Below are 110,248 nucleotides of genomic sequence, written 5' to 3'. Positions count from 1 at the left end.
CGAAGTCCTCCGGGTGGATCTCGTACTCGCGCACCTTGCCGTCGCGCAGTTCGCCCACCAGCGTGCCGGCACCCAGCGAGATCTCGTCCATGTTGTCGCGGCCCCAGACCACCATGGCGCGCTCGGTGCCCAGCTCGCGCAGCACGCGGGCCTGGATGCCCACCAGATCGGGATGGAACACGCCCATCAGCACCGACGGCGCGCTGGCCGGATTGGTCAGCGGGCCGAGGATGTTGAAGATGGTGCGCACGCCCATCTCGCGGCGTACCGGCGCAACGACCTTCATCGAAGGATGGTGGATCGGCGCGAACATGAAACCGATGCCGGTCTGCTCGATGGCGGCGGCCACCTGATCCGGCTGCAGTTCGATCACCGCGCCCAGCGCTTCCAGCGCGTCGGCACTGCCGGACTTGGAAGACACGCTGCGGTTGCCATGCTTGGCCACGCGCGCGCCGGCGGCGGCCGCGACGAACATCGAGCAGGTGGAGATGTTGAAGGTGTGCGAGCCATCGCCACCGGTACCGACGATATCAACCAGGTTGGAGGTATCGGCCACCGGCACTGGCCGGGCGAATTCACGCATCACGGCGGCCGCCGCAGCGATTTCGTCCACGGTCTCCTTCTTCACGCGCAGCCCGGTCAGGATCGCCGCGGTCATCATCGGCGAGACGTCGCCGCGCATGATCTGCCGCATCAGGTCGACCATTTCGTCGAAAAAGATTTCGCGGTGTTCGATGGTGCGATGCAGGGCTTCCTGGGGGGAGAAGCTCATGGGAATGCTCCTTGGATCAGGCCGCCGGACGCTGCAGGAAATTGCGCAGCAGGGCGTGGCCGTGTTCGGTGAGGATGGATTCGGGATGGAACTGCACGCCTTCCACCGGGAACTGGCGGTGGCGCAGGCCCATGATTTCTTCGATCGAGCCGTCGTCGTTCTCGGTCCAGGCGGTCACTTCCAGCACATCGGGCAGGCTGTTCTTGTCCACCACCAGCGAGTGGTAGCGGGTGGCCTGGTAGCGGTCTGGCAGGCCGGCGAACACGCCCTTGCCTTCATGGCGGATCGGCGAGGTCTTGCCGTGCATGATGTTGCCGGCACGGATGACCGTGCCGCCGTAGACCTGGCCGATGCCCTGGTGGCCCAGGCAGACGCCGAGGATCGGCGTGGTCGGGCCCAGGCGCTGGATCAGCTCCAGCGACACGCCTGCTTCGTTGGGCGTGCACGGGCCGGGCGAGATGACGATGCGCTCGGGCTTCTGCGCGGCGATCTCGTCCACGCTCATCGCATCGTTGCGCACCACCTTCACCTCGGCGCCCAGCGTCTGCAGGTACTGCACGAGGTTGTAGGTGAAGCTGTCGTAGTTGTCGATCATCCACAACATGGTCAGGTTCCGTCGCTTATGAGGAAAATGGCGTACACGTTTTCGGTGTAGGTGATGGGGCCGGCTTCAATGGATTCGGGCTCAGCGGGCGCGGGCGCGGGCGCGGAGGCGGGCGCGTAGCTGCCGGTCACCGAGATCCTGTCGAGGTCCCCGCCGTCCTCGCCCTGCTGCGGCCATTGCCCGGCCCGGATGCCGTAGGCGAAGTCCGGCGCCACATCGGAGATGCTGTACAGGCCACGCACTCTTGTTCCATAGGCCTTGGCCAGGCCCAGCGCGGACTCGCGGGTCTGGGCCGCTGCCTCGCCCTTGAGTTCGCGGCGCAGCGCCACTTCGCCCGAATAGGTCGGCGCCAGGCTGCTCACCTGTACGTTCTCGTTGGCCTTCAACGCCCCCAGCACATCCTGCATCGCCTTCACGCTGGCGAAGCTGGCACGCAGCTGGCGCGATACGCGGGTACCGATGAAGACCTGCCGGCTCTGCTCATAGCGCGTGGCCGGGCCGATCCGCAGGTTGTCCGCACGCACGCTGCCCTCCACCGCCTTGTGCTGCTTGAACAGTGCCAGCACGCGGGCAACGTTGTCCTGCACGCGGCGGCGCGCGGCGTCGGCGTCCATGTCGGTCTCTTCGATGTTCAACTGCAGGCCGAACCGGTCCGGCATCACCGTGCGGCTGCCCTGCCCCTTCACCAGCAGGTGCGGCTGCGAGGGAATCGTGTTGGCCTGCGCCCACGCAGACGGGGCCATCGTGGCCAGCAGTGACGACCACAGCAATGCGCTCAGCAGCTTCATGCGGTACTCCTTGTCTTGAATGGGAACAGCGGAAGGTGCCGCGGCGCAGGCCACGGCACGGGGAGGATCACAGGCCCTTGGCGGCCTGGGCGACGGCGCGGAACAGCGCGCGGCCCTTGTTCATCGTCTCGTCCCATTCCTTGTCCGGGTCCGAGTCGTAGACGATGCCGGCACCGGCCTGCACGTACAGGCGGCCATCCTTGATCACCGCGGTGCGGATCGCGATCGCGGTATCGGCATCGCCATGCCAGCCGATGTAGCCGATGCTGCCGGCGTAGACATTGCGCTTGATCGGTTCCAGCTCGCGGATCACTTCCAGCGCGCGGATCTTCGGCGCGCCGCTGACCGTGCCGGCCGGGAAGGTGGCACGCAGCACGTCGGCATAGCTCAGGCCCGGCTGCAGCTGCCCGGTCACTTCGCTGACGATGTGCATCACGTGGCTGTAGCGTTCGATCACGAACTGCTCGCCCACCTCCACGGTACCTGCCTTCGAGACGCGGCCGGCATCGTTGCGGCCGAGGTCGATCAGCATCAGATGCTCGGCGCGTTCCTTCGGATCTGCCAGCAGCTCGGCTTCCAGCGCCAGGTCCAGCTCGGGCGTGGCGCCACGCGGGCGGGTGCCGGCGATCGGGCGCACGGTGACTTCGCCATCCTGAAGGCGTACCAGGATTTCCGGCGATGAACCGACCACCTGCAGGTCGCCGACATCCAGGAAGTACATGTACGGCGACGGGTTCAGTGCACGCAGCGCGCGGTACACATCCACCGGGCGCGCCTTGAACGGCACGCTCAGGCGCTGGCTGAGCACCACCTGGAAGATGTCACCGGCGCGGATGTATTCCTTGCTGCGCTGGACCGCATCGACGAACCCTTCGCGGGTGAAACCGGAGACGAAGTCGGACTCGTCCAGCACGTCGCTGTTGAGCGGCGCCGGATAGCCGGCGCCCGGTGCACGCAGCTTGGCAGTCAGTGCATCCAGGCGCGCCTGGGCCTGCTCGAAGGCGCCCTCGACGCGCGGGTCGGCGTGCACGATCAGGTACAGCCGGCCCTTGAGATTGTCGAACACCGCCAGCTCGTTGGAGTCCAGCAGCAGGATGTCCGGCGTGCCCAGCTCATCGCGGCCGGCCGGCGGGGCCAGGCGCGGCTCGATGTAGCCGATGCACTCGAAACCGAACCAGCCGACCAGGCCACCGGTGAAGCCCGGCAGGCCTTCCAGCTTCGGCACCGAGTGGGCGCTGCGCAGCGCCTCGACCTCGGCGAACGGGTCGGCCACTTCGCGGGTGTCCACCACCTGGCCGTCTTCGCGCACGGTCAGCGTGTGGCCATGGAAGGCGTACACGCGACGCGCCGGCAGGCCGATGATCGAGTAACGACCAAAGCGCTCGCCGCCTTCGACGGATTCAAACAGGTAGGTATTGGGGCCGTCGGCGAGCTTCAGATAGACCGAAAGCGGCGTGTCCAGGTCGGACAGCACTTCACGGACGACGGGAATATGGGTGTGGCCTTCAGCGGCCTGCTGCTGAAACTGAGCGTGCGAGTTCAAGACGACTTTCCTTCCGGGACACAGCGTTATGGGGGCGGACGACGGCAACGGGCCACCATCGCCACCAACGGCGTGCGGAAGAAAGGGTATGCGGGGTCGTCAGGCTGGACACCCCCTGACTGTATCGCAGCCGGGGCGGGAGGGGAACCCTGGGAAACTGAACCACGGGACGGGCGGGGCCGGCCACGGGAACCAACGACGCGGACCGGTAGAGTCGACTGTTGGTCGACTTGCGCGCGTAGCGCGGGGTTTTACGCCGTCGGAACGAAAAGCAGTCGACCAACAGTCGACTTTACCCCCTACCCGGCCAGCAACGGGCATCCGGTCGGCAGGTGCATCCGCACCCTGCCCGGCACGCACGCGATGCGGAACTGGCGGGCCTGCACCGGTTCGCCGTCCAGGTTGAGGGTCAGCGCCTTCGGTGCGTCGATCTGCAGCCACGGCAGCCGCGCGCGCGTGGCCAGCTGTTCGAGCGCCGCCTGGGTGCCCGACTTCAGCATCTGGCCGAGCGTGGCGGTGACCTCACCTTCCAGTTCCGGAAGCACGGTGACATCCAGCAGCCCATCGTCGATCACGGCCTGCGGGCACAACTGCTGGCCACCGCCGGCCTGCCGGCCATTGCCGATGCCCAGGGCGATGAAGTCGCCTTCCCACGCGAAATCCGGGCCGGACAGCCGCGCGGTGATCGGCTCGATGCGGCCCAGCTTGGCGATGCCGGTGATCACATAGGCCAGCCCGCCCAGCATCTTCTTCAGGCCGGCATCGGTCTCCACCGTCACCTGCGTGCCGAAGCCACCGCTGGCGAGGTTGGCGCACCACCAGGGCGTGCCATCGGCATCCACGCGCAGCAGATCGACGGCACGCGGCGTGGTTTGTCCGATCAACGCAAACGCGCCCTCAGGCTCGGTCGGAATACCCGCAGCCGTGGCGAAATCGTTGGCGGTCCCCATCGGGATCAGCGCCAGCGAGGGCAGCGCATCCGCCGCTTCCTCACGATGCGCCAGGGTTTCGGCCACCGCGCTGAGCGTGCCATCGCCACCGGCGGCAACGATCACGTCCACGCCATGATCGATGGCCTCGGCCACGTAGCGTTCGGCGTCACCGTCCTCCCAGGTCACCCGCACGTCCAGCTGCACGCCCTGCCCGCGCCAATGGCCGACAGCCTCGCGCAGTTCCTCGTTGCCTGCGGATTTGCCATTGAGGATCAGGCGCCAGCGCGGGGTGGTCATGCGGTACTTCCAGGAGGGGGTGGCACAGGCTAGCAATGCGCTGTTTGCCCGCGGTGAATGTCACGCAGGTGTCATTCAGTTGCTGGAGAATGGAAGGCCATAGCAGGGACGATGGATGGAGGCAGGATCAGCCTCCCACGCATGCAGCGAGGCCACGCCAGTGATTGGCGTGGCTTTTTTTTTGCCCAGCAGTAGATCCACGCCAAGCGTGGATGCACGTCATCTCACCCGTTGGCGAAATCGTGCAGCGCCTGGCCCTGCAACCGGTACACGGTCCACTCGTCCTGCGGTTTGGCACCGGCAGCGGTGTAGAACTCGATGGCCGGGGTGTTCCAGTCCAGCACCGACCATTCGAAACGGCCGCAGCCCTCGGCCACGGCCTGGCGCGCGATGTACTTCAGCAGTGCCTTGCCGGCGCCCGCACCGCGCTTTTCCTGGCTGACGTAGAGGTCTTCCAGGTAGATGCCCTTGCGGCCCAGCCAGGTGGAATAGTTGTAGAAATACACCGCATAGCCGATGGCCTCGCCGTCGGCTTCGCAGATCAGTGCGCGTGCCGTGGCATCGGGACCAAACAGGCTCTCGGCGATGCCGATCTCATCGGTCTGCACCGAATGCTCGGCCTTCTCGTAGATGGCCAGCTCGCGGATGAAATGCAGGATCAATCCCGCATCGGCGACGGTGGCCGGGCGGATGTTCAACAGTGCCATGGGCGGAAAAGGGGACGGAGGGGATCAGGCGAGCTTAATCGCCTCCGTCCCCTTTTTGTCAGCGTGCCGCAGCGACGTTGGCGCGCATCTGCGCGATCACATCCTGGTAGCTGGTCCTGGCGTTGAAGATGGCCGAACCGGCGACGAAGGTGTCGGCGCCGGCAGCAGCGATCTCGCCGATGTTGTCGGCCTTCACGCCGCCATCGATCTCCAGGCGGATGTCCTTGCCGCTGGCATCGATCATCTTGCGCACCACGCGCAGCTTGTCCAGCGCCGAGGGGATGAAGGCCTGGCCGCCGAAGCCCGGGTTGACCGACATCAGCAGCACCAGGTCCAGGTCATCCAGCACCCAGTCGAGGATGTCCACCGGAGTGGCCGGATTGAGCACGATGCCCGGCTTGCAGCCCAGCGAGCGGATCAGCTGGATGGTGCGGTGCACGTGGCGGCTCGCCTCCGGGTGGAAGCTGATGTAGGTGGCACCGGCCTCGGCGAAGTCCGGGATGATGCGATCCACCGGCTCGACCATCAGGTGCACGTCGATCGGCGCGGTGACGCCGTGCTTGCGCAGCGCCTGGCAGACCATCGGGCCGATGGTCAGGTTCGGCACGTAGTGGTTGTCCATCACGTCGAAGTGGACCCAGTCCGCGCCAGCGGCGAGGACGTTGTCGACTTCCTCGCCGAGGCGGGCGAAGTTGGCGGACAGGATGGAGGGGGCGATGAGGCAGTTGGACATGGCCGGGGCCTTCGGAACGGGGAAAAGGTTCTCCCGCCCGCAGGCGGGACTCTGGAATCAGCGCTTGCGCAGGGTCTTGATGCGGTCGTAGGCGGCATTGATCCGCCGCGACTTCTGCTCGGCCTGCTGCTGCAGCTCGGGGGCGGCACCGCCCAGCTTGTCGGGGTGGTACTGCGAGATCAGCTTGCGGTAGGCGCGCTCGACCTCGGCATCGGTGGCCTCGGAGGTCAGCCCCAGCTCCCGGTACGGGTTCTCCTTGTTCAGGCGGAACCAGTCCGAATCGAAGGCGTGGCCGATCAACAGGCCGACCACCGCGCCGAACAGCGGATTGGGCCGGAACAGCAGGGCGCCGGCGATGAATCCGAGCAGTTTTCCGTACCAGCGCATGGCGCTCCGGGGTCGACCGACGAAATGGACGCTCATTTTACGTCACAGCGGGCCCGGACCGCTTTACACTAGGCCGCCCGCTGGTCAGCGGGCCCGCCGGGTCCGTTGGGCAGCAGCCGTATCGACAACGCCCCAGGAGTGCCCGTGCCAACCACGCTGTTGCAATCCGATCTCCCCGGCCTGCCCTTGCGCCATCGCGGCAAGGTGCGTGATGTGTTCGATATCCCGCGCGAGCGGCTGCCAGCCGGAACCCCGCCGGGCGAGTACCTGCTGATGGTCGCCACCGATCGCCTGTCGGCGTTCGACGTGGTGCTGCCTGACCCGATTCCGGGCAAGGGCGAGATGCTCTGCCAGGTCTCCAACTTCTGGTTCGCCAAGACCGCGCACCTGATGCCCAACCACCTGACCGGCATCGACGTGGCCAGCGTGCTGCCCGAAGGCGTGGACCCAGCCCTGTACGCCAAGCGTGCGGTGGTCACCCGCAAGCTGAAGCCGGTGCCGGTGGAAGCGATCGCCCGCGGCTACCTGATCGGCAGCGGCTGGAAGGACTACCAGCGCACCGGCAAGGTCAGCGGCATCGACCTGCCCGACGGCCTGCGCCAGGCCGAGCAGCTGCCGGAGCCGATCTTCACCCCCTCGACCAAGGCCGCCGTCGGCGACCATGACGAGAACATCGATTTCGATGCGATGGTGAAGCAGGTCGGTGCGGAACTGGCCGAGCGCGTGCGCGACGCCACCCTGCGCATCTACAAGTTCGCGGCCGATTACGCCCGCGAGCGCGGCATCATCCTGGCCGATACCAAGTTCGAGTTCGGTACCGACGCCGATGGCCGCCTGTACATCATGGACGAGATGCTGACGCCGGATTCCTCCCGTTACTGGCCGGCCGACGAATACGAAGTGGGCACCAGCCCGCCGAGCTACGACAAGCAGTTCGTGCGCGATTACCTGGAGACGCTGGACTGGGGCAAGACCGCCCCGGGCCCGAGCATCCCGGCCGAGATCATCGAGCGCACCCGCGCCAAGTACGCCGAGGCGCTGCAGCGCCTGGCCGGGATCAGCGTCGACTGATCCCCCCGCGTCCCCCCGGCCGGAAAGGCGGGGGGCGCTCTGATCGCGGTAGTGCCGGCCGCTGGCCGGCAACCTCGCGAACTCGGCTATGCTCTGGAGTGCCGGCCAGCGGCCGGCACTACCGTTGCCCGAGGAAGCGACGCAGCATGCAGACATCCACCCAGCTTGCGCGGCCGATCGACCGCTATTTCGCCAGCTACTCCGACGACCACCGCAATGTGATCAACCAGCGCATCCACGTGGTGGCGGTCCCGGCGATCCTGTGGTCGGTGGTGGCCCTGCTGTGGTGCCTGCCGCCGCTGATCACCTGGTTCCAGTACGGCATCTGGTCGGCGTTGGCGATGTTCAGCGCGTGGTGCTTCTACAACAAGTTGTCGCGCCCGCTGGGCATCGGCATGCTCATCCAGTTCTTCGTGTTCGGCTGCCTGTGCCGGCTGCTGGAGGCCGAGATCGGCCTGCAGGCCCTGCGCTGGCTGGCGGTGGGCGTGTTCGTGGCGGCCTGGATCGCGCAGTTCATCGGCCACAAATTCGAGGGCCGCAAGCCCAGCTTCCTGACCGACCTGACCTACCTGCTGATCGGCCCGGCCTGGGTGATGGCCAAGTTCTACCGCAAGCTGGACTGGCGCTACTGACCTGGCGGCGGCCGACAGCGGCCGTCGTTTCCTGAACGGGCGGATTCCGTCACCCGTAGTCCACGGGAGCCCTGCCAGCCTGCGCCGGTGATCCGCTCCCCATTGCCCGCCCGTCGACGGCAGCCCCTGTGCGACAGGGCCTGCGGTCTCCCTGCGTGGGCGTAGGGTGTCCCCCGAGGGCAGCCAGGGAAGGGATGCAGGAATGTGATGTTGCATCGCAGAAAAAATGAATCAGCGAACGTTACATGCAATTGATCGCTGTTCGATGGGTTTCGGCGACATTTCGCAGCCTGTTATCCTCCCTGACCTGCTCGTGAATCATGGATTCCCTGCATGCTCCCCAGCCTGCCCCTGCTGCTGGCCCTGCCGTTCCTGATGGCAGCGGCTGTTGCGGCCTTCCCCCGTAGTTCGCGCTCGACTGCTGCCTGGCTGGCGGCGCTGGCGCCGTTGGGCGGGCTGGCCATCCTCGGCTGGCTGACCCCGTCGGTGCTCGATGGCCAGGTGGTCCGCACCCTGGTGCCCTGGCTGCCGCAGATCGGGCTGGACTTCACCCTGCGACTGGACGGGCTGGCCTGGATGTTCGCCGGGCTGGTGCTCGGCATCGGCGCGCTGGTGGTGCTGTATGCGCGCTACTACCTGAGCCAGCAGGACAACGCGCACCGCTTCTACTGCTACCTGCTGCTGTTCATGGGCGCCATGCTGGGCATGGTGCTGTCGGGCAACCTGCTGTTGCTGATGATCTTCTGGGAAATGACCAGCATCAGTTCGTTCCTGCTGATCGGCTTCTGGTCGCACCGCCAGGACGCCCGCGAAGGCGCACGCATGGCGCTGGTGATCACCGGTGGCGGTGGCCTGGCCCTGCTCGGTGGCGTGCTGCTGATCGGCCGCATCGTCGGCAGCTTCGACCTGGACGTGGTGCTGGCCGCTGGCGAGCAGATCCGCGCCAGCGCGCTGTACCCCTACGCCCTGTTCCTGGTACTGGCCGGCATCTTCACCAAGAGCGCGCAGTTCCCGTTCCACTTCTGGCTGCCGCACGCGATGGCGGCGCCGACCCCGGTCTCGGCCTACCTGCACTCGGCCACCATGGTGAAGGCCGGCGTGTTCCTGCTGGCGCGCCTGCATCCGGCACTGGCCGGCAGCGACCTGTTCTTCTACACGGTCAGCGGCATCGGCGCACTGACCCTGCTGATCGGCGCCTGGAATGCGATCTTCCAGCATGACCTGAAGGGCCTGCTGGCGTACTCGACCATTTCCCACCTGGGCCTGATCACCCTGCTGTTCGGCCTGTCCACGCCGATGGCGGTGGTGGCCGGCGTGTTCCACATCCTCAACCACGCCACCTTCAAGGCCTCGCTGTTCATGGCCGCCGGCATCATCGACCACGAGACCGGTACCCGAGACATGCGCAAGCTGGGAGGCCTGCGCAGGCTGATGCCGTTCACCAGCGCGCTGGCGATCATCGCCTCGCTGGCGATGGCTGGCATCCCCCTGCTCAATGGCTTCCTGTCCAAGGAAATGCTGTTCGCCGAAGCGATCACGGCCGGCGGCCCGGGAATCATGCGCACGGCGGTGTCGATCGCAGCGTTGCTGGCGGGCGTATTCGGGGTGGCGTACAGCCTGCGCTTCGTGCACGACACCTTCTTCGGCCCCGGCCCGCACGACCTGGACCGCGTGCCCCACGAACCGCCGCGCTGGATGAAGGTGCCGGTGGAACTGCTGGTGGTGATCTGCGTGGCGGTGGGCGTGGCACCGGCACTGACCGTAGCGCCGGTGCTGCACGCCGCTGCGGCCTCGATCCTCGGCGACGCCATGCCCGAGTACAGCCTGGCGGTATGGCACGGCTTCAACCTGCCGCTGGCGATGAGCGCGATCGGCGTGATCGGCGGCGTGGCGCTGTACTTCGGCCTGCGCAAGCTGATCAACCTGCACGCCGTGACCAACGTCAGCACTGGCCGCAATGTGTTCCATGCGCAGCTGGACGCGATCTCCGCACTGGCCATGCGCCTGACCAACGGCATCGCCAACGGCAGCCTTCAGCGCATGCTGCTGGGCCTGGTGCTGGTGGCGATCGTGGCCGCCGCCGCGCCGTTCGTGGCCAACCCCGCCTCGCCGAACTGGACCAGGCCACAGCCGATCCCGCTGCTGGGCTGGGCGCTGTGGCTGGTGATGATGGCCTGCGCGGTGGCTACCCTGCGTATCTACAAGCAGCGCCTGCTGGCGGTGCTGCTGGTCGGCGGCGTCGGCCTGATGGTGGCGCTGACCTTCGTGTTCCTGTCCGCGCCGGACCTGGCCCTGACCCAGCTGCTGGTGGAGATGGTGACCCTGGTGCTGATGCTGCTGGGCATGAACTACCTGCCTGCGCAGTCCGGGCCGGAGCGGCCGCGCTGGCGCAAGCGCCGTGACGCGGTGATCGCGATCATCGCCGGTGCCGGACTTGGCGCCTTGGCCTATTCCGCGATGACCCTGCCGCCGAACACCATGGCCGGCGAGCTGCTCGCCCGTGCCCTGCCCGAGGCCTATGGCCAGAACGTGGTCAACGTGATCCTGGTCGACTTCCGCGGCTTCGATACCTTCGGCGAGATCACCGTGTTCGGCATCGCCGCGCTGGTGGTGCATGCCCTGCTGCGGCGCACGCGGATGGCGCCGGAGCAGATCATGCCCGGCCCGCCGATCAAGCTGCCGGTGCCGGCCGACCTGGCCCAGATCATGTTCCCGCTGACCCTGACCGTGTCGATCTTCCTGTTCCTGCGCGGCCACAACGCGCCGGGTGGCGGCTTCATCGCCGGCCTGGTGCTGGCGGTGCCGCTGCTGATCCAGTACGTGATCCAGGGCACCGCGTCGGTGGAGTCGCGCTTCGGCTTCGACTACATCCGCTGCATCGGCATGGGCCTGCTGATCGCCCTGCTCAGCGGCAGCGCGTCGATGCTGTTCGGCGTGCCGTTCCTGACCAGCGGCCACCTCGACCTGCACCTGCCGCTGATCGGCGACGTGCCGCTGGCCAGTGCGATTGGTTTTGACATCGGCGTCTATCTGGTGGTGTTCGGCGGTGCCATGCTGATGCTGTCGATGATGGGCACGATCAAGCCATCGCGTACCCGTACCGCCCGCAAGGGTGAGATCGACCTGCAACGCCGCTCGGCACGCACCGGGGAGATGCATTGATGGAACTGGCCCTGGCTACCGCGATCGGCGTGCTGACCGCCATCGGCATCTACCTGCTGCTGCGTGCGCGCAGCTTCGATGTGATCCTCGGCATGACCTTCCTGTCCTATGCGACCAACCTGCTGATCTTCGCCGGTGGCCGCGTGGTGCTGGGCAAGGCGCCGGTACTGCAGGAAGGCGTGGACAGCCACCTGGGCAACTACACCGACCCGCTGCCGCAGGCGCTGGTGTTGACCGCGATCGTGATCGCCTTCGCGATGACCGCGGTGAGCATCGTGCTGGCCATGCGCAGCCGCAGCGACAACCACAGCGACCATGTGGACGCCCACGAGCCGGATGACGACCTGCAGGATGAGCGCGTGCCGCCACGCCAGGGCGAGGACCGCGCATGAACCATCTGGTGATCCTGCCGATCCTGATTCCGCTGCTGGGTGCGGCACTGTCGCTGTTCGTCGAACACCGCCGCTATGGCCCCAGGGTGCAGCGCGCGGTGGCCTGGACCGCGCTGTCGGCGCTGGCGCTGGCGGTGGGCCTGCTGTTTGCCACCACCGCTAGTGGTGAGATCAGCGTCTACCTGCTGGGCGACTGGCCGTCGCGGCTGGGCATCGCGCTGGTGGCCGACCGGCTGTCGGCGTGGATGCTGCTGACCACCCTGCTGCTGGCCATTCCCTGCCTGCTGCACGCCTGCTCGGGCTGGGACCGCCGCGCACCGCACTTCCATGCGCTGTTCCAGTTCCAGCTGGTTGGCCTCAACGGTGCGTTCCTGACCGGCGACATCTTCAACCTGTTCGTGTTCTTCGAGGTGATGCTGATCGCCTCCTACGGCCTGCTGCTCAGTGGTGGCCGTGGCCTGCGCATGCGCATCGGCCTGCACTACGTGGTGTTCAACGTCACCGCCTCGACCCTGTTCCTGATCGCGCTGGGCCTGCTGTACGCCACGCTGGGTTCGCTGAACATGGCCGAGCTGTCGCAGCGCATCGCCGAGGTACCGCCGGCGCAGCTGACCCTGGTGAAGGCGACGATGGGCCTGTTGCTGCTGGTGTTCTGCGCCAAGGCCGCCCTGATGCCGCTGTACCTGTGGCTGCCGGAAGCTTATTCGCGCGCACCGGCGGCGGTGGCTGCGCTGTTCGCGATCATGACCAAGGTCGGCCTGTACTCGGTGCTGCGCATCCAGATGCTGTGGTTCGGCGACGATGCCGGCGCGATGGCCGGCTACGGCCGTGACTGGCTGCTGTGGGCCGGTGTGGCGACGCTGGTGCTGGGCGGCCTGGGCGCCCTCGCCGCGACCCGCCTGCGCGTGCTGATCTCCTACCTGGTGATCGTGTCGGCAGCCACGCTGTTCATCGCCTTCTCGGTGGGCACGCCGCAGGTGCTGTCGGCCGGCCTGTACTACCTGCCGCACAGCAGCTTCGTCGCCGCCGCGCTGTTCCTGATCGCCGACCTGATCCGCCGTCGTCGCGGCGGTGCCAGCGACCGCAAGGAAGTGGTCGCGCCGATGCCGGGCAAGGAGACACCCGCCGTGCTGTTCCTGATCGGCGCGGTGTCGGTGGCCGGCCTGCCACCGCTGTCCGGTTTCCTGGCCAAGGCCGCACTGCTGGCCGGCATGCCGGCGCAGTACACCGCTCCGGTCTGGACCGCGGTGCTGGTCAGCAGCCTGCTGGTGATCATGGGCCTGACCCGCGGCGGCATCCGCCTGTTCTGGCGCGTGCCGCCTGTCGATCCGGAGGCACCGAAGCCGCGCAAGGCTCCTCTGCGCCGGGTGGAGCTCTACGCCGCCTGCCTGTTGCTGGCCTACGGCATCGGGATGACGCTGGCCGCTGCACCGTTGATGCGCTACACCGACGCCACCGCCGCACAGCTGCTGCAACCCAGCGAGTACGTGCAGCAGCTGCGCGCGACCGCACCGGAGATCCGCCAGCCATGACCGCCCAGCGCTCCCTGTTCCGTCGCCTGATTCCCTCGCCGATGCTCAGCATCATGGTGGTGGCATTCTGGCTGCTGATGTCCGACAGCTTCACCCTCGGCCAGATCGTGCTGGGGCTGGTGCTGGGCGTGGTGGTGCCGCTGTTCGCCGCACGCCTGGACCGCGAGTTCGCGCGCATCGGCACGTTGCGGCCGCTGCCCAAGCTGGTATGCGTGACCCTGTGGGACATCCTGATGTCCAACATCCGCGTGGCCCTGCAGGTGCTGGGCCCGGAGAAGAAGATTCACCCCGGTTTCATCTGGCTGCCGCTGGACATCGCCAACATCCACGGCATCGCGGCGCTGACCAGCATGATCACGCTGACCCCGGGCACGGTCTCGGCCGCGCTCAGCGACGACCGCAAGTTCCTGCTGGTGCACGTGCTGCACCTGGAGGACCCACAGGACCTGATCGATACGATCAAGCGCCGCTACGAGGCGCCGTTGATGGAGATCTTCCCATGACTGGATTCCAGATCATCCAGACCACGCTGGTGGTGTGCATGCACGTGGTCGGCCTGGCCATGCTGCTGGCCACCTGGCGCCTGCTGCGCGGACCGACCGTGCCCGACCGCATCCTCGCACTGGACACGTTGTCGGTGACCGCCATTGCCGAGCTGATGCTGTTCGGCATGTACCTCAACTCCGCGATCTACTTCGAAGCCGCACTGGTCATCGCCATGCTCGGCTTCGGCAGCACCGTGGTGCTGAGCAAGTTCGTGCTGCGCCGGGACATCGTCGAATGATCACCGCGATCCAGATCGGCCTGTCGATCCTGCTGCTGTTCGGCTGCTTCTTCATCCTGGTCGGCGCACTGGGGCTGGTGAAGCTGTCCACGTTCTTCAAGCGCCTGCACGCGCCGACCAAGGCCAGCACGCTGGGCGTGGGCTGCGTGCTGGTGTGCTCGGTCTGCTACCACATCTTCCTGGGCCAGGACCCGCAGCCGCGCGAGCTGCTGATCACCGTATTCCTGTTCATCACCGCGCCGATCAGCGCCCACATGATGGCCAAGGCGGCGCTGTCGCTGCTGATGGAAACCCGTCCCAGCCTGCCGGGCAACGAGCCGGCTGCCGAGGAACAGCTTCCGCCGCCGGAACCGGCGCGGGAAGAGGAAGCCACACAGAACCGGTAGTGCCGGCCGCTGGCCGGCAGTGGCAAGGGTTCCGTCAGAGGCAGTGAGGTTGCCGGCCAGCGGCCGGAACTACCTCATGCCGCGCCGACCAGCAGCAGCTCCAGCACGAACCAGCCGGCGAACGCGACCAGCAGGATTCCGCCCTCACTGCGGCTGATCTTCAGATCGCCACGCAGCATCGGGTACAGCACCAGGGCGAACGCCAGCAGTGCCGGCAGTTCCAGGCGCACGAACGAGGCCGGCAACGCCAACGGCTGCAACACCGCCATCGCCCCGATCACCAGCAGCAGGTTGACCACGCTGGAGCCCAGCACGTGGCCAAGCACCATGTCGCCGTGGCCGCGACGCGCGGCAGCAATTGCGGTTGCCACCTCCGGCAGTGCGGTGCCGATCGCCACCGGCAGCAGGCCGACCAGCAGCGGTGTCCAGCCCAGCGCGGCACCGAAGTCAGCGGCGGCGCCCACGACCAGGCGCGCGCCCCAGTACAGCGTCAGCGCTGCGATCAGCACCCGCAGCACGTTCAACGGCAGGCTGGTGCGGCTCAGGGCGGACTCGGCGATGGCCGCCTGCACCTCGGCACGCTCAACGCGGCCGCGGCGCAGCAGCAGCACCTGCATGACGATGAAGCCTGCCACCAGCACGCCGCCTTCCCAGCGCGCCAGGCGACCATCCAGCCCGAACAGGACCAGCAGCACGCCGGCCACCAGCAGCGACCACCACAGCACCGTCTGCAGGCGCGCGCGCAGCAACAGGGGCGCGGCGATGGCTGCCACCGCCAGGGTGAAGCCCAGGTTGACGATGCTGCTGCCCACGGCATTGCCCAGTGCCAGCTCCGGTTGGCCGACCGCCAGCGCGCGCGCATTGACCGCCAGTTCCGGCAACGAGGTGGTCACCCCGAGCAGCAGCAGCCCGGCAGTGAACGGGCTGGCCCCGAAGCGCTGGGCCAGGCCGGACACGGCCTTGACGATGGAATCCCCGCCCAGCGCCAGCAACAGCAGGCCGAGCAGGAACCAGGCAATGGCAATGGCGATCATCGAGCACTCCCCAGCAGTGGTGGCGCGATTCTACGCTTGGCCCGAGCGCATGGCTGGGCGGTGGATCAAGGATCAGCCACAGCCTTCGGCGTAATCGACCTGCGGGGTCTGGCCGACGCGCCAGGCGCTGACCCGACCATCGGCGCCGAGCGCGAAGTCGATGACCGCCCCGCCTTCCTGCGCTGGCCGCACGCGCAGGTGCTGCGCTTTCTCGTCGTACTTGTCAGGACCGACGTCCGCGCGCTCTGGGTACAGCACCTGCAGCTCGCCCAGGGTCATGCCGACCTTGCCGCCGCCCGGAGCGACGATCGCCGCACTGCGCACGTCATAGCGCACCAGCTTGCGTGCCTCGATCATCAGGCGAGGGTCTTCGGCACCCTGCGGACGCAGGAAGTAGCAGCCGTCGTTGCTGTCGTCGGCCGGCAGGGGCTTGCCATTGGCGTCGGTGCCCAGTCCTTGCAGCGGCGTGCCGAAGCCGCTGCGGACCTCGGCGATGCCGGCGCCCAGCGTTGCACCGCCGAAGCCGTCCAGGCGCGCTGGACTGTCCTTGCGGAGGTCGTTGGCCGGGCGGGCGGCCAGGTCGGGATCCGCCGACTGCGCGGGCCCGGTCGCCGAGGCGGTTTCGGCCGGGGTGTCGCTGCCACTGCCGGCCGCCCCCTGCTTGTCGGGGCCAGCACTGCAGGCGGTGAGCGAAAGGAGCAACAGACCAGCAAGCGGAAGGTGCTTCATCGGTGCGGTTCCCTGGCACGAAGATGGCTGCACGCTAGCCCATCCCGTGTGCAGGCGCTGCATTGTCATCGCGGTTTCATCGCCTTCGTTCAGGCTCGGCGTGCACCGACTTGGCTGTCCCTTCCATGCAACCGCGCAAGACCGAACTCGCCCGAACCGCGCTGCAGGCCCATCGCGCGCCGCTGGACATGCGCCAGCGGCGGCTGCTGATCCTGTGCGACGGCCAGCGCAGCATCGCCGATCTGACCGGCCTGCTCGGCCAGGACGCGCCCGCCATGGTCATCCAGCTGGTGCAGGCCGGCTACCTGAGCACCGATACCGGCGCCACAGCCGCACCGCCACCACCCGCAGACGCGGCAGCACCGGCGCCCGCCACGCCGGCTGCGGCACCGGCTGCACCCGCAACCGGCAGCGAGCGCCGCCGCTCGCTGGTGGCCGCGCGCATCTATGTACTGGGCATCCTGGAAATGCAGCGCCACCCGCAGGCGGCGGCGCTGTTCCGCGACCTGCAGCAGGCGCGCGCCGAAAGTGAAGTACTGCAGGTGCTGCACTCGGCGATGCAGATGCTGCCCGGGCTGACCTCGGAGGGTTATTGCCAGCGTGTGCGGCAACGCCTGCTGGAAGCGCTGCCGCTGGAGCATTGCGACGCGTTCACCGAGGCCGCCTGAAGAAGAAGGGGACGGAGGGGATTAAGTCGTTTCAGGCACACGTGTGCTGATTGCGGCTTAATCCCCTCCGTCCCCTTTTTCGGGTCAGCGGTAGTTGTTGCGCAGGCCGTTCCAGCACTGCTGGTAATCGCCCTGGCGATGGCCGGCGGCCAGCGCCTGCGCGGTCGGACGGATCACCGCGCGGGTCTCGAACATGAAGGCCATCGTGTCCTTGATCACATCGGCCTTGGACAGATCGGCATTGGAGGCCTTGTCGAAGGTCGGCGCATCCGGGCCGTGACCGCTCATGCAGTTGTGCAGCGATGCGCCACCCGGCACGAAGCCTTCGGCCTTGGCGTCGTAGGCGCCATGCACCAGGCCCATGAACTCGCTGGCGATGTTGCGGTGGAACCACGGCGGGCGGAATGTGTTCTGCGCCACCAGCCAGCGCGGCGGGAAGATCGCGAAGTCCATGTTGCTGGTGCCGGGTGTGTCGCTGGGCGAATGCAGCACCAGGAAGATCGATGGGTCCGGATGGTCGTAGCTGATCGAACCGATGGTGTTGAAGCGACGCAGGTCGTAGCGGTACGGCGCGTAATTGCCGTGCCAGGCCACCACGTCCAGCGGCGAATGGTCGATCGGCGCGCGCCACAGGCGGCCCTCGAACTTGGCGATCAGTTCGAAATCGCCATCGACATCCTCGAACGCCGCGTGCGGGGTCTCGAAGTCACGCGGGTTGGCCAGGCCGTTGGAACCGATCGGGCCAAGGTCGGGCAGTTTCAGCAGCGCGCCGTAGTTCTCGCAGATGTAACCGCGGCTAGGGCCATCGGGAAGTTCGACACGGAAGCGCACGCCGCGCGGGATCACCGCGATCTGCTGCGGCTCGATCTCGATCACGCCCAGCTCGGTCAGCAGGCGCAGTGCGCCCAGCTGAGGCACGATCAGCAGTTCACCGTCGGCGTCGTAGAAGTAGCGGCCGACCATGTCGCGGTTGGCAGCATAAAGGTGGATGCCCACGCCGGCATGCGCGTCGGGCGAGCCGTTGCCACCCATCGTGTACAGGCCTTCGACAAAGTCGGTCGGCAGCTCCGGCAACGGCAGCGGGCTCCAGCGCAGCTGGTTCGGTGAAGCCGGCTGTGCGCCGAAATCACACTGCAGCTGCGACTGCGCGAACGGAGTGAACTCGCCATGGGTCACCGCCGGGCGGATCCGGTACAGCCAGCTGCGGCGATTGCTGCCGCGCGGCGCGGTGAACGCGGTGCCGGTCAACTGTTCGGCGTACAGGCCGTGGGCCACCTTCTGCGGTGAGTTCTGCCCGACCGGCAGCGCGCCGGCGACGGCCTCGGTGGCGAATTCGTTGCCGAAGCCGGACTGGTAGCCGCGGGCGGTGATGGCGGGGGACATGGGAACTCCAGAGATTGCCGGCCAGCGGCCGGCACTACCATTCGGACAGGCAATGCCGGCGGGACGCCGACATTGCCTGCGGACCTTACAGCACGCCGCGGCGGATCTGGTCGCGCTCGATGCTTTCAAACAGCGCGGTGAAGTTGCCTTCGCCGAAGCCTTCGTTGCCCTTGCGCTGGATGATCTCGAAGAAGATCGGGCCAATGCAGTTCTGGGTGAAGATCTGCAGCAGCTTGCGCTGGTGGGTTTCCGGATCGGCGTCGATCAGGATCTTGTTCCTGGCCAGGCGCGCCACGTCTTCACCGTGGTTCGGCACGCGCTGGTCGATCACGTCGAAATAGGTTTCCGGCGTGTCGAGGAAATCCACGCCCTGCGCGCGCATCGCTTCGACGGTCTCGTAGATGTTCTCGGTGAAGCAGGCGATGTGCTGGATGCCCTCGCCCTTGTACGCGTCCAGGTACTCGTTGATCTGGCTCTTCGGGTCGGACGATTCGTTCAGCGGGATGCGCACGATGCCGTCCGGTGCGGTCATCGCCTTGGACACCAGGCCGGTCTTCAGGCCCTTGATGTCGAAGTAGCGGATCTCGCGGAAGTTGAACAGGCGCTCGTAGTAGTCCGACCACTGCTGCATGTTGCCGAAGTACAGGTTGTGGGTCAGGTGGTCGATGAAGGTCAGGCCGAAGCCGAACGGGTGCAGGTCGGCCCCTGCGATCGGCTCGTAGTCGCCGTCGTAGATGCTGCCGGCGCTGCCATAGCGGTCGACCAGGTACAGCATGCAGTCGCCGATGCCCTTGATGACCGGCGCGCTGACCGCCTTGCTGTCCGGCTTGAAGGCGATGGCTTCGGCGCCGTTGCCCAGCGCGGTCTGGTAGACCTCCTGGCCCGGCTTCTTGAAGCGGATGGCAAAGCCACAGGCGCAGGGGCCATGCTTTTCGGCGAAGTCGGCGGCGAACGAATCGGGGTCTTCGTTGACCAGGAAGTTGACGTCGCCCTGGCGATAGACGGTAATCGGACGCTGCTTGTGCTTGAGCACCGCGCTGAAGCCCATCTTCCGGAAGTACTCGTGCAGCTCCTGGCCACGGCCGGCCGGGGCGGCGAATTCGACGAACTCGAAGCCGTCGATGCCCATCGGGTTCTCGAAGGTGGTGACCTGCATGCCGGGGTTGGGATGCGAGGCGGTCGGGACTGCGGTATTCATGGCGTGGCTCCGAATCGGTACCGCATCGGTACAAACCAGGTGCGGGCAGGTAGGGACCCGGCGAGAATGCAGGGTCTGGACCCACCCCTTATAGTTACACTTGAAACCACCAGCAAGGTGCACCGCAACATGAGCCCCGCCGATCCCGTTTCGACCCGCCTGCGTGCCTCGCACGTCCTGCTCGACCTGGAACAGTTCCTGCCGTACCGGCTGAGCGTGCTGTCCAACCGGGTCAGCGGCAACATCGCCAAGCTGTACGGCGATCGTTACGGTCTGGCGATCCCCGAGTGGCGGGTCATCACCATCCTGGCGCTGTACCCGGGCTCCTCGGCCAGCGAGGTCTCCGACCGCACGGCGATGGACAAGGTGGCGGTCAGCCGCGCCGTGGCCCGCCTGCTGGAGCGCGGCTTCATCAAGCGCGAGACCCACGGCGACGATCGCCGCCGCTCGGTGCTGGCGCTGTCGGCCGCCGGTTTCGAGGTGTACGAGACCATCGCGCCGATGGTGATCGAGATCACCCGCAAGCTGATGTCGGTGCTGAGCGAAGAGGAAGAGCAGGTGCTGGAAAAGCTGATCCTTCGCCTGGCCGGCGAAGGCCTGGAGCGGATGGGCGAAGGCGTCTGAAAGAAAAGGGGACGGAGGGGATTAAGTCGCATCAGGCACACCTGTGCTGATTGCGGCTTAATCCCCTCCGTCCCCTTTTTTCAGCTGAGGTGCTTGCGGCGTGCGTGGATCCACGGCACGGCCAGTGCTGCGATGGCGCCGCCGGCGAAGCCCAGCGAGGCGGCCACCGTCGCTGCTTCGACCGCCCCCGGCAGCGCCAGCGCCGCCGCCACCAGCAGCAGCGACGGCAGGCCGACGAAGGTGCCCAGGAAGAAGTGCCAGCGCGGTGACCAAGTGTTGAGCTGGAGCAGGCTGACCGGCTGCCAGGCGTCAGAGGCGGCGTCCTCGGCGATCTTCGCCACGGCCTTGGCCAGGTCCACTTCCGGCAGCGCGCGCCCCAGGCGGGCGGTCGCCAGCAGCTCGGCCACCGCTTCCACCGGCGGGAAGCTGGACGGCCACGCAACCGGCGCCGGCACGCCGTAGGCGGTCAGCAGCGGCACGCTCAACCACGGCGCCACCAGCGGGCGCATGCGGCGGCGCCCGTGCACGCACCAGATCTGCGGCTGGCCGTGCGCAGTGACGCTGTACAGCGCCAGTTCGTTGGCCGGAGGATAGCCGAGCATGGTCACCCGCGCGGCCAGGCTGTCCTGGCCCATCGCGCGCAGGAAGCCGGGGCGGCTGCGACCTTCCTGCATCCACGCCAGGCCCAGTGCGCCCACCAGATACGCCTCGGCGACATCCTTGCTGCCGGCCGTGGCGCGCTCGTCACTGGCCAGATACCACGCCAGTGATTTCGGTTCGGCCACATCGTCCAGGCCCCAGCGGCTGTCGTCACCCAACACATGGCGCACCGGCAGTCGCGCGGGGGCGGTCTCGCCACGCTCGCCGGTCTGCAGGAAGGGCAGCACGCCCTGGATGAAGGTGGACAGCTCGATCGCGCGCGCGCCGTGGCCCTGCCATTCGGGCGGCAGCAGCCCGGCCAGCTGGCCTTCGGCGGCCAGCGCATCAAGCCGGGACTTCTGCTCGACCAGCTTCTGCACCGCCCCCTTCAGCACCACGTTGTCGGGCAGCGCGATCTGCGGCAGGCGATGGCGTGGCGGCGCCAGGTCGACGCTGTCCTCTCCGGTACCGGCGTCATCCAGCAGCGCTTCCTGCGGCGGCAGGGTCACGCCCTCGCCTGCCCCACCCTCGGCCAGGTCGCTGGCGGGTTCGGGCAATCGTTCGGCGTGGTCGCTGTGCATGGGCGTTCCGGAAGGTTGCATCGACGGGATGTCGACTGAGGTCCTTGCCGGTAACGGCGTGCTCACGGTGAAGTTGAGACGCCGATTCAGAGAGTGTGACGGTGCGCGCAGTAGATCCGCGCCAGGCGTGGATGCGCCTCAGTGCCGACCAACGGTAGGCGCCCACTGCTTGAGGAAGGCACTCACACGCGCAGGCTGGAACGCCTCGCCCCTGCGCAGCTCGCCGGTGGCCTGCGATACCAGCAGGCCGCCATCTGCATCGAGCACCAGCAGGTACGGGTAGTCGCGCGCCATCACCGGGTACTGGGCGAAGAAGGCGGTGTTGGGCTGCTCGTCGCTGGCGTTGACCTTCACCCACACGTAGTGGGCATCGCGGAAGCGACGCAGGTCGCCGTTGCCTTCCACCACGTCGTCCAGCGCCCGGCAGCGCTCACAGGCGGCGTTGCCGACCTCCAGCAGGATCCGCTTCTTGCCACGCTGGGCTTCCACCTTGGCGGTGGCCAGGTCGTCGGCGGGGTTGCGGGCCGGGTCGAACTGCGCGCCGAGCCCGGCGATGGCGGCGATGTCCGCCGCCACCGGGGTGTTGCCCGAGGCCACCGGTTCGCTGGGGTCAGCAACCGGTGGCTCGGTGGGTCGGGTATCCAGGGGCTGCGTGGGCTCGGCGGCGGCAGGCGGTTGCGGTTGCGAACAGGCGCCGATCAGCGCCGCACAGACCACCACCATTGCACCACCGAGCTTGCTGCGCATGCCTTCTACCCTCTCATCATTACTTGACGCCGTGCATCAGCTTGTTGATCAGCGGGGCAATCAGGAACAGCACCACGCCGGAGCCGATCAGGGCCCAGAACCCGAAGGTATACCCCTTCAGGGCCGACTCGACCGTCATGCCGCCTTCACCACTGACCACGCCGGCGAAGATGCCCGACAGGTTGTTGCCGATGCCGGTGGACAGGAACCAGCCACCCATGCCGAAGCCGACCAGGCGCACCGGGGCCAGCTTGGTCACCATCGACAGGCCGATCGGCGACAGGCACAGCTCACCCACCGACTGGATGACGTAGACCATGAACAGGGTCCAGAACGGGATCTTGCCGTCCACGACCATCTGCGACAGGGCGAACATCAGCAGCGCGAAGGCGGCGCCGTTGAACAGCAGGCCCAGGCCGAACTTGCGCGGGATGGACGGATTGGCGCGGCCCATGGCCACCCAGATCCAGGCAATGACCGGGGCCAGGGTGATGATCGCCACCGAGTTGACCGACTGGAACCACGCGGTCGGGAAGGTCCAGTCACCGAACTGGCGGTTGACGATGTTCTCGGCCAGGAAGGTGAACGAGCTGCCGGCCTGTTCGAAGAACATCCAGAACATCACGTTGAAGGCGAAGATGATCAGCATGGCGATCACGCGGTCGCGCTGCACCTTGCCTTCGCGGACGCCCTCGACCAGCAGCAGGATGGCCAGCGCGGTGAACATCGCACCCAGGATCCAGGCCAGCGCGGTGGCGCCGGTAGCCAGCAGGAAGTACGCCACCGGGATGGCGACCACGGCACCGGCCAGCACCATGATGATGCGGCCGAAGCCTTCAGCGCCGGCCGGCGGTGCACCGATGCCCTTCAGGCCGGCGCGACCGATGTAGAACCACACCAGCGAGATCAGCATGCCCACGCCCGAGGCGATGAACACGACCTTGTAGGACGGCATCGCGTCGGTACCGAACACCTTGCGGGCCAGGTACTCGGTCAGCACCGGGGCGATCATCGCGCCGATGTTGATGCCCATGTAGAAGATGGTGAAGCCGGAGTCGCGGCGCTCGTCCTTCAGGCCGTACAGCTTGCCGACCATGGTCGAGATGTTGGGCTTGAACAGGCCGTTGCCTACGATGATCGTGGCCAGGCCAAGCTTGAAGATGTGCTCCTGCGGCAGCGAGATCATGAACAGGCCGGCGGCCATGATGATCGCGCCGGTCAGGATCGAGCGCTGGTAGCCCAGTACCCGGTCGGCCACGTAGCCACCGAAGATCGCCGCGGCGTATACCAGGGCCAGGTAGGCGCCATAGATGCGGCTGGCGTCGCCTTCACCGGCAGCGCTGCCGTTGTAGAACTGGGCGACGATGTACAGCACCAACGCCCAGCGGATGCCGTAGAACGCAAAGCGCTCCCAGAACTCGGTCATGAACAGCATCCACAACGGGCGCGGGTGGCCCAGCGTGGTCTTGAAGTCCGGCAGCGCCGGCTCTGGGGTGTTCGCAGTGGCGTTTACGCTCATGCGGATTTCCTGGTTCGGTGGATGACGAGCACGTCCGCTGTGCAGTTGGAGCAACGCGCGAGGATCACCGACTTCTGCCGTTCACGTCAAATACACGCCGTTTGAGGCAGGTGCCAGCCTGCTCGCTGAACTTGCATCTGAAACGATCCAGCCAATGGCCGGGGTCCAAGCTGAATGGGGGTCAGCCCAGTTCTGCCGGGGGTGCCGCCTGCAGGCTGGTGCGCACCTGGAACAGTTCGGGGAAGAAGGTCAGCTCCAGCGCCTTGGCCAGGAAGCCCACGCCGGACGAGCCGCCGGTGCCGCGCTTGAAGCCGATCACGCGCATCACCGTGCGCATGTGTCGGAATCGCCACAGCTGGAAGGCGGTCTCCAGGTCCACCAGGTCCTCGCACAGCGCGTACTCGCGCCAGTAGCGGTCGGTGTCCTGGTAGATGCGCTCGAAGACCGGCTGCAGCGCGTCGTCAGCCACGTGCGGCTGGGTCCAGTCGTGGGATTCGTACACCGCCGGCACGGCATGGCCGAAGCGGGCCAGGTACTTCAGGAATTCCTCGTACAGGCTCGGCGCCTCCAGCACGATGCGCAGCTGCGCCTGCCCGGCCGGGTCGTGCTCGAACACCTGCAGCATCTGCGCGTTCTTGTTGCCCAGCAGGAACTCGATGTAGCGGTACTGCAGCGACTGGAAGCCCGAAGACGGGCCCAGCACGTCGCGGAAACCCATGTATTCGGACGGGGTCAGCGTTTCCAGCACCGACCACTGCTCGGTGAGCTGGCGCAGCACCTGCTTGCTGCGCGCCAGCACCTTGCGGCACTGCCAGACTTCATCGCGCTGCAGGAAGCCGATCGCCGCACGCAGTTCGTGGCCGAGCAGCTTCAGCCACAGCTCCGAGGTCTGGTGCTGGATGATGAAGAGCATCTCATCGTGGTGCGGCGGGTTGGACAGCGGCTGCTGCGCGCTGAGCAGCTGGTCCAGCCGCAGGTAGCCGCCGTAGGTCAGGCGTCCCTGCAGGTCGGTGTGGATGCCGGCTTCGAGATCGCGTTGGTTGTTGTCGACAGACATGGGCGGGACCAGATCGGGGGCGGCAAGGGTAGCGCGTTGCCGCCGCGCTGGCAGCCGCCGGGTCCATACCGGGGCGTGCGGTGCCCCGTGGAGCATTGGCCGATGCGGGGCCTGCGCGTGGAACCGATCGGTTCGTTGCGCCAGCGGTCAGCCAGAGGCGTATTCTGATGCTTTGCAGCAACGACTGAATACGTTGTTGTTATTGGCCCCCCACCCGCCGGCAGGGGTAAAACAGGGCGTTGCCGTGTTGCGGCGCAGGAAGGCTATTCCGTACGCGTTCCTTAACATGGCGATTCATATCATTTGTAACTTCTCTGTCGAAGGTGCAGTACGCAATGACGGTTGCCGCTGAATTCAAGATCGAATACCTGCAGTACCTGGATACGGACGGCAAACTCGTCCGCGATGACCTGCCCGCGTCGCTGCGCGACCCCCAGGTCCTGGTACCGCTGTTCAAGCAGATGCTGTTCGTACGTACGTTCGACAGCAAATCCATCGCACTGCAGCGCACCGGCAAGCTGGGCACCTATGCCGCCTGCCTGGGCCACGAAGCCGCGCACGTGGGTATCGGCGCGGCGATGCAGAAGGACGACGTGTTCGCGCCTTCGTACCGCGAGTATGGCGCGATGTTCATGCGTGGCGTGCGCCCGCACGACGTGCTGATGTACTGGGGCGGCGACGAACGCGGCAACGATTACGGCGGCAACGCGGCCAAGGACTTCCCGTTCTGCGTGCCGATCTCCACCCAGTGCCTGCATGCCGCAGGCGCCGCGCTGAAGTTCAAGCTCAACAAGGAACCGCAGATCGCCGTGGCGGTGTGCGGCGACGGCGGCAGCTCCAAGACCGACTTCTACGCGGCACTGAATTCGGCCGGCGCCTACAAGCTCCCGCTGATCCTGTGCATCGTCAACAACGGCTGGGCCATCTCGGTCCCGCGTTCGGCCCAGACCGGTGCCGAAACGCTGGCGCAGAAGGGCCTGGCTGGCGGCCTGCACTGCCTGCAGGTGGACGGCAACGACCTGATCGCCGTGCTGGCTGCCATGGAGCAGGCGCGCGAACGTGCGCTGGCCGGCGACGGTGGCACCGTGCTGGAACTGATGACTTACCGCCTGTCCGACCACACCACCGCCGATGACGCGCGCCGCTACCGCGACGACGCCGAAGTGAAGGATGCCTGGCAGCGCGAGCCGATGCTGCGCCTGCGCAAGTACCTGATCAACGCCGGTGCGTGGAGCGAGGATGAGGAAAGCGCCTGGGTCGCCGAGTGCGGCAAGCGCGTGGACGAGGAAGTGAACCTGTACCTCAACACGCCGGTGCAGCCGGTCGAGGCGATGTTCGACTTCCTGTATGCCGATCCGCCGCCGGACCTGCTGGCCCAGCGTGCCCAGGCGATCGCCCTGGAGAAGCGCCATGGATGAGATCAAGAACGGCGCGCCCGGCGCGCACACCAACGCCGCCGACAGCGCTGCGGTCGCGCGCGGAGAAGAGAGCATGACCACCACCCCGATCACCCTCATCGAAGCCATCACCCAGGCGCTGGCCTGGGAGCTGGAACACGACCCGTCGGTGCTGGTGCTGGGCGAGGACGTGGGCGTCAACGGCGGCGTGTTCCGCGCCACCGCCGGGCTGCAGCAGCGCTTCGGCTCGGACCGCATCCTCGATACCCCGCTGGACGAAACCACCATCGCCGGCCTGACCATCGGCCTGGCCGCACAGGGCATGAAGCCGGTGGCCGAAGCCCAGTTCGACGGCTTCATGTACCCGATGGTCGACCATATCGTCTGCCACGCGGCACGCCTGCGTTACCGCACGCGTGGCCGCCTGCACTGCCCGATGGTGCTGCGCGTGCCGTGGGGCGGTGGCATCCGCGCGCCGGAACACCACAGCGAAGCCAACGAGGCGATCTTCACCAACGTGCCGGGCCTGCGCGTGGTGCTGCCGTCGTCGCCGCAGCGTGCCTATGGCCTGCTGCTGGCCGCGATCCGTGAGCCGGATCCGGTGATCTACATGGAGCCCAAGCGCATCTACCGCCAGTACAAGGAAGTGGTCGTCAACGACGGCGAAGCCTTGCCGCTGGACGTCTGCTTCGTGCTGCGCGACGGCACCGACGTGACCCTGGTGACCTGGGGCGCGCAGGTGAAGGAAGCGCTGGAAGCGGCGGACAAGCTGGCCGGCGAAGGCATCAGTGCCGAAGTCATCGACGTGGCCACGCTGCGTCCGCTGGACTTCGCCACCATCGCCGAATCGGTGGCCAAGACCGGCCGCTGCGTGATCGTGCAGGAGGCCCCGAAGACCGCGGGCTTCGGCGCCGAGATCGCCGCGCGCCTGGCCGAGGAATCGATCTACGACCTGCTGGCACCGGTCGAGCGCGTCACTGGCTACGACACCCACATTCCGCTGTTCCGCCTGGAAATGAAGTACCTGCCGAGCGTTGAGCGGATCGTGGCTGCGGCCAAGCGCGCGGTGGCGGCCGGCTGACATGCGGGCCCGCCTTCTGGGGGCTTACCGCAGCCAGTATCCCAACCCGCTCCGGTTCCGCACCGGCCAGATCGTCGAAGTAGGTGTCCGTGACGAGGAATGGCCGGCGTTTGCCTGGGTACGCACCAACGATGGGCGCGCTGGATGGGCGCCCATCGCCTGGTTGCAGCTGCTGGACGAGGGTCGCGCCGAAGCGCTGTGCGACTACGACGCCCGCGAGCTGGATGTGGAAAGCGGCGAGATGGTGAAGCTTCATCACGAACACGGCGGGTGGTGGTGGTCCGAGCGCGCCAATGGCGCGACGGGCTGGCTGCCGGCCCGCGAACTGGAACTGCTGGAAGAGAACTGCAAATGAGCCAGACCAAGAACTTCAACCTGCCCGACCTGGGCGAAGGCCTGCCGGACGCGACCATCGTCGAGTGGTTCGTCAAGGAAGGCGATGTGATCAAGCTGGACGAGCCGCTGGTGTCGATGGAGACCGCCAAGGCCGTGGTGGAAGTGCCCTCGCCGTTCTCCGGCAAGGTGCTGAAGCTGTCCGGCGGCGCCGGCGACATCATCCCGACCGGCTCGGTGCTGGCCAGCTTCGAACTGGACCCGAACCTGCCGCAGCGAGCCGATGGCCAGGACACCGGCCACAGCCATGGCCACGCTGCACCGGCGGCCGCACCGACCCCGCCGCCGCTGCCGGCTGCGGCCGCTCCGGTTGCCGCCGAGGAGGCCAAGCCCGCCGCGGCCGAGCGCGATGACGCCGGTACCGTGGTCGGCGCGATGCAGAGCTCCAATGCCGTGCATGCCGAACAGGCGCTGGCCGTCGGTGGCGTCAAGGCCGTGCCGGCCGTGCGTGCGATGGCGCGCAAGCTGGGCGTGGACCTGAGCCGCGTGGCCGCTACCGGCACCGATGGCGCGGTCACCATGGCCGACGTCAAGCAGGCTGCCGCCAACGGCAGCGCCAAGCTCGGCGCTGCTCCGGCACCGGTTGCCGCTGCTGCCTATGCCGCGCCGGCCCCGGCGCAGGTGTCTGCCCCGGTGCAGAGCGAAGCCCGCACCCCGCTGTCCGCCGCCGGCAAGCCGATGCGTACCCAGCCGCCGGGCGTGGTCGCCAAGGGCCAGCCGGAACCGCTGAAGGGCGTGCGCCGCAACATGGCACGCGTGATGGCCGATGCGCACAGCAAGGTCGTGCCGACCACGCTGAACGACGACGCCGACATCCACGCCTGGCTGCCGGGCAACGACGTCACCGCGCGCCTGGTGCGTTCGATCGTGGTCGCCGCGCAGAAGGTGCCGGCGATGAACGCCTGGTTCGACGGTGAAGCGCTGACCCGTACCCTGCACGCGCAGGTGGACATCGGCATCGCCGTGGACACCGACGACGGCCTGTTCGTGCCGGCCCTGCGCAACGCCGACATGCTCGACGCACGCGGCATCCGCGAAGGCGTCAACCGCCTGCGCGAGCAGGTGGAATCGCGTTCGATCGCGGCGTCGGAACTGAGTGGCTACACCATCTCGCTGTCCAACTTCGGCATGTTCGCCGGCCGCTACGCGACCCCGGTCGTGGTGCCGCCGTGCGTGGCCATCGTCGGTGCCGGCCGTGCCCGCCACCAGATGACCCCGGTGATGGGCGGCGTGGAAGCGCACAAGGTGATCCCGCTGTCGGTCACCTTCGACCACCGCGCAGCCACGGGTGGTGAAGCTGCCCGCTTCCTGCGCGCGATGATGGACGACCTGGCACTGGCCAGCTGATCGGCCACCTGACCGGTGGGTGCCAACCGTTGGTTGGCACATGACTTGGAGAGAACGCCGGGCATTGCCCGGCGTTTTTTTTCCGGCATCCACGCATGGCGTGGATCTACACAATGCGGGCGATCAATCGCGCGCGACCATGCCTTCGGCGCGGCTGTACACACGCAGCCGGTGGCCATCAGGGTCGGCACCGACGAAGGTGTGGCCGAACTCCAGCGTCACCGGCGACTGCAGGATCTGCACGCCGAGCCCACGCCACGCATCGTGCATCTGCTGCACGGCCTCGGGGTTTGCGACCACCATCGCCAGTTCGGCGGCGCCTGCCTGCGCAGACACCGGCGGTTGCACGTCATCGCGTTGCCACAGGCCGAGTGCGGCGCCATCGCCGAGCAGGAACAGGGCGAAGCCAGGCGACTGCTCGACCGGCGGTTTGCCGAGGATGCCGCTGTAGAAGGTGGCGCTGGTGGCGACGTCGCGCACGTACTGCAGCAGGGTGCTGGGCGTGAACATGGGGAAGCTCCGTTGTTGGGAGCGATCATGGTGGTACGGCCCTGCTGACAGATTCTGTCAGTAGCGGCGAGCGTGCTCTACTGCCGTCGCTCCTGCCCTGGTAGAGGTCGAGCTTGCTCGACTGCCGTTGCCACTGCCCTGGTAGAGGTCGAGCTTGCTCGACTGCTGTTCGCGAAGATCAAAGGCGGTCGAGCAAGCTCGCCCCCTACCAGGAGCAAAGTGCGAAGGCCGCCCTCCCCCAGAGGCAGGAAGCAGAACGCAGCAGCAGTCGAGCAGGCCCGACGCTACGAACGATCCAGCCAGTCCGGCGCGATGCCCTGCGCCTTCTGCCAGCGCCGCAGCAGCGTGGCGCGTGGTACGAGGTAGTGCTCCTCCAGCACGCGCACCTGGCGGATGCGATCCAGGCGGAAATGGCGAAAATCCTCGCGGCGCTCACACCACGCCGCAAGCATCGGCACCTCATCGAAGTAGCCCAGCGCGAACGGCCAGACGATGCGCTCGCTGCGCTGGCCGTGCGCGTCCTCGTAGCCGAACTTCAGGCGCTGCTGTGAACCGACAGCCTCTCGCACGGCCTGCAGACGAGCTGGGGGAACCTTGGCCGCCGCACGCGAAGGGCCCACCCGCAGGCCACTGTCACGCAGGGCCTCGCGCCGCGCTGCGGGCAACACATGGGCGATACGCGCCAGGGCATCGCGTGCGGCTTCGGCCAACGCGGGTTCGGTACGGGCCGCAACCCAGCGCAGGCCCAGCACCAGTGCGTCGATCTCGGCCGGTGGCAGGGTCATCGGCGGCAGGGTATCGCTCGGCGTCAGCTGGTAGCCGACGCCGGCCTCGCCGCGCAGGTCGGCGCCCTGCTCGCGCAGGGTTTCGATATCGCGGTACAGCGTGCGCAGGCTGACTCCCAGCGCGTCGGCCAGCACCTGGCCGGCCACCGGCCGCCGATGGCGGCGCAGCAGCTGTTGGAGCTGGGTCAGGCGCAGCGCACGCGACATCAGCCGGCCAGTGCGCTCGATGCCACCACGTGCTCACCCGGTTGCGGGGCCAGCGCGGCCTCGACCAGCGCCTTGGCGATCTCGCTGGCCGGGTTGATCCGCCACGCCCGTGGCAGTACCGGCCCCAGCACGCCCAGCACCTTCAGCGCGAGACGCTCACCGCGCCGCACCTCGTTGCGCTCGCCACCGATCAACCCTGGGCGGACCAGGGTCAACGAGGTGAAGCCCAGCGCGCGCAGATCGCGCTCCAATTCACCCTTCACCCGGCTGTAGAAGATCGACGACCGCGGATCGGCACCGGCTGCGGAATTCAGCACATAGGTCTGCGCACCCTTCGCCTGCGCCAGACGGGCGAACGCCAGCGGGTAATCATGGTCGATGCGATGGAAGGCCTCGCGGCTGCCAGCCTGGGCAATGGTGCTGCCGAGCGCGCAGATGACCGCGTCCACGCCCGCCCACCCGGCGGCGGCGGGCAGCGCATCGAAGGCCAGTACCGGGTTCTCCAGCTTCCCGTGGGCTGCGCCCAACGGGCGACGGGTCGGGGCGATCACGGCGCTGCAGCGCGGGTCGTCCAGCAGCCGGGGCAGGGTCAGCCCACCGACCAGGCCGGTCGCCCCCAGCAACATCACGCGCATCACCACCTCCACTGCGGCATCCTGTCGCCCATCCTAGCCGTTCAAGCCGTCGGCGGCCGCGCCGATATGCTGGAACCAGTCCCTGCCAGCCCCCAGGATTCGCTCCATGACGGACCAGCCCGACCACCGCCCTGCCCCCGGTACCGCCCTTGGGCCGCCGGCACGCGTGCGCGCGGTGGTGGACGATGGGCTGGGCGACCGCGTGGTGCTGCAGGGCGGCGGTGGCGTGGCGCTGCAGCAGCTGTTCGCAGGCGCCGACGCGCCGGAACCGCTGCTGGCCGCGTTCGCCAACGGCATGGCCACCCTGCCCGGCGAGCTGGGCGACATGGGCGACCGCCTGCAGTCGGCGCAGGCCAGCGCCGATTGGCCGCGCTACGGGCGCGCGATGCGGCAGTTGATCGACAAGTACATCCGCACCATCGAACAGCATTCGCCGGATGGGCAACCCGAAAGCCTGCGCCTGTCCGAGCAGCTGCGGCTGCTGCTGGGCGGCGCGGTGGTGGCGCTGCTGCAGCACGACCCGGACCTGCGCGAACAGGCGCAGGCACTGGCCATGCACCTGCGCCAGTGGCAGCCAGGCACGGCGCTGGAACCGATCGAGCAGGGCGTGCGCGAACTTGGCCACCAGGTCGGCGTGCGTGCCGAGAGCTGGCAGGAGCAGCAGGCGCTGCTGCTGGAGCTGTTCGCGCTGCTGCTGGAGAACGTGAGCGAGCTGCTGGATGACCGCAGCTGGCTGCAGGGCCAGATCGCCGCGGTGCGCCAGCTGCTGGACGGGCCGTTGGAAGCTGAGGCGGTCGAGCGCACCCGCGCCGAACTGCGCGAAGTGATCTACAAGCAGGGCCTGCTGCGCCAGGGCATCGACGATTCGAAGGCGGCGATGCGCGGGCTGATGGGCGAGTTCATCGAGCGCATGGATGGCATGGCCACCAGCACCGGCGAATACCACGATCGCATCGGCAGCTATGCGCTGCAGCTGCGCGAGGCGCGCAGCATCGCCGACCTCAACCAGCTTCTGCAGGACGTGATGCGCGACACCGGCAAGGTGCAGCAGCAGGCCGCGCAGGCGCGCGATCACCTGGCCAACGCACGGCAGGAAGTGGAGCGTGCCGAGCAGCGCATCGCCGAGCTGGAGCAGGAACTGCGCGCGGCCGGTGACCTGGCACGCATCGATCCACTGACCCAGGCGCTGAACCGCCGTGGCCTGGACGAACTGCTGCAACGCGAGCTGGCCCGTGCCGCACGCAACAACTCGCCGCTGGGCGTGGCGGTGATCGATCTGGATGATTTCCACCAGACCAACGATGCACATGGTCATGCCGGTGGCGACGCACTGCTGCAGCACCTGGTGGCCGTCTGCAAGCTGCTGCTGCGCGCCACCGATGGCATCGCGCGGCTGGGCGGCGACGAGTTCGTACTGGTGCTGCCGGAAACCCAGGGCGCCGACAGCATGGCCACGGTGCAGCGCCTTCAGCGTTCACTGGCGCATCGCGTGCTGACCGTGCAGGACCGGCGCGTACCGGTGCATTTCAGTGCCGGGCTGGCGCAATGGCAACCCGGCGACGACACCGAAACCCTGCTGCGGCGCGCGGACGACGCGCTGTATGCCGCCAAGCGACAGGGCAAGAACCGCGTGCAGGCAGGCTGACCGTCCGGCCCGCAGCAAACTACGTTGGTAGGTGCCAACCTTGGTTGGCACACGCAGAAACAAAGCGCCGACCAAGGTCGGCCTCTACCCGGCGACCCGCCGGCGATGATCCCGACCACCCTGAACCGCTTTGGTGGGTGCCAACCTTGGTTGGCACACGCAGGAAACAAAGCGCCGACCAAGGTCGACCTCTACCGGGGAACCCGCCGGCGACGATGCCGACCACCTTGAACCGCTTTGGTAGGTGCCAACCTTGGTTGGCACGCGTGGGAAACAAAGCGCCGACCAAGGTCGGCCTCTACCGGGGAACCTGCCGGTGACTACTTGCCGCGCAGCTTCTGGAACCCGGTCACCGCCGCCAGCACGATGGCGCCGGCGATGATGCCCACCACCATGTTGCCCGCCGCGCTGACCAGCCAGCCCCACTGGCCCTCGCCGCCCAGCGCCTGCACCGCGTGGTGCAGCGCCGGCACGTTGTGCACCAGGATGCCGCCGCCGACCAGGAACATGGCAATGGTGCCGGCCACCGAAAGGAACTTCATCAGCCACGGTGCCGACGCGACCAGGCCGCGACCGAAGGCGGCAACAGCCCCACCCTTGCGCGACAGGTACAGGCCCACGTCATCCAGCTTGACGATGCCCGCCACCAGCCCATAGACGAAGACCGTCATCGCCAGTGCAACCACGGCCAGCGTGACCAGCTGGTTGGTGAACGATGCGGTGGCGACCACGCCCAGGGTCAGTACGATGATCTCGGCCGAAAGGATGAAGTCGGTGCGGATCGCACCCTTCACCTTGTCCTTCTCCCACGCGACCATGTCCACCTGCGCGTCGGCCAGCGCCTTGCGGCGTTCGGTCTGGCGCTCGGCATCGTCGTCGGCCGAATGCAGGAAGCGGTGCGCCAGCTTCTCCACGCCCTCGAAGCACAGGAAGGCACCACCGATCATCATCAGCGGCACGATCAGGGGCACGTTCCAGCCGCGGCTGTGCAGCCAGGCTTCCAGCGCACTGATCGCCAGGGCCGCCGGCACCAGGATCACCTTGTTGACCAGCGAGCCCTTGGCCACCGCCCACACCACCGGCAGTTCGCGGTTGGCGTTGACCCCGGTGACCTGCTGCGCGTTCAGCGCCAGATCGTCACCGAGCACGCCGGCGGTCTTCTTCGCGGCGACCTTGGTCAGCACCGAGACATCGTCGAGCAGGGTGGCGATATCGTCGAGCAGGGCGAACAGGCTGGCACCGGCCATGGGGCGTCCAAGAAAGGGAATAGGCGGATTCTGACCGATCCGGTGTGGACTGCGGAAGACACCGGGTTCACCGCATGCCCACCGCCCCCCGGCGACACTGCGGAATCCGGACATTGCCGGCCCGCAGCCGGCGCTACCTGTCTTCGTCGCATGGGAGTCCCGCTTGAGCAATCCGTCCGCCGCCAATGGCAATCCCCCGCTGGTCAAAGGCATGAGCCGGCGCAGCCAGATCCTGCGCCTGCTGATGCGCTACCGCCATTCGGGCGTGTTCTCGGGCATGAACCTGGATGCGGCAAGCAACCAGGCCGACGTGCCCGCCGACGGCAATCCGGAACAGTTCGTCAGCGACCTGGAAGCGTTGGGGCCGACCTTCGTCAAGCTGGGCCAGATGCTGTCCACGCGGCCGGACATGGTGCCGGTGGAGTTCGCCACGGCGCTGGAGCGCATGCAGGAGAAGGTGGCGCCGATCCCGGTCGAGCGCATCCACGCGATCATCGAGCAGGAACTGGGCGTAGGGGTGAACAAGCTGTTTGCCTCGTTCGATCCCGAGCCGTTGGGCTGTGCTTCGATCGCGCAGGTACATCGCGCGGTGCTGCACGATGGCCGCCAGGTGGCGGTGAAAGTGCAGAAGCCCGAAGTGGCCGCACAGCTGCGCTCGGACCTGGAGGCACTGCGCAGCTTCGCGCTGGCCGCCGATCACCTGACCCAGGTCGGACGCCGCGTGCGCCTGCGCGACTGGCTCAACGAGTTCGCCAAGACCCTGATGCAGGAGCTGGATTACCACGCCGAGGCCGAGAACCTGGCGCGCTTCGGACGGCACCTGCGGCCGTTCCGCCGGTTGTGGGTGCCGCAGCCGATCTGGGACTACAGCAGCCAGCGCGTGCTGACGATGGAGCTTGCCACCGGCGTGCGCGTGGATGCGATCTCCGGCGTACGCCGCACCGAGCAGGACATGGACCCATTGGCGGCGGCGCTGATCCGCGGCTACCTGGACCAGATCTTCGTGCATGGCGAGATCCATGCAGACCCGCACCCGGGCAACCTGCGGGTGATGCCCGACGGCCGGCTGGCGATCTTCGACCTGGGCATGGTCGCGCACATGCCGCCGCGCCTGCGCGAGCGTCTGCTGAAGATCCTGTTCGCGGCGGTCGACGGCCGTGGCGAGGAAGTGGCCGATGACCTGATCAGTATCAGCACGCGGCTGGAGGCCTTCGATGAAGAGCGCTACCTGCGCGAAACCGGTCAGCTGATCGCGCGCTATGCGGCCAGTGGCAGCTTCTCCGAAGGCCGCGTGGTGCTGGACATGGTGCGCATCGCCACCGCCTGCGGCCTGCGCACGCCGCCGGAACTGAGCCTGCTCGGCAAGGCCCTGCTCAACCTGGAAACCGTGTGCCGGCTGCTGGCGCCAGAGCTGGACACGCGCCGCATCGTCGAGCGCCAGCTGCAGCACGTGATGCGTGCGCGCCTGAAGAAGTCGCTGTCTGCAGCCAACATCGCCAGCGAGGCGATGGAGCTGCAGCAGCTGCTGCGTGATGGGCCGCGCAAGCTGTCGGACATCATGGCGCTGCTGGCCGAGAACCGCCTGCAGATGAAGGTCACCGGCCTGGAAGAATCGCGGCTGATGGAGAACCTGCAGAAGATCGCCAACCGCGTGGCGGCCGGCATCATCAGCGCCGCATTGATCATGGCCGCCGCGATGATGATGAGGATCGACACCGGCTGGCACCTGTTCGGTTACCCGCTCATCGCCCTGATCCTGTTGTTCATCGGCGTGGTGCTCGGCCTGGGCATCGTAACCAGTGCATTGCTGTTCGACCGTCGTGCGCGGGCACGCGAAGAACGCGGGCATCGCTAGCGCATCGACGAAAACGCCCGTATTCATGCAGTTTTTAATGCAATCCAGCTACCCCTTTCACGCTCGTTTTACCTTCTGAGCGCGATTACGCGCGCGTCATTTCAACAAACATTTCAGTCAGGTTCGTGCATGCACTATCGGGTCATCGGCCTGTCACATGCATGTGCTTGCGGCAGCGCCGGTCGGATGGACACGCGTCGGTACGACGTCCATCACCACCACCCCGTCACTGCCGAAGCTGCCTATGCTCTGGATACTGCTGCTGTCGTTGTTGCTGTTGTGCTGGTTGTTCCTCGCGTCCGACAAGTGGGTGTGGTGGAAGGCCGGCGCGTTCTCGCTGCTGCTGCTGATGCTCAGCGCGTGGTGGCTGATCGACAAGCTGTCCGGTGATGGGCTCAATGCCGCCACCCTGTACCACCTCGGCGCCGACATGGAAGGTGCCGGTGTCTCCGACTTCAAGGGCTACATCGCCGGCTTCATCGTGTTGGCGCTGGTCTCGCTGCTGCCACTGTTCGCCACACGGGTGAAGCGCTGGCGCCGGCCCGGCCACGGTGGCGCGTTGTTCGCCGGTTTCGCGGCCGTGTGGGTGGCCACGATCATGATCAGCCCGCTGGCCCGTGACGGCCAGCGCCTGTACCAGCAGCTGCGCCCGGTCGACTTCGCCCGCATCGCCCCTGAGTACCAGGTGCCGACGCAGCCGCTGCAGCGCCCGCGCAACATCGTCTGGATCTACGGCGAAAGCCTGGAACGCACCTATCTGGACGAGGCCGTGTTTCCCGGCCTGATGCCCAACCTCAACCGCCTGGCGTCCGAGTCGCTGGACGTGCGTGGGCTGGCCTCGGCCGAAGGCAGCGGCTGGACCATCGCCGGCCTGGTGTCGTCGATGTGCGGCGTGCCGCTGACCACCTCGCAGGGCGATGAAAACAGCATGGACCGCATGGGCAGCTTCCTGCCCAAGGCGGTCTGCCTGGGCGACTACCTGAAGCAGCAGGGCTACACCAACCACTATCTGGGGGGTGCCAACGGCCAGTTCGCCGGCAAGGGCCAGTTCCTGGCCAGCCACGGTTTCGATGAAGTGCATGACCTCGCTTGGTTCAAGCAGCAGAAGAAGATCGGCCGCATCCACTACTCGGCCTGGGGCGTGCACGACGACGTGCTGCTGGACACCGCTTACCAGCGCTTCGAACAGCTCTCGCGCGCCGGTTCACCGTTCATGCTGACCACGTTGACCATGGACACCCACCACCCGGCGGGCCACCTGCCGGTATCGTGCAAGGGCGAGCGCTACCAGAGCCAGTACGGCAACATCAACATGCTCAACGCGCTCAAGTGCAGCGACCGGCTGATCTCGCAGCTGGTGCAGCGCATCCAGGCCAGCCCGTACGGCAAGGACACGCTGATCGTGATCGCCTCCGACCACCTGGCGATGCCCAACGATCTGACCCACATCCTGACCCGGCAGAAGCGCGAGAACCTGCTGCTGTTCCTGGGCGATGGCATTACCCCGCAGCAGCTCAGCGCCGACGCCGGCACCACCCTGGATTCGGGTGCCACCCTGCTCAGCCTGCTGGACCCGAACCTGAAGACGATGGGCTTTGGCCGCTCGTTGATCGACAGCCAACGCGCACCCAGCGCCAGCGTGGCGGCCCGGCGCGATGGTGGCCGCGACTACCCGCAGTACCTGGCCTTCGCCCGCTCACTGTGGCTGGGCGAACCGACCCGCGAACTGAAGATCGATGGCGATGACCAGGTAGTAGTCGGCCTGCAGCACGTGCAGCCGCCGGTGCTGCTGGAGTACGACAAGGACTGGGGGCTGAAGTCGGTCTACCTGGAGAACACCTCGCGCCAGTTCGATGACGCGGATCCGGACAACACGCTGGCCTATGTTGATCGCTGCACCGCATTCGAGGACGGCTCGGCCGACGGCGACTGGTGTGCGCTGCTCGTCAACCGCGACAACGGCATCAAGCTGTACCGCGACAATGACCTGCGCGGCGGCATCGCGGTCGATGCACCGCTGGACGCATTCCAGGGCCCGCGCCCGAGCGTGCGCCAGGCGCACATGATCACCCAGAAGGGCCGCCGCACCCGTGCCGGCCAGTACATGCTGCAGCTGGTGGCGAGCACGCGCCCGGATCGCGGTTTCTGGATCGAGGCGGTGTCCTCGCAGCGCAAGGTGGTGCTGGCCCAGCAGTGGGTGCAGCCCGATGCCGACGGCAAGATCAACGTGTCGTTCGGGCTGGACCACGAAGTGGATGATCTGGAGATCCGCGCGTGGTTGAACCATGCCGAGAAGCTGGCGGTGGATACGTTCGCACTGGTGCCCTCGCGCAGCCGACCACGGGGATAGGGTTCTTTGCAGGGCTGCGCCCTGCACCCGTGGTAGTGCCGGCCGCTGGCCGGCAACCTCAGAAGCAACGGCAACAGCGTGCAATCCGTGGTTTGGCGGGGCAGTGTCGACCTTGGTCGACACACTCTGTCAGATATCGAAAATCAAGATGGGGTCAGATCCGTTTTCCTCCGGAAAACGGATCTGACCCCAAGAGCATTTCCGACAGATCGCGGGAAACTGTCGAAGGCGGGGTGGGTCCGATCGCGGGAGTGTCCGCGGCATGGATGCCGCGGCCAAGCCCCCATGGGTGATGGCGCTTTGCTTGCGAAGCACTGCTTCGCAAGCGCCCGAACGCACAGCCGCCAGCGGCTGGGCCGGCCTGGGGGTTTACGGCGTCTCCCGCAACCGGACCCACCCCGCCATCCCGCAGGAAATCAGCTGTCGCTGTTGCTGTTGAAGTTGCCGGCCAGCGGCCGGCACTACTGGGGGTGCAGGGCGCAGCCCTGCAAAACAACCCCTACTCCTGCGGGTCGCGGATGATGTGGATGTCGGTCGGGGTCGACAGCGGAATGTTCCGCTCGGCCAGGATCTGCAGCAGGCTGAAGTACAGATCGCTGCGGGTTGCATACACCTGTCGCGGGCTGGCCACGTACGCGAAACTGTTGATGGTGATCTGGCCACCGGCAATGCTGTCGATGTAGACCGTCGGCGCCGGCTGCTTCAGCACGTTGGTGTGCGCGGTGTACGCATCCAGCAGCGCCTGCCGCAGGTTGCCGACATCAGTGCTGGGCGGCACCGCGAACTGGATCTGGATGCGGCCCTGGTTGTTGCCCATCGTCATGTTGCGCACGGTCTTGGTGACCAGCTCGGAGTTGGGCACGATCAGCGTCGACTTGTCGCCCACCTGGATCTCGGTCGATCGCAGGCTGATGCGGCGGATGTCGCCCTCCTGGTCACCCAGCTTCACCCAGTCGCCGATCTTCACCGGGCGCTCGGCAAGCAGGATCAGGCCGGAGACGAAGTTCTGGGTGATCACCTGCAGGCCGAAGCCAATACCCACCGACAGTGCGCTGACCAGCAGGGCCAGCTTGCTCAGCTGCAGCCCCATCGCCGACAGCGCCCAGATCACCGCGATGATGATGCCCACGTATCGGGCAACGGTACTCACTGAATTGCGCGCGCCCAGGTCCAGCTCGGTCTTGGGCAGGTAGGTGTCGGTCAGCCAGCGCTGCACCAGCTGGGTGATCGCCAGGCCGGCCAGCAGCGCCAGTACCGCCAACACGATCCCCGCCGGTGCGAGCTTGGTGCCACCGATATCGAATCCGGTCGTGAACAGTGAAGTAAAGCGCTCCACCACCGCGCCGATGTTGCCGAACGGTGCCACCAGCGCCAGCAGCGCGATCAGTACGACGATGGTACGCAGCGCTGCCGACAGCAGCACGCCCGCCTGTTCCAGCCGCGATACGCTCAGGCCGGTGCTGAGCAGGATGGTCTGGCCGACCTTGCTGTCGGCGTTGAGCATCCACGTGCTCAGGTCATCGACGAACTTGAACAGCAACGTCGCGGCCAACACCACGATGCTGCCGCCGATCAATTGCTGGTTCACGAACTTGGCGAAATTCAGGTAGCCCAGCAATGTGGCAATGATGGCGGCCACCACCGCGATGTTACCCGCTACCCGGGCCAGTACCAGCCAGCTGCTGCGGCGCACCGGCGTGGCTGCACCCACGCCATCGGCCTGCGCTTCCAGCTTGGCCTCGGCCTCGGCGGTCTGCCGGCGATGCAGGCGCGCCAGGGTCACCAGCATGGCCATGATCAGGCCGAGGTAAGTCAGCGCAATCAGTCCGTCCAGCGCCACCGTGGTGACGTCGCTGGTGCGCGTGGCCTGGTCCAGGGCCACCAGCACCGTGCTCAGCCAGGCCAGCGCCGCCGCGCCCCAGGCGTACTTGCGCAGCTTCAGCGCGGCGGTGTCGTCCAGGTTCAACAGCCGCCACGACGGGCGCTTGGGCACCAGCAGGCAGGCGCTGAGTGCGGCGATGAAGGCCGCGCGGAACGTTGCGGTCTCCAGGCCGTCGGCCACCACCTGCAGGCGCGGCGCGATTCCATCGATGGCATCCAGCGCCGCCATCAGCACCACCACGGCGTAACCGGGCAGCAGCGTGCCCACCAGCAGCAGCCACATGGCCAGGCCGGACCGGCGCAGTCGACCATCAGGCGCACGTTCGGACGCAGCAAAACGGCGCCCCAGCCTGCGCAGCCACAGCCGCAGTGGGAACATCATCACCAGCGCGGCCAGCAGGCCCAGCAACGGCGTGCCCCAGCCATGGGCGCGGATACCGGCGACCAGCGCATCGCGGCCCTGCCCGGCCAATGGCGCAACCCGCGCGATATCGATCGGCAGACGCTCGGCCACCTTGCTCCACAGCGCGGGCGACAACGGCGAGGCCACCTTCTGGCCCAGTTCTTCCGTGCGTTGCGCGGCTCGCTGCTGCTCGATGTCCGCCGCCAGCTGCTGCGCACGCACGGCACTGGCCTTGGCCTGCACCACCGAAGCGGCCAGGCCGTCACGCTGTTTGGTGAGGGTGCGCCGTTGCGCCGCCAGCTCCGGCGGCTCAGCGGCCCCTTCTGCCGGCGTTCCCAGCTGCGCCAGCTGTTCGTTGAGTCGGTCCAGCTGCGGCTGCAGCGCCTTTTCCAGCGCCTCGGCATCGCGCCGTGCCTGCGAGGCATTCTCGGACAGCATCGCCAGCGTCTCGGTGGCTTCTGCATCGCCACGCTTGCGCTCCACATCCTTCAGGCTGGAATCGATATCCGCCAGCTGCTGCTTCGGCGTGGGGTCCTCATCCTGCGCCAGCACCGGCGCGGACAGCAGGAAGGCGGTGCACAGCAGCAGGACCCACCAGGGCCCCCGTGCACGGATCGATCGCAGGAAAGAAGACACGCAGCCACACCGGTTCGCGCGGACCACCGCGCCTGCGCGCGACTATACGGCAGAGCCGGTCAAGGCCGGATGGGCGGCCCCGCCAGCGTCGCGCATCAGTACTTCAGCCGAAGCTCTTCCACCGTCGGCTGCTGCAGCGCATACCAGTCCTGGAACTCTTCCTCGGTGATCTCATCGGGCGCGTACACCGCCACCGGGTGCCAGTCGTGGTCGGTCGGCAGCGGCTGGCGCGGGCCGGCGCGCAGGCTGTAACTCACACCTTCGTAGTCGACCAGTTCGTCGACCTGCGGCCACTGTTCGCGCGCGAACGCAGATTCACTCTTCAACAGGATCACCTGGTACATCGGCACCTCCACCTCGGTTGGATCAGGAAAACACGGCGCTGGCGGCAGGATACCCCCAGGCCGGTGACAACGGGCGCTCCGCCGGGGCGACGGAACGTTCTGGACACGGCCATCGCCCCGGCTTCACCCGCCCATGGCAAGGCCATCGGCATCGTGGAGGCCCACCCCTGCCACGACCGCCGATGACCGAGCACCCGCCGCTGAAAACCGTCGCCGACCTCAAGCTGCCGCGCTACCTGGGCACCTGGTACGAGATCGCACGCCTGCCGATGCGCCACGAGCCGGAAGGCTGCACCGACGTATCGGCGCACTACACCCTGCTCGACAACGGCAACGTCGGCGTCACCAACCGCTGCCGCATGGACGGCGAGATCGAAGAGGCCACCGGCGAGGCCTGCGCTGTCGACAACGACAGCGCGCGGCTGGAGGTCAGCTTCCTGCCCAAGGGCCTGCGCTGGCTGCCGTTCGCCAAGGGCGACTACTGGGTGATCCAGATCGCCCCGGACTACAGCGTGTCGCTGGTCGGCAGCCCGGATCGCAAGTACCTGTGGCTGCTGGCGCGCGAGCCGCGCCTGGACGCGACCGTGCAGGACCATTATCTGGCGGCGGCCCGCCTGCAGGGCTTCGATCTGTCCGAACTGATCCAGACGCCACATACCGGCAAACCCACAGCCTGAGCCCCACGCACGCATGGACCTGAAAAGCGGTTACCCGTGGTGGGCCGTACGCAACGGACTGATCCAGGCGTTCCCCCCGCTGGAGAAGGATCTGCGCTGCGATGTGCTGGTGGTCGGTGGCGGCATCACCGGCGCGCTGATTGCCGACGAGCTGTCCCACCATGGCCATGACGTGGCCGTGATCGAGCAGCGTGACATCGGCTGGGGCAGCACGGCGGCCAGCACCGCGCTGCTGCAGTACGAGATCGATACCCATCTGCTCGAACTGGCCGAACGCTACGGGCAAGACGCCGCAGCACGGGCGTACCGGGCCTGCGCGGAGGCAATCCCGGCACTGGGCGAAGTGGCACGCGGGTTGAAGGACGTGGATTTCCAGCGCATGGACAGCCTGTACCTGGCCAGCCGCCATCGCGACGTGCCGCGCCTGATGGCCGAAGGTGAGGCGCGGCGCAGCATCGGCCTGGATGCCCGCTGGCTGGACCGCGAAGCGCTTCGCGAGCGTTTCGACGTGGATGCCGGCGGCGCCCTGCTGACCCGCCAGGCGGCGCGGGTCGATCCCTACTGTCTCACCTACGGCCTGCTCAAACGAGTGCGCCGCCGCGGCGGCCATGTGCACGACCGCACCGTGCTGCACACGCTCAAGCCTGGCGCGCAGGGCGTCACCGCGATGACCGAGGCCGGCGCCACGGTCCGTGCCCGCCACGTGGTCCTGGCCATGGGCTATGCCAACCAGACGTGGCTGGAACAGCGGGTTGCGCGCAACCGCAGCAGCTATGCCTTCATCACCGATCCCATCGAAGCGGACGTGCTCGGCAGGCTGCGCAACACGATGGTGTGGGAAAGCGCCCGCCCGTACCTGTACCTGCGCGCCACCGGCGACCGCCGCCTGCTGGTGGGTGGGCTGGACGACGCCATCGATATCCCCGCCCGGCGCGACCGGCGCGTTGATGGCAAGGCCGGCAAGCTGATGAAGCAGCTGCGGCACTGGTTCCCGCGACTGGATCCGATACCCGCCTTTTCCTGGGCCGGCACCTTCGCCGAAACCGCCGACGGCCTGCCCTTCTTCGGCCCGCACGCGCAGTGGGGACCGCGGGTCCATTTCGCCATGGCCTACGGCGGCAACGGCATCACTTATTCGATGATCGGCGCCCAGCTGCTGCGGGCCCGGATCGAGCGGCGCAGGCATGCGCTGGAATCGCTGTTCGGGTTCGAACGGTTGTAGCGTGCAGCCAGGCATGACCTGGCTCTACCGCAAGCGGGCGCCGACAGGCATCATTCAAGCAACCCCTGCTAGCGTCGGCCTGTACCGCCGCGTGTTGCGTGGCCACCTGTCCGCTGGAGCGCCGTCATGATCCGCCCCCTGACCCTGCTGCTGTGCCTGGCCCTGCCGGGAACCGTGCTGGCCCAGTCCGCCGCTGGCGCCACTGCGCCGCAGGCTGCCGGCCTGGACTTGACGCTGCCGCAGGCGCCGATGCGCTACCTCAACGACCCGGCCCTGCAGCAGGACCCGCCCGGCACCTATTACGGTGACAAGAGCGGCCCGCGCGTGCACGACGATGCGAAGATCGCCGACGTGACCGACGACAAGGTCAAGGTGTCCGGCAGCTTCACCACCGGCATCGGCTATTCGAAGAACGGCGGCAACAGCCACTACAACGCGGCCACGCTGAACCTGAGCAAGAACTACACCACCGATGAAGGCAAGACCCACGGGGTCAACCTCAACATCCACGTGAGTGAGGGCAAGGGCCCGGGCTTCTTCGGCCCGTATGGCGGCTACTACGGCCGCGGGCCGGGCTGGGATTACCCGCCGCCGTACGGCTGGTAAGCCAGCCCCTGTAGAGCCGAGCCCATGCTCGGCTACGGTTGGCCGCAAAGCCGAGCATGGGCTCGGCTCTACAGAGGCCAACGTCAATCCAGCCAGCCATCGCGCTCGCTGTGCAGGATGCGGCCATCATGACCGCTCAGGCGCACCTCTACCTTCTGGTTGCGGGCATTGCGGGCTTCCAGCGACCAGGTCGCACCATCGCGTTCCAGCGAATGGATCTCGCGCAGGCCATGCGACTGCGCCCGTGCCAGCACCTGCTCGGTAGTCAGCAGCGCGCGGCCGCTGTGCTCATCGAAGATCTCGCCGGTCTTCGGGTCAACGTAGACCTCGCTGAAGCGGCCATCGGCGCGGCTCACGTCAGCCTCCCACAGGCCATCATCGCGTTCGATCTCGTGGATCTGGGTGTAGCCGGCCTTGCGCAGGGTCTGTTCAACCTGGGCCATGCCCAGCGGCGCGGCCTGTACGGCCGGCGCGACGGCGAGCAGGGCAACAGTGGCGAGGGTGAGCGACTTCAACATGGGGGTTCTCCTGTTCGTGGCCGGACCATCCCGGCAACGCCACGATGCATGGCCCGGTTAACAGCGCCGTAGCCGTGGCTGTTAGCCGGCTGTTAGTCATCCCCGCCACACTCGCGCCTGTACCCCTCTCTCTTTCGTTACCCGCATGCTCGCCACCCTGCCCCTGCTGCTGGCCCTGGCCAACGCCCCGACCGCCGCCGCGCCCCTGCAGGACCCGGCGCAGCAGGTCGCGCGTCGCGCCGTGCAGCAGGGCCGCTACGTGCCGCTGGAGAGCGTGGTGCGCGATGCGCTCAAGCGCTACCCCGGCCAGCTGCTGGAAGTGGAGCTGGACGACGGCGTCTACGAAGTGGAGATCCTGCGCGGCGACGGCGTGGTGGTGGAGCTGGACTATGATGCGCGCAGCGGAAAGCTGCTGAAGACGGAGCTCGACGACTGATGCGCATCCTGTTGGCCGAAGACGATGCCGCACTGGCACAGCGCCTGGTGCCCCTGCTGGAACAGGCCGGCTATGTGGTGGCGGTGGTCGCTGACGGCCGCGAGGCCGAAGAAATCGGGCAGATCGAAGACCTCCAGGCCGCCATCGTCGACCTCGGCCTGCCCGGGCTGGACGGGCTGAGCGTGATCGAGCGCTGGCGCGGCAACGGCCGCAGCTTTCCGGTGCTGGTGCTGACCGCGCGCGGGCGCTGGCACGACAAGCTGGCCGGCTTCGATGCCGGTGCCGACGATTACCTCACCAAACCCTTCCAGGCCGATGAGCTGGTGCTGCGCCTGCGCGCCCTGATCCGCCGCAGCCATGGCCACGCCAGCCCGCGCCTGCACTGCGGCCCGCTGCAGCTGGACGTCAACGCCGGCCGCTTCGAGCTGGATGGACAGGCGCTGCCACTGAGTCCGCAGGAATTCCGCCTGCTCAGCTACTTCATCCACCACAGCGGCCAGGTGATCGGCCGCGACCGGCTGGGCGAGCAGGTGTTCGACGGCGGCCACGACCCGGACTCCAACGCACTGGACGTGCTGCTCGGACGCGTGCGCCGCAAGCTCGGCATCGACCTGATCCAGACCGTGCGCGGCCAGGGCTGGCGGCTGGCCGAGCCATGAACCGGCAACCGTCGCTGCGGCGGCGCCTGCTGCTGGCCGGCGGCGTCGGGCTGCTGCTGGTCTCGCTGCTGGCCAGCGCTCTGCTGGGCGAGCTGTTCAAGCGCAGCGCGCGCGACCGCCTCGACCACGAACTGCAGCAGGACATGCTGACCCTGCTGTCACAGGCCGAAGTGGACCCGGACGGGCAGTTGCGCCTGCGCCAGGAACCCAATGATGCGCGCTTCCAGCGCGTGTTTTCCGGTGCCTATTGGCAGATCGCCGGTGCCGATGGCCGCGTGCTGCTGCAGTCGCGCTCGCTGTGGGATGAAACCCTGCCGGCGAAGGCCGCCGGGCCGGCCACGCGCAATCTGCCCGGGCCGCTGCAACAATTCCTGCGTGCACGCGTGCAGCAGGTGCGCCTGCCACGCGCCAGCGAACCGTTCGTGGCCGTGGTCGCCACCGACCGCAGCGCGCTGGATGCCGATGTTGCCGCGTTCCGCAAGCGCACCGCCATCGCACTGGGCGTGCTGGTCGCGGCGTGGCTGGCGGTGCTGGCCAGCCAGGTGCACTTCGGCCTGCGCCCGCTGCATCGCCTCGGTGCGCAGCTGGAACGGGTACGTCGCGGCGATGCGCAGCGCATCGACACACAGGGACTGGGCGCGGAGGTCGCACCGCTGGGTGAAGAACTCAACGCGCTGCTGGACCACCAGCAACGCATGGTCGCGCGTGCGCGCACCAGTGCACAGGATCTGGCGCACGCGCTGAAGACTCCACTGAGCGTATTGGCCACCGAAGCTGACAGCGACGGCACGCATTGGCGTGCCACCGTGCGCGAGCAGAGTGCGCGCATGCAGGCCAGTGTCGACCGTTACCTGGCTGCAGGACTGGCTGCCGACCATCGCCAGCGCACCGACGTGGCGGCCGTCGCACAGGCGATGTGCCGGCTGATGGCACGCGTGCATGGCGAACGTGGCATCACGTTCACGGCGGCAGGCATCGATCCGGCGCTGCAGTTCGCCGGCGCCAGTGCGGATCTGGAGGAGATGCTGGGCAACCTGCTGGACAACGCCGGGCGCTGGGCGCAACAGCAGGTCACTGTCGAAGCGGAAACCAGCGAAGGGCAGCTACGCATCGAAGTGCGCGACGATGGCCCCGGCCTGGCCGCAGACGCGCTGGAACGGGTCACCCAGCGTGGTGTGCGGCTGGACGAGCGCGAAGGCAGCAGCGGGCTGGGGTTGGCGATTGTCGGCGATATCGCCGCCAGTTATGGCGGGCGCGTGGCGTTGGAAAATGCGCAGCCGGGCCTGCGCGCGACGTTGTGGTTGCCAGGCATCGTCAAGCAATAGATCGACCTGGATGCGCCGTTGTAGAGCCGAGCCCATGCTCGGCTCGGGGCAGTGCGAAACGCAGCCGAGCGTGGGCTCGGCTCTACAGGCAGCGCGAAGAGCGCCGACCAAGGTCGGCATCTACCAGAGCAGGTGTTCGCTGCAAATCAACGATGATGCATCCACCAGCAATCAATCGCGTCCAGCACGATGTGGATGATCAGACCGATACCGAACAACCGCGTTTTCTTCGGCACGCACAGCCCGGCATAGACCGCGATGGCCGGTGCGGTGTGCAGCGGGTGGAACCCGATGCTGCAGCGGTTCGGTGCATAGATCGGGTCGGCCAGCAGATGGTCCAGGTCGATGATCCAGCCCAGCAGCATCAGCAGCCACGCCGAGGCAAAGCGCTTGCGCCAGAACAGCCATGCCAGCAACGCTGGCACGGCGGCATGCAGGAACAGGTGGAAGATCGCGCGCGCGCTCATCGGCAACGGTGGCGCCGGGCAAACCCGGCGCCGTCCATCACACCAGCGGTTCGTCGGACAGGTAGGTGTAACCGGTCAGGCCGGCTTCCAGCGCGTCCGACAGTTCCTGTGCGCGTTCCGGCGACAGCTGCGCTGCAGCCACGCGCTGCGCATAGGTCGCACGCAGTTCGTCCAGGCGGTAACCCACGTAGTCCAGCATCACGTCGGTGGTGTCGCCGCGGCGCTGCTGGGTGATGGCATAGCCATCGGCATCGGCCAGCACTTCCACCGCGTCGGTATCGCCGAACAGGTTGTGGATGTCGCCCAGGATTTCCTGGTAGGCGCCGACCATGAAGAAGCCGATGCGATAGCTCTCGCCCGGCCTCATCTTGTGCAGCGGCAGCGAGCTGTCCAGGCTCTCGTTCTCGACATAGGTTTCCACCATGCCGTCCGAGTCGCAGGTCATGTCGGCGATGATGCCGCGGCGGTCCGGGGTTTCATCCAGGCGCTCGATCGGCACGATCGGGAACACCTGGTCGATCGCCCACACGTCCGGGATCGATTCGAACACGCTGAAGTTGACGAAGTACTTGTCGACCAGGCGCTCGTTCAGTTCGTCCAGCACCGGGCGATGGCTCTTCTCGTCGTAGCTCAGGCGCGCGCGCACGCCGTGGGCGATGGCGTAGAACAGGTCGTCGATGCGCGCACGCTGCGGCAGATCGATCTGGCCCAGCGCGTAGCTGGCCAGGCCTTCGGCATGGAAATGCTGCGCTTCCTGGAACAGTTCCACCGCCGGGCGCACGTCCAGTTCGTCGTGGATCTCGCGCAGGTGGCGGATCGCTGCCGGCTCGTCGTCGTGCTGGTCCGGCACGCGGCCTTCCTGTGCCTCTTCCACTTCCGACACGTTGGCGATCAGCACCGCGTGGTGCGCGGTCATTGCGCGGCCGCACTCGGTGACGATGCGCGGCGGGGTCAGGCCGAACTCTTCGCAGGCATTGGCCAGCGGCTGCACGATGTTGCTGGCGTAGGAATGCAGGCCGTAGTTGATCGAGCAGAAGCTGCGCGAACGGGTACCTTCGTAATCCACGCCCAGGCCACCACCCACGTCGACGTGGGTGATCTTCGCGCCCAGGCGCGACAGCTCCACGAAGTAGCGGGTGGCTTCGCGCATGCCGTTGGCGATGTCGCGCACGTTGGAGATCTGCGAGCCCATGTGGAAGTGCAGCAGGTTCAGGCAGTCGGCGTACTCGGTGTCACGCAGCGACTTCCACAGGTCCAGCAGCTGGCGCGGCGACAGGCCGAACTTGGCCTTGTCGCCACCGCTGTTCTGCCACTTGCCGGCACCCAGCGAGGCCAGGCGCATGCGCACGCCCAGGCCCGGCTTCACGTCCAGCGCCTTGGACTCTTCCAGCACCAGCTTCAGCTCGGACGGCTTCTCGATGACGATGAAGGTCTGCAGGCCCAGCTTGCGGCCGATCAGGGCCAGGCGGATGTACTCGCGGTCCTTGTACCCGTTGCAGACGATCAGGCCACCCGGGCGGGACAGCGCCAGCACGGCCATCAGTTCGGGCTTGCTGCCCGCTTCCAGGCCGAAGCCTTCGCCGTGGTGGCTGGCCAGGGTGCCGGCCACGCCGCGGGTCTGGTTGACCTTGATCGGGTACACGGCGGTGTAGCCGCCGCTGTACTCCCAGTCCTGCTGGGCCTGGGCGAAGGCCGCCTGCAGCTTGCCCAGGCGCTGGCCGAGGATGTCCGGGAAGCGCACCAGCAGCGGCAGCTTGGCACCGGCCGCGCGCGCAGCGTCCACCACCTTGGGCAGCGATACCACCGGGCCGTCCGCCCCGGTCGGTCTCACCACCATGTGCCCGGCCTGATCCACGTCGAAGTAACCGTCCGCCCAATGCGGGATCGAGTAGGTCTTGCGGGCTTGGTCGAGGGACCAATCGGTCATTTCAGTCGGCCTTGTTGGCAATAAAAGGGGGGGCATGATAACGCCTATATGCCCACAGGTTCGTTATCATGCGCGCCCGCGCCCGTGACAGGTTCCAACCTGAACGGGCCGATCCGTCCGGATGTGGCATCTGTGCCACGCGGCCCCGCCCGCCAGCCCGGCTCCACCCCTCCGAACAGGACTGTTTTCCAATGACTGACAGCAACAACTGGTACATCGAACACTTCGAGCGCACCGGCTCGGCCATCGGCTACCGCATCACCGGCAAGCTGGACGAGGTGCAGTCGCCGTTCCAGAAGATCGAGATCTTCCAGACCACCGACTGGGGCAACCTGATGACCATCGACGGGGCCATCATGCTGACCAGCAAGGACAACTTCTTCTACCACGAGATGATCAGCCACCCGGTGCTGTTCACCCACGCTGCGCCCAAGCGCGTGGTGATCATCGGTGGCGGCGACTGCGGCACCCTGCGCGAAGTGCTCAAGCACAGCGGCGTGGAGAGCGTGACCCAGTGCGACATCGACGAGCAGGTCACCGTGATGGCGCGCAAGCACTTTCCGGAACTGTGCGACTCCAACGATGACGCCCGCGCCGAGCTGCTGTTCGACGACGGCGTGGCCTACATGGCCAACTGCCCGGCCGGCAGCGTGGACGTGGTGATCGTCGATTCGACCGACCCGGTCGGCCCCGGCGAAGGCCTGTTCAACAAGGCCTTCTACGAGAGCTGCTTCAAGGCCCTGAAGGACGACGGCATCCTGGTGCAGCAGTCCGAATCGCCGCTGATGCAGCTGGACCTGATCAACGAAATGCGCACCGAGATGGGCAAGGCCGGCTTCGGTTCGTTCAAGACCCTGCCGTTCCCGCAGCCGTGCTACCCCACCGGCTGGTGGAGCGTGACCATGGCGCGCAAGGGCGACAGCAGCTTCGACTTCCGCCAGGCCGACTCGGCCGCCAAGACCTTCAACACCCTGTACTACACCGCCGCGCTGCACACCGGCGTGCTGGTGACCCCGCCGTTCGTGCAGGCGGCACTGAAGGGTTGATCCAAACAAAAACCCGCGCTGGCGACAGCGCGGGTTTTCTGCTTTCTGTAGAGCCGAGCCCACGCTCGGCTGCTCTTCGGACAGGTTGCGGTAAACCCAGCCGAGCATGGGCTCGGCTCTACAGTCAAAGCGCCCAGATGCCCGCAATCACCGCCACCACCAGGCCCCACTTGATCAGCTGGTAGGCCACCACGCTGCGCTCGCGCAGTGCCTTGGCCTTCAGGCGCACCTTGTAGACACTGCCGAACGCCTTGTTGACGCCACCGGTCGGGTCACCCGGCAGGTTCGGCGATGCACCACCGGCCAGCAGCGTGGCCGCCACCGCGCGGTTGAACAGGCCCGGCAGGCCGAAGCGCAGCGGGCGGGCGATGTCGCAGAACAGGATCACCCGGTCCTGCAGCGTCTCGTTGTGCGCATGGTGGATGTAGGTCTCGTCGAACATCATCCACTCGCCGTCGCGCCAGCTCTTCTTGATGCCGTCCACTTCGATGTAGCAGGCATCGTCGTTGGGCGTGCTCAGGCCCAAGTGCAGGCGCAGCGAGCCAGCGAACGGGTCGCGGTGCGGGCGCAGCTCACTGCCCGGTGGCAGCTGCGCGAACATCGCCGCACGCACGTCCGGGATCGACTCGATCAGCGCCGTGGTCTTCGGGCACAGCGTCTTCGCCGACGGGTGCGACGGGCCGTACCACTTCAGGTAGAAGCGCTTCCAGCCACGACGGAAGAACGAATTGAAGCCGGCATCGTTGAACGTGCTGGAGGCAGCGATCTTCTGCGCGTCGCGCAGCGCCAGCGCCTCGTCGCGGATCATCTGCCAGTTCTGGCGCAGCGGCTCCAGCTGCGGGAACTCTTTGCCCGGGTCCAGGAACGGCGTGGTCGGCACCTTCGAGAACATGTACATGACCACGTTGATCGGGGCCATGAAACTGGAGTGGTCCAGCAGCTGGCGCGACCAGCGCGCGCGGACCTTGCCACGGAAGTGGATGTACAGCACGCAGGCCACGAACAGCGCTGCAATGACGATTTTGATGATCAAAGCACTTTCCTCCAGCCGCGGCCGGAACGGGAAACGGGGCGATGCACGGCCAGGCGGCCAGCACCGGTTCGGAACGCGGCAGGGGACGGGGACGTGCCGGAGGGGGGCGGCCGCCGATGTCGCGGGTTAACAGCTTATGGTCGGCAGGGCGCGCGCCGGGGTCAAGCTGGACGTGCGTGGCGTTCAGCGCGCCGCCGATGAATGGGCTGGAAGCGCGCCCAACTCATTGATCCAGCGGGGCAATCCTTATAAGTGAGACGGAATTGTCCGATTCTGCGTGACGAACTGTTCCAGCCACGACCCCGACATTTCTCCGACAAATCGTGGAATAGCGAACTGGCGAGTACTAAAATTAACGAAAACTTAGTAACTCCCTGTAACACCGGTTCGCTTGACGCTTTGCGCCACCCACCGGGTCGTCCGAGACCCCGACATGCATCTTCCTGCTCTTCCCTCCTCCTCCTGCGGCAATGATGCCGCCTCCCCGCTGCTGCTCAAGCGCGGCGAACGTTTCCTGGCCCCCGACGTCTACCGCACCTGCCTGGACGGGCGCGAGGCGGTCATCAAGGACTACTCCCGCTACCGCGGCACTCCCGTTTCGCTGATCGCGCGACTGATGGTGCGCCGCGAGGCCCGCATGCTGCAGCGCCTCGGCGGCTGGAAGCATGCCCCCGCGCTGCTCGGCACCCTCGGTGGCCTGGCACTGGGTATGGAGTTCATCCCGGGCCAGACCCTGAGCACCGCGCAGGCCGTGGGCAATGAAGTGTTCGAGCAGCTGCAGCACGCGCTCAGCCGCCTGCACGCCGCCGGCATCACCCACAACGACCTGCATGGCACCAACGTGGTGGTCAGTGGGGGCGTGCCGGTCCTGATGGATTTCACCTCCGCCTGGCGCGTACCCCGCTGGCTGCGCCGTGGCCCGCTGAGCCGGCAGATGCGCCGCAGCGACATGAAGAACCTGCTGAAGATCCGCCAGCGCGTGACCGGCCAGGCGCCGAGTGCCGCGCAGGCCGCACTGGTGGCCGACCCGGGCTGGGTCGCCGCCGTGCGCCAGGGCTGGAAGCGGTTCTACAAGTGGGCCAAGCGGCGGTAGGGGGCGAGCTCGCTCGACCGCTTTACCGCTCTTTGTAGAGCCGAGCCCGCGCTCGGCTGCTGTTCCTGCATCGCGCGAAATGCAGCCGAGCATGGGCTCGGCTCTACAACATCCCGCCGAGCGGGTTACAACGCGTCCGCGTCCAACTCGCCGGTACGGATACGCACCACGCTGCCCAGGTCGTACACGAACACCTTGCCGTCACCAATCTTGCCGGTGCCGGCGGCCTTCACGATGGCCTCAACCACCGCCTCCACCTGGTCATCGGTCACCGCCACTTCCAGCTTCACCTTCGGCAGGAAATCGACCACATACTCCGCGCCACGGTACAGCTCGGTGTGGCCCTTCTGGCGACCAAAGCCCTTCACTTCCGTCACCGTGATCCCGGTAACCCCACGCTCGGCCAGCGCTTCGCGCACGTCGTCGAGCTTGAACGGCTTGATCACCGCCATGACCATCTTCATCGTCTATCTCCTGTCTTCCGGCGTGGAGGATAGCGCCTGAACACGGCCCGTGCGAAGCCGCTGCCGCCTGTCCGGGCAGTGGGTGCCGGCAGTATCCTTGTGCCCGAACGGCCTGCCCGCGCCGGATGCACGGGCCCACCCCACGGAGCACCCCATGATCGACCTGAATCAAATCGATGACCTCGCCCGTCGCCTCAGCGACCTGGTGCCGCCGGGCCTGCGCGAATCGCGCGAGGAACTGCAGGCCACCTTCAAGAGCGCGCTGCAGGCCGGCCTGGCCAAGCTCGACCTGGTCACCCGCGAGGAGTTCGAAGTGCAGCGCGCGGTGTTGTTGAAGACCCGCGAAAAGCTGGATGCGCTGGAAACGGCCGTGCGCGAGCTGGAAGGGCGCTCGACATCAGATTGAGTTGACGCCACTTTCGCCAGACAGCGAGGCGAAAAGCAGACTACCGCTCATCGTCAAACGCGAAGTGCCTCACATCCTCGAGATCGAACACGGCACGATCCTGCGTCAGCCGAATCCGCCCGGACACCTGCACGCTGGCAGAGATATTGCACAGCCCAGGACTGTTACGCTCCAGGCATATGCGCTTCTGTTCGGCGTAAAAACGTGCGACCGAACTGGCGGCCCCATGCTTGCCGATATCGAGGATTCGTGCGCCATCGCTGCAGTGGGAGTTGCGCAGAACCTCTTCGTGGCGGTTATCCGTTACATATCGAGCTGACAACACGACCTCGTCCCGATCGTATTCGCCGGGACTCTTAGCGATGGCACACAGCACTTCATCATGAGGATCATCCTTTACGGTTGTCGCCCCCCCACTGGCACATGCAGATAGCAGCAGGCCCAGCATGGGCACTAATGACGCTGATTTCATAATCATTTGTCCTTCTCGGTCTTGGGCTGACGCGCTTCCCAGTTTGCAACAGAACCCTCCACCCCCTTGGCCTGTTCATCCTTGCTGATGTTGATCCCGAGGCCTTTAGCAACAACCGCCTCCGTGCCGTAGGCACTCCGCTCTGTGGCACGAACCTCATCACTGGTGGCCGCGGGGCGTCCACGCTCCGCCGTATCAATATCGTGCTGATCTTCTTGGGCGATCACCTGCGCCCCCGTTTTTGGGCTGTCGACCTTGCTGAGATCGACAGTGACTGTCCCCTTCTGATTGGTATTGGCGAGCGTGACTACCTGTGTTGGAAGCCCATCTGCGGCGTAACTCCAAGTCTGGCTTCCGTTCCCATCGGGGAACGTTAGCGTCGAAATCCTGTTGCGCGCATCGTACGCCCGGTCAATGACCTGTAGCCCTTTTCCTAACAAGCCCCGCCAGCCACTGCCTTTGTGCTCGAAAAGTCCTAGGGAATGGACTGAGGAGGCCATCACAAGGTTTCATGCGTGGTTTAACTCGGCGGGCTGAAGATCGAACCGGCTGTTACCCCACGGCCCCCTCCCCATGATCGACCTAAATCAAATCGATGACCTCGCCCGTCGCCTCAGCGACCTGGTGCCCCCGGGCCTGCGCGAATCGCGAGAGGAACTGCAGGCCACCTTCAGGAGCGCGCTGCAGGCCGGCTTGGCCAAGCTCGACCTGGTCACCCGCGAGGAGTTCGAAGTGCAGCGCGCGGTGTTGTTGAAGACCCGCGAAAAGGTGGACGCGCTGGAAACGGCCGTGCGCGAGCTGGCAGGGCGCGGCGCCGCAGAATGAAAAAAGGAGGCGCACCGCGCCTCCCGTTTACAGATTATTTCCCGGATGGGGCCTTGCAGCAAGGCCCACCGGGCGCCCTAGACTCGCCGGACTGTCGATCCGGCAGCACAGAGAGGGGCAGCAGCGATGGCGCAGGACACCGATTGGACACCCGTTTCGCATGACACCTGCGACCAGGTCGCCGGGCCGTTCTATCACGGCACCCGCGCTGACCTCGCCGTGGGCGAGTTGCTGTGTGCGGGCTTCCGGTCCAACTATCGCGACAATGTGGTGATGAACCACATCTACTTCACCACGATTGCCAAAGGCGCCGGGCTGGCCGCGGAGATGGCTCGCGGTGAAGGGCGGCCGCGCGTGTATGTGGTGGAGCCGACCGGGCCGTTTGAAGACGATCCGAATGTGACCAACAAGAAGTTTCCCGGCAACCCGACGCGATCGTATCGGAGTGCGCAGCCGTTGCGGGTGGTTGGGGAGGTTACGGAGTGGGAAGCCTACGACGCGGAGTTCGTTCGGCAGTTGAAGGCGTTTGTTGCTTCGGGGAGTGGGGAGATCATCAACTGATGGCCTGCTGGCGCTGGGCGTTGCGCACTTCTTCATCGGCTTCATAGATGTCCAGCCCGAGCTCAATGCCGCGCTCACCCAAGGCGAGCAGCGCGCGAGGCGAAAGCGAGACACCACCGTTGCTGCTGCACATGAAAAGGCCACAGAACAGATCAGGCCGGAAGCGTGCCAGAGCCTGCCATACGGCGAGATCGCCGGTGAGTTGATCGAGGATCTCGAAGATCTGAGCGGCCAGATATTCAGGCTCACGACGCTCCGCATCAAGTTGCCAGCTTCCAGTCCTGGCGATACGCACGGTGCCTGATCGGCTGCCTCTGAGTTCCTGGCCCTTGTGATGCGATGCGGTCGGGGTCGCCCCGAGCAAGGCACTGACTTCTTCGGGTAGGAGGTCATCCCCGAAGAATCGGAGGGTTACCAGGGAATGATCGAATGCTGCCATGGGAATCCAGCTGTCCTTTTCGGAACGTATTCCAGGTGCGTAGGCCTCGTTGATGCCAGATTCCGGCCGGAACCGGACGACAGCAGCTTCGGAATAGGCCGAACCGGGGGAATCGGCTTGGGCTCAAACGGAGGGCTGGCCGGTCCCTACTTGAACATGTCCAAAAAGCCCAGCCGTAAAAATCATCAAGCCCCATCCGGAAGGCGGACCTGCGCCGCGCATTCTGCCGCAACGGACGCAACCGATGTGCCCTTCAGTCGTGAAAGTGCCGCAAGCGTACGTCGTTCATACGCCTCCGCGACTCCCGGATCTGGCTCGATGAACGGCGATGTGCAGATGTCCTCGACCTTGAATCCCTGGGTGGTCAATGCCAAGACCCGCTCTGGCGTTTTGGGCAATGCACGGGCTACCGCGTAATTGATGGATAGCGAGGCGCCCGCATCTGAAAACGGCTTTAGCGCAGCCGCAACCTCAAGCCATGCAGGATCGCCTACTCGATGCCAGCGGTGACCTGCCCAAACTCCCGCTCGTGCTGCCACAGGTCCCAAAGCACCTTGCGCCCCCCTTCGTTGGCAACGCGATTGAGCACGGCCTGTGCCGAAGGGCGATCCGCCGCGACTGCAGCTGCGCTGGCAATCGCAAGCACGAGTAGGAGCACTGTCATGTTTCTCATGGGACCTGACTCCCTGATGGATGGACCCTTGGATCCGGTCATACGACCTGCCCACAAAGCACCATGTGGCGTACTTTCCCCTGATACAGCGCGATCCTAGGGTGGCTGGGTTCGGCCATCAAGCCGGCGCATGGCCAGATCCAGGCATAGGATCAGAAGCCCCGCGAAATCCACGTTCAAGACATTTGGGCCATGTCCGCTACGGGTCGCTGGCTGGTCAGTGATCCACAGGAAATACCCTGCGCGAGCCAATGTCCGCTCTCGGCCAGTGGTGGACATTCGCGAACGCCATGAGTTGAGCCGCGAAGTGCTTCAGATCGAAAGAACGCCCAGCATCGACCAGTAAGCCTCCTTCTCGTACGAGACACTCTTGCTGTGCCAGTGATTGCCGCCCCTTAGAGCTTCGTAGTGCCCGATCTCCGTGCTGGACAAAGGGCGCCAGCCAGATCCGCGGCGAAAGCCGCTTGCGACCTCGACGCCAAGGGGGAAACTGGAAAGAGCATTCTGCTGCGCTTGCGCCAGAGACTCGCCGTTGGCTCCGCCGGTGGATGTGGGGTTGGCAAGTTGCACTCCGTCATCCTCCCAGTTGCAGATCGGACATATGGCATGGGACCCGTAGACGTCTTCCAGGGTCAGGAAGCCACACGATGGACAAGGCAGATCGATCATTGAGAACCAAGAACCTCAGGTAGACGAATCACTGGACTGGCAGGTGTCGCGTAGGGCTGAAGGGGACGAACGTCCGCTTCGGATCGAGAGCGGCCTCTAGCATTCCGGGTCGCGTTGTCTGGCGCCGGCACGTTTGCATTCAGCCAAGAGCGGGCATCAATCGCAAGAGCCTTCTCTGGGCGCGGTTGCGCTACTTATAGCAGAAGGCGCGCACGACCTTCCCCCTCTTGCCACCCGTGGTGCCAGCATCAAGGAACAGATGGTTGAAGAGCACCCACGGCTTGAACAGCGAGCACACTGGCATGAATCCCGAGAAGATCACCTTGAGCTGGGGCCGGAGAATCGAGAAGTCCTTGTTCGGCCCTCTATGTTCCTGTCGCGCGCCCCCATCAATGCGCAGCCTGCGCCTTCAGCGCGCTTGAACCCCGCCGCATCAGGTACAGCCCCACGAGGAACGGCCACAGCGAGTTGATCGACGAGAAGAGGCGCTGTGTCAGCCCCCTGAATCCCTCCGGATCCGCCCCCACCACGTTCAACCAGAGATAGACAATCCCCGCGATGCTCACCACAGCGGTCACGGCGTACGCCCTTCGGTTGGCCGACCACGCGCTCAGTTCGATGTGCGACATCGCCGGTGCAACGATGTTGGCGATACCGATGGTGTAGAAGCCGTGCATCGGGTGGCCCATGGGCCAGAGCCCGTTGGTCAGCATGGAGATGCCAAAGATCGCCCAGCAGATTGCGCCTACGGCAATCCGGCGACCGGACTCCCGCCATACCCCGATGGAGAACGCCACGAAGCCCATACCGGAGCCGATAGCCGCGATCCTGCCGCAGATGCTTGCAAGCGTTGGCGCCTGCAGCAGCTCGCTGGCGTGCTGCGCAAGCGGGTTGTAGCCCGGCGCGAACAGGGCGGCAACGCTGGTCCAGAACAGGAACCACGGAAGCGGGACCAGACCCGCACAGAGAAGCAGTCGGCTGCGGTGTGACACGTATAGTGGTCCTTGTTTGGCCTGCGCCAGTGGGTGGAATCCGTTCAAACACCGCAGAACCTTCCTGATCGGGGCAGGGTGGCTCCGGCTGACTACAGAGGTAGTCACCTTCTGCGCGACGCCCTAAGGGGTCAATAGGCAGAAAGTCACTCATGCCCGCAAGCGATGCAGACAACAACCTCATCATTCTGGTCCAGCCTGAGCTTCCACCATCTCTGGCTGTAAAGTCGACGTGTCCCATGCTCAGGTTTGCCATGTCCGCCGTCGACCAGAATGACATTGTCGGTGCACAGCACGAAGTGCAACAGCTTCTTGGCCGTTGCATTCTGCGACTTCAGCAGTGCGAGCAACTGATGAGATCCATGCTCGCCTTTCAGAAGTTGTTCGGTACGCCGGAAACACTCCCAATGGCTTTGGACAAGCGCAAAGCAGAGATCAGCGGCAAGACCATGGGGGTGCTGGTAGGTCACCTGACTGCCGAATGCGTGGTCAAAGAGGGCAGCGAAGCCCCTGACGGCCCATCGGGTTACGACAGCAATTCAAGCTTCGTCGCTCTGCACATGGGGCTAGAGTTTCCAGAGCAATCCCATGCAACGCTGCAAGCCGACCTGCGCGAACTGGTGAACCTCAGGAACGTGCTCGTTCACCACTTCATCGAGCAATACGATATCCAGACTGTCGAAGGATGCCTGAAGGCACAGGCTGCACTCAGCCGTTCCTACGCTCAGATCGACCGCCAGTTTCAACGGCTGCGTGCACTTGCGGCAGATGTTGCGCGGGGAGCGAAAGCCTTTGCGGAGCTGGTTCACTCTCCCCAGTTCCATGAGTTTATGGTCAACGGCATCGCGCCTGATGGGCAGATCCATTGGCCGCTCACAGGTATTGTCAGTGCGCTGAGACAGGCCTTCCGAGAACGGGCGATCGACGGCTGGGTGAGTGTGGACACAGCCGTTCGCTGGGTAGCAGAGCACCACCCGGAACAAACCCCCAAGAAGTACGGCTGTGCCCGATGGCGGCACGTCATTCACGAATCTCGTCAGTTCGAACTGCGCCACTTCGCGCACCACGGCCAGTTCGGGGCTTGGTTCCGCGAGCGGCCAGATTCGACTGGCTAGCCAGGCGCCGCTATTGGTAGTAGCAATACGCTTTCGCCTACCAAGTGCTGTCGCATTTGCCGCTCCCTGCGTCTCTAGCGGAAGGTTCTGACGACTCCGTTCCAGAAGTGCCGCTGCGCCAAGCACGCCAAGGCTCTCGCCGCTTCCGGTGCTATGCGACAATGCCAAAAGCGTCTCGGGTTTTGGCGGCATTGACCCCTACCCGTTGGCATTCCGCACAACAGCAGGTAATCGTTACTGCGCCACCGTGCATCGGTGGTCGGGACTCGAAAACCCGGATTGCTAGACGTAAGTTTGCGCTTGCCAGCCGGCACCACCGCGCGTGGTGCCGGCTGGCAATCCGTCTGCCGGCTATGGCGGGCGGGGCGTGGGGGCCTCGTGCCCGCCGGCTTTGTCTAGCAACCGGTTTTCGAGCCACGCCCTGTCCGCCACCTTTATCGGTGGCGGCTTCTGCCTGCAAGCACGGAGCCCGCCATGACCACGCCGCACTCCCCTCCCCCGCGCCCGATCCAGGAAGCGCCGTCACGCGCTCCGAGCCCTGACCCCAACAGCCTCATCGCCATCCTGCACGCCATTGGCGCAGGCGCTGCGGCCGATGGCCAGCCGTGGCCTGAGCGCCATCACCTGCGTGGCCGGCAGATGGCGTTGTCCGACGCCGACTGCGCACTCACCGGCCAGCGCATCGTGCAGGAGATCCTGCTGGCGGCCGAGCGCACGCGCCAGAACGGCGGGCCAGAGCAGTACGTGGGCGACCGGGTGATGGAGGGGCTGGTGATGGCCGATCTGGCGCTGACCGCCTTCATTCACGAGCGGATGCGACCCAAGGACTGAGCGCGCTTATCGCGCGGACCTTTCTGCCTGTGTGTGGGGTGACGAATGAAGAAGCTCGGCCTGGCCGCTGCGGTGATGTGCATCGCGGTGATGTGCATCGCGGTGATCGGCGCGATGTGGGTGGATTGGCCCGAGCCTGCGGGCGATCAGGTGTGGGCCTACCAAAAGCTGCAGCCGGCCGATTACCGCCTGCTGCACAGTGATGCCCGCGGCTTCGTGACCGCGAAGGCCCACGAGGGCTTTGAACTGCACGCGCGCCATGCCGGGGCGACATCCTTCGAGATCCGCTGCAAGGGCGTGCTGGTGATGGACGTGGAGAACGCGCCCTCGCGCGTGCTGATCCGCATGCCTGCCGATGCACGGTGGCGCGCGCCGGACATCGAGCGTCTGCGTATCAGCTTCGAGCGTTGGCTGGATCTGCACCAGAGCCAGGGGCGGTTGCTGGTGGAAAGCGCGGGGCGTTCGTGGGTTGAGGCACGGTTTGGGCGCTTCAATGGGTTGGTGCTGGATGAGCAGCGGTGTCTGCTTGGGGCGCCAGCCGACCGCCAGGCCGCTCCCACCAATTACCTCAGCGCTGAAGTGCCCTCGTAGGCTGACGCTCACGGTTGCGCTGTGCCTGCACCGCATGCGGCACAGCAACTGGTCAGGGGCCAAACCCCAGCGCCATCGCAACCACTTTCCCATCCCGAACGTAGAAGCAAATGCTCGATCCACCTTCCGAGAACCCACAGGTGCGCTCGACATCGAAGCCCCCCAGCGTTGCCTGCTCTGTCTTCCGCTGGCCATATCTGCGTGCTGTGCCGATGGCCTCGGACGCCGGATCACCCATCGCAACGCCTTTCAGCTTCACGCCGCGCAGGCTCTCGGTTCTACCTGCAGTGGGTTGCGCCGCGCTGATCGATGAAACGCGGATCTCATCAATGGTTCGGAACTGCGGAGCCACGTCAGGGTTGGAGGTGATCAGCACCTCCAATCGGGTAGTGGGATCCAGGTATCTACGCCGCATCAGTCCTGTGGCATCCACGACCAGCTCGCCATCACCATAGCGGCGCAGGAAATCCCTCTCGCTGTAGACATGCGGGATGAAACTTCCATCGCGGAAGGCTTTCGATACAAAGTCCACGCGTGGATTCCCTGCGGGGAAGCCTGCTGCTGCAGGCAACATACCCAGCGCAATCAAGATGAGTCTGCGTGTCTTCATGACAACTTCGTCCATCCATCTGAAAGAATGATCACAGAGCATTCTTGACTCGGATAGCCCACTCGTTCCAGAGGCGTATCACCATTCCGGACGATAGCGGTCCTTGTACTCGTCTTGAATCAGTCCTTGGTTCACATAGCGCCCCTGATTGGTCCTCAGCACGTCCCGCGCGAACCTCAAGGCGCCGTCAACCGAATCAAACGTCCACTCGGTACCAAAGGGATGATCAGGATCCACCGCCTCGAACTCGTACACATCGATGAAGCCAGGCGCTCCATTGTCAAATACTTCGCAAAGACGAACCCTCCAGGCGTTCAGATTGGCCTGCTCAATGGAGACAAAGCGAATCACACGCTGATCCAACTCATATCGATCGGAGAGCAGCTGCTCGACATCGCGGCCCGCCGAAAGATTGCCTGTTACATCCAGATCACAAAGATAGCGCTGCAATGGATCCCTCATTCCGTTGAGAAAATTGACCAGCAAGTGAGCATCGGTGACTTCCGGAGCGACTAGGACGCCTCGCCCGAGGCATAGTGCCATGCACCCGACGATTGGCCGTTGTAACGGCTATCGATGTCCTCCAGCCATACCTTCAGATCCATCAGAAACCTTGCATGGTCGAAGTCCTTGAACTTCACCCTGCCCAGTTGCTCCGCCAACTGCTCAAGCAATTCGCGGGAGACATACCGCATTTTCTCCTTCATCGAGAGCGGAACGATGGTCGGCAGGTCAAGCATCACATCGGTATAGAACTCCGCCTTCTTTCGCCGAAACTGCACTCTTCGCTTGAAATCCAGCTCGGGATCTCGACACACGAAAAGCAATGCCACAGAAGCCACTTCGTTCCCGTAGCTCCTGGACTCGAATGTGGCGGAGCGCTCTACGTAATGACTTTTTATCCTGCCAACATGCGACTCCCAGTCGCAGTCCGCCACGAAGTTCAGTTTCATCAGTCCCACGCTCCATGCCAGTGCTGCGCGCGCATCCCCCACCTATTCGAGCAGGTCGTGTAGATCGATGCCAGACGGATTCGCCAGGCGCTTCTCGCGACCCACATGGTGAAGCTCGAAGGTGCCTTTCTCTGAATCGATGACACGGGTGCCATCAAGCACCGCCAGAAACCCGAAGACCGCCGAACGGGCAGCTTCACCGGCAACGGCTCGCAACATGTCGGCTTCTACAGCGGACAAGCTGTTGGACCATTCGGACGGTGCCAACAGGTCTGGGGCCACCCGACGGCCCGGTGGATACGCCAGGTTCGAGATCGTACTACCCACGGATGATTCAAGCACATAGCGCTGGATAGCGGATACAAATTCGTCAGCTTTCATGCCACTCCCCCGGCTTTGAAAATGAGCCGGAACACATTCGCCTGTCCGGACCTGCTGCCTCTTGTCCCCGCTCAGCCCGCCTCTCGCAGGCAGTGCGGCACAGCATGAACTCAATCCGGTCCAGACGAGTTCAGATCAAGCGGAATACCCTCCGCAACACAGATTTTCCGCAACGCGGCCTTCAGCTTGCTGCCGTTTTCCAACGTTTTCAGTGTCACTGCAATCCCACCAGTGATCCCAAGCTTCCTCTGTGCACTTTCGGAGAGAGACAGCTCAAGCTCCATGCGCCGCAGAGAGATATGCACCAGACCGCCATAGCAAGGCTCAAGACCTCCACCGACCTCGATATGGGCGTGCGCCATGCCCAACTCTTCGTCCTGGTCGTCATACGCCTTCGCGTTCTGCAATACCACGTAACGAGACGGATTCGTCGAGCTGTCGGCCAAGCCAACTACGATGCAGTAGTCATCTTCCTCTATGGAAACGACTTCGGCCTTGAATCTGTACATTTCCCGGGTACTCCTGACATGTGGAAAACTCAATGTCTACTCCGCCGCTGTCCTGGTGCCGCTCTCAGCACGCAGGGTCGTATCGTTGTCACCCTTCCAGCCCACCTGGGTGCCACTCGCCCCGCCTGCGAGCCCATCCATACTTTTGTCTGTTCCCCCGCCGCTCGATCATCAAGGGCGGCGCCAACGTCAGGGGCGGTCTGTACTGACGGAAACCGAGCCGTCTTCCAGCAGGTGGACGCTTACATATGCGTCTGGCGGAGGTATCCGATCGATCGACGCCCCTGCGGGGAGAATGTCCCAACTTGTGATCGGGCCGCAGACTGTCCTATGCACCAAACGGCTGCTATCCAACCCTCTCTTGGCAAGCTCGGCCACAACTACTTCAGGCGGCTGGCGGTCGAAGCCCTTGTAGGCTGTGCACGTCTCTCCCGTCTGGCCAATGGGATACGTTGAACTCTCCACCTCATCCCGGCACCCCGGCAGGCCCATGGCGAGCGAGAGGGCCATCATTACTCGAATGCACTGCATTTCAGCTCGTTCCTTTCCTTCACTGCCCTGTAGTACGCCTTGTCTGACGCAAGGCCTGCGAGACCGCCATCGCAGAGCCGCGCTGCACAGATCATTTGCCCTCGATGCGCACGCTGCACCCTTTGCAGGCAGAAATACCCCGAGACGCATTGCCGGCAAACCCCGATAGTCCCACGCAGATTACCTGCCGCATCATCAGGCGTCTTTCTGCAGGAATCCACACATGAGCCTGGCGCTGGTCCACAGCCGTGCCCGCGCCGGGGTCGATGCCCCGCTGGTGCGGGTGGAAGTGCACCTCTCTGGCGGCCTGCCCGCCACCCAGATTGTCGGCCTGGCCGAGACCAGCGTGCGCGAATCCCGCGAGCGCGTGCGTGCCGCGCTGCTCTGTGCACGCTTCGACTTTCCGCAGCGGCGCATCACGCTCAACCTCGCGCCTGCCGACCTGCCCAAGGAAGGTGGGCGCTACGACCTGGCCATCGCGCTGGGCATTCTTGCCGCGAGTGGCCAGGTCGATCCGCAGTCGCTGCTGCAATACGAGTTCCTAGGTGAGCTGGGGCTGACCGGCGAACTGCGGCCGGTGGCCGGAGCGCTGCCTGCTGCGATTGCGGCGGCTGATGCCGGCCGCATCCTGGTGGTGCCGCCCGGCAATGCCGCCGAGGCGGCGCTGGCCGAGCACGCGGATGTGCGCGTGGCGCGCACGCTACTGGAGTGCTGTGCCGGTCTGGGCAATCCGCGCCTGCTGCCGCCCGTGGAGCGCGTGGACACGACACCGTTGCCCCTGCCCGATCTGGCCGACGTGCGGGGGCAGGCGCATGCACGGCGCGCGTTGGAGGTTGCCGCAGCGGGGGGTCATCACCTTCTGCTGATCGGCAGCCCTGGCTGCGGCAAGACGCTCTTGGCTTCGCGCCTGCCCAGCCTGTTGCCGGATACCGAGGAAGCCGAGGCGTTGCAGATGGCCGCGATTGCCTCGGTGAGTGGCGAAGGGCTGGACCCAAGACGATGGCGGCAGCGGCCCTTCCGGGCACCGCACCACAGTGCGAGCGCGGCGGCGCTGGTGGGTGGCGGCAATCCGCCCTGCCCTGGCGAAATCTCGCTGGCCCATCACGGCGTGCTGTTCCTGGATGAGCTTCCGGAGTGGAACCGCAGTGCGTTGGAGACCCTGCGCGAGCCGCTGGAATCCGGCCACATCCGCATCGCCCGCGCGGCACGCAGCGTGCAGTATCCAGCGCGATTCCAGCTGGTGGCGGCGATGAATCCCTGCCCCTGCGGCTGGGCTGGCGACCGCAGCAACCGCTGCCTGTGCAGTGATGAGCGCATCAACCGCTACCGTGCGCGCGTGTCCGGCCCGTTGCTGGACCGTATCGACCTGCATATCAGTGTGGCCCGTATGGACGCAGTGGAGTTGCGGGAGAGCACGCCGCTGGGGGAGCCCAGTGCGGCGGTACGTGCACGGGTGGAAGCCGCCCATGCCAAGCAGCAGGTGCGTGGCGGGCTCAACGCGCATCTGCCGCCGGCGGCACTGCGGGCCTGTACCCGACTGAGCGAGGCAGATCAGGACATGCTGGAACAGGCCATCGAGCGCCTGCAGCTGTCGGCGCGGGCGATGCACCGGATTCTGCGGGTGGCGCGCACGATTGCCGATCTGGCGGGTTGCGAAACGATCCAGACGGCGCATCTGGCCGAGGCCATTGGCTACCGGCAGCTGGACCGGGGGAAGGCGAGCACGTAATCGCAGCGGGCAGAATCAGGCCGCGTCATGCGGGCACACGTTCAAAAAGATCCGGCAGCCATTCCGGCTTGAACAGGGAAGCAGGCTGTTCTCTCATCTCTTCTACGCGCCACCATTTCCACGCCCTGATCGTGGCATTTTCCTCCTCCGTCCACCCGTCACGCTGGATGTCGGGCTGGTTGGGGCTGCGGACCAGAAAATATTCTTCCAGCCATCGCGCGGGCGTTGATCGGGCGACCGCGTAGATGGCATCGCGCTTTTCCAGCCGCACGCCTATCGGCAGATCCAATCCGGTCTCCTCCCTGAGCTCACGCCGTGCGGCGTCCGCATATCCCTCCCCGGGCAGAAGCTCCCCGCCCGGTGTAGCCCAGAACGGAGCGTGGTGTTCATCGTGATACCGGAACAGCAACACCGCATCCTCAGCAACGATCACAAGGCGTGCAGATCGTCTGATTTCCATCGTTTCCCGTCCTTACCAGCCCGCCCCAGAATAGGCCAAAAGCAGGCGGACCAAGAGAAAGCCATCAACGCGTGTCGATTCCTGGCCAGTGATTCACTTTCCCAGGATGGGCGCCTGTCGCCGGACGGCAACGGACGCCATGCGGCGGCTGACAAGGCCGAAGAGGTCCTGCAGTTCGGCTGCGCGCTCGGGCGTGCTGTTGCTGCCGAAAAGCACACGCGCCAGCGCGGCTTCACGGGTGTCATGCGGGAACCGCAGGCGGTCCCGGTACACCTTCTGGCACACCAGCCAGGCCCGGCGCAGCCCACCGCCGGGCAGCGGGCGGACCACGCGTTCGTAGACCTGCCAGAACTGGTACTCGCCCTGCAGATCGATCGCCGGCGCCACGGACAGAGCCTGCCGGGGCCGTCCTGGGCCCCGGATGCCGAACAACGGGGTTCGCGGGTTGTGCTGTGCCATGCCAACAGGATGACCCAGCAACATTGTGGGAACCTTGCGTCGCCGCCAGAAAACCCCTGTTGTTTGCGCAAGGCGGGTTTCTAGGCGGGTTTTGGGGGTCAGAGCCCTTTGCTGCGCAAAGGGCTCTGACCCCGATCACGGGGTGGCTGCGGGGTCGGATCCCTTTGCGCAGCAAAGGGCTCTGACCCCACCCTCATCGCCTCAGAACGCCATCGAGGTACTGAACATCAGCTGCCGTGGCGCGCTGCGCTGCAGGGTCTGGTAATCCCCCGAGAACGACGAGCCGGCAATGGTGGCGGTGCCGATGTTGTGGCGGTTGAACAGGTTGCTCACGTCCAGCCGCAGCTCCAGGCCGGGCACCGCGCTGTCGGCACCGAAGCGGTAGGCGGCATAGGTGTTGACCTGCCAGAACGTCGGCACGCGGATGTCGTTCTCGTAGGTGAAGGGCTGGCGCAGGTAGGAGGTGCTGGTGGCGCCAAAACGCCAGTCACCGAAATGCGCTGACAGGTCGCTGACCAGCGAGATCTGCGGGTAGCCCGGCTGCGCGTTGCCCTTGATCGGGTACACCGTGTCGCCCACCACGAAATCGCTGTCGTAGTACGAACGGGCCACGGCCACGCCCTGGTAGAACTGCAGGTGGTCAGTCAGGTCGGCGGTGATGCCGAGGTCGGCACCGATCACGTGCATCTTCGGCATCAGCCGCACGGTGTTGATCTGTGCGAACTGGGTGCCGATGGCGGCCGACAGCAGTCGGTTGCGGATGTCGTTGTAGAACACGTCGCCGGTGATCGTCAGCCGGTCGAAGCGATGCGATGCGCCCACGGTGAGGTTCCAGTTCTTCTCCGGGCGCAGCGTGCCGGCCACGCGGTCGAACTCCTCCTGGTCGGTGATGGTCCACGCCGAGGCGGTGTAGCCGATGTTGCCGCGCTGGGCCACGCGATAGCCGTTCATGGTATTGGCCAGGTCGATGAAGGCATCGGTGGATTCGGTCGGGCTCCAGAACAGCGAGACGTGCGGCAGGAAGTTGCTCTTCGCGCGCAGCGTGCCGTTCACCGGCCGGTCCTTGGCGTCACCGAGGCCGCCGCCGCGGGTGCGGAAGTCCACGGCCTTGAAGCCGACACCCAGCTTCAGCGTGTCGTTCAGCACGATGTCGTCCTGCAGGTAGAACTGGCGCGAGCGGGTCACCCAGCTCGATGCGTTGTCGGTCTTGAACGCGGGGCCGTACACATCGAACGGACCGGTGGCCTTCAGCGGCGGGCCCTCGCCCAGCAGCGGCTGCTGGTACCACTCGGTCTTGGCGGCGGCCTTGCTCTTCTCCTGCCAGAAGCCGGCGGTGACGGTGTGCGCGCCGGTCTCGAACTGCAGGTTGACCATGCCGCCCAGCCGGTTGAGGCGCGGGGTCTGCACCTGTTCGGAGAACGGCGCGCCGTTGGGCGACGGCACGTTCGGGTCGGTCAGCGTGGCCTGGGTGTGGCTGTTGGCGTTGTACAGCTGCACGTTGCCGCTCAGCGCCGGACTGATCTGGAAGCGGTGGTTGATCGAGGACACGCGGTCACGCGTGCTCTGGCCGGTGTCGTAGGGAATAAGCCCGGACAGTTCACCACAGGTATAGGCGCCGCAGGATTTGTCTGCGTTCTCCGGCGAGGCCACGTAATACGCCCAGGCGTAGTCCGGGTAGAAGATGTCGGCCTTCCAGCCCAGCTTGCGGATCATGTCGAAGGAAATGTTGTTGTAACCCCAGACCTTGGCCTTGCTGTCGGACAGGAACACGGTGACATCGCCCCAGGCGACGTCCTGCTGCAGCTTCAGGTCGCCGCGCAGGAAGTTCTGCGTGCCCTCGCCCTGGTACTTGTCGGCGGACACGCGCTGCAGGTCGACCAGCACTTTCGGGCCATGCTCGCCGAGCTGGCCGCTCTGCCCGGATACGGTGGTGACCAGCGTGCTGTTGCTGCCCACGCCCTGCTTCACGCGCAGGCTGGGCGTGTCCTGCAGGTCGCGCAGGCGGTATTCCAAGCTGCCGCCGTTGACGCTGCTGGAGAACACGCTGACCGGTGCGCCACCGGGGCTGACCGTGATCGCGCCGATGCCATCGGGCACGCCCACGTTCACCACGCTGGTGCCGGTAAGCGAGAGGAAGCCGTTGTCATTCAGCGGCACGCCTTCGAAGGTGATGCCCATTTCGTTCATGCGGAAGCCGCGCACGAACAGGCTGGTGGCGGAGATATCCAGGCCCAGCCCATCGGTGGCGGTATAGCTCGCGCCCGGCACCTGCTTCAGCATGGCCAGGCCATTGTTGCCGGTGACCATCGCGTCGAGGTCCTCGGCCTTGATGATGTAGCGGTTGGGACCGACCACCTGGGTCGGTGCCACGGCCGCACCGCGCGGCGTGGCGATGACCTGCAGGGCGTTGAGCGTGGTGGGCGTGTCGAGCGCGGCGTCGTGCGTGTCTGCTGCGTAGGCAGGTGCAGTGGTGGCCGCGATGATGGCCAGGGCGAGGCGCGTCGTGGGTGGGGTGTTCATGGCAGTAGATCCAGGGTGCAGGGAGAGAGCCGCGCAGGCGCACGCCCAGCGCGTTGCAGCGCCGGTGTCGGCGCCCTGGCTGGCGGTGCGATTGCGTTGAGAGAGCGACGGCGCGGTGCGCGCCGGTCAGCAGAGGAAGACGATCATCTGCCGCAGGATTCGATGGCGTGATTTCGACGTGCGAAATTCTTGCATCGCGCTGCCGCATCCGCCATTGCGCGGTGGTACAGCGCCGATGGCGGTGGGGATGGGTGGGCTATACGTGGGTATAGACCCAGGTCGGCGCTGGCCGCCTGCGTGTGCCAACCAAGGTTGGCACCTGCCGGGGCGAATGGGGCCTGGTAGAGGCCGACCTTGGTCGGCGCTTGCCGCCTGCGTGTGCCAACCAAGGTTGGCACCTGCCGGGGCGAATGGGGCCTGGTAGAGGCCGACCTTGGTCGGCGCTTGCCGTCTGCGCGTGCCAACCAAGGTTGGCACCTACCGGGGCGAATGGGGCCTGGTAGAGGCCGACCTTGGTCGGCGCTTGCCGATTGTGTGTGCCAACCAAGGTTGGCAGCTACCAGAGCGTAGGGACGCGCGGTTACTGCAGGACGAAACGCTCGATCGCGCGCGCCACGCCTTCATCGGCATTGCTGCTGGTCTCAAACCGCGCCACCGCCTTCACCGCATCGATGGCATTGCCCATGGCCACGCTGGTACCGGCGTACTGCAGCATGGTGAGGTCGTTCTCCTGGTCGCCGATGGCCATCACGTTGGCGCGGTCGATGCCCAGGTGCTCGGCCAACTTCTGCAGGCTCGGCCCCTTGCCGGCGCGGTGGTCGAACACTTCCAGGAAGAACGGCGCGCTCTTCAATACCGCGAAGCGCTCGGTCAGCGCGCTGGGCAGGCGCGCGATGGCAGCGTCCAGCACCTCGGGTTCGTCGATCATCATCAGCTTGATGAAGGACATGGACGGGTCCATGTCTTCCACGCGGCGATACGACAGCGGCATCCGCGAAAGATGCGAGTCGGCCACGGTGTAGTAGCTGATGTCCTGGTTGGGCGTGTACATGCGCTGGCTGTCCAGCGCCTGGAAGTGCACGCCCAAGTCGCGGGCGACCTGCTCGCAGAACAGGAAGTCGTCGAAGCTGAGCGGATACTCGACCACGGTTTCGCGCGTGCCGATGCGCTGCACCAGGCCGCCATTGCAGGCGATGCAGTAGTCGTCGTTGCCGGTGATGCCGAGCTCGTGCAGGTACGGCGCCAGGCCGGGAACCGGGCGGCCACTGGTCAGCACGATGTGCACGCCCAGTGCGCGCGCCTGCGCGATGGCCTTCCTGGCGCGGGGGGTGAGCTGGTGCGACGGGTCCAGCAGCGTGCCATCCATGTCGATGGCGACCAGTTCGATGGTCGATTGCCTGCGGCCCATGTCCATTGCGTTCAACTCATGCGGGGCACGGCAGTTTACCCCCTCATGCCCGGTTCACCTCTTTGCCCACCTTGGCCGGGATACTGCAGGAGCCTGTGCGTCCCCCACCGCAGGACGGCCCATTGACCGCCCTTCCCTGGAGAACCTTGCGACGCATGACCTACCGTGCCCCCGAAACCAATGACAGCGCGCCCCTGGCCCAGCAGATCGAGCAGATGATCGACGAGCTGCCCGGCGACCAGGTGAGCGTCGGCACCCTGCTCAGCGCGCTGGGCGATGAGGGCCTGCTGCTGGTCGTGATCCTGCTCTCGGCCATCTTCATCATCCCGGTGTCGATTCCCGGGCTGAGCACGGTGTTTGGCGCCTCGATCCTGCTGATCGGCCTGAGCCGGGTGCGCAACCGCCCGCTGTGGGTGCCGCAGAAGCTGGCGCGCCGCGGGATCGCCACCGACAAGCTGAAGGCCAACCTGGGCCGTGCGCTGAAATGGGTGCACCGCATGGAGCGGCTGTCGCGGCCGATGCGGCTGGCGGTGATGGTGCGCTCGAAGAAGATGATGCGCCTGAACAACCTGATGCTGGTGTTCGCGACCCTGCTGCTGATGGCACCGGCCGGGCCGATTCCCTTCAGCAACACGCTGCCGGCGCTGGCGCTGATGTCGTTTGCGATTGGCTTCATCCAGCGCGATGGTGCGGCGGTGGCAGCCGGCTACGGCTTCGTGGTGGCCACGGTGGTGTACTTCGGCGTGCTGCTGGGCGGCGTGGGATTTGCCGCCGAATCGGTGTTCAGCGGGTTCCGCAGCAGTACCGCCGAACTGTAGAGCCGAGCCCATGCTCGGCTGCTGTTCGCTCGGTGCACGGAAACCCGCGCGCTGCGCGCGTAAGCCGAGCATGGGCTCGGCTCTACAAAGGCCGGATCCACAGCAGTCGAGCGTGGCTCGACGCTACACAGCTATTTCGCCGACACCCGCCACACCACGTCGCCCACGTCGTCGGCCACCAGCAGTGCGCCCTCGGCATCCATCGCCATGCCCACCGGCGCACCCATCAGGGTCTTCTCGTCCTTCGAGGTGAAGCCGCTGACCACGGTCTGCGGCCGCCCGGTCGGCTTGCCGTCCTTGAACGGTACGTAGACCACTTCGTAGCCACTCAGTGGCGAGCGGTCCCAGCTGCCGTGCTCGCCGATGAAGGCGCCGCCGTGGTACTGCGCCGGCAGTGCCTGGCCGGTGTAGAACAGCAGGCCCAGCGGTGCCACGTGCGAGCCGATGGCATAGTCCGGCACGATCGCCTTGGCCACCAGGTCCGGCCGCTGCGGCTGCACGCGCTCGTCCACGTGCTGGCCGTAGTAGCTGTAGGGCCAGCCGTAGAAGCCATCTTCCTTCACCGAGGTGAGGTAATCCGGCACCAGGTCGGCACCGATCTCATCACGCTCGTTGGCCACGGCCCACAGCTGGCCAGTGCTCGGCTCCCAGTCCAGCCCGGTCGGGTTGCGGATGCCCGACGCAAAGATGCGGCTGCCACGGGTAGCTACGTCCACCTCCAGCACGACCGCGCGGCGGTATTCGACGGCCAGGCCATTTTCAGTAATGTTGCTGTTGGAGCCGACGCCCACGTACAGCTTGCTGCCATCGCGGCTGGCCAGCAGTTCCTTGGTCCAGTGGTGGTTGATGGTGCTGGGCAGGTCGGTGAACTCGCGGCCCTTGTCGGCCATGCGGGTTTCGCCGGGCACGTAGTGGTACTGCATGATGTTGCCGGTGTTGGCCACATACAGCGTGTCACCGATCAGCTGGATGCCGAACGGCGAGTGCAGGCCTTCGATGTAGACGTGCTGGGTCCAGGTGTTGGTGCCTGGCGAGCGGCGCAGCAGGGTGACCCGGTTGCCGCCCTTGCCAGCCTTGCCCGAGCGCGCCTTCACCTTGCCGGCGATCCACTGCTTGGGTGTGGTGACCGGCTCTTCGCCGGGGCCATTGCCTTCCACCACCAGTACATCGCCGTTGGGCAGGGTCAGCAGCCGGCGCGGGTGCTGCAGGTTGGCGGCGATGCGCTCGATCTTCAGGCCTTCGGCCACCGTGGGGGCCTGGCCGTCGGCCCAGCCCACGCCCTTGGGCACCTGCATCGGCGGCATCAGGAAGTTGGCCGGCTTGGGCAGTGGCGGCTGCGGTCCCGACTGGTCGGCCGGATGGTATTCGGCCTTGCCGGCGCAGGCCGACAGGGTGACGGCCAGTGCCAGCGCGGCCACGGTGGGCAGGATGTGCTTAGCCATGACGACCTCCCTGCAGCACCGGCGGCTGCAATGACAACAGGATCAGGCCCAGGGCGATCAGGGCCACGGTCAGCGCCGACAGGATCGTGCCCGGCACAGCAACGGCATACGCATCGCGGCTGTGCACGAAGGCGTTCCAGATGGCCAGCACCACCGCGACCAGGTTGAGGAAGAAGTCGATGCGGTCGATGCGGGTGGCCGTGCCGTTGCGGCGCCAGACCGCGAACAGGTTGATCAGGCGCGGCACGATGGCGATCAGCAGGCCGAACGTGATCAGCCAAGCGGCGGCCTTGCCCCACATCACCTCGGCGCTGTTGAGATAGATCGCGTCGAAGATCAGTGCACCGACGAAGAAGCCGAAGGGTATCGGGTTCAACAGGCTGAACAGCGTGGTGCCGAGGCCGCGATGGGCCTGGGCGAGCGGATTGACCATCATCGTGCTCCGTGCGGAAGGGTGCACGGGCTGTAGTAGCACAGCGCGATGTGAGGGCGCGCGATGATGCCCCGGCGGCGCTGCCACACCCACCGGGCAGGCACCGCGTTACGCGGGTTCGTCCTCGCGCACCTCGTGGAAGGGCAGCATCGTCTCGAAGCCGAATTCGTGTTCCATGCTGGTGCGGACCAGGCCGCCGATGGCGTAGTAGCTGGTATTGGCGTGTACATCGATGCCACAGGGACCATCCTCAGCCAGCAGGTGCAGTGTCTGCGCCCTACGCATCTTCACTCTTTCCTCCTGCAGCAGCGCGCGTCGGTGCCGCTTCATCAGCAAGCGCAACTGTTTGATCGTCGTGATATTGAATGTGGCGAGCGCCGGCAGCAGCTCGGCGATATCCGCATCGGTCCAGTAATCATGGCGACGGTGGTACATCGACAGCACCACCTTGCGGATGGCGGCAACCGAGAGCGGGGTCTGGTCTGCGCGCGCACGTGCACGCTGGCCTTCCTTCTTCATGTGTCTTCACCTGCATGTGGTTACCCGAGTTTCCCGCACCCGAAGCAAGCGCGCGAAGATGGCGTGAAGGCATTCGCGCGCCCTGTCATAACCTGACGTACTAAGTGTTTGTGACGCAATTTGCATATTCGTACATTGCGGATGTGAAGAGGTAGGGGGTTCTCCGTTGTGTCGCGTTTGGCTCGTTGCGATGGGGCAGTTCCGCCCCGCCGTCCTGCCATGCCGATTCACAACAGAAGGATTCGTGTATGAAGCGACACACGCAACGCTCCGCGCCACCGCGCTCTGCGCGCCTGGCCCTTGCCACTGCCCTGGTGCTGGGCAGCCTGGCCGCCACCGCGCAGGCCCAACAGGCCGATCCGCTGGCGGGTATCCAGTGGCACCTGCTCAACACCGGGCAGACCGTCCCGGCCGACACCCTGCCGGTGGCCGGCAACGACCTGAACGTGGATGGCCTGTTCCGCAACGGCATCCGTGGCCAGGGTGTCACCATCGCCATCGTCGATGATGGCCTGCAGATCGCGCATCCGGACCTGGCGGCCAACGTGGCGGCGGTGGCCGGCAAGAACTTCACCAACGGCTCGAACAACCCCACCCCGACCAACCCGGACGTCGACAACCACGGCACCATGGTCGGCGGCATTGCTGGCGCGGTGGGCGCCAACAACCTGGGCGTACGTGGTGTGGCGCCGGCGGCGACGCTGAAGGGCTTCAACCCGATTTCGCGCTCAGCCCTGGGCAACCAGCAGAGCAACATCGAGTACGCCTGGTGGGACGGCGCGGAGTCGGCCGACGTGCAGGTGTTCAACAACAGCTGGGGCGCCGGCCCGGGCAATCCGAACCTGCCGCTGGCGTACAGCGAAAACACGATTCGTTCGTATGAGCAGGCACTGTCTGGTACGCGCGGTGGCCGCGGCGGCATCTACGTGAAGTCGGCGGGCAACAACTTCAACAATGCCTCGATCAGCCAGACCCAGGATGTCTGCACCACCGACACCAAGAACCGCAACACCGGCTGCGTGCCGGCCGGACGCGATCCGCGCAACAACCTGTTCAACGTGATCACGGTAGGCGCGGTGCGTGCCGATGGCGTGCGCTCGTCGTATTCCTCCACCGGCTCGGCGCTGTGGGTGTCGGCCTTCGGCGGCGAATACGGCCTGCAGGCCCAGTACGCCCCCGGCCTGGTGGCACGCGCCTACGACCCGGCCATCGTCACCACCGACGTGACCGGGTGCGCGCAGGGCAGCAACAAGAACACCAACCGCCAGAACACGCTGGACAGCAACCTGTCGGCCATCGACAGCACCTGCAACTACACCGCCAAGATGAACGGCACCTCGGCGTCAGCGCCGATGGTCTCGGGCGTGGCGGCACTGGTGCTGGAAGCCAATCCGAACCTGTCCTATCGCGATGTGAAGTACATCCTGGCCACCACCGCCACCCGCAACCACCCGAACCAGCCGGCGGTGACGCTGGCCGACGGGCGCACGCTGGTGCCAGGCTGGACGGTGAATGCTGCCGGCCGTGCCTACAGCAACTGGTATGGCTTCGGCGTGGTCAACGCTGCACGCGCGGTGCAGGTGGCCGAGAACTTCCAGTCGCTCGGTGCGCTGGTCGACAGCGGCTGGCGCAACACCACGCGTACCGTGGCCATCGGCAACACCTCGGCCGCCGCTGCACGCCTGACCTTCCAGTTGGCCAACGGCGCGCGCAACATCGAAAGCGTGCAGCTGGGCTTCCGGGTCAACCACCGCAACACGCGCCAGCTGCAGTTCGTGCTGGTGTCACCCAGCGGTACCCGCAGCGTGGTGCAACCGGCGTTCACCGCGATCGGTTCGGGCACGGGTGGCGCGCAGAGCAACTTCACCAGCTGGGACCTGCTGTCCAGCAATGCCTTCCTGGATGAGAACGCCACGGGCACCTGGACGCTGGAAGTGACCGACATGGGGCAGGCCGCGACCGCTGCATCGCGTGGCAACCTCGAATTCTTCAAGATCCGCGTTCTGGGGCACTGATGATGAAGACCACCATTCTGTTGAGCACGCTCGCCTTCGCGGCGATGACCTCCCCTGCCTGGGCACAGAGCTCGGGGCAGACCCCTCCGGCCAGGACCCTGTCGACCGTGGATGCTCAGGAACTGAAGGCGTCCGCTACCGGCCGCTCGTTCGATGTGGGCGGCACGCGTTTCCAGCTGTCGCCCTCGGCAACGGTAAAGCAGGCCAGCGGCGGCCAGTTCACGATCACCCCGCAGGCGGCGGCGACCACCAGCTCGCGTACCAAGCGTTCGCTGGATGGCGCCGCGGCGGCGCCTGCTGATGCCGGTGCCGGCAAGTTCGCGGCGGCGGTCTCCCGTGACGGAGCGCCGGTGGTGGCGACCTCGCGGGTCAAGGTGTTCTTCACCGATGCAGCATCGGCCCAGCGCGCGGCTACGGCCACCGGTGGCACCGTGGTGAAGGTCTCCAAGGCGTCGGGCCAGGCGATCGTGGAGTACCCGTCGGTGAACGCGGCGCTGGATGCGAGCACCAAGCTGCTGTCCACCGCCGGTATCCGCGCCACCGAGCCGGACGTGGTGCAGTGGGAAGAGACCAAGTAAGGCGTTGAGCGGTGCCCCGGCCGGCTGGCTCTCCTGGCCGGCCGGGGATTGGTGTGGGGGTGTGCCGACCAACGGTCGACACCTGCCGGGGCCGTGCGCGTGTAGAGCCGAGCCGATGCTCGGCTGCTGTCTACGGGGTGCCGCAGGCGCGGTGCGCGCGGCGCCGAGCATGGGCTCGGCTCTACAGCTGTGCCAACCAAGGCTGGCATCTACCAGGAGCAGATTCGGACGTGCCAACCAAGGTTGGCACCCACCGGCGTTACCGCGCGGCCAGTGTGCCGCTGTGCTTGAGGTGGCAGCTGGCCAGCGCGTCGTTGCCGGCGGCCGGGTGGCCGGGCTCGAGCAGCAGGCGCTGCACGTCCGAGAACAGCTTTTCCACCGGCATGCCGTACGGCGCGAACAGGCGCAGGCGGCCCTGGCGGTCGAACACGTAGCCACCGGCAATGTGGCTCATGGTGTAGGTATCCGGTACCTGGCCGGGCTCTTTCTGGTAGAACGCCTTGAAGTCGCTGGCCATCGCGGCCAGCTGCGCATCGTTGCCAACCAGCGCGATTGCCTTGGGATCGAACGCTTCCACATAGGTGCGCGCGACCTCGGGCGTGTCGCGGGCCGGGTCGACGCTGACGAACACGACCTGCAGCTGATCGGCATCCTTGCCCATCAGGTGCTTGACTTGGCTCAGCTCGACCATCGTGGTCGGGCACACGTCCGGGCAGCTGGTGAAACCGAAGAACAGGTAGGTCACCTGCCCCTGCAGGTCCTTCGGGCCGCGCACGGTGCCGCGGCTGTCGGGCATCGACCACTGCTGGCCAAGTTCTTCGCAGGCGATGTCCTTCGCATAGAAGTCCATGCGCGACTGCGCGCTGCAGCCGGCCAGCAGGCCGAGCAGCAGGCCTGCGGCCAGGCGCAGGCCACGATGGGGGAACGCAATGCCTTTCACGGTTCGCAGGCTCAGTTGATCATCATGTGGTAGTGCATGCTCCAGATGATCCAGACCGACAACGCGACGACGATGAACAGGATCACCAGGGTGAACACGAAGCTGGCCAGGTTCCAGCCACCTTCGGACTTGCGGTCCATGTGCAGGAAATAGACCAGCTGCACCAGGATCTGCGCCACTGCGAAGCCGACCAGCAGGAACAGCGTGAGCGGCCGCGACAGCACCGGATTCATCACCAGTGCGAACGGCACCACGGTCAGCAGCGCGCACAGCACGAAGCCGATCAGGTAGGACTTGGTGGAGCCGTGCGCATTGCCGGCGCGCGAGGTTTCGACGTGGGCCATGTCAGAAGGCTCCGATCAGGTAGACGAAGGTGAAGACGCAGATCCACACCAGGTCCAGGAAGTGCCAGAACAGGCTCAGGCACGACACGCGGGTGATGTTGGTCGGGGTCAGGCCACGGCGGTAGACCTGGTGCATGACCACCGCCATCCAGATCAGGCCGCTGGCCACGTGCAGGCCGTGGGTGGCGACCAGCGCGAAGAACGCCGACAGGTAGGCACTGGTGCTCGGGCCCGCGCCTTCGTGGATCAGGTGCGAGAACTCGTAGATCTCCATGCCGATGAACGAGGCACCGAGCACGAAAGTCACGCCCAGCCAGCGCAGCACCGCCGAGGCATCGTGGCGATGCATGGCCAGCACGGCCTGGCCGTAGGTGATGCTGGAGACCAGCAGCAGGAAGGTCTCGGCCATCACGAACGGCAGCGAGAACAGCTCCTTGCCGGTGGGGCCGCCGGCGTAGGCGGTGCTGAGCACCGCGTACGAGGCGAACAGGGAACCGAACAGCACCAAGTCGGACATGAGGTACACCCACATGCCGAACACCTTCATGCCGCCCTGTTCGTGGCCATGGTCGTGCTCGCGGTGGTCCTCGTGCGCCTGCGTGTCGCTGGCCAGCTCCGGGCGGGTCAACAGGTTCATGCGCGTACCTCCTTCAGCTTGGCAAGGTTGGCCGCTTCGGTGCGCGCCACCTCTTCGGAACTGACGTAGTAATCCACGTCCTCGTCGTAGGACCGCACGATCAGGGTCACGATCATCGCGATGAAGCTGGCTGCGGCCATCCACCAGATGTGCCAGACCAGGGCGAAGCACAGCACCAGGATCCAGATGTTGAGGATCAGCGGCACGCCGGTGTTCTTCGGCATGTGGATCGGGGCGTACGTCTTCGGCGGCGGCGGCAGGCCGCGCTTCTTCGCTTCGTGGAAGGCATCCAGCTCATCGGCCTTGGGCACCACGGCGAAGTTGTAGAACGGCGGCGGCGACGGCGTGGCCCATTCCAGCGTGCGTGCGTTCCACGGGTCGCCGGTCAGGTCCAGGTTGCGCTTGCGGTCGCGCACGCTCACGTAGATCTGCACCAGCATCAGGATGATGCCCGCGAACACGAACAGTGCACCGATGAAGGCGGCGATCAGGTACGGCGTCCACGCCGGGTTGTCGTACTGGTTCATGCGGCGGGTCATGCCCATGAAGCCCAGCATGTACAGCGGCATGAAGGCCAGGTAGAAGCCGATCACCCAGCAGGCGAACGACCACTTGCCCAGGCGCTCGTTGAGGGTGAAGCCGAACACCTTCGGGAACCAGTAGGCGAAGCCGGCCAGGTAGCCGAACAGCGCGCCGCCGATGATGGTGTTATGGAAGTGGGCGACCAGGAACAGGCTGTTGTGCAGCAGGAAGTCCGCGCCCGGGATGGCCAGCAGCACGCCGGTCATGCCACCGATGGTGAAGGTGACCAGGAAGGCGATGGTCCACAGCATCGGTACGCTGAACTCGACGCGGCCGCCGTACATGGTGAACAGCCAGGTAAAGATCTTCACGCCGGTGGGGATGGCGATGATCATCGTCATGATGCCGAAGAAGGCATTGACGCTGGCACCCGAGCCCATGGTGAAGAAGTGGTGCAGCCAGACGATGAACGACAGGATGCCGATCGCCAGCGTGGCGCCCACCATCGACTTGTAGCCGAACAGCTTCTTGCGCGCGAACGTGGCGGTGACTTCAGAGAAGATGCCGAACGCCGGCAGCACCAGGATGTACACCTCCGGGTGGCCCCAGGCCCACACCAGGTTCACGTACATCATCGGGTTGCCACCCAACGTGTTGGTGTAGAAGTTGAAGTCCAGGTAGCGGTCCAGGGTGAGCGCACCCAGCGCCACGGTCAGGATCGGGAAGGCGGCGATGATGATCACGCTGGTGACCAGCACGGTCCAGGTGAACACCGGCATCTTCATCAGGGTCATGCCCGGCGCACGCATGCGCAGGATGGTGATGAACAGGTTGACGCCGGTCAGCAATGTGCCGATGCCCGAGGCCTGCAACGCCCAGATGTAGTAGTCCACGCCTACGCCCGGACTGAACTCGATGCCCGACAGCGGCGGATAGGCCACCCAGCCGGTCATGGCGAACTCGCCAACGCCCAGCGAGATCATCATCAGCGCAGCGCCAACCACGAAGATCCAGAAGCTGAAGGCGTTGAGGAACGGGAACGCCATGTCGCGTGCGCCGATCTGCAGCGGCACGATGATGTTCATCAGGCCGACCACGAACGGGGTGGCCACGAAGAAGATCATGATCACGCCATGCGCGGTGAAGATCTGGTCGTAGTGCTCCGGTGGCAGGAAGCCATCACTGCCTGGCCCGGCCGCGGCCAACTGCGCGCGCATCATCAGCGCGTCGGCGAAGCCACGCACCAGCATGACCAGCGCCACTACCACGTACATGATGCCGATCTTCTTGTGGTCCACGGTGGTGAACCAGTCGCGCCAGAGCACGCCCCATAGCTTGAAGTACGTCACCGCGCCAAGCAGCGCGAGGCCACCCAGCACCATGGCCGCCAGCGTGACCACGACGATCGGCTCGTGCAGCGGCACGGCCTCCCACGTCAATTTACCCAACATGTTCGTTACTCCTGGGAAACCTGGGCACCACCGGCAGCACCCGCCGGGGACGCAGCAGCGGTGTTCTCACCGACGCCGATGAACTGGTCGATGACCTTCTTGAACAGCAGCGGTTCGACGCTGGAGAAGTGCTGCACCGGCGCGTTCTTCGACGGTGCGGCCAGCGCCTTGAACTGGTTGAAGTCCAGCGCCTGTGGTGCGCTGCGTACCTCGGCCACCCAGCGCTCGAACTCCTCGTTGCTGCTGGCGGTGGCAATGAACTTCATGTTCGAGAAGCCATGCCCGCTGTAGTTGCCGGACATGCCACGGAACTGGCCGGGCTCGTTGGCGATCAGGTGCAGCTGCGTGCGCATGCCGGCCATCGCGTAGATCTGCCCACCCAGCTGCGGGATGAAGAAGGTATTCATCGTCGAGTTGGAGGTGATGTTGAACGCCAGCGGGCGGTTGGCCGGGAAGTTGAGCTGGTTGACCGTGGCGATGCCCAGGTCCGGGTATACGAACACCCATTTCCAGTCGGTGGCGATCACGTCCACGTGCAGCGGCTCACCGGCCACGTCCAGCGGCTTGTACGGGTCCAGTTCGTGGGTCGACTTCCACACGATCACGGCCAGGCCGGCAATGATCAGCAGCGGCACGCCCCAGACCACGATCTCCACCTTGGTGGAGTGCGACCACTCCGGCGTGTATTTCGCCTTGGTGTTGCCGGCGCGGAAGCGCCAGGCGAATACGAAGGTCAGCACGATGGCCGGTATCACCACGATCAGCATCAGGCCGATGCAGATCAGGATCAGGTCGCGCTGGGCGAGCCCGACCATGCCCTTCGAATCCAGCAGCACCCAGTCACAGCCCGACAGGCCGACGCAGGCCAGGGCGACCAGCGCCAGGCGGATGCGGTTCCAGCAGATATTCATTGGAGGTCAACCCTGTTGAAGAAGCGCGCTTGACCGGCTCGCCTGCGCGCAGCGCCCGGGCGTGGAGCGGCTACACTGTGGGTACGAGGTCGCCTACAAGAGAGCGATCCACTCCAATCAAGCCCATACAAGATACATGATTGTATGGACTTGTGCATCTGCACGTATGGAAAACTGACCGATGACGCCACCTGCCGCCGGCCGCCGCCTGAAACACCCCAATCGCACCTGGGTTCGCCCCTTCCGCGAGGGCGCTGGCCCGCTGTACCTGCAGATCGCCCAGCAGGTGCGCGAGGCAGTGGATGACGGCGTGCTGCGTCCGGGCGACCGGCTGCCGCCGCAGCGCGACCTGGCCCAGCAGGTGGGCGTGGACCTGACCACGGTCACCCGGGCCTTTGCCGAGCTGCGCCAGGCTGGCCTGCTGGATGCGCAGGGCGCCGGCGGCACCTTCATCGCGCTGTCGGCCGGCAACCGCAGCACCTCGGTGGACCTGAGCATGAACATCCCGCCGCTGCTGGGCAGCGCGCCGTTCGCACAGGGCATGGAGGCCGGTTTCCAGCACGTGGGCCAGCAGCTGGGCCAGGGCGAACTGATGAGCTACCACGTCGGCGCCGGCACCCGCGAGGACCGCGCCGCCGCCGTGCAGTGGCTGTCACCGGTGCTGGGCACGGTGGGTGCCGACCAGGTGGTGATCTGCCCCGGCGCGCAGACCGCACTGTGCGCACTGATCCTGGCCCGCACCCAGCCGGGCGAGCTGATCGCTGCCGAGCAGCTGACCTACCCGGGCCTGCTGGCCGCCGCGCGCGTGCTGCAGCGGGGTGTGGTGCCGGTGGCGATGGACGCCGAAGGCATGCTGCCCGAAGCGCTGGAAGAGGCCTGCCAGCTGCGCCGCCCGCGCCTGCTGTACCTGGTACCGACCATCCAGAACCCGACCACGGCGACGATGTCGGCACAACGCCGGCAGGCCCTGCTGGCGGCTGCCAAGCGCCACGATCTGACCGTGATCGAAGACGATCCCTACTGGTTGCTGGCCGGGGACGCCGCACCGCCGCTGGCCGCCCACCGCGACGCCGGCTGCCCGGTGTATTACATCTCCACCCTGTCCAAGTGCCTGGCACCGGGCCTGCGCACCGCCTACCTGGTGGTGCCGGGCGGCGAACCGATGGAACCGGTGCTGGACGCCCTGCGTGCGATCGCGCTGATGCCGACCCAGTCGATGGTGGCGGTGGCGTCGCAGTGGATCCGCAGCGGCCAGGCCCAGGACATGGTGCAGCGCTTCCAGCAGGAGCTGCGCGAGCGCCAGGCGATTGCCGCGCAGTACCTGCCGTCCCGCGCGCGGGCGCACCCGGCCGGCCTGCACGTATGGCTGCCGCTACCGCCGCGGCTGGACCAGTACCGGCTGATCCAGGCCGCACAGGAACAGGGTCTGGGCATCGCCAGCTCGGACGCCTTCAGCGTGGAGGAACCGCCACCGGGCAACGCCATCCGCCTGTCGCTGGGCGGCGCAGTTGACCAGGATGCGCTGGCCGGGGCGCTGGCCAAACTGAACGAGATCCTGTCTGAGGCCCCCGGGGCCCGGCACAACGCCATCGTCTGAACCGGGCGCATGGCGCCTCATCCATACAAGATGATATTTTGTATGCAATGTATGGATGAAGGGACGTGCGTCGATGCGCGCCGAGAGACTGAAGTTCCACCTGGTAATGGCCGGCTGTGGTGGCTTTGTGGTGTTGATGCTGGCCGCGCTGGCCTGGGTCTGCCTGCAGCCGCAGACCGTGGATGTGCAGGCCGCCGAGCGCCACGCCATCGAGCAATGCGTGCAGCGCAGCCAGGATCCGTCGCGTAGCGAGATCCAGCGTCGCGCGCAGGCCGACTCCTGCCGCGAGATGCGCAAGCAGTACGTGCACAAGTTCGGCGGGGACGCGTCCTGATGGGCGCAGCCGCGCCGCGCCGCCGCTGGCTGCTGCCGACGATGATCGCCCTCGCCTGCCTGTTCATGGCCGGCGTGGCGGCTGCGCTGTGGCAGTACTTCGGCTACAGCGCGCAGTCGACGTTCACCGAACAGGCCATCGTCTTCGACGACTCGCAGCTGCGCCTGCCGTCCGATCTGGCCGGTGATACCGGCCGCATCCGCGTGGTGCACTTCTGGGACCCGGCGTGTGCCGTCTGCAACCGCGAAACCGGCGCACACCTGAGCTACCTGATCAGCATGTACCGCCGCGCCGGCATCGACTTCTATGCGATCCGCCGCCCCGGTACCCAGGGCGAACTGCCTGAGCCGCTGCGCAACAAGGTGATCAACCTGCCGACCATCGACGGCATCGAACACATCCCGGCCAGCCCTGCCGTGGCGATCTGGGACCGGCAGGGCCACCTCGCCTATGCCGGCCCGTACAGCATCGGCATGGTCTGCAACTCGGCCAACAGCTTCGTCGAACCACTGCTGGACAGACTGGTGCGCGGCGAAACCGTGCGCCCGAAAGGACTGCTTGCCGTGGGCTGCTACTGCCCCTGGCAGGCCAAGCGCTGAGGACGCGCAATGACACCACTGACGCTGGCCGCTGTGGCCGCCACAAGCAACAACGGCGGTCACCTGTCCGAACCGACCGATGGTTATGGACAGGCTCCCGCCGTTGGAAGCAACGATACGCCCCGACATGCTCCGTACATGCCGCGACCGGATGTCGCAGCCCGCGAATGGGTGCAGGACGTGCTCGCGCACAACGGGCCGATCTACCTGCGCATCGTCAATTCGCTGGAGCGCACGGTGCGTCGCGGTGGGCTTGCACCAGGACAACGCCTGCCCTCGCAGCGTGCGTTGGCGCAGCAGCTCGGCGTCGACCTGACCACGGTAACGCGGGCGTTCGACGAAGCGCGCAAGCGCGGCCTGATCGAGGCACGCGGGCCACAAGGCAGTTTCATCGCACCACCCAAGGCCGGCTTCGACCAGGTGGTGGACCTGAGCATGAACGTGCCGCCGGTGCCCGATGCCGATGCGCTGGCCGAGACCCTGCGCCGCGGTGCCGCCGCCGTGCTTGCGCGCAGCAACGCGCCGAACCTGATGACCTACCACCTGGGCGGCGGCAATCCCACCGACCGCCACGCGGCAGCGCGCTGGCTGCAACCGATGCTGGGCGCGGTGGAGGATGCCAGCCTGTTGCTGACCGAAGGCGCGCAGGTGGCGCTTGCCGCGATCCTGGTCAGCCAGGGCCGCGACGATGATGCGATCCTCTGCGATGCGCTGGTCTATCCGGGCCTGCTGCAGGCCGCCGCCGCACTGGGCCGGCGGCTGCTGCCGGTGGACAGCGACGAACACGGCATGTGCCCCGATGCGCTGGCCCGGCTGGCACGCGAAAGCGGCGCGCGGTTGGTCTATCTCAACCCCACCTGCCAGAACCCGACCGCGCTGACCCTGCCGCTGCAGCGGCGCGAAGCGCTGGCGCGTGTTCTGGAGAGGGAAGGCCTGCTGGCGATCGAAGACGATCCTTACTGGCACCTCGCCGAGGATGCACCGACACCGCTGGCGGCGCTGGCACCGCGCCATGTGTTCCATGTGGCGACGCTGTCGAAGGTGATCAGCCCCGGCCTGCGCACGGCCTTCGTGCGCTGCCCGGGTGCCGCGCACGCCGAGGCGATGGCTTCGGCCTTGCGCGCCACCCGGTTGATGGGGCATCCGCTGGTGGCGGCGCTGGCCAGCCAGCTGCTGCTGGATGGTTCGGCGCAATCGCTGCTGGCGCAGGTGCGCAGCGAAGCGCACGAGCGCATGCGCATGGCGCGCTACCTGCTGGCGCCTTCGCTGCTGCTGCGCGCCGAAGGCCTGCATGCCTGGTGCCGGGTACCAGCGCCATGGACTGACGCCACCCTGGTGCGTACCGCACAGCTGCAGGGGCTGGCGATCGCGCCCTCATCGGCGTTCTGCCCGCCGGGGGTGCAGCATCAGAACGGCGTGCGGCTGTCGCTGGGGCTGGCGGCCGATCGCCGGCAGCTGGAAAGTGCGCTGCGACGGATTGACCGGTTGTTGTTGTCGGACGCGTTGCCGGCGATCGAGCGGTAGCCCTGGAATGGGATGTGCCGACCAACGGTCGGCACCCACCCGACTGATAGTGCCGGCCGCTGGCCGGCGGAAGATTCCTCAGCACGGTTGGAATGTGCCAACCAAGGTTGGCACCCACCAAAGCAGGGTCAGGCCAAGGCGGAGAGCGCCTTCACCAGCGCATCCATCTGCTGCGGCCGGGTGAACACCGACGGCGTCACCCGCACGCAGGCGCCGGAGTCCAAGCCGTCGCGATGGGTGGTGAACACGCGATGTTCGTCCAGCAGGCGCTTCTGCAGCGCGATGTTGTCAGCCACGCTGGTGCGCCCGCGCAGGCGGAAGCTGGCCAATGCACTCGCCAACGCCGGATCCGGCGAAGACAGCACTTCGATGTGCGCCATCTGCCGCGCCGGCAGCGTCCAGCGCTCGCGCAGGTAACGCAGGCGCGCCTGCTTGTTGTCCGCACCGATGCGCTGGTGCAGGGCAATCGCCTCCGGAAGTGCCAGGTAAGCGGCGAAGTTGACCGTGCCGGTGTGTACGCGGCTGCCCACGCGGCCGTCGTCGGTCTCGCCCATGTACGGGTCGAGGTCCGCAACGCGGCCCCTGCGCACGTACATCGCGCCGACACCGACCGGTGCGCCGATCCACTTGTGCAGGTTGATGCCGACGAAATCGGCCTTGAGCTGCGGCACCGCGTAGTCGATCTGGCCGAACCCGTGCGCCGCATCGACGATCACGTCGATACCGCGTGCGCGTGCACGCTCGGCGATCTCGGCCACCGGCAGCACCAGCCCATGGCGATGGCTGACCTGGGTCAGCAGCACCAGCTTCAGGCGTGGCAGCCGCGCGAACGCGGCCTCGTAGGCCTGCAGGATCTGCGCATGGTCGGGCACCACCGGCAGCGCGATGCGCTCGACCTGCACGCCACGGCGCTGCTGCAGCCAACGCATCGCACCGATCATGCTGTCGTAGTCGATGTCGGCGTACAGCACCTGGTCGCCGGGCCGCAGGCGGTTGTAGCCACCGATCAGCGCCAGCATCGCTTCGGTGGCGCCACGGGTCAGTGCGATCTCGTCGGCGCCCACGCCCAGCAGTTCGGCCACCTGCCGCTGCACCGCCATGTACTGCACCGGGAACTCATGACGGCCGTACCAGGCGTTACCACGGTTCACCTCGGCGGTGTGGCGCTGGTAGCTGGCCAGCGTCTCGCGGCCCATCGCGCCCCAGTAGCCGTTCTCCAGGTGGTTCACTTCATCGGTGATGTCGAAGTGGCTGGCCACGGCGGCCCAGTAGCCTTCATCGCGGGCCAGCGCGTCCGGCGCTACGGTCGTTGCGGGAATCTGCATGGACGCAGCGTAACCCGCGGCAGCCATGGCGGGCAGTGAAGACAGCGCAGCTGCAGCCGGCAGCAGTGCACCGGCACGCAACAGGACGCGGCGGTTGCGGTCCATCAGAAGCTCAGCCGATACTGTGCGTACAGGTTGGCACCGTCGGTGTCGTACGGCGCATTGCGCGAGTAGACCAGGCCGCGACTGGCCTGGAAGGTGGCTTCGTCCGGATAGCGGTCGAACACGTTGTCGGCACCCACGCGCAGGCTGTGATGTTCGTTGATGCGATAGCCGACGGCCAGGTCGAGGAAGCTCATCGCACCAAAGCGCTGGTAGATATCGCCCACCGCATTGCCGCTGGAATCGGTCCAGGCACCGTAGTAGCGCATGCGCGCCATCAGCGACCAGGCACCGATGTCCCAGCTGCCGGTCAGGCTGCCCTTGTGCTCGGGCAGGCGATCTTCGAACAGCACGCGCTGGGTCTCGTTGGTTGCCACCGAGGTGCTGCCGTTGTCCACGCGGGTGCGGTTGTAGTTGTAGGCCAGGGTCAGCGTCATGCGGCCCGCGCCGAGGTCGCGCAGGTAATTGCCGACCACGTCCACGCCGGTGGTGGTGGTGTCGAAGTCGTTGGTGAAGTAGTTCACCGAGGTATAGCCCAGCGGATTGGGCGTACCGGCCGGAATGGCGAAACTGGCCGACTGGCTGAAGCGGTCGGTGAGCTTGATCTGGTAGACATCCACCGAGCCGGACAGGCCCAGGTCGGTGCGCCAGGTCAGGCCCAGCGATGCGGTACGCGATTCTTCCGGCTTCAACGGCCTGGCACCGAGCAGCTGCGCCAGCGGATCGTTCGGCGACAGGCGGCCGCTGGTGAAGATCTGCAGCGTGCGCGTATCCAACCCCTGGGTGGTGCTGGTGGTGTTGAGCTGCGCCGGCGTCGGCGCGCGGAAGCCGGTGGACACGGTGCCGCGCAGGGCGACGTCCGGGGTGATCGCGAAGCGCGCCGACAGTTTGCCGTCCAGTGTGCTGCCGAAGCTGGAGAAGTCCTCATAGCGGCTGGCTGCACCGATGCTCCAGCGCTCGCCCAGCGGCACTTCCATGTCCACGTAGGCGGCCTTGCTGCGCTGGCTCCACTGCCCGGCCTGGCTGGCCGAGAAGCCCGGCGCGCCATTGGAGTTGGCCTCCAGGCCCCCGGCCGCGCCCGGACCCACCGCGTACGAGGCCGGATCACCGGCGCGCACCTGGTAGGTTTCCTGGCGGAACTCGCCACCGAAGGCGACGTTGATCGGCTTGGACAGCGCAGCCACGTCCCATTCGTAGTTGAAGTCGGCGTTGGCGTTCTTCTCGGTCTGGGTCAGGCGGCCGAGATCGAAGTCGGTCGGGCTGGCCGGGCCGAGCGAGGCATTGATCGAGTTCTTCAGGCGATAGTCGATGGCGTTGCGGCCATACGAGGCGCTGACATCCCAGCGCAGCTTCGGCGTGATCTCGCCGCGCAGGCCACCGACCAGCTGCAGGTCGTTCTGCACGTTGCCGTACTGCGGGCTGAAGCCGACCGGATACAGCGAGCGCAGGTTCCAGCCCGGGAAGATGGCGGTGGTGCGGTACGCGCCGGTGGTGGTGTCCGGGTTGCGCCAGTTGAAATCGCTGACGCCATCGCTGTGGCTGTACAGGCCAAAGGCATAGAGCTCCAGCGTATCGCTGGCGTTGGCCTTTACATTGAAGCCGACGCGGCGGCTTTCCAGTTCCGGCTGGCCCCAGCGCTGCACCGGGTTGGGCACCTCCAGCTCCGGATGCGCGGCCTGGAAGGCGATGGCATCGGGGCGCTGGCGGGTGCGCGAGGTGGCGTCGGAGGTGGACGATTCGGCGAACAGCACCAGGCTGCCATAGTCGCCCAGCGACCAGCCGGTGCGCGCACTGAAATCGCGCGAAGCACCGTCGCCCTGCGCGTACTGCGAGTAGCCGGCGGTGATCTCGCTACCCGGCCCATCCTCCAGGATGATGTTGATGACGCCGGCGATGGCGTCCGAGCCGTACTGCGCCGACGCGCCATCACGCAGCACCTCGATGCGCTTGATCGCCCTGGTTGGAATCTGTGCCAGATCAGCGGCCTGTGCACCACGGTTGCCGAGCAGCGCGCTGCGGTGGAAGCGGCGGCCGTTGACCAGCACCAGGGTCTGGTCCGGCGACAGGCCACGCAGCGTGGCCGGACGCACGAACACCTGGCCGTCCGCCATCGGCAGGCGCTGCACCACGAACGACGGCACCAGCTGGGCCAGCACGTCCTTCAGGTCGGTGGATTCGACGGACCTGATGTCTTCCTTGCTGAACACATCCACCGGCGCCAGCGTTTCGAACTGGGTGCGGTTGGACGCGCGGGTACCGGTGACCAGCATCGCGTCGAGCTGGGTGGGCGCGGCGCGGCTGCCGCCGGCGGCATCGACCGCATCGGCCTCCGTTGCGATCGCGCCTCCTGCGCTGGCCATGGAAAGGGCAAGGAGGATGGAACGCGAAAGCTTCGAACGATGCACGGCAGGGCTCCGGGAGGACGCGACAGGGCCAGCACCTGTGCGCACACAACAGGCCTGGACAAGGCGCGCAGTCTCGGCGCGATGTGTGAAGGAGGCATGACGTCAGTACGACAGCTTGATGCGCCAACCAAGGTTGGCCCCTGCCAGGGCTCATCCGTAGATCCACGCCATGCATGGGTGGCAATGCAGACCCACGCCCCATCTCCGCACACAGCGGCTAGCCGTTGGCGTCGTCGCCAAAGCCGAAACGGGCTGGCCGTGCCGTTCGCAGCGGAACGAACATCATGGCAGCGAACACCACCAAGGCGGGGGTGGACATGATCCAGATGCCCCTGTTGCGAATCCCGATCCCCATGAAGTCGACCTGCAGATCGCCGATCCATTGCAGCTGCGTCAGTATCATCACCAGCCCGCCGATAGTCGCGCACGGCAACCCACCGTGACCGGCCCCCAACAACGTCGGTGTCAGAAACCCGCCCAGCAACGCGAAGCCGACACGGTACACCCAGGGATTGCCGCGCCACCGTGGTGCGCCGAACAACATCAGCAGCATCAGCGCCAGGGTCAACAGACTGGGAAGTACCCAGAGGGCAAGCAGCATTTCGATCATCTCGATCATCGGCCGGGCTCCGCTGGCCTGGCATCCCCCGTCGTCGATCGCATCTCCCTGCCCCCCATCACGTCCATGAAGCGCGCATTGTTGCCGGTACGCAGGCAGACGCAAAGCCCCGGCAGCGCAAGAACTGCTAAACGCCGTGCCTGCCGATCCGCTACTGTGCCGGCATTGGATGCGGGGAACGGCAGGATGAGCGCGGCAGGCAAGGCGTTGTGGTACATCGAAACCCATGCGGACCAGCCATTGGCGCTGGCCGACATCGCCGCTGCGGCCGGCCTGTCGCCGTTTCATCTGTCACGCCTGTTCCAGGCCCGCACCGGCACCTCGGTGGTGCGCTACCTGCGCGGGCGCCGCCTGACCGCTGCCGCGCAGCGGTTGGCCAACGGCGCGGGCGACATCCTGCAGGTGGCGCTGGGGGCCGGCTACACCACCCATGCTGCCTTTACCCGTGCCTTCAGCGAACAGTTCGGGCAGACACCGGAACGGGTACGCGAACAGGGCACCGATGGGCTGACGCTGGTGCAGGCGATCCGCCTGGACGAGGCCCCGTCAGCCTGCATTGAAGCCCCCCGGCTGCTCGATACGCCCGCGTTCCAGGTGGCAGGCGTCGGCATGCGGCATACCCGCGACAGCAGCGGCGCGATTCCGGGCCAATGGGCCCAGCTCAACCGCGAGTGGCCGACGCCGGCACCGGTCAGCTTCGGCGTGTGCTGCAACAGTGATGACGATGGTGGCTTCGACTACATTGCGGCACTACCGGCAAGCACGGTGCCGAGCGTGCCTGCGCACTGGCGACGCGTGGACATCCCGGCGCGCCGCTACCTGGTGGCTTGGCACGGCGGACACATCTCGGCCATCCGCTCTACCTGGTTCTGGTTGCTGGATCACTACCTGCCCGGTTCCGGCCTCAGCCTGGCCGATGCACCCGATCTGGAACGCTACGACCTGCGTTTCGATGAGCACAGCGGCAACGGCGGCGTGGAGATCTGGCTGCCGGTGGAAGAACGTCCCCACTGACAAGGAGTTGAAGATGCGCATGACCGCTGCTGTGCTGGGAGGAATGCTGCTGGCGTTCGCGAGCGTCGGCGCCGCCCGCGAAAGCGGCGTCGCCGGCGAGCGCCACGGCACGACGACGCTGGCCAGCGCCGCCGTGCGCGACGCAGGGCACCGCGACGCGCTGCGCTACACGGTCTGGTATCCGGCACAGGCCGGCAGCCGCGAAAACGCGCTGACCATCGGTCCACCCGACGCGCCGCTGTTCGACGTCGGCCGGTCGGCCAAGGATGCGCCGGTCGCGGGTGATCGCCTGCCGACCCTGCTGCTCTCGCATGGCAACGGCGGCAGCGCGCGCATGATGGGTTGGCTGGGCACGGCGCTGGCGCGGGCCGGATATCTGGTGATTGCGGTGGATCATCCAGGCAACAACGGCGTTGACACCATGACCCTGCCCGGCAGCCTTCTGACCTGGTTGCGCGCCGATGACCTGCGTGCCGCACTGGCGGCCGTGCAAGCTGATCCGGTGCTGGGCCCGCATGTCGATCCTGAGCGCCTGGGGGTCGCCGGCTTCTCGGCCGGTGGCTACACCGCGCTGCTGGCAGCCGGTGCGCGACCGGACCTGCAGCGATTGCGGGACTTCTGCACCGCACATCCGGATGACGGCGTCTGCCGGCCCCAACAGGAGGCGGCAACGCACACGATGGAGGCGCGCGTTGCCGCTGCGGCGTCGCCCGAGCTGTCGCCATGGATGTCCCACGCCAACGACGCACGCGCCATTCCCGGCGTGCGCGCGGTGTTCCTGCTGGCGCCGGCAATCGTGCAGGCCTTTGCGCCCGAGCAGCTCTCCTCGCTGAAACAGCCGGTGTCGATCGTGCTGGGCCAGGCGGACACGGTCGCGCCACCACAGACCAATGGCGAGGCTGCGCGTGCGGTGATTGCGGGCGCTGCACTGCAGGTGCTGCCCGGTGTCGGCCATTACGATTTCCTCGCCGCATGCACCCCGGCCGGACAACAGCGGCTGCAGGGCCTGTGCAGCACATCGGTGCCGAAGGCGCAGACCCACGCGCAGGCAGCGGACGCGGCAATACGGTTCTTCAACCATTCGCTGCGCTAGTGGCCGCCGGGCATCGCCCGGCGCTACAGTGGGCGCGTCCACGGAGAATCGATCATGCGCCTGCTGCACCTCACTCTGCCGGTATCCGACGTCGCTTCCGTGGCCACATATTTCCACGATGTGCTGCAGCAGCGCGTGGTCGGCAACCATGTGCACGTCGGCTGGAGCACCCTCGAACTTCAGCCTGCGGCGGGGCGTCCGGTGGGTGGCGTGCATCTGGCCTTCAACGTGCCGGACAACCGCTTCAGCGAGGCAATGACGTGGTTGCGTGAGCGCACGCCGCTGCAGCGCAATCCGGCGGGGCTGGACTACTTCGCGCTGGAGAGCAGCTGGCAGTCGCAGTCGGTGTACTTCACCGGCCCGGACGGCCTGATCCTTGAACTGATCGGCCGCCGCCGCCTGCCGGCCAGCGCTCGCGAAGGCGTGTTCCATGGCAGCGAGCTGACCTGCCTGAGCGAAGTCGGCCTGCCCAGCCGCGATGTCGAGGCCGTACGCGAACTGTCCAACCAACGTTTCGGCCTGCAGCCGATCAGCCCGGCTTCGCCGCAGTTCGCACCGATGGGCGACGACGAGGGCCTGCTGATCGTGGTCGCGGCCGATCGACGGTGGTTTCCCGAGCAGAAGGACCTGCCCAATGCGCAGGGGCTGTTGCTGCAGGTGGGCGACGTGGCTGGCCCCGGTGTCGTGGAGGACGTTGTGCTCGGCTGGCGGGTACAGGCAGCCTGAACTACCAGCTGCCCGACGCACCACCTCCGCCGCTGCGGCCGCCGCCTCCGGACCAGCTGCTGGAGCTGCTCGCAGACGAACTTGACGACGGGCTGCTGGACGCACTGCGGTGGCCGACGGATGATCTGCGGCTGCCGCGTGCCTTCTCACCGGGCAGCATGGTGAAAATCCAGGCGAAGTACAGCACGACCGTGCCGGCACTCCACCCGATCGTCGCGGCAAGGCGTGCCACCGGGTCGGCGCGATCAATGGCCAGCAGTGCGAAGAGCACGTAGCCAGCGGTCAGCAGCAAGAGCACTGCGAACCTCACCCCGAAGCTGCTGCGGTCCTTGTGCCAGCGCGCGCGGCACGCCTGCACGAGGAAGAACAGCAGCATGGCTACGATGCCTGCCGCCAGGTCCAGCAACGTGTGCAGGGCCAGACTGGGCGGCAACTGGCCACGCAGCATCATCACCACCAAGAACCCCGAACTGACCCCGAGCATGCCGAGCAGCACCACGCGCACACCTCGGCTGCGGCGCCAGCACCAGCCAAGCAGGCTCGCCACCGGTACGCACAACGCCAATACGATGCAGACCGCTGCCAATGCCTGGCGTGGCGCCCACATAGCCGCCGACAGCAGACCCGCGGCTACCACAGCCGTCACCAGCAGCGGGCGACCCCAGGCCGGCAATCGCTTCGGGCGCGCCTGCGGCGTGGTGACCTCGCGTGGCGCTCCACGCTGGCGCTCGCGATGCCTGCGTGCGAGGTCGTCCGGCATCCTGGCCGCGGGCGCCGAGGGCGGTGAGCGCCACAGACCCGCAAGGAAGCCGGCCAGCAGCGTCATTGCAACCACGGAATCCGCGCTGCGCCAATCGGCCGGCAACACGTTGCGCATCGATGGCGCTTCCCAGGCCGGCAGGTCCTCGCCATCGATCAGCGCGACCACGACCTTCGTTCCATCCAGCAGGCCCTGGTCAAGGTCGCCATCGCGGAAACGCGGCACGATCGCCTTGTCGATGATGCGGGCGGCATAGGCATCTGGAATCGCGCCCTCCAGACCGTAACCGGTCTGGATGCGTACACGGCGGTCCTGCACGGCCACGAGCAGCAGCACGCCATCGTCAACGCCTTCCCGGCCCAGCTGCCACTGGTCGAACACCCGCTGTGCGTAGGCCTCGATGCCCTCGTCGCCAGCATGGTCGACCACCAGCACCTGCAGCTGCGCGCCGGTGCGCGCCTGCAACTTGAAGGCCTGCGTGCGCAGTATGTCGCGGGTATCCGCCGAAAGTGCGTTGGCGGCGTCCACCACCGGGTCATCCAGCGCAGGGACCGCAGCACCGGCCATCACCCTCATCGGCAACAGGCACAACAGCATCAACAGCCATGCCGTGACCCGGGTGCACGTCGTCCTGCGCAGCATCTTCACGTGCCCTGCCCTGCCTCGATCCGCGCATGCAGCGCCTGCAGCTGCGCGACCGCCTGGTTGAACACCTGCAGATCAGCATCAACCAGCGCCGGCCAGTCGGGCGCGTGCCCCAGCAACTGCGCCACCTGCTCGGTCGGCGCACGATCAAAGCCTTCACCCAGCACCGCGAGATAGCGTTCACGGAACCCTGCCGGGTCGCGTTGATCCTGCACGAACAGCTGCACGGCCAGCAGCCCTGCATAGAGGTAGTTCACCAGATAGTTGGGGTCGTCATACATCAGGCGCTTGCCGATCCAGCCGTTGCACAGCTGCGGATAGCGCTCCGGGTCCTGACCGAAGCGCGCCAGCACCCGGCCGGTCAACGCGTCCAGGTCATCGGCGGTACCCAGCGTGTTGTCCGCCACGCCCTCGTAGATCGACTGCTCCAGCTGCGCCTCTTCGGAAGACGTGAACAGCTGCAGCACCATATCGTCCAGCAGTGACTTCAGGTAATAGGCCTTGGCCCGCGGGTCCTCTGCCTGTTGGTACAGCTGGTCGCGGAAGCGCAGTTCGTTGTAGATGGCAAAGGCCTCGGTCAGCCACTGGCTGCCATTGCGCTGCAGCGGCGAGGCATGGCCGCGCTGCATCCACTCACCGTGCATGGCATGACCGGCTTCATGGGCGATCTCGACATCGCTTTCCAGATCACCACGGCGCACGCCAACGAACAGCATTGCCGGCACGCCGGGAGCGCTTACCGAGAACGCGTCCTGGCTGCGGTCACCACGTTCGGTGGCCAGATCCATGCGCCGGTTGGCCGGATCGAGCAGCGCACGCAGCTCACTGACGTATGCCGGCCCCAGGTGCTGCATGGCATCGGCGGCATTGTCGCGCAGCTGCGCCAGCGTCAGTACCGGCGGCATATAGCCGGCATCGGGCAACGTGGTATCCCAGAGCTGCGGCGCATCGATGCCTGAACGCGCGGCGTGGCGCAGCAGCATGTCCTGGTAGGCGCGACGGTCCCGTGCATGGCGTTCGATCGCCTGCAGCGTAGCATCCACCGCCGATGCATCCAGGCCCATGCGCTGGTAGCCCCGCGCCGGTGCAGAACCATCGCCCTGCAGGCGCGCGGCGGCATCGTTCACCTGCACCAGGCCCAGCAGCACCGAGGCCATCGGCTCGCGGCGCGAGTGCAGGCCCTGCCAGTAACCCTTCCAGCCCGCTTCCCGCAACGCGCGGTCCTGCTGCTGGGCCAGTGCCTGCTTGTCGTGCCCGGTGTCCCAGTGCCGACCATCACGCTCGATCTGCGGGTACTCGGCACTGCGCAGGATCTGCCCACGCAGCCGTGCGAAACTGTCCAGCGCCGGATCGGCCAGGGCCTCCACGGCCTCATCCAGTGCGGTACTGGCCGGTGCTGCAGCGTCCTTCAGCGCACGCGCGCGCAGGAAGGCATACGGTGCTGCCCACGCCGCGTCTGCGGGCGCTTCGCGCAGCGCCGCGCGGCCGGTGTGGGCGATGCGGCTGCACAGCCCCATCACCTGGTCCAGCGCCTGCGTCGGGCGATGGTCACGGGCGTTGCGTGCGGCCTGCAGATGCAGATAGCTGTGATGGCGCAGGCACTGCGCCTGCAGTGCCTCGGCCTGATGGAAGCGTTGCGCAGGTGCAAGCGCGGAAGCCTGCTGCAGGGCCTCGACACGCTTGCCCAGCTCGCCGCGCGCGGCCTGTTCGGCTGCCGCACTGGCGAAGTAGGCGCTATCGTCGGCCGGCAGCGACTGCGCCTGGACGCCGGTGAAGGGTGCCATCGCCAGCATGACAGTCATGGTGGCGGTGATGGTGCACATCCTGCGAGCCTGCATCGGCGTCTCCCTGCCTGGATCAGGCTCCGAGCCTAGCAGCCCCCGCCCGGCCGCGCCTGTGCCGGGACAGGCATCAGATCGACTCATCCTCGCGCTTGACCAGCGTCCAGCAGGGCGACTGCGCGAAGGTGTAGGTCTGCTGGTCGCTGCTGTCCGGCGTGCGGATCTGTACCTGTCGTTGCCCATCGGCCAGCGTGCTGACCTGCATCTCGCGGCCCTGCCCGGCCAACGCGGCGGGATCGGGCATGACCGGCCACTCGACATCGGCCAGCGCCAGGCGGCTTTCCACCTTGCGCGGTTCCGGCTCGGCCTCGGCATCGATGTAGCTGTCCAGCAGCGGATCGGCGGTGGCTTTTTCCTGCAGCGCGATCTCGTTGCCGAAGTGCTTCAGGAACGCATCGAACTGCGAGTAGGGGCATTCACCGCTGGCAGGCACCGGTGCGGGCTGGACCGCTGCCGCCGTGGACGACGGCGCGGGATGTGCAGGCGCCACTTCCGTGGGCGTCACCTGGGGCTCGGGCGTGCAGGCAACCAGGGCCACGCCACAGGCAAGCATCAGCACGGCAGCGGAACGGTTTCGACGCATGGGCTCATCCTGAATCCGGTTGGGTCGTCCCATGCTACCGCGCGCCCTACAATTCCGGCACTCCGCCTGTCCGAGACTCTCCATGCGTCGCCTCCTGCTCATGATCTGCCTGCTGTTGCCCGCCCTGTGGCCAGCGCTGGCGATGGCCGTCGATGTCCACGAAGGCGATCTGCTGTTCGTCACCGCCGGCCGCAGCGGCCTCAGTGCGGCCATCGACGATGCCACCGGCAAGCAGGGCGCGCCCAGCTTCGATCATGTGGCCCTGGTCGCTGTGGCGCCAAACGGCTGGGAGGTACTGCATGCGGACGAGAAGGGATCGCGTCGGCAATCGCTGGTCGAGTTCCGCCAGGACGCCCTGGCCAAGCAGCGGCAGATCGTGGTCTATCGCCTGCGGGCACCGCAGCAGGCGGCGATCAAGGACGCGGTCGCCACCGCGCGCATGATGCTGGGCAAGCCGTACAACACGTCGTATGTGTTGAACGAGGACAGCTACTACTGTTCCGACTTCATCGAGCGTGCGTTCCGTGCGCACCATGTGTTCGCGCTGCAGCCGATGAACTTCCGCAATCCGCAGACCGGGCAGATCGCCCAGCACTGGGTCGATCTGTACCGCGGCATGGGCATGGAGGTGCCGCAGGATCAGCCCGGCACCAATCCCAATGACATGTCGGCCGCGCCGGTGCTGCAACGCATCGGCGTGCTGGAATAAGCGAAGCCCCGCGCGCGGCGGGGCTTCGGGGGTTGCCCAGGGTGGGTACCGACGTCACTCTTCCTCGTCCTGCCCACCTTGCTGCTGATTGCGCTGGTTGCGCTGCTGCTGTTCCTGCTGTTGTTGCTGCTGCTGGTCGCGGCCACGGCCCTGCTGCTGATCCTGCTGGTTCTGCTGGCCCTGCTGCTTCTGGTTCGGGTTCTGGTTCTGCTGTGCCATGTCCGATCTCCAAAGCCACGCGCGGAATGCGGTGGACGGGGCCATCGTCTGCAGCGAAGAGTTAATCGCGCGTTGGCGGACGGCTACACCTGTGTGTACGCGCGTGAATGAACGCGCGAAAGCCCTTGCGGCACAAGCCGCTGAAGGATTCATGCGGGTTCGGCATGTCCTTATGTGGTAATGACAGGAGCACGTATTCAGTGCTGTAGGGCGCACCGGAATGCGCGAGCGTTCGCTCAAGAATGGCTACCCGAAGCCGATAGGCTGCGGACGGGCTGCTATGGACGGCCCATCTTTCCAAGCATCAACAAGGAACGTCTAAATGAACGCCGTGGTTGCAGAAGCAAGTGACTCTCGCCTCCTCAAAGCGGTCGAGAGCATCGCGATCAGTCCCGCAGACGCGAAGGCCCTCGTCGCCCAGTACAGGCGCCAGATTCTCTCCCGGGATCCAACACGCGGCCAGCACGAGGTTGCAGGGTTGGTGGCCGACAAGATCATCAGCCGTTATTGCCGGATGTCAGCCACCACGGGGGGAGCGACTGCTCTGACCGGGGTCATCCCGGGAATTGGTACGGCCCTGGCAATGGTTGGCGGTGGTCTCGCCGATGCAAGCATCAGCATGAAACTGCAGGTCGACATGACCATGTGCTTGGCTGAGGCCTATGGATGGGACGTGAATGGCGAAGACGCCAGGCACCTGGCTTTTCTCATCGCCGCAGGAGGTTCTCTGGAGAAGCTCGGCGTCGAAGCGTCGACTCGGATCGCCTCAAATGCTGGCGTAAAGATGGTCCGTCAGTACTTGAAGGGCGCCGTGTTGCAAGCTCTCAAGGAACTCTTCAAGAAGATCGGCATCACCTTTACCCGCAAGGCGCTGGAAAAAGCCATTCCGTTCGGCATCGGAGTCGTCATCGGCTCAGGGGCCAACTATGCGTTGACCAAGTATGTTGGCAATACTGCGCGAAGCTGGTTCGAAGCGGATGCCGCACTGGGCAACAAGCCCAATGAAATCTGAGCAGCGCGCGTTCTGGCCATGCGGCTTTCAAAGTAGGAAGCCGCATGATCCGGGGATACTGGACTACGGCATCACCGGTGGCACATACGCCAGGGTCATGCCCAGCAGCCACAACAGGCCCAGCACCAGCGGGATGTGCACCAGCAATTGGATGAAGGTGAAGCCCACGATGTCGCGTGCCTTCAGGCCCAGCACGCCCAGCAGCGGCAGCATCCAGAACGGGTTGATCAGGTTGGGCAGGGCTTCGGCCGCGTTGTAGACCTGCACCGCCCAGCCCAGGTGCGCCTTCAGTTCGTTGGCGGCCTGCATCACGTACGGCGCCTCGATGATCCACTTGCCGCCACCGGACGGCACGAAGAAGCCCAGCACGGCCGAATAGACGCCCATCACCAGCGCGAACGAATCGGTGCTGGCCACGTGCACGAACAGGCTCGACAGCCGGTGCGCCAGGGTCTGCCCGTCACCACCAGCGGCGTGGGTGAGGATCATCGCGATGCCGCCGTACAGCGGGAACTGGATCAGCACGCCGGTGGTACTCGGCACCGCCTTGGCCACCGCGTTGAGGAAGCTGCGCGGGCGCCAGTGCAGCAGCAGGCCCAACGAGATGAACAGGAAGTTGTAGGTATTGAGGTTGGCGATGGCGGTGATCACCGGCTTGTTGGCGAACTCGTTGAACAGCCAGCCGAACGCCAGCAGCGAGAGCAGCACGGTCAGCAGCGGGCTGTATTCCAGCCATTCGCCCGGGCGCGTGCGTCGCTGCAGCGGTTCCGGCTCGGCCTGTGCAGCACCGGGGAACGCCTCGGCGGTACGCGCACTACCCGCCGCGGGTGCCGTCAGCCAGGCGATCAGCAGCGAGACCAGGATCAGCACCGAGGTCAGCGCGATCGACTGCCACAGGAAGATGGTTTCGGTGAACGGCAGCACGCCGGTGATCTCCACCAGCCCCGGCGGCATGCTGGCCGGGTTGGCCTGCAGCTGTGCGGCCGAGGAACTGAGCCCCATTGCCCACACCGCACCCAGGCCGAGGTACGCCGAAGCACCGGCGGCGCGGTAGTCCATGCGCAGTTCGGTACGACGGGCCAGCGCACGCACCAGCAGGCCACCGAACACCAGCGAGAACCCCCAGCTGAGCAGCGAGGCGAGCATGCTGACCAGGCCCACGTACACCACCGCACCGCGGCCGGTACGCGGCACCCGGGCCAGGAAGTCGATGAAGCGCGCGACCACCGGCGCGGTGGCCACGGCGTAGCCACCGATGACCACGAAGGCCATCTGCATGGTGAAGGGAATCAGGCTCCAGAAGCCGTCACCGAAGGCGCTCGCGGTGGCCTGCGGGGTCGAGCCGAAGCCCATCGCGGCCAGCGCGACGATGACCACGCCCAGCACCGCGAACACATACGCATCGGGGAACCACTTTTCCGCCCAGGCGGCCGAACGCAGCGCTGCGCGCGCCATCCAGCCGTCCTGTACTGCTGCCGTCGAGGCCATCGCCTACCCTCCCAGGTTCGATGGATCGATTCTGGGCGGTGGGGTGCAGGCTGTCAGCCACCTATTGGTCGTAGGTGGCACAGAACGGTAGTGCCGGCCGCTGGCCGGCAATTTCCCAATCGGGATGGTCGTGCAGCCGGCCAGCGGCCGGCTCTACCAGATCCAGGCATCATCGCAGGTGGTGGAAGGCGGTGGTGCCGGCCGCTGGCCGGCAACCTCGGGATCGCGCACGGGTGCAGCCGGCCAGCGGCCGGCTCTACCAGATCCAAGCATCATCGCAGGTGGTGGAAGGCGGTGGTGCCGGCCGCTGGCCGGCAACCTCGGGATCGCGCACGGGTGCAGCCGGCCAGCGGCCGGCTCTACCAGATCCAAGCATCATCGCAGGTGGTGGAAGGCGGTAGTGCCGGCCGCTGGCCGGCAACCTCGGGATCGCGCACGGGCGCAGCCGGCCAGCGGCCGGCTCTACCAGGCCTTGGGATCAACGCAGCGCCAGGTCCGCGGCGATGCCGGCAAACAGCGCGGCACCCACCCAGTTGTTGTGCAGGAACGCCTTGAAGCACGGGCCGCGTTCGCGGTTGCGGCAGATCCAGAACTCGTACACCACCAGCGCAGTGGCCACGGCCACGCCGGCCAGGTAGTACCCGCCCAGCCCGCCGCGCACGCCAACCAGCGCCATCGTGGCCAGGAACAGTGCGTACAGCACGCCCTGGATGACCAGGTCGAGATCACCGAACAGGATCGCGGTGGAGTGCGAGCCCATCTTCAGGTCGTCCTCGCGGTCGACCATGGCGTACCAGGTGTCGTAGGCGGTGGACCACAGGATGTTGCCGGCATACAGCAGCCAGCCCAGCATAGGTACCTCGCCCTGCACGGCGGCGAACGCCATCGGGATGCCCCAGCCGAACGACATGCCCAGGTAGACCTGCGGCAGATGGGTGTAGCGCTTCAGGTACGGATAGCTGGCAGCCAGGAACACGCCGATGAAGCTCAGGCCGATGGTCAGCCCGTTCAGGGTCAGCACCAGGCCGAACGCCACCAGCATCAGTACGGCGAACAGCGCCAGCGCGGCGCGGCCGCTGATCGCACCGGTGGCCAGCGGGCGCGCCTTGGTGCGCTCCACATGCGGGTCGAGCCAGCGGTCGGCGTAGTCGTTGATGACGCAACCGGCCGAGCGGGTCAGCCACACGCCGGCGGTGAACACGAACAGCGTCCACAGCGGCGGCAGGCCGCCCGCGGCCAGCCACAACGCCCACCAAGTGGGCCACAGCAGCAGCAACGTGCCGATCGGGCGATCAGCGCGCATCAGACTCCAGTAATGCCGCCAACGCGGCGTCGCCGGCGACTGCGGCGAAGTGAGGGGGGTATCAGCCATGGCGATAGGATACTCCTGCCCCTCCGGCACGGCTTTGCCCGTGGGGGGAGATTTGTTCGGCGAAACTGGATAGAATGCCGGTCCCGCACCGCTTCATGGCGCTGCGATGCCCGCCCCGGCACCGGCCGACGGCGCGGCGGTTCTACAACGCGCCCGTAGCTCAGCCGGATAGAGTAGTGGCTTCCGAAGCCATTGGTCGGGGGTTCGAATCCCTCCGGGCGCGCCATTTTTCCTTCATTGCCTGTACGCAGCGTCCCAACTGGGCGATGCTGCGATGTCGCGAGGTGTCCGGCACGCCGCCAGGAATGTCAGGGAATGAACGTTGCCGAGCGATGCTCGCAACCGGCTGCATCCCGTACCACCATGGAGTACTCCTCACCCGCGCTGGATTGGCCGGGCAGGAACAGGCCATCACCGTCGAACAAAACGCTCTGCTGTTCACCCTGCCCGATCGACAGCCCGATCGCTCCCGGTGTGATTTCCTCAAGGATCACGTTGTAAGGCCGCCAGGCATCCTCGCCTGTGCGCCTCATCTCTGCGCGAGCGGTCCTTGAGTTCAACCTGCGTCTCTCATCCACCCACAGCTGAAGCGGCTGATCAGCATTGTGGGTGATCTGGAAGCGCCCGTAGGTCAGTCCGTCGACTCTCTCGGTGCCGACGTAGGTGAGATGGGCCGGCGGACACTTCGTGGCGCGGTTCGGATGCGCCGCACAGGATGTCAGTGCAACCACAAGGCAAAAGGCAGTCAGGCGCTTCATGGGTTCGAGGCCTGATGTGGGTTGTTGTCGCGGCGGCATGCGACGGTGAGGACAACCAGCACTACGCCCCAGAGCGGCGTGAGCAGCACGACGCTCATCACCATCAGCGAAACCGGTACCTGCCAGAGCAGCGATGGCCTGAATCCGCTGAATCTATAGGCTTCCAGTACAAGCACCACGACCTGGGCCAGAAGGCCCGCAAGCAGCCCCAAGCCAGCCCCCTTGGCAAGCCGCCTGATCGTCAGGCGGCCAGCGGCGGGAACCCGTGCGCCAATTCCCAGCAACAGAAGGCTGACGGCCCATACAGCCAGAAGAAAACCTGATGTGAGTCGAAGGCGTAAAGCGCCCTGCCCACAAAGTGCAGGAACAGCCAGAGTGCTCCACACGACACCGCGTAGGCCAGCCCGTACCGAAGACTCTGCCTGGCTTTCATCTTGTACCTCTCCGAGGGCGTGCAGGCCGATCGCGTTCTTTGGTGGAGGAGCGCGGGAGCTCATGCACCTTGCATCCCGCTTGGCGCCCTACTCGCGCAACGCATCGCGCAGCGCTCGAGAGTACCTGCCTGCCTCCAGCGTTCGCAGCTGGGCCAGTGGAATCCGATACCTCCTGAACAGTGCGGCCAGTTCTCTTGCAAGCCCCTGGAGCGGAGCGCGTCGAACAATATTGATGAGACCTTTTCCAAGGTATCCAAATTCATCTTCATACTAGACGCCGAATTCGAGTTTCTTAAGGCCAGGCTGGCACTGAGAAGAAGATTGCGACTGCCGGCCCACAGCGGGCATCTGCGCCCCCCAACAGTGGAGGTCATACGGAGAATATCTGAAAATCACTATCTGCATATTTCCCGCGCCCTGCCGAGAACTGCCGCGCTTGCCCGTCCGACTTCGAGCTTTCGTATCAATCCAGCACATTCAGGCCGATCCCCAGTTTTCGCTCCATAGATCACGGGCTCACCCTTCCTATCTACTCCGTCCAAATAGAGCACTGCGCAATCACCAGCGATCGTACCAATGCGCACCGCACGAACCTTCTCGATACTGGCGTCTGGACCGGCTGCACCCTCGCACATCCCACCGTAATACGCACTACTCAGTTCCGCGTAGATGGGTTTCAGCTGCAGCTCCCCTAAGCGGTCATTCTCGCATGCGCTCAGGGCGAGCACACAGACGGACGCGACAGACAAAGCGCGCAGGAAGAAGCCTTTGGCATCGAGAGAACTCTTGAGCAACCCCGATTTCCTTTGACTGTTTTCCATTACCTCCCCAGAACGATCTGCTCGAACGCATTGGTCGCGCTGCGCCGATCTCCCTTGCGGTTGCCGAGCGCGCCATTGGTCGCACCTGGCGTCATCCGCCAGGCAGTAGGCGGAGCTCGGCGCTTCAGCGCACTATAGCGCCGCCGAGCATCGACCGAATACGTTGGCGGGCTTCTCCCGAAGGCTCACGGCAACCACCCGTTGCTTCTGCTCACCGCAGCCCCCCATCACCCCATACATGATGAGAAGTCCCTTGTCGTTGACGTAGCCGATGAACTTGCCCCTACTTTCATCCGAAGCGGCCCTGACGAAGTAGACGCTCTCCCCGGGCGCTGGCTTCAGGTCACTCAACGGCATTGGACCGATCTTCCCTTTAACCTCTGATGCCGATACCACGGCCAGCGAATGCTTCAACATCCACTCCGCAATGGCTGCTTCACTATCAGGATCAAGCGTGGAAATGCGGTCAAGCGGCAGAGTCGTTGAATTGCCAGGGAAAATCGCATCGGACGAAACATCTACCCAGTCCGACTTCCATTCCGTATGTTGAAACTGGTGAATGCTGCAGCCCCCTAGCATTGGCAAGAGCAGCACCGCTGCACGCAAGATACCAGCCTTCGGCATAGACATGAAAGCCCCAGAAAGGGCCGGCCAAATGCTAATTATCATCTGCAACCCGTTCTGCAAAATGATCTATGATTTGTACCTCGTGCCCAAGATGGCATGTCATTTCTTGACTTCCCTATCATGGGCTGGCGCTTGGCGTGTCGCTACTCTGCCCCGGGTTTGCGGCAGCGTGCGTAGTCGAAACACCCGGCCTGCGCGCATAACTGTAATCGGGATCCCGGCAAGCGCGCACGATCGGACTTCGTGCGTGCCTGATCACGCCGGGGAACCAGCACAGCACCAGCACTACCAGACAGATCATTCCCAGCCGTGCCCATTCACCCGCGACACCGGCCCCGACCAGCGGCAATGCCGCCACCAGGATGATGACCTGTGCGTACAGAAGATAGAACGTGTACGTGCCCAACCGCGGGTCTGAACGAAGCTCGACGCGACACCCCCGGCAGGACGTCTTCGATCGCAGGGGGAAGCTCTGTCCGCTAGCGCCACAAAGTGGGCAGATGAAGGTCATCAGGCGCATCGGTAGAACCTCTTTTCAGAAGTTTCCATCACCAGGCTCCATCTGCGGCGTCGACCATACGCACCGCATCATCAAACCTCGGGTCCTGGCACATCATTTCCAGTGGTGTCCGATCAAGCTCATTCCCTGCGTGCGGGTCTGCACCACACCAGAGGAGATAGGCCGCTGCCGCGACGCTGCCATGTGCCACCGCGCTTGCCAGCGGCGTCAGATCAAGATCACCACGCACATCGATGTTGGTCACGAAGGGCATAAATGCGCTGAGGAGGGCCACATCGTTGTAATAGGCCACCACATGCAGGGACGTGTCCTCATAGGCCCCTTGGGTCTCCGGACAAGTCAGCACCGTATCGCCGAAGTCAGTGCCGACACCGAGCCGGGAAAGCAGTTCGCTGAGTACAGGATCCATGATGTTCATCGGGCTGCACGCACGGTAGAGCCCATTGCGTTGGCCCGATGGTGATCCGTCCTGTAATCCATCTCTCTGTCAGCTCCCTGTCGACCTACAAGCCAGGCGGTGCGTGCGTCTTGGAGCGATGCATTCGACAGATCAAGAATCATGATTTGACAGGGATCAACCGGCTTTCCCAAGTCCCCTCTACTAGAAGTGCAATCTCTGCGCCGACAGAGGCCTCAATGAAGACCAAGGTGTCACCATCGACAATTTCCCGGGCAGCCACTGGGTCTAGACCAAGGAGGAAGCAACACCGCTGGAATTCAAAGGAATCCTCCTTTCGATTGAAGACCTTAAGATCGAGCACGACATTCTGGCTAGAGAAGCCATCAATGCTCGCCTTCCTGACTCGACCAAAGACCAAATCATAGGATCCCTGCACAGAGTCATCAAACAGAGAAACAGTCACTCCGGACACCGGATCAAGACGAATTCCGGTCATCTTGAAATCATGGATAGTGATACCCATCGGCTCATCTCCTTGGCCAATCACTTGACGGATCCATACGTCGCGCGTGAACTTCCAGGTGGAATCTATTGATTGGATTTTACGTTCTTAAGAACAATTGCCACAAACATGCCGCAGATCAGGAGCGAACCCAGCGCCAGAGGCAACATTACAAAATAATCGCCCCTCTCAAGGTGACCAATCGCATACACCTTCAATGCGAGATAGGACGATGACCTAAGAAAAATTAGCGAAAAAAACACCAAACCGAGCCAATTCAGTATTCTATTGCGCATATGCATATCATCTCAATTATCTGCAATTGCACCCAGACCCACCCCAAACATCCTTCACCACCTTCATGGCATCCTTGTCAGTAGCTACGCGTTGCAGCAGTTCTGGTGTGACCTGAAGGCAACTGCTCAATGTGAAGCCGAATGACAACAGCTCTCCCGCATTCGCGCCAAACACCACAGCAATCCCCCGCCGCCTCGGTGTAGGTGGATTCTCTTCCCTTTCCATCCTGTGCGGTTTGTATCGCTGACACTCCATCGTACGCCGTTGCCACACCATTCACCATTACCAGAAATCCGGGGATTGCAACTTCGGGCTGCAGAGACAAAACACCGGCAATGGTGACTCCTGCGCCATTCACAGCTTCCAAGCCTCCAAAGGTGAGGCCTGCCATACCGAACGTTATGCTTAGGTAGTCAACGCACTCGTCGTAGGGACACATACCAAGTTGATCTACCAAAGACGACGGGACGCCACCTGCGTATCCGAAAGTGCTGATCTAGCTCCGGTATACCGGGGCCCGGCACATTGATCAACGCCACCGGGTAGTTGTCCAGCCAGATGGCCTGCCGTTGCGCTTGGCCCGTGCCCGAATAGTTCCCCAGCCACTACCCAGCCTCGTCGTACAACGTGATCTGTGCTGCGCCACTAGCCTGAGTACACAGTACGCGTCACCGCGGTGGTTGTAGCTGCCGGTGCTGGTGGTATTGCCCACTGCGTCATGGTTGCGCGCTTCGCCATCCACCGCAGTCACGATGGCCGGTTGCGGGACCGCTCCGAGGTGCCCTGCCATCACTGTGTCTTCCCAACCTGGCAGGGGTACGCCCTGGCCCACATCCAACTAGGTAATTCACGCAGTGGCAGCTCCTGTTTCGCCACAGTCTCCAGCTTGATGATCTCAGTTTCGCCTCGTTTGTTAATTCTAGTCCGCGCTCCGCGCGGTTTCAGGGCAGGATGGCCTCCGGTTTACTGTTGCCCTTAGCTCTCGTATTCCATCCCGCACATATCCTACGTGACCCAGATGGCAAACCTTCAGCACGTAACGAGTCTTGTCCGGATAAACATATCCAACAACCGGAACCGGAGTAGTACTTGTACCAATTACGGCCCCTCCCTCTGCCGAATCATAGACTTCGATCACTCCCTCCGGCACAACTTCCCTGCCCTTGTGTTCGCAGGAGGTGGCAGTGAAGACTGAGCAGATAAAAAAAATGCCAAGAATGAATTTCATCATCTTTTCCCGCGATGAATGGTTGAGTCATCAGACATCCACCAAAGTAGGTGGTTTATTGATTCCGGAAGAATCATGTTCACAGGCTGAAGCTCCTTACCAATCTCCCGCATGCAGTTCTGCAACGGCGTCCCGCAGTTATTATTTATTGCACTGTACTCCCCCTGCGGCCTCGCGAGACATGCCGATAGCTTTGACTCCTGCTGCGGTGTAAGTTCTATTGTATGCTTAATTCCAGTGCGCAAATTAAGCTGAAATGAAACGTAGTTTGTACTTATTGAGTTGCCCGCAGGGCCAAATGAGTAATCGACACCATTTGAAGTTGTCGATATGTGCCCGAAAGAGGAATGCAGCTTTCCATAGCTCGGCAGCCCTCCCGCATAGGGGAGCGGCATCCATACCCAGACGTCGACCAGCCCCTTTTCATCGACCTTCGAAAGAGGCTTCCCGGAAGCATACAGGTACGTACCAATCCCTTCCGTCAACCCAATCGGATCACTCTGCGAATACCGCCCCACCGCCGGGTCGTACTCACGCTGATAGTTGTAGAACAACCCACTCACATCCGTCGCCTGCTGGCCCGGGAAGCGCAGTACCAGCTCGAACGCCACACCATCCCTATCCGGGTCCCCACTCACAATCTGGTTACCGAACACCTCGCTCTTGTTGCTCCACTCCCAGATCGCCACATCACGCACCGGATCAATCACCACGCGCGGTGTGCCCAGATGATCCGGCTGCACGTAGGCCAGTTCCGGCACGCCGGCGCTCGGCACGCTGATCAACGCCACCGGGTAGTTGTCCAGCCAGATGGCCTGCTGCTGCGCTTGGCCCATGGCCGAAAGTTGCCCAGCGACTGCCCCGCTTCGTCGTATAGGGTGACCTGCGCTGCGCCACCGGTCGGGGCGCGCAGCACGCGTTCACCGCGATGGTTGTAGCTGTAGCTTTCCAGTACGGCATTGCCTTGCTTCACCGCGTTCATGCGGTTGGCATCGTTGTAGGTGAACGTGTTGCTGCCGGTGCTGCTGGCCATGTCTTCAGGGACCACCTCTTATCGCCGCAAACCGAAATTGGCCCGGAGCAGGGGTGAAGGCGTTGCGCGCGGACATTGAATCCACCCCACTTATCGCATCTTCAGCCATATTGCCGCCAACGCGATGGAGAAGAACTGAGTCGCGACAACCAAGAAGACCGGCCATCTGCGAAGCGCAAGCGCCGAAACTGTGCCAGCGATCAAGCAGGCGCATCCTTCCAGCAAGAGCAACGACACAAAGGTCTCGCTAAGAATCGCCGATGGCCGCGAAAATGCCGTATAGATCGCAAGGACCAAAAACGAACACGACGACGCCAGTCCCAGCCTCTTTACATAGCCCACGAAAGTTCCCTATTAAATAGCTATCCGAATCCTTCCATGATCCACAGATGGACTGGAGCAAGTCTCGGCCCCCATTGAGAAAAAACACGATCACAATCGAGAGAACCTGCGAAAGAAGCAACATCAACACCGGCCTATCCTTGATCAGCACGGCCGAAACTGTACTGGCAAGGAAGCAAAGGAAACCTTGCCCGATGGATTTCATCGCGAAGTCGAGGGTGAGGACGCCTTGCAAGTTCTGCGCCCCCACCAGGCCATCAGGATTACGGTCGAACACAGAGTCGCCAGAACGACCCTCTCTATGTAGCTCATTTCGGCTCGCCATTCATTGCCACGCTCTCCGAAACGACTGACGATTACCCACTCCTTCAGCGATACCAACGGATCGCTCTGCTGGGGCCACCCCACCACAGGGTCGGGTTTCCGATATTAGTTGAGGAAGGGGCCGCCAGAATTTTACGACTACTGATACGGGAAGCAGAACGGCAGCCCGAGAACGTTGCGCGCCAGCTTTGAATCCACCCAGTGCCAACTATTCTTCCCTCAAGAATTTCCTCGGCCGAGCTCCAAGCCTGATGATTTTTCGCGCAGGACCAAGATAGATATCACCGAATACAAATGAGAATGCGACAGCTGTATAGAAAACAAGTAGTGCACCAGGAATGGGAATCGCGCGAACGAAGCTATCGCATTCGAGGTTGCGGGCGACCAGCAACCCAATCATCAGCATCTCGGCCAGGAGCGCTATTGCGAACGCGAAACGCACCCGCCCAACCTCAATCGACAGAATTCCCCTTCTCGCCAGTTCGAACTTGGAATATACGAGCAACATCAGCAACGCGAAAAAAAGAGCAAACATAACTTCCGGAGAGTACCTAGCGACTGGACAGCGCATACTCAACATGGACGCGATCAGCGCGCAACAGATCCCCAGCGCTCCCGCCGCAGCTGCACCCTTCATGAACCTTATGAAAATCACTTCGCCGGACATTGGCATTTATTGTAGTTTGACCTGTAATTCACGATTGCTCCAAGGGGCCCCAGGATCTTCGACCCACCCCGCAAGAGATTGGCGTTCCCCGCATGCGCTGCAGCTCGATTAAGTCGACCGTTGGCAACCGAGTAGTGAATTCCGCGCTCTGCCGCCCCGCGCGTCCTTTTTGCCGCTTTGGCATCCTGACGCGACGCTGCTGCATCCAGCATGTGGCCCGCCGCTGCATACGGCGTCTTTGCGCCATACTCGCCAAAATGAACACCGGGATTCTCGTAGAAGTTTATGTCAACACCCACAGAATCCATTGCAAAGGACACCATAGAAGTAAGCGGAACGAGATCTATGAGCAGATCGGCAACAGCCTCCCGCTCACAATTGTTGGCGGGAACATAGCCGGTGACGTTATTCATTTCACCATTATTCCACGGCCCAATTCCCTCGAGCCCTTCTGGATCAATAGCCATTTGAGGATTGCTTCCAACATATGTGAACGTGCTGATTCCCCCTATCAGCCCAATCGGATCACTCTGTGTGTACCGCCCTACCCGTGACTCATACTCGCGCTGGTAGTTGTAGAACAACCCACTCGCATCCGTCGCCTGCTGGCCCGGGAAGCGGAGCGCCAGCTCGAACGCCACTCCATCACCATCCGGGTCGGTACTCGGAATCTGGTTGCCGAACACCTCGCTCTTGTTGCTCCACTGCCAGATCGAGACATTCCGTACCGGATCGATCACCACGCGCGGCGTGCCCAGATGATCCGGCTGCACGTAGGCCAGTTCAGGCACGCCGGTAGCCGGCATGTTGATCAACGCCACCGGGTAGTTGTCCAGCCAGATCGCCTGCTGCTGCGCCTGGCCCGTGGCCGAGTAGTTGCCCAGCCATTGCCCCGCCTCGTCATACAGGGTGATCTGAGCCGCGCCACCGGCCGGGGTACGCAGCACGCGCTCGCCGCGGTGGTTGTAACCGTAGCTTTCCAGCACGGCATCACCTTGCTTCACCGCGTTCATGCGGTTGGCATCGTTGTAGATGAACGACTTGCCGCCGATGCTGGTGGTGTTGCCCGCCGCGTCATGGTTGCGCGCTTCGCCGTCCACGGCGGTCAGCCGGTGGCTGGTTGCGGGATAGGTGTAGCTGGCAGTGCCCGCCGAAGTGGTCAGCGCGGTGCGATTGCCGGTGGCGTCATACGCATAGGTTTCAATCGGCGTGCCGGTCGCGCCGTCCTGGGTCTGGGTCAGGCGGCCCAGCGTGTCGTAGGCGTACTTGGCCAGCACCGTCGAACCTGCGCCGTTCTTCAGCTCGGTGATCGAACCGACCGGATCATAGCCATAGCCCAGCGACAGGCCGCCTGCGGCCGGGTCATGCACCGCCTGCGGGCGGTAATCCAGATCCAGCGGACGCTGCAGCTGGCGGCCGTTGCCGTAGGTCCAGCCGGTCGCCGGGCCGAAGGCCGCATAGGTCACGTTGTTCACCACGATCTGGCGCGCCTGG

109 protein-coding genes, 1 tRNA gene and 3 pseudogenes (1 of these 113 cut by a window edge) are annotated in these 110,248 nt (G+C 65.6%); 45 read left to right on the top strand and 68 right to left on the bottom strand.

The genetic code is table 11. The features are described 5' to 3' along the window. From trpD to AC5P8F_RS03565, 8 genes are all read right to left on the bottom strand, one after another. Positions 1-772: the 5' portion of an anthranilate phosphoribosyltransferase gene (gene trpD, locus AC5P8F_RS03600; RefSeq protein ID WP_111205885.1), read on the bottom strand. 260 nt of this gene lie to the left of the window's left edge; the window shows 772 of its 1,032 coding nt (coding positions 1-772); it begins with the start codon at positions 770-772; its stop codon lies beyond the left edge, outside the window. Positions 773-788: 16 nt separating this feature from the next. After that, positions 789-1,376 (bottom strand): anthranilate synthase component II, encoded by a 588-nt coding sequence (locus AC5P8F_RS03595; protein WP_014038739.1) that lies wholly within the window; start codon positions 1,374-1,376, stop codon positions 789-791. Between the two features lie 2 nt (positions 1,377-1,378). Further along, positions 1,379-2,164 carry an SIMPL domain-containing protein gene (locus AC5P8F_RS03590; RefSeq protein WP_197604955.1) on the bottom strand — a complete coding sequence of 262 codons (786 nt, stop codon included), beginning with the start codon at positions 2,162-2,164 and terminating at the stop codon, positions 1,379-1,381. Positions 2,165-2,231: 67 nt separating this feature from the next. Then, a complete protein-coding gene (trpE, locus tag AC5P8F_RS03585) occupies positions 2,232-3,707 on the bottom strand; it encodes an anthranilate synthase component I (protein WP_014648670.1) in 1,476 nt (491 codons plus the stop codon). Positions 3,708-4,006: 299 nt separating this feature from the next. Further along, a complete protein-coding gene (gene yegS, locus AC5P8F_RS03580; protein WP_495220092.1) occupies positions 4,007-4,936 on the bottom strand; it encodes a lipid kinase YegS in 930 nt (309 codons plus the stop codon). A 224-nt stretch (positions 4,937-5,160) separates the two neighbouring features. Next, positions 5,161-5,643 (bottom strand): GNAT family N-acetyltransferase, encoded by a 483-nt coding sequence (locus tag AC5P8F_RS03575; RefSeq protein ID WP_046432872.1) that lies wholly within the window; start codon positions 5,641-5,643, stop codon positions 5,161-5,163. A gap of 58 nt (positions 5,644-5,701) precedes the next feature. Next, positions 5,702-6,376 (bottom strand): ribulose-phosphate 3-epimerase, encoded by a 675-nt coding sequence (rpe, locus tag AC5P8F_RS03570; protein WP_040006972.1) that lies wholly within the window; start codon positions 6,374-6,376, stop codon positions 5,702-5,704. Between the two features lie 57 nt (positions 6,377-6,433). After that, on the bottom strand, positions 6,434-6,763 hold the full coding sequence (locus tag AC5P8F_RS03565; protein WP_005411327.1) for a J domain-containing protein: 330 nt from the start codon (positions 6,761-6,763) through the stop codon (positions 6,434-6,436). Positions 6,764-6,907: 144 nt separating this feature from the next. Here AC5P8F_RS03565 and AC5P8F_RS03560 point away from each other — a divergent pair, with 144 nt between their 5' ends. From AC5P8F_RS03560 to AC5P8F_RS03525, 8 genes are all read left to right on the top strand, one after another. Continuing rightward, positions 6,908-7,834: a phosphoribosylaminoimidazolesuccinocarboxamide synthase gene (locus tag AC5P8F_RS03560; RefSeq protein WP_014648673.1), complete on the top strand. Its 927-nt coding sequence runs from the start codon at positions 6,908-6,910 to the stop codon at positions 7,832-7,834. 146 nt (positions 7,835-7,980) lie between these two features. Beyond that, positions 7,981-8,466, top strand: coding sequence for an Mpo1 family 2-hydroxy fatty acid dioxygenase (locus AC5P8F_RS03555; protein ID WP_069117730.1), 486 nt, complete (start codon positions 7,981-7,983; stop codon positions 8,464-8,466). Positions 8,467-8,799: 333 nt separating this feature from the next. Continuing rightward, complete coding sequence (locus AC5P8F_RS03550; protein ID WP_049440037.1) at positions 8,800-11,628, top strand: monovalent cation/H+ antiporter subunit A; 2,829 nt, start codon at positions 8,800-8,802, stop codon at positions 11,626-11,628. Next, on the top strand, positions 11,628-12,020 hold the full coding sequence (locus tag AC5P8F_RS03545) for a Na+/H+ antiporter subunit C (protein ID WP_005419863.1): 393 nt from the start codon (positions 11,628-11,630) through the stop codon (positions 12,018-12,020). Before AC5P8F_RS03550 ends, AC5P8F_RS03545 begins: the two co-directional genes overlap by 1 nt. Beyond that, positions 12,017-13,552, top strand: a complete 1,536-nt coding sequence (locus tag AC5P8F_RS03540) for a monovalent cation/H+ antiporter subunit D (RefSeq protein ID WP_049440036.1) — start codon at positions 12,017-12,019, stop codon at positions 13,550-13,552. Before AC5P8F_RS03545 ends, AC5P8F_RS03540 begins: the two co-directional genes overlap by 4 nt. Continuing rightward, positions 13,549-14,055, top strand: coding sequence for a Na+/H+ antiporter subunit E (locus AC5P8F_RS03535; protein ID WP_032957141.1), 507 nt, complete (start codon positions 13,549-13,551; stop codon positions 14,053-14,055). Before AC5P8F_RS03540 ends, AC5P8F_RS03535 begins: the two co-directional genes overlap by 4 nt. After that, positions 14,052-14,336 (top strand): K+/H+ antiporter subunit F, encoded by a 285-nt coding sequence (locus tag AC5P8F_RS03530; RefSeq protein WP_006399171.1) that lies wholly within the window; start codon positions 14,052-14,054, stop codon positions 14,334-14,336. The genes AC5P8F_RS03535 and AC5P8F_RS03530 overlap by 4 nt, the downstream gene beginning before the upstream one ends. Next, positions 14,333-14,722 (top strand): Na+/H+ antiporter subunit G, encoded by a 390-nt coding sequence (locus tag AC5P8F_RS03525; RefSeq protein ID WP_014648679.1) that lies wholly within the window; start codon positions 14,333-14,335, stop codon positions 14,720-14,722. Before AC5P8F_RS03530 ends, AC5P8F_RS03525 begins: the two co-directional genes overlap by 4 nt. Positions 14,723-14,796: 74 nt before the next feature. Here the strand turns inward: AC5P8F_RS03525 and AC5P8F_RS03520 are convergent, their stop codons facing one another. Continuing rightward, complete coding sequence (locus AC5P8F_RS03520) at positions 14,797-15,756, bottom strand: sodium:calcium antiporter (RefSeq protein ID WP_014648680.1); 960 nt, start codon at positions 15,754-15,756, stop codon at positions 14,797-14,799. Between the two features lie 72 nt (positions 15,757-15,828). Continuing rightward, a complete protein-coding gene (locus AC5P8F_RS03515) occupies positions 15,829-16,485 on the bottom strand; it encodes a hypothetical protein (protein ID WP_032957138.1) in 657 nt (218 codons plus the stop codon). Positions 16,486-16,610: 125 nt separating this feature from the next. Here AC5P8F_RS03515 and AC5P8F_RS03510 point away from each other — a divergent pair, with 125 nt between their 5' ends. Further along, positions 16,611-17,153, top strand: coding sequence for a hypothetical protein (locus tag AC5P8F_RS03510; protein WP_049440029.1), 543 nt, complete (start codon positions 16,611-16,613; stop codon positions 17,151-17,153). An 84-nt stretch (positions 17,154-17,237) separates the two neighbouring features. Here the strand turns inward: AC5P8F_RS03510 and hmgA are convergent, their stop codons facing one another. Both hmgA and hppD read right to left on the bottom strand, forming a co-directional pair. Continuing rightward, complete coding sequence (gene hmgA / locus AC5P8F_RS03505; protein WP_032957134.1) at positions 17,238-18,536, bottom strand: homogentisate 1,2-dioxygenase; 1,299 nt, start codon at positions 18,534-18,536, stop codon at positions 17,238-17,240. Positions 18,537-18,621: 85 nt separating this feature from the next. Continuing rightward, on the bottom strand, positions 18,622-19,734 hold the full coding sequence (gene hppD / locus AC5P8F_RS03500) for a 4-hydroxyphenylpyruvate dioxygenase (RefSeq protein ID WP_014648684.1): 1,113 nt from the start codon (positions 19,732-19,734) through the stop codon (positions 18,622-18,624). 129 nt (positions 19,735-19,863) lie between these two features. Between hppD and AC5P8F_RS03495 the strand changes: the two genes are divergently transcribed. Beyond that, on the top strand, positions 19,864-20,358 hold the full coding sequence (locus tag AC5P8F_RS03495) for a MarR family winged helix-turn-helix transcriptional regulator (protein WP_014648685.1): 495 nt from the start codon (positions 19,864-19,866) through the stop codon (positions 20,356-20,358). An 80-nt stretch (positions 20,359-20,438) separates the two neighbouring features. Here the strand turns inward: AC5P8F_RS03495 and AC5P8F_RS03490 are convergent, their stop codons facing one another. From AC5P8F_RS03490 to AC5P8F_RS03475, 4 genes are all read right to left on the bottom strand, one after another. Beyond that, positions 20,439-21,578: a hypothetical protein gene (locus tag AC5P8F_RS03490; protein WP_014648686.1), complete on the bottom strand. Its 1,140-nt coding sequence runs from the start codon at positions 21,576-21,578 to the stop codon at positions 20,439-20,441. 138 nt (positions 21,579-21,716) lie between these two features. After that, positions 21,717-22,325: a thioredoxin family protein gene (locus AC5P8F_RS03485; RefSeq protein WP_046432898.1), complete on the bottom strand. Its 609-nt coding sequence runs from the start codon at positions 22,323-22,325 to the stop codon at positions 21,717-21,719. A gap of 19 nt (positions 22,326-22,344) precedes the next feature. Continuing rightward, the gene (locus AC5P8F_RS03480) at positions 22,345-23,844 is read right to left on the bottom strand and encodes a peptide MFS transporter (protein ID WP_014648688.1); all 1,500 of its coding nucleotides are present in this window, start codon (positions 23,842-23,844) and stop codon (positions 22,345-22,347) included. A 181-nt stretch (positions 23,845-24,025) separates the two neighbouring features. Beyond that, complete coding sequence (locus AC5P8F_RS03475) at positions 24,026-24,901, bottom strand: tryptophan 2,3-dioxygenase (protein ID WP_014648689.1); 876 nt, start codon at positions 24,899-24,901, stop codon at positions 24,026-24,028. A 335-nt stretch (positions 24,902-25,236) separates the two neighbouring features. Between AC5P8F_RS03475 and pdhA the strand changes: the two genes are divergently transcribed. The 4 genes from pdhA to AC5P8F_RS03455 are packed head-to-tail and all read left to right on the top strand — an operon-like array spanning position 25,237 to position 29,119. After that, positions 25,237-26,319 carry a pyruvate dehydrogenase (acetyl-transferring) E1 component subunit alpha gene (pdhA, locus tag AC5P8F_RS03470; protein ID WP_111205880.1) on the top strand — a complete coding sequence of 361 codons (1,083 nt, stop codon included), beginning with the start codon at positions 25,237-25,239 and terminating at the stop codon, positions 26,317-26,319. Beyond that, positions 26,312-27,379 carry an alpha-ketoacid dehydrogenase subunit beta gene (locus AC5P8F_RS03465; protein WP_005414714.1) on the top strand — a complete coding sequence of 356 codons (1,068 nt, stop codon included), beginning with the start codon at positions 26,312-26,314 and terminating at the stop codon, positions 27,377-27,379. Before pdhA ends, AC5P8F_RS03465 begins: the two co-directional genes overlap by 8 nt. Before the next feature lies 1 nt (position 27,380). After that, on the top strand, positions 27,381-27,734 hold the full coding sequence (locus tag AC5P8F_RS03460; RefSeq protein ID WP_012512332.1) for an SH3 domain-containing protein: 354 nt from the start codon (positions 27,381-27,383) through the stop codon (positions 27,732-27,734). Further along, a complete protein-coding gene (locus AC5P8F_RS03455) occupies positions 27,731-29,119 on the top strand; it encodes a dihydrolipoamide acetyltransferase family protein (RefSeq protein ID WP_046432903.1) in 1,389 nt (462 codons plus the stop codon). Before AC5P8F_RS03460 ends, AC5P8F_RS03455 begins: the two co-directional genes overlap by 4 nt. 123 nt (positions 29,120-29,242) lie before the next feature. Here the strand turns inward: AC5P8F_RS03455 and AC5P8F_RS03450 are convergent, their stop codons facing one another. The 3 genes from AC5P8F_RS03450 to AC5P8F_RS03440 form a co-directional block, all read right to left on the bottom strand. Continuing rightward, positions 29,243-29,629, bottom strand: coding sequence for a VOC family protein (locus AC5P8F_RS03450; protein ID WP_014648692.1), 387 nt, complete (start codon positions 29,627-29,629; stop codon positions 29,243-29,245). Between the two features lie 284 nt (positions 29,630-29,913). Then, entirely contained in the window at positions 29,914-30,621 is a 708-nt protein-coding gene (locus AC5P8F_RS03445) for a helix-turn-helix transcriptional regulator (RefSeq protein ID WP_014648693.1), read from the bottom strand. Then, positions 30,621-31,256: a Rossmann-fold NAD(P)-binding domain-containing protein gene (locus AC5P8F_RS03440; RefSeq protein ID WP_172617726.1), complete on the bottom strand. Its 636-nt coding sequence runs from the start codon at positions 31,254-31,256 to the stop codon at positions 30,621-30,623. The genes AC5P8F_RS03445 and AC5P8F_RS03440 overlap by 1 nt, the downstream gene beginning before the upstream one ends. A 106-nt stretch (positions 31,257-31,362) precedes the next feature. Here AC5P8F_RS03440 and AC5P8F_RS03435 point away from each other — a divergent pair, with 106 nt between their 5' ends. After that, complete coding sequence (locus AC5P8F_RS03435) at positions 31,363-32,901, top strand: GGDEF domain-containing protein (RefSeq protein WP_014648695.1); 1,539 nt, start codon at positions 31,363-31,365, stop codon at positions 32,899-32,901. Positions 32,902-33,221: 320 nt separating this feature from the next. Here the strand turns inward: AC5P8F_RS03435 and AC5P8F_RS03430 are convergent, their stop codons facing one another. Beyond that, the gene (locus tag AC5P8F_RS03430) at positions 33,222-34,148 is read right to left on the bottom strand and encodes a DUF808 domain-containing protein (protein ID WP_014648696.1); all 927 of its coding nucleotides are present in this window, start codon (positions 34,146-34,148) and stop codon (positions 33,222-33,224) included. Positions 34,149-34,353: 205 nt separating this feature from the next. Here AC5P8F_RS03430 and AC5P8F_RS03425 point away from each other — a divergent pair. Next, a pseudogene (locus AC5P8F_RS03425) lies at positions 34,354-36,003 on the top strand (ABC1 kinase family protein); the annotation flags it as partial. Positions 36,004-36,247: 244 nt separating this feature from the next. After that, on the top strand, positions 36,248-38,353 hold the full coding sequence (locus tag AC5P8F_RS03420) for a phosphoglycerol transferase I (RefSeq protein WP_126411443.1): 2,106 nt from the start codon (positions 36,248-36,250) through the stop codon (positions 38,351-38,353). 499 nt (positions 38,354-38,852) lie between these two features. Here AC5P8F_RS03420 and AC5P8F_RS03415 read toward each other — a convergent pair whose 3' ends face one another. Then, the gene (locus tag AC5P8F_RS03415) at positions 38,853-41,273 is read right to left on the bottom strand and encodes a DUF3772 domain-containing protein (protein ID WP_032958823.1); all 2,421 of its coding nucleotides are present in this window, start codon (positions 41,271-41,273) and stop codon (positions 38,853-38,855) included. Positions 41,274-41,368: 95 nt separating this feature from the next. Further along, complete coding sequence (locus tag AC5P8F_RS03410; protein ID WP_014648700.1) at positions 41,369-41,617, bottom strand: hypothetical protein; 249 nt, start codon at positions 41,615-41,617, stop codon at positions 41,369-41,371. 182 nt (positions 41,618-41,799) lie between these two features. On the opposite strand from AC5P8F_RS03410, the gene AC5P8F_RS03405 reads away from it, so the two are divergent. From AC5P8F_RS03405 to AC5P8F_RS03395, 3 genes are all read left to right on the top strand, one after another. After that, positions 41,800-42,294, top strand: a complete 495-nt coding sequence (locus tag AC5P8F_RS03405) for a lipocalin family protein (RefSeq protein WP_032958822.1) — start codon at positions 41,800-41,802, stop codon at positions 42,292-42,294. Positions 42,295-42,307: 13 nt separating this feature from the next. Further along, positions 42,308-43,516 (top strand): NAD(P)/FAD-dependent oxidoreductase, encoded by a 1,209-nt coding sequence (locus AC5P8F_RS03400; RefSeq protein WP_197605372.1) that lies wholly within the window; start codon positions 42,308-42,310, stop codon positions 43,514-43,516. A 126-nt stretch (positions 43,517-43,642) separates the two neighbouring features. After that, entirely contained in the window at positions 43,643-44,122 is a 480-nt protein-coding gene (locus AC5P8F_RS03395) for a hypothetical protein (protein ID WP_014038776.1), read from the top strand. A gap of 83 nt (positions 44,123-44,205) precedes the next feature. On the opposite strand, the gene AC5P8F_RS03390 is transcribed toward AC5P8F_RS03395, so the two are convergent. Then, on the bottom strand, positions 44,206-44,640 hold the full coding sequence (locus AC5P8F_RS03390; RefSeq protein ID WP_032958820.1) for a PepSY domain-containing protein: 435 nt from the start codon (positions 44,638-44,640) through the stop codon (positions 44,206-44,208). 145 nt (positions 44,641-44,785) lie between these two features. Here AC5P8F_RS03390 and AC5P8F_RS03385 point away from each other — a divergent pair, with 145 nt between their 5' ends. Genes AC5P8F_RS03385 through AC5P8F_RS03375 form a run of 3 tightly spaced genes read left to right on the top strand, consistent with a single transcriptional unit; the run spans position 44,786 to position 47,060 of the window. Beyond that, a complete protein-coding gene (locus AC5P8F_RS03385; RefSeq protein WP_049403791.1) occupies positions 44,786-45,076 on the top strand; it encodes a PepSY domain-containing protein in 291 nt (96 codons plus the stop codon). After that, positions 45,076-45,735: a response regulator transcription factor gene (locus tag AC5P8F_RS03380; RefSeq protein WP_111205620.1), complete on the top strand. Its 660-nt coding sequence runs from the start codon at positions 45,076-45,078 to the stop codon at positions 45,733-45,735. The genes AC5P8F_RS03385 and AC5P8F_RS03380 overlap by 1 nt, the downstream gene beginning before the upstream one ends. Continuing rightward, positions 45,732-47,060 (top strand): sensor histidine kinase, encoded by a 1,329-nt coding sequence (locus AC5P8F_RS03375; RefSeq protein WP_227863690.1) that lies wholly within the window; start codon positions 45,732-45,734, stop codon positions 47,058-47,060. The genes AC5P8F_RS03380 and AC5P8F_RS03375 overlap by 4 nt, the downstream gene beginning before the upstream one ends. Before the next feature lie 146 nt (positions 47,061-47,206). Here the strand turns inward: AC5P8F_RS03375 and AC5P8F_RS03370 are convergent, their stop codons facing one another. Continuing rightward, the gene (locus tag AC5P8F_RS03370; RefSeq protein WP_005411369.1) at positions 47,207-47,527 is read right to left on the bottom strand and encodes a DUF6122 family protein; all 321 of its coding nucleotides are present in this window, start codon (positions 47,525-47,527) and stop codon (positions 47,207-47,209) included. A 37-nt stretch (positions 47,528-47,564) separates the two neighbouring features. Next, positions 47,565-49,454: an arginine decarboxylase gene (gene speA, locus AC5P8F_RS03365; RefSeq protein WP_014648708.1), complete on the bottom strand. Its 1,890-nt coding sequence runs from the start codon at positions 49,452-49,454 to the stop codon at positions 47,565-47,567. A 191-nt stretch (positions 49,455-49,645) separates the two neighbouring features. On the opposite strand from speA, the gene speE reads away from it, so the two are divergent. After that, a complete protein-coding gene (gene speE / locus AC5P8F_RS03360; protein ID WP_014648709.1) occupies positions 49,646-50,500 on the top strand; it encodes a polyamine aminopropyltransferase in 855 nt (284 codons plus the stop codon). A gap of 124 nt (positions 50,501-50,624) precedes the next feature. Here the strand turns inward: speE and AC5P8F_RS03355 are convergent, their stop codons facing one another. Next, positions 50,625-51,530 (bottom strand): aspartyl/asparaginyl beta-hydroxylase domain-containing protein, encoded by a 906-nt coding sequence (locus AC5P8F_RS03355; RefSeq protein ID WP_185741902.1) that lies wholly within the window; start codon positions 51,528-51,530, stop codon positions 50,625-50,627. A gap of 436 nt (positions 51,531-51,966) precedes the next feature. On the opposite strand from AC5P8F_RS03355, the gene AC5P8F_RS03350 reads away from it, so the two are divergent. Next, on the top strand, positions 51,967-52,626 hold the full coding sequence (locus AC5P8F_RS03350; RefSeq protein WP_495227609.1) for an RIO1 family regulatory kinase/ATPase domain-containing protein: 660 nt from the start codon (positions 51,967-51,969) through the stop codon (positions 52,624-52,626). A gap of 125 nt (positions 52,627-52,751) precedes the next feature. Here AC5P8F_RS03350 and AC5P8F_RS03345 read toward each other — a convergent pair whose 3' ends face one another. Continuing rightward, complete coding sequence (locus tag AC5P8F_RS03345; RefSeq protein ID WP_005411374.1) at positions 52,752-53,090, bottom strand: P-II family nitrogen regulator; 339 nt, start codon at positions 53,088-53,090, stop codon at positions 52,752-52,754. Between the two features lie 154 nt (positions 53,091-53,244). Between AC5P8F_RS03345 and ubiK (AC5P8F_RS03340) the strand changes: the two genes are divergently transcribed. Continuing rightward, positions 53,245-53,496: a ubiquinone biosynthesis accessory factor UbiK gene (gene ubiK / locus AC5P8F_RS03340; protein ID WP_049441951.1), complete on the top strand. Its 252-nt coding sequence runs from the start codon at positions 53,245-53,247 to the stop codon at positions 53,494-53,496. Positions 53,497-53,536: 40 nt separating this feature from the next. Here ubiK (AC5P8F_RS03340) and AC5P8F_RS03335 read toward each other — a convergent pair whose 3' ends face one another. Beyond that, positions 53,537-53,944 (bottom strand): hypothetical protein, encoded by a 408-nt coding sequence (locus tag AC5P8F_RS03335; RefSeq protein ID WP_481453027.1) that lies wholly within the window; start codon positions 53,942-53,944, stop codon positions 53,537-53,539. 26 nt (positions 53,945-53,970) lie between these two features. Then, positions 53,971-54,468 carry a hypothetical protein gene (locus AC5P8F_RS03330; RefSeq protein WP_495220095.1) on the bottom strand — a complete coding sequence of 166 codons (498 nt, stop codon included), beginning with the start codon at positions 54,466-54,468 and terminating at the stop codon, positions 53,971-53,973. Between the two features lie 73 nt (positions 54,469-54,541). On the opposite strand from AC5P8F_RS03330, the gene ubiK (AC5P8F_RS03325) reads away from it, so the two are divergent. Further along, on the top strand, positions 54,542-54,793 hold the full coding sequence (gene ubiK, locus AC5P8F_RS03325; protein WP_262224443.1) for a ubiquinone biosynthesis accessory factor UbiK: 252 nt from the start codon (positions 54,542-54,544) through the stop codon (positions 54,791-54,793). Positions 54,794-54,919: 126 nt separating this feature from the next. After that, positions 54,920-55,354, top strand: coding sequence for an NAD(+)--rifampin ADP-ribosyltransferase (gene arr / locus AC5P8F_RS03320; RefSeq protein WP_262224444.1), 435 nt, complete (start codon positions 54,920-54,922; stop codon positions 55,352-55,354). On the opposite strand, the gene AC5P8F_RS03315 is transcribed toward arr, so the two are convergent. The 3 genes from AC5P8F_RS03315 to AC5P8F_RS03305 form a co-directional block, all read right to left on the bottom strand. Continuing rightward, positions 55,347-55,793 carry a DUF4279 domain-containing protein gene (locus AC5P8F_RS03315; RefSeq protein ID WP_495220096.1) on the bottom strand — a complete coding sequence of 149 codons (447 nt, stop codon included), beginning with the start codon at positions 55,791-55,793 and terminating at the stop codon, positions 55,347-55,349. The two genes, arr and AC5P8F_RS03315, sit on opposite strands and share 8 nt — an antisense overlap. A 985-nt stretch (positions 55,794-56,778) precedes the next feature. Continuing rightward, positions 56,779-57,135, bottom strand: a complete 357-nt coding sequence (locus AC5P8F_RS03310) for a CPCC family cysteine-rich protein (RefSeq protein WP_032958808.1) — start codon at positions 57,133-57,135, stop codon at positions 56,779-56,781. Positions 57,136-57,524: 389 nt separating this feature from the next. Then, positions 57,525-58,127 (bottom strand): DUF998 domain-containing protein, encoded by a 603-nt coding sequence (locus AC5P8F_RS03305; protein WP_495220097.1) that lies wholly within the window; start codon positions 58,125-58,127, stop codon positions 57,525-57,527. A gap of 254 nt (positions 58,128-58,381) precedes the next feature. Between AC5P8F_RS03305 and AC5P8F_RS03300 the strand changes: the two genes are divergently transcribed. The 3 genes from AC5P8F_RS03300 (at position 58,382) to AC5P8F_RS03290 (ending at position 60,664) form a co-directional block, all read left to right on the top strand. Then, the gene (locus AC5P8F_RS03300; RefSeq protein ID WP_495220098.1) at positions 58,382-59,242 is read left to right on the top strand and encodes an OST-HTH/LOTUS domain-containing protein; all 861 of its coding nucleotides are present in this window, start codon (positions 58,382-58,384) and stop codon (positions 59,240-59,242) included. A 474-nt stretch (positions 59,243-59,716) separates the two neighbouring features. Further along, positions 59,717-60,073, top strand: coding sequence for a hypothetical protein (locus AC5P8F_RS03295; protein WP_495220099.1), 357 nt, complete (start codon positions 59,717-59,719; stop codon positions 60,071-60,073). 45 nt (positions 60,074-60,118) lie between these two features. Further along, positions 60,119-60,664 carry a cold-shock protein gene (locus AC5P8F_RS03290; protein WP_495220100.1) on the top strand — a complete coding sequence of 182 codons (546 nt, stop codon included), beginning with the start codon at positions 60,119-60,121 and terminating at the stop codon, positions 60,662-60,664. Between the two features lie 52 nt (positions 60,665-60,716). Here AC5P8F_RS03290 and AC5P8F_RS03285 read toward each other — a convergent pair whose 3' ends face one another. The 5 genes from AC5P8F_RS03285 to AC5P8F_RS03265 form a co-directional block, all read right to left on the bottom strand. Then, positions 60,717-61,274 carry a hypothetical protein gene (locus tag AC5P8F_RS03285; protein ID WP_136191752.1) on the bottom strand — a complete coding sequence of 186 codons (558 nt, stop codon included), beginning with the start codon at positions 61,272-61,274 and terminating at the stop codon, positions 60,717-60,719. 78 nt (positions 61,275-61,352) lie between these two features. Continuing rightward, a complete protein-coding gene (locus tag AC5P8F_RS03280; protein WP_136191751.1) occupies positions 61,353-61,760 on the bottom strand; it encodes a hypothetical protein in 408 nt (135 codons plus the stop codon). Positions 61,761-61,786: 26 nt separating this feature from the next. After that, positions 61,787-62,227, bottom strand: coding sequence for an Imm44 family immunity protein (locus AC5P8F_RS03275; protein ID WP_049441965.1), 441 nt, complete (start codon positions 62,225-62,227; stop codon positions 61,787-61,789). A gap of 42 nt (positions 62,228-62,269) precedes the next feature. Beyond that, positions 62,270-62,608: a hypothetical protein gene (locus AC5P8F_RS03270; RefSeq protein WP_346601269.1), complete on the bottom strand. Its 339-nt coding sequence runs from the start codon at positions 62,606-62,608 to the stop codon at positions 62,270-62,272. 110 nt (positions 62,609-62,718) lie between these two features. After that, positions 62,719-63,117, bottom strand: a complete 399-nt coding sequence (locus AC5P8F_RS03265) for an Imm10 family immunity protein (RefSeq protein WP_495220101.1) — start codon at positions 63,115-63,117, stop codon at positions 62,719-62,721. A 754-nt stretch (positions 63,118-63,871) separates the two neighbouring features. Here AC5P8F_RS03265 and AC5P8F_RS03260 point away from each other — a divergent pair. After that, the gene (locus AC5P8F_RS03260) at positions 63,872-65,377 is read left to right on the top strand and encodes a YifB family Mg chelatase-like AAA ATPase (protein ID WP_445978664.1); all 1,506 of its coding nucleotides are present in this window, start codon (positions 63,872-63,874) and stop codon (positions 65,375-65,377) included. Positions 65,378-65,402: 25 nt separating this feature from the next. Here AC5P8F_RS03260 and AC5P8F_RS03255 read toward each other — a convergent pair whose 3' ends face one another. From AC5P8F_RS03255 to yidA, 4 genes are all read right to left on the bottom strand, one after another. Beyond that, entirely contained in the window at positions 65,403-65,837 is a 435-nt protein-coding gene (locus AC5P8F_RS03255) for an NUDIX hydrolase (protein WP_049408006.1), read from the bottom strand. 93 nt (positions 65,838-65,930) lie between these two features. Beyond that, positions 65,931-66,320 (bottom strand): hypothetical protein, encoded by a 390-nt coding sequence (locus AC5P8F_RS03250; RefSeq protein WP_041863926.1) that lies wholly within the window; start codon positions 66,318-66,320, stop codon positions 65,931-65,933. 177 nt (positions 66,321-66,497) lie between these two features. After that, positions 66,498-68,816: a TonB-dependent receptor gene (locus tag AC5P8F_RS03245; protein ID WP_069117701.1), complete on the bottom strand. Its 2,319-nt coding sequence runs from the start codon at positions 68,814-68,816 to the stop codon at positions 66,498-66,500. Positions 68,817-69,396: 580 nt separating this feature from the next. Then, positions 69,397-70,230, bottom strand: a complete 834-nt coding sequence (gene yidA / locus AC5P8F_RS03240; RefSeq protein ID WP_142235086.1) for a sugar-phosphatase — start codon at positions 70,228-70,230, stop codon at positions 69,397-69,399. A 149-nt stretch (positions 70,231-70,379) separates the two neighbouring features. Between yidA and AC5P8F_RS03235 the strand changes: the two genes are divergently transcribed. Further along, positions 70,380-71,042: an exopolysaccharide biosynthesis protein gene (locus tag AC5P8F_RS03235; RefSeq protein ID WP_032958795.1), complete on the top strand. Its 663-nt coding sequence runs from the start codon at positions 70,380-70,382 to the stop codon at positions 71,040-71,042. 131 nt (positions 71,043-71,173) lie between these two features. Here the strand turns inward: AC5P8F_RS03235 and AC5P8F_RS03230 are convergent, their stop codons facing one another. The 3 genes from AC5P8F_RS03230 to AC5P8F_RS03220 form a co-directional block, all read right to left on the bottom strand. Then, the gene (locus AC5P8F_RS03230; protein WP_495227608.1) at positions 71,174-72,484 is read right to left on the bottom strand and encodes a PQQ-dependent sugar dehydrogenase; all 1,311 of its coding nucleotides are present in this window, start codon (positions 72,482-72,484) and stop codon (positions 71,174-71,176) included. Beyond that, positions 72,477-72,917 (bottom strand): DUF2231 domain-containing protein, encoded by a 441-nt coding sequence (locus tag AC5P8F_RS03225; RefSeq protein WP_041863928.1) that lies wholly within the window; start codon positions 72,915-72,917, stop codon positions 72,477-72,479. Before AC5P8F_RS03225 ends, AC5P8F_RS03230 begins: the two co-directional genes overlap by 8 nt. A 108-nt stretch (positions 72,918-73,025) precedes the next feature. Beyond that, positions 73,026-73,436: a hypothetical protein gene (locus AC5P8F_RS03220; RefSeq protein ID WP_495227607.1), complete on the bottom strand. Its 411-nt coding sequence runs from the start codon at positions 73,434-73,436 to the stop codon at positions 73,026-73,028. A 248-nt stretch (positions 73,437-73,684) separates the two neighbouring features. Between AC5P8F_RS03220 and AC5P8F_RS03215 the strand changes: the two genes are divergently transcribed. Continuing rightward, the gene (locus AC5P8F_RS03215) at positions 73,685-75,451 is read left to right on the top strand and encodes a S8 family serine peptidase (protein WP_049408020.1); all 1,767 of its coding nucleotides are present in this window, start codon (positions 73,685-73,687) and stop codon (positions 75,449-75,451) included. Continuing rightward, positions 75,451-76,029 (top strand): hypothetical protein, encoded by a 579-nt coding sequence (locus AC5P8F_RS03210; RefSeq protein ID WP_049441991.1) that lies wholly within the window; start codon positions 75,451-75,453, stop codon positions 76,027-76,029. Before AC5P8F_RS03215 ends, AC5P8F_RS03210 begins: the two co-directional genes overlap by 1 nt. Before the next feature lie 259 nt (positions 76,030-76,288). On the opposite strand, the gene AC5P8F_RS03205 is transcribed toward AC5P8F_RS03210, so the two are convergent. The 5 genes from AC5P8F_RS03205 to cyoA are packed head-to-tail and all read right to left on the bottom strand — an operon-like array spanning position 76,289 to position 80,834. Further along, positions 76,289-76,969, bottom strand: coding sequence for an SCO family protein (locus tag AC5P8F_RS03205; RefSeq protein WP_049441993.1), 681 nt, complete (start codon positions 76,967-76,969; stop codon positions 76,289-76,291). A gap of 11 nt (positions 76,970-76,980) precedes the next feature. After that, a complete protein-coding gene (cyoD, locus tag AC5P8F_RS03200; RefSeq protein ID WP_006399830.1) occupies positions 76,981-77,313 on the bottom strand; it encodes a cytochrome o ubiquinol oxidase subunit IV in 333 nt (110 codons plus the stop codon). Between the two features lies 1 nt (position 77,314). Beyond that, on the bottom strand, positions 77,315-77,950 hold the full coding sequence (gene cyoC / locus AC5P8F_RS03195) for a cytochrome o ubiquinol oxidase subunit III (protein ID WP_080355823.1): 636 nt from the start codon (positions 77,948-77,950) through the stop codon (positions 77,315-77,317). Continuing rightward, positions 77,947-79,923: a cytochrome o ubiquinol oxidase subunit I gene (gene cyoB, locus AC5P8F_RS03190; RefSeq protein WP_032958781.1), complete on the bottom strand. Its 1,977-nt coding sequence runs from the start codon at positions 79,921-79,923 to the stop codon at positions 77,947-77,949. The genes cyoC and cyoB overlap by 4 nt, the downstream gene beginning before the upstream one ends. A 5-nt stretch (positions 79,924-79,928) precedes the next feature. After that, the gene (gene cyoA, locus AC5P8F_RS03185; protein WP_032958778.1) at positions 79,929-80,834 is read right to left on the bottom strand and encodes a ubiquinol oxidase subunit II; all 906 of its coding nucleotides are present in this window, start codon (positions 80,832-80,834) and stop codon (positions 79,929-79,931) included. A 181-nt stretch (positions 80,835-81,015) separates the two neighbouring features. Between cyoA and AC5P8F_RS03180 the strand changes: the two genes are divergently transcribed. The 4 genes from AC5P8F_RS03180 to AC5P8F_RS03165 are packed head-to-tail and all read left to right on the top strand — an operon-like array spanning position 81,016 to position 84,888. Further along, entirely contained in the window at positions 81,016-82,431 is a 1,416-nt protein-coding gene (locus AC5P8F_RS03180; protein WP_495227606.1) for an aminotransferase-like domain-containing protein, read from the top strand. A gap of 55 nt (positions 82,432-82,486) precedes the next feature. After that, positions 82,487-82,765 (top strand): hypothetical protein, encoded by a 279-nt coding sequence (locus AC5P8F_RS03175; RefSeq protein ID WP_495220103.1) that lies wholly within the window; start codon positions 82,487-82,489, stop codon positions 82,763-82,765. Continuing rightward, positions 82,765-83,364, top strand: a complete 600-nt coding sequence (locus AC5P8F_RS03170; protein WP_046432980.1) for a DUF6436 domain-containing protein — start codon at positions 82,765-82,767, stop codon at positions 83,362-83,364. Before AC5P8F_RS03175 ends, AC5P8F_RS03170 begins: the two co-directional genes overlap by 1 nt. Before the next feature lie 9 nt (positions 83,365-83,373). After that, a complete protein-coding gene (locus AC5P8F_RS03165; RefSeq protein ID WP_495220104.1) occupies positions 83,374-84,888 on the top strand; it encodes an aminotransferase-like domain-containing protein in 1,515 nt (504 codons plus the stop codon). A gap of 128 nt (positions 84,889-85,016) precedes the next feature. On the opposite strand, the gene AC5P8F_RS03160 is transcribed toward AC5P8F_RS03165, so the two are convergent. The 3 genes from AC5P8F_RS03160 to AC5P8F_RS03150 all read right to left on the bottom strand — a co-directional run bounded on the left by AC5P8F_RS03160 (position 85,017) and on the right by AC5P8F_RS03150 (position 89,339). Then, positions 85,017-86,318, bottom strand: a complete 1,302-nt coding sequence (locus AC5P8F_RS03160; protein ID WP_075076238.1) for an aminotransferase class V-fold PLP-dependent enzyme — start codon at positions 86,316-86,318, stop codon at positions 85,017-85,019. Continuing rightward, a complete protein-coding gene (locus tag AC5P8F_RS03155; protein WP_495227605.1) occupies positions 86,318-88,720 on the bottom strand; it encodes a TonB-dependent receptor plug domain-containing protein in 2,403 nt (800 codons plus the stop codon). The genes AC5P8F_RS03160 and AC5P8F_RS03155 overlap by 1 nt, the downstream gene beginning before the upstream one ends. Before the next feature lie 217 nt (positions 88,721-88,937). After that, positions 88,938-89,339, bottom strand: coding sequence for a hypothetical protein (locus AC5P8F_RS03150; protein ID WP_014648738.1), 402 nt, complete (start codon positions 89,337-89,339; stop codon positions 88,938-88,940). A 186-nt stretch (positions 89,340-89,525) separates the two neighbouring features. On the opposite strand from AC5P8F_RS03150, the gene AC5P8F_RS03145 reads away from it, so the two are divergent. Genes AC5P8F_RS03145 through AC5P8F_RS03135 form a run of 3 tightly spaced genes read left to right on the top strand, consistent with a single transcriptional unit; the run spans position 89,526 to position 92,172 of the window. Continuing rightward, a complete protein-coding gene (locus AC5P8F_RS03145; protein WP_049441999.1) occupies positions 89,526-90,353 on the top strand; it encodes an AraC family transcriptional regulator in 828 nt (275 codons plus the stop codon). Positions 90,354-90,366: 13 nt separating this feature from the next. Then, positions 90,367-91,446, top strand: a complete 1,080-nt coding sequence (locus AC5P8F_RS03140; RefSeq protein WP_495227604.1) for an alpha/beta hydrolase family protein — start codon at positions 90,367-90,369, stop codon at positions 91,444-91,446. Positions 91,447-91,500: 54 nt separating this feature from the next. Beyond that, on the top strand, positions 91,501-92,172 hold the full coding sequence (locus tag AC5P8F_RS03135) for a VOC family protein (protein WP_014648741.1): 672 nt from the start codon (positions 91,501-91,503) through the stop codon (positions 92,170-92,172). A gap of 1 nt (position 92,173) precedes the next feature. Here the strand turns inward: AC5P8F_RS03135 and AC5P8F_RS03130 are convergent, their stop codons facing one another. The 3 genes from AC5P8F_RS03130 to AC5P8F_RS03120 form a co-directional block, all read right to left on the bottom strand. Next, a complete protein-coding gene (locus AC5P8F_RS03130) occupies positions 92,174-93,574 on the bottom strand; it encodes a TPM domain-containing protein (protein WP_329768140.1) in 1,401 nt (466 codons plus the stop codon). Positions 93,575-93,576: 2 nt separating this feature from the next. Beyond that, positions 93,577-95,415, bottom strand: coding sequence for a M3 family metallopeptidase (locus tag AC5P8F_RS03125; RefSeq protein WP_495227603.1), 1,839 nt, complete (start codon positions 95,413-95,415; stop codon positions 93,577-93,579). 73 nt (positions 95,416-95,488) lie between these two features. Then, positions 95,489-96,001 carry a hypothetical protein gene (locus AC5P8F_RS03120; RefSeq protein ID WP_032958753.1) on the bottom strand — a complete coding sequence of 171 codons (513 nt, stop codon included), beginning with the start codon at positions 95,999-96,001 and terminating at the stop codon, positions 95,489-95,491. A gap of 82 nt (positions 96,002-96,083) precedes the next feature. Here AC5P8F_RS03120 and AC5P8F_RS03115 point away from each other — a divergent pair, with 82 nt between their 5' ends. Then, complete coding sequence (locus tag AC5P8F_RS03115; protein WP_495227602.1) at positions 96,084-96,710, top strand: YiiX/YebB-like N1pC/P60 family cysteine hydrolase; 627 nt, start codon at positions 96,084-96,086, stop codon at positions 96,708-96,710. A gap of 54 nt (positions 96,711-96,764) precedes the next feature. Here AC5P8F_RS03115 and AC5P8F_RS03110 read toward each other — a convergent pair whose 3' ends face one another. Continuing rightward, a complete protein-coding gene (locus AC5P8F_RS03110) occupies positions 96,765-96,929 on the bottom strand; it encodes a hypothetical protein (RefSeq protein WP_005414774.1) in 165 nt (54 codons plus the stop codon). 322 nt (positions 96,930-97,251) lie between these two features. Here AC5P8F_RS03110 and AC5P8F_RS03105 point away from each other — a divergent pair, with 322 nt between their 5' ends. Continuing rightward, positions 97,252-97,941 carry an EcsC family protein gene (locus tag AC5P8F_RS03105; RefSeq protein WP_032958748.1) on the top strand — a complete coding sequence of 230 codons (690 nt, stop codon included), beginning with the start codon at positions 97,252-97,254 and terminating at the stop codon, positions 97,939-97,941. 63 nt (positions 97,942-98,004) lie between these two features. Here the strand turns inward: AC5P8F_RS03105 and AC5P8F_RS03100 are convergent, their stop codons facing one another. Continuing rightward, a complete protein-coding gene (locus tag AC5P8F_RS03100) occupies positions 98,005-99,429 on the bottom strand; it encodes a short-chain fatty acid transporter (RefSeq protein ID WP_181454184.1) in 1,425 nt (474 codons plus the stop codon). Positions 99,430-99,907: 478 nt separating this feature from the next. Further along, the gene (ubiA, locus tag AC5P8F_RS03095; protein WP_014648747.1) at positions 99,908-100,801 is read right to left on the bottom strand and encodes a 4-hydroxybenzoate octaprenyltransferase; all 894 of its coding nucleotides are present in this window, start codon (positions 100,799-100,801) and stop codon (positions 99,908-99,910) included. Between the two features lie 149 nt (positions 100,802-100,950). On the opposite strand from ubiA, the gene AC5P8F_RS03090 reads away from it, so the two are divergent. Beyond that, positions 100,951-101,027, top strand: a tRNA-Arg gene (locus AC5P8F_RS03090). Positions 101,028-101,109: 82 nt separating this feature from the next. Here the strand turns inward: AC5P8F_RS03090 and AC5P8F_RS03085 are convergent. The 10 genes and pseudogenes from AC5P8F_RS03085 to AC5P8F_RS03040 all read right to left on the bottom strand — a co-directional run. Then, positions 101,110-101,559 (bottom strand): adhesin, encoded by a 450-nt coding sequence (locus tag AC5P8F_RS03085; protein WP_495227601.1) that lies wholly within the window; start codon positions 101,557-101,559, stop codon positions 101,110-101,112. Continuing rightward, positions 101,556-102,056, bottom strand: coding sequence for a hypothetical protein (locus AC5P8F_RS03080; protein WP_495227600.1), 501 nt, complete (start codon positions 102,054-102,056; stop codon positions 101,556-101,558). The genes AC5P8F_RS03085 and AC5P8F_RS03080 overlap by 4 nt, the downstream gene beginning before the upstream one ends. Before the next feature lie 890 nt (positions 102,057-102,946). After that, positions 102,947-103,444: a hypothetical protein gene (locus AC5P8F_RS03075; RefSeq protein WP_241887295.1), complete on the bottom strand. Its 498-nt coding sequence runs from the start codon at positions 103,442-103,444 to the stop codon at positions 102,947-102,949. 545 nt (positions 103,445-103,989) lie between these two features. Next, positions 103,990-104,370, bottom strand: a complete 381-nt coding sequence (locus AC5P8F_RS03070) for a hypothetical protein (protein WP_495227599.1) — start codon at positions 104,368-104,370, stop codon at positions 103,990-103,992. 148 nt (positions 104,371-104,518) lie between these two features. Further along, the gene (locus AC5P8F_RS03065; RefSeq protein ID WP_495227598.1) at positions 104,519-104,884 is read right to left on the bottom strand and encodes a hypothetical protein; all 366 of its coding nucleotides are present in this window, start codon (positions 104,882-104,884) and stop codon (positions 104,519-104,521) included. 773 nt (positions 104,885-105,657) lie between these two features. Further along, positions 105,658-105,954 (bottom strand): annotated as a pseudogene (locus tag AC5P8F_RS03060) (hypothetical protein); the annotation flags it as partial. Positions 105,955-106,795: 841 nt separating this feature from the next. Next, positions 106,796-107,415 (bottom strand): annotated as a pseudogene (locus tag AC5P8F_RS03055) (RHS repeat-associated core domain-containing protein); the annotation flags it as partial. Between the two features lie 253 nt (positions 107,416-107,668). Further along, positions 107,669-108,040 (bottom strand): hypothetical protein, encoded by a 372-nt coding sequence (locus AC5P8F_RS03050; RefSeq protein ID WP_197605283.1) that lies wholly within the window; start codon positions 108,038-108,040, stop codon positions 107,669-107,671. Between the two features lie 255 nt (positions 108,041-108,295). After that, the gene (locus AC5P8F_RS03045) at positions 108,296-108,754 is read right to left on the bottom strand and encodes a hypothetical protein (protein WP_111205654.1); all 459 of its coding nucleotides are present in this window, start codon (positions 108,752-108,754) and stop codon (positions 108,296-108,298) included. Beyond that, positions 108,739-110,248: RHS repeat domain-containing protein (locus tag AC5P8F_RS03040; RefSeq protein WP_495227597.1), on the bottom strand; the 1,510-nt coding region annotated here is incomplete at its 5' end. The genes AC5P8F_RS03045 and AC5P8F_RS03040, both read right to left, overlap by 16 nt.

Source organism: Stenotrophomonas sp. YJH_SMC_69, from assembly GCF_059370495.1.
The sequence above is the reverse complement of the archived record's forward strand: the minus strand, read 5'-3'. Positions and strand labels throughout refer to the sequence as shown.

Excerpts from the sequence above, each read along its gene's own strand:
- AC5P8F_RS03075 (WP_241887295.1), bottom strand. The coding sequence starts at position 103,444 with ATGTCTATGCCGAAGGCTGGTATCTTGCGTGCAGCGGTGCTGCTCTTG.
- AC5P8F_RS03450 (WP_014648692.1), bottom strand. The coding sequence starts at position 29,629 with ATGTTCACGCCCAGCACCCTGCTGCAGTACGTGCGCGACGTCGCCACC.
- AC5P8F_RS03495 (WP_014648685.1), top strand. The coding sequence starts at position 19,864 with ATGAGCCCCGCCGATCCCGTTTCGACCCGCCTGCGTGCCTCGCACGTC.
- AC5P8F_RS03100 (WP_181454184.1), bottom strand. The coding sequence starts at position 99,429 with ATGGCCTCGACGGCAGCAGTACAGGACGGCTGGATGGCGCGCGCAGCG.
- AC5P8F_RS03165 (WP_495220104.1), top strand. The coding sequence starts at position 83,374 with ATGACACCACTGACGCTGGCCGCTGTGGCCGCCACAAGCAACAACGGC.
- AC5P8F_RS03410 (WP_014648700.1), bottom strand. The coding sequence starts at position 41,617 with ATGTACCAGGTGATCCTGTTGAAGAGTGAATCTGCGTTCGCGCGCGAA.
- AC5P8F_RS03530 (WP_006399171.1), top strand. The coding sequence starts at position 14,052 with ATGACTGGATTCCAGATCATCCAGACCACGCTGGTGGTGTGCATGCAC.
- AC5P8F_RS03565 (WP_005411327.1), bottom strand. The coding sequence starts at position 6,763 with ATGCGCTGGTACGGAAAACTGCTCGGATTCATCGCCGGCGCCCTGCTG.
- hppD (WP_014648684.1), bottom strand. The coding sequence starts at position 19,734 with ATGAATACCGCAGTCCCGACCGCCTCGCATCCCAACCCCGGCATGCAG.
- AC5P8F_RS03175 (WP_495220103.1), top strand. The coding sequence starts at position 82,487 with ATGAAGGGACGTGCGTCGATGCGCGCCGAGAGACTGAAGTTCCACCTG.
- AC5P8F_RS03150 (WP_014648738.1), bottom strand. The coding sequence starts at position 89,339 with ATGATCGAGATGATCGAAATGCTGCTTGCCCTCTGGGTACTTCCCAGT.
- AC5P8F_RS03215 (WP_049408020.1), top strand. The coding sequence starts at position 73,685 with ATGAAGCGACACACGCAACGCTCCGCGCCACCGCGCTCTGCGCGCCTG.
- AC5P8F_RS03475 (WP_014648689.1), bottom strand. The coding sequence starts at position 24,901 with ATGTCTGTCGACAACAACCAACGCGATCTCGAAGCCGGCATCCACACC.
- AC5P8F_RS03045 (WP_111205654.1), bottom strand. The coding sequence starts at position 108,754 with ATGTCCGGCGAAGTGATTTTCATAAGGTTCATGAAGGGTGCAGCTGCG.
- pdhA (WP_111205880.1), top strand. The coding sequence starts at position 25,237 with ATGACGGTTGCCGCTGAATTCAAGATCGAATACCTGCAGTACCTGGAT.
- AC5P8F_RS03120 (WP_032958753.1), bottom strand. The coding sequence starts at position 96,001 with ATGCGTCGAAACCGTTCCGCTGCCGTGCTGATGCTTGCCTGTGGCGTG.
- AC5P8F_RS03145 (WP_049441999.1), top strand. The coding sequence starts at position 89,526 with ATGAGCGCGGCAGGCAAGGCGTTGTGGTACATCGAAACCCATGCGGAC.
- AC5P8F_RS03110 (WP_005414774.1), bottom strand. The coding sequence starts at position 96,929 with ATGGCACAGCAGAACCAGAACCCGAACCAGAAGCAGCAGGGCCAGCAG.
- AC5P8F_RS03135 (WP_014648741.1), top strand. The coding sequence starts at position 91,501 with ATGCGCCTGCTGCACCTCACTCTGCCGGTATCCGACGTCGCTTCCGTG.
- AC5P8F_RS03390 (WP_032958820.1), bottom strand. The coding sequence starts at position 44,640 with ATGTTGAAGTCGCTCACCCTCGCCACTGTTGCCCTGCTCGCCGTCGCG.
- AC5P8F_RS03300 (WP_495220098.1), top strand. The coding sequence starts at position 58,382 with ATGTCCGCCGTCGACCAGAATGACATTGTCGGTGCACAGCACGAAGTG.
- AC5P8F_RS03180 (WP_495227606.1), top strand. The coding sequence starts at position 81,016 with ATGACGCCACCTGCCGCCGGCCGCCGCCTGAAACACCCCAATCGCACC.
- AC5P8F_RS03480 (WP_014648688.1), bottom strand. The coding sequence starts at position 23,844 with ATGAGCGTAAACGCCACTGCGAACACCCCAGAGCCGGCGCTGCCGGAC.
- cyoC (WP_080355823.1), bottom strand. The coding sequence starts at position 77,950 with ATGAACCTGTTGACCCGCCCGGAGCTGGCCAGCGACACGCAGGCGCAC.
- AC5P8F_RS03235 (WP_032958795.1), top strand. The coding sequence starts at position 70,380 with ATGACCTACCGTGCCCCCGAAACCAATGACAGCGCGCCCCTGGCCCAG.
- AC5P8F_RS03385 (WP_049403791.1), top strand. The coding sequence starts at position 44,786 with ATGCTCGCCACCCTGCCCCTGCTGCTGGCCCTGGCCAACGCCCCGACC.
- AC5P8F_RS03350 (WP_495227609.1), top strand. The coding sequence starts at position 51,967 with ATGCATCTTCCTGCTCTTCCCTCCTCCTCCTGCGGCAATGATGCCGCC.
- AC5P8F_RS03105 (WP_032958748.1), top strand. The coding sequence starts at position 97,252 with ATGAACGCCGTGGTTGCAGAAGCAAGTGACTCTCGCCTCCTCAAAGCG.
- AC5P8F_RS03490 (WP_014648686.1), bottom strand. The coding sequence starts at position 21,578 with ATGCACAGCGACCACGCCGAACGATTGCCCGAACCCGCCAGCGACCTG.
- AC5P8F_RS03315 (WP_495220096.1), bottom strand. The coding sequence starts at position 55,793 with ATGGCAGCATTCGATCATTCCCTGGTAACCCTCCGATTCTTCGGGGAT.
- AC5P8F_RS03465 (WP_005414714.1), top strand. The coding sequence starts at position 26,312 with ATGGATGAGATCAAGAACGGCGCGCCCGGCGCGCACACCAACGCCGCC.
- AC5P8F_RS03400 (WP_197605372.1), top strand. The coding sequence starts at position 42,308 with ATGGACCTGAAAAGCGGTTACCCGTGGTGGGCCGTACGCAACGGACTG.
- AC5P8F_RS03440 (WP_172617726.1), bottom strand. The coding sequence starts at position 31,256 with ATGCGCGTGATGTTGCTGGGGGCGACCGGCCTGGTCGGTGGGCTGACC.
- AC5P8F_RS03210 (WP_049441991.1), top strand. The coding sequence starts at position 75,451 with ATGATGAAGACCACCATTCTGTTGAGCACGCTCGCCTTCGCGGCGATG.
- AC5P8F_RS03290 (WP_495220100.1), top strand. The coding sequence starts at position 60,119 with ATGAAGAAGCTCGGCCTGGCCGCTGCGGTGATGTGCATCGCGGTGATG.
- cyoA (WP_032958778.1), bottom strand. The coding sequence starts at position 80,834 with ATGAATATCTGCTGGAACCGCATCCGCCTGGCGCTGGTCGCCCTGGCC.
- AC5P8F_RS03225 (WP_041863928.1), bottom strand. The coding sequence starts at position 72,917 with ATGGTCAATCCGCTCGCCCAGGCCCATCGCGGCCTCGGCACCACGCTG.
- AC5P8F_RS03460 (WP_012512332.1), top strand. The coding sequence starts at position 27,381 with ATGCGGGCCCGCCTTCTGGGGGCTTACCGCAGCCAGTATCCCAACCCG.
- ubiK (WP_262224443.1), top strand. The coding sequence starts at position 54,542 with ATGATCGACCTAAATCAAATCGATGACCTCGCCCGTCGCCTCAGCGAC.
- AC5P8F_RS03515 (WP_032957138.1), bottom strand. The coding sequence starts at position 16,485 with ATGAAGCACCTTCCGCTTGCTGGTCTGTTGCTCCTTTCGCTCACCGCC.
- AC5P8F_RS03330 (WP_495220095.1), bottom strand. The coding sequence starts at position 54,468 with ATGGCCTCCTCAGTCCATTCCCTAGGACTTTTCGAGCACAAAGGCAGT.
- AC5P8F_RS03540 (WP_049440036.1), top strand. The coding sequence starts at position 12,017 with ATGAACCATCTGGTGATCCTGCCGATCCTGATTCCGCTGCTGGGTGCG.
- AC5P8F_RS03080 (WP_495227600.1), bottom strand. The coding sequence starts at position 102,056 with ATGAGCTCCCGCGCTCCTCCACCAAAGAACGCGATCGGCCTGCACGCC.
- AC5P8F_RS03270 (WP_346601269.1), bottom strand. The coding sequence starts at position 62,608 with ATGAAAGCTGACGAATTTGTATCCGCTATCCAGCGCTATGTGCTTGAA.
- AC5P8F_RS03130 (WP_329768140.1), bottom strand. The coding sequence starts at position 93,574 with ATGCTGCGCAGGACGACGTGCACCCGGGTCACGGCATGGCTGTTGATG.
- AC5P8F_RS03455 (WP_046432903.1), top strand. The coding sequence starts at position 27,731 with ATGAGCCAGACCAAGAACTTCAACCTGCCCGACCTGGGCGAAGGCCTG.
- AC5P8F_RS03260 (WP_445978664.1), top strand. The coding sequence starts at position 63,872 with ATGAGCCTGGCGCTGGTCCACAGCCGTGCCCGCGCCGGGGTCGATGCC.
- AC5P8F_RS03125 (WP_495227603.1), bottom strand. The coding sequence starts at position 95,415 with ATGCAGGCTCGCAGGATGTGCACCATCACCGCCACCATGACTGTCATG.
- AC5P8F_RS03285 (WP_136191752.1), bottom strand. The coding sequence starts at position 61,274 with ATGAAGACACGCAGACTCATCTTGATTGCGCTGGGTATGTTGCCTGCA.
- AC5P8F_RS03335 (WP_481453027.1), bottom strand. The coding sequence starts at position 53,944 with ATGCTGGGCCTGCTGCTATCTGCATGTGCCAGTGGGGGGGCGACAACC.
- yegS (WP_495220092.1), bottom strand. The coding sequence starts at position 4,936 with ATGACCACCCCGCGCTGGCGCCTGATCCTCAATGGCAAATCCGCAGGC.
- AC5P8F_RS03085 (WP_495227601.1), bottom strand. The coding sequence starts at position 101,559 with ATGAAGCGCCTGACTGCCTTTTGCCTTGTGGTTGCACTGACATCCTGT.
- AC5P8F_RS03590 (WP_197604955.1), bottom strand. The coding sequence starts at position 2,164 with ATGAAGCTGCTGAGCGCATTGCTGTGGTCGTCACTGCTGGCCACGATG.
- AC5P8F_RS03295 (WP_495220099.1), top strand. The coding sequence starts at position 59,717 with ATGACCACGCCGCACTCCCCTCCCCCGCGCCCGATCCAGGAAGCGCCG.
- AC5P8F_RS03230 (WP_495227608.1), bottom strand. The coding sequence starts at position 72,484 with ATGGCTAAGCACATCCTGCCCACCGTGGCCGCGCTGGCACTGGCCGTC.
- AC5P8F_RS03395 (WP_014038776.1), top strand. The coding sequence starts at position 43,643 with ATGATCCGCCCCCTGACCCTGCTGCTGTGCCTGGCCCTGCCGGGAACC.
- AC5P8F_RS03275 (WP_049441965.1), bottom strand. The coding sequence starts at position 62,227 with ATGAAACTGAACTTCGTGGCGGACTGCGACTGGGAGTCGCATGTTGGC.
- AC5P8F_RS03525 (WP_014648679.1), top strand. The coding sequence starts at position 14,333 with ATGATCACCGCGATCCAGATCGGCCTGTCGATCCTGCTGCTGTTCGGC.
- AC5P8F_RS03380 (WP_111205620.1), top strand. The coding sequence starts at position 45,076 with ATGCGCATCCTGTTGGCCGAAGACGATGCCGCACTGGCACAGCGCCTG.
- AC5P8F_RS03245 (WP_069117701.1), bottom strand. The coding sequence starts at position 68,816 with ATGAACACCCCACCCACGACGCGCCTCGCCCTGGCCATCATCGCGGCC.
- AC5P8F_RS03595 (WP_014038739.1), bottom strand. The coding sequence starts at position 1,376 with ATGTTGTGGATGATCGACAACTACGACAGCTTCACCTACAACCTCGTG.
- AC5P8F_RS03555 (WP_069117730.1), top strand. The coding sequence starts at position 7,981 with ATGCAGACATCCACCCAGCTTGCGCGGCCGATCGACCGCTATTTCGCC.
- AC5P8F_RS03510 (WP_049440029.1), top strand. The coding sequence starts at position 16,611 with ATGCAACCGCGCAAGACCGAACTCGCCCGAACCGCGCTGCAGGCCCAT.
- AC5P8F_RS03220 (WP_495227607.1), bottom strand. The coding sequence starts at position 73,436 with ATGAAGAAGGAAGGCCAGCGTGCACGTGCGCGCGCAGACCAGACCCCG.
- AC5P8F_RS03345 (WP_005411374.1), bottom strand. The coding sequence starts at position 53,090 with ATGAAGATGGTCATGGCGGTGATCAAGCCGTTCAAGCTCGACGACGTG.
- AC5P8F_RS03370 (WP_005411369.1), bottom strand. The coding sequence starts at position 47,527 with ATGAGCGCGCGCGCGATCTTCCACCTGTTCCTGCATGCCGCCGTGCCA.
- AC5P8F_RS03250 (WP_041863926.1), bottom strand. The coding sequence starts at position 66,320 with ATGTTGCTGGGTCATCCTGTTGGCATGGCACAGCACAACCCGCGAACC.
- ubiA (WP_014648747.1), bottom strand. The coding sequence starts at position 100,801 with ATGGCTGATACCCCCCTCACTTCGCCGCAGTCGCCGGCGACGCCGCGT.
- AC5P8F_RS03170 (WP_046432980.1), top strand. The coding sequence starts at position 82,765 with ATGGGCGCAGCCGCGCCGCGCCGCCGCTGGCTGCTGCCGACGATGATC.
- AC5P8F_RS03485 (WP_046432898.1), bottom strand. The coding sequence starts at position 22,325 with ATGCGCAGCAAGCTCGGTGGTGCAATGGTGGTGGTCTGTGCGGCGCTG.
- AC5P8F_RS03310 (WP_032958808.1), bottom strand. The coding sequence starts at position 57,135 with ATGATCGATCTGCCTTGTCCATCGTGTGGCTTCCTGACCCTGGAAGAC.
- AC5P8F_RS03420 (WP_126411443.1), top strand. The coding sequence starts at position 36,248 with ATGCTCTGGATACTGCTGCTGTCGTTGTTGCTGTTGTGCTGGTTGTTC.
- AC5P8F_RS03255 (WP_049408006.1), bottom strand. The coding sequence starts at position 65,837 with ATGGAAATCAGACGATCTGCACGCCTTGTGATCGTTGCTGAGGATGCG.
- cyoD (WP_006399830.1), bottom strand. The coding sequence starts at position 77,313 with ATGGCCCACGTCGAAACCTCGCGCGCCGGCAATGCGCACGGCTCCACC.
- AC5P8F_RS03520 (WP_014648680.1), bottom strand. The coding sequence starts at position 15,756 with ATGATCGCCATTGCCATTGCCTGGTTCCTGCTCGGCCTGCTGTTGCTG.
- AC5P8F_RS03535 (WP_032957141.1), top strand. The coding sequence starts at position 13,549 with ATGACCGCCCAGCGCTCCCTGTTCCGTCGCCTGATTCCCTCGCCGATG.
- AC5P8F_RS03445 (WP_014648693.1), bottom strand. The coding sequence starts at position 30,621 with ATGTCGCGTGCGCTGCGCCTGACCCAGCTCCAACAGCTGCTGCGCCGC.
- AC5P8F_RS03550 (WP_049440037.1), top strand. The coding sequence starts at position 8,800 with ATGCTCCCCAGCCTGCCCCTGCTGCTGGCCCTGCCGTTCCTGATGGCA.
- AC5P8F_RS03575 (WP_046432872.1), bottom strand. The coding sequence starts at position 5,643 with ATGGCACTGTTGAACATCCGCCCGGCCACCGTCGCCGATGCGGGATTG.
- AC5P8F_RS03140 (WP_495227604.1), top strand. The coding sequence starts at position 90,367 with ATGCGCATGACCGCTGCTGTGCTGGGAGGAATGCTGCTGGCGTTCGCG.
- speA (WP_014648708.1), bottom strand. The coding sequence starts at position 49,454 with ATGACCGATTGGTCCCTCGACCAAGCCCGCAAGACCTACTCGATCCCG.
- yidA (WP_142235086.1), bottom strand. The coding sequence starts at position 70,230 with ATGGACATGGGCCGCAGGCAATCGACCATCGAACTGGTCGCCATCGAC.
- AC5P8F_RS03070 (WP_495227599.1), bottom strand. The coding sequence starts at position 104,370 with ATGGATCCTGTACTCAGCGAACTGCTTTCCCGGCTCGGTGTCGGCACT.
- AC5P8F_RS03545 (WP_005419863.1), top strand. The coding sequence starts at position 11,628 with ATGGAACTGGCCCTGGCTACCGCGATCGGCGTGCTGACCGCCATCGGC.
- AC5P8F_RS03160 (WP_075076238.1), bottom strand. The coding sequence starts at position 86,318 with ATGGACCGCAACCGCCGCGTCCTGTTGCGTGCCGGTGCACTGCTGCCG.
- arr (WP_262224444.1), top strand. The coding sequence starts at position 54,920 with ATGGCGCAGGACACCGATTGGACACCCGTTTCGCATGACACCTGCGAC.
- rpe (WP_040006972.1), bottom strand. The coding sequence starts at position 6,376 with ATGTCCAACTGCCTCATCGCCCCCTCCATCCTGTCCGCCAACTTCGCC.
- AC5P8F_RS03405 (WP_032958822.1), top strand. The coding sequence starts at position 41,800 with ATGACCGAGCACCCGCCGCTGAAAACCGTCGCCGACCTCAAGCTGCCG.
- speE (WP_014648709.1), top strand. The coding sequence starts at position 49,646 with ATGACTGACAGCAACAACTGGTACATCGAACACTTCGAGCGCACCGGC.
- AC5P8F_RS03375 (WP_227863690.1), top strand. The coding sequence starts at position 45,732 with ATGAACCGGCAACCGTCGCTGCGGCGGCGCCTGCTGCTGGCCGGCGGC.
- cyoB (WP_032958781.1), bottom strand. The coding sequence starts at position 79,923 with ATGTTGGGTAAATTGACGTGGGAGGCCGTGCCGCTGCACGAGCCGATC.
- AC5P8F_RS03065 (WP_495227598.1), bottom strand. The coding sequence starts at position 104,884 with ATGGGTATCACTATCCATGATTTCAAGATGACCGGAATTCGTCTTGAT.
- ubiK (WP_049441951.1), top strand. The coding sequence starts at position 53,245 with ATGATCGACCTGAATCAAATCGATGACCTCGCCCGTCGCCTCAGCGAC.
- AC5P8F_RS03435 (WP_014648695.1), top strand. The coding sequence starts at position 31,363 with ATGACGGACCAGCCCGACCACCGCCCTGCCCCCGGTACCGCCCTTGGG.
- AC5P8F_RS03430 (WP_014648696.1), bottom strand. The coding sequence starts at position 34,148 with ATGGCCGGTGCCAGCCTGTTCGCCCTGCTCGACGATATCGCCACCCTG.
- AC5P8F_RS03115 (WP_495227602.1), top strand. The coding sequence starts at position 96,084 with ATGCGTCGCCTCCTGCTCATGATCTGCCTGCTGTTGCCCGCCCTGTGG.
- hmgA (WP_032957134.1), bottom strand. The coding sequence starts at position 18,536 with ATGTCCCCCGCCATCACCGCCCGCGGCTACCAGTCCGGCTTCGGCAAC.
- AC5P8F_RS03265 (WP_495220101.1), bottom strand. The coding sequence starts at position 63,117 with ATGTACAGATTCAAGGCCGAAGTCGTTTCCATAGAGGAAGATGACTAC.